This window comes from Deminuibacter soli (assembly GCF_003412455.1).
Lineage (GTDB): Bacteria > Bacteroidota > Bacteroidia > Chitinophagales > Chitinophagaceae > Deminuibacter > Deminuibacter soli.
In genome coordinates this window covers 57672-173014 of record NZ_QTJU01000002.1, presented here as the reverse complement: position 1 = coordinate 173014, position 115343 = coordinate 57672, and the positions used below count along the sequence as shown (strand labels likewise).

Below are 115343 nucleotides of genomic sequence, written 5' to 3'. Positions count from 1 at the left end.
TTTCCCCTTCAGAAAATAGGCAATTACCAACGAGGCCTGCAGCACACCATCCAGCTTTGCCATGGGTAATAACGCGGCTGCCTGTTGGGGCCGGTGTGTGCGTTTCCACTCGCGCACGGCCCGGTGCGCCTGCCATATGGCTTTGTAACTTTCAATATCCCCTGCTGCTATGCATTTCAGGGCAAACACATGGTCCAGCGCTATACGCAGCGGAATTTTCCAGCGCTGCTCGTTTGCCGGCAAATTTTTCAGCAGCATTACGAGGTTGTTGCGGAAGTTGAGCAGTGTTTTGCGATGCCCTTTCGGCAGGGTGCCGCCACCTACATGGTATACTACCGATGCCGGGCAGCAGGCCACTTTATAACCAGCCAGCTGTATGCGCCAGCACAGGTCTATCTCTTCCTGGTGGGCAAAGAAATATTCATCCAGTCCGCCTACTTCATGGTACACGGCTGCTTTAATAAACATTGCTGCGCCGGATGCCCAGAATACAGGCACATTGTTATTGTACTGGTTGTTATCGGCTTCCAGTGTAGTAAAAACGCGGCCTCTTGCAAAGGGGTAACCGAGGTAGTCAATCCACCCCCCTGCTGCACCGGCGTATTCAAAATGGTCTTTTTCATTCCAGGCCAGTATTTTGGGCTGACCAACCACATATTGCGGGTGCAGCTGCAGCCATTCAATCACAGGTTCAATCCACCCCGGTGTTACTTCCACATCAGAATTCAGCAGCACATAATAATCGCTCTGCACCTGCTGCAGGGCTTTGTTGTAACCGCCTGCAAAACCATAATTTTCGGGAAGTAAAATCAGCTCTACACCAGGATGCTGCGCGCGTACAAATGCCACCGAATCATCGGCAGAGGCATTGTCGGCCACAATTACACGTTTGTTGCCGTAAGTGGATGCCAGCACATGCGGTAAAAAACGCTCAAGGAATTTTTTACCGTTGTAATTTAAAATAACAATGGCTACTTCGGGTGATGAATCTGTCATTCGCGTTCAAAAATAAGGCAACCGCTGTTATGGATAAGCAGGTTAAATTCCGGTTGGCTGCAAGTAAATGAAAATTGCGAAATTAAACGCGATCAATTCAGCTATTGTAAAAGCTTTTGAAGGAAGGAATGGGTATACAAACAAAACCGTCCCGGTTAAGCCGGGACGGTTGCTATTTTAATACTAGGCGTATAATTCTTCTCTTAACTGTTTTACCCTTGCATCTTCCATGTATTCATCGAAGGTCATGAGCCTGTCGATAATGCCTTTGGGTGTTAACTCAATAACACGGTTGGCCACGGTTTGAATAAAGGTATGGTCATGCGAGGTTAACAGCACAATACCGGGGAAGCTGTTACAACCTTCGTTAAAGCTCTGGATGCTTTCGAGATCGAGGTGGTTGGTTGGCTGGTCAAGCACAACCAGGTTGGGGTTCTGCAACATCATGCGGCTGATCATGCAACGTACTTTTTCACCACCGCTCAGTACGTTTGTTTTTTTCATGATATCATCACCGCTAAACAACATCTTGCCCAAAAAGCCGCGCAGGAATGGCTCATCCGCATCGGTTACATGCGGCGGAACAAACTGGCGCAGCCAGTCAATCAGGTTCAGCCCTTCCGTAAAGAATTCACTGTTTTCTACCGGCAGGTACGCTTTGGTAATGGTAGTACCCCACTCAAATTTACCGCCTTCGGCCTGCTGGTTACCGTTGATGATTTCAAAGAAAGCAGTTACCGCCAGCGGGTCACGGCTGAGGAAGGCCACTTTCTCATTTTTATTGATGCTGAAGTTTACTTTATCGAACAGCGGACGGCCATCAACAGAAGCTTTCAGGTTTTCTACGTTCAGAATCTGGTTACCCACCTCACGCAATGGCTGGAAAATGATACCCGGGTAACGCCTGTTACTGGGTTCAATTTCTTCGATGGTTAATTTTTCGAGGGCTTTTTTACGTGAAGTAGCCTGTTTTGATTTGGAGGCATTAGCGCTGAATCGGGCGATGAAGTCGATCAAAGCCTGGCGCTTTTCTTCCATTTTCTTGTTCTTGTCAGACAGCTGGCGGCTCATCAGCTGCGAGCTCTCGTACCAGAAGGTATAGTTACCGGTGAACACCTTGATTTTCGCCCTGTCCACGTCGGCCACGTGTGTACACACGGCATCGAGAAAGTGACGGTCATGGCTTACTACCAGTACAATGTTTTCGTAATCTGCGAGGAAGTTTTCGAGCCAGCCGATGGTTTCAATATCGAGACCGTTGGTGGGCTCATCGAGCAGCAGGATGTCGGGGTTGCCAAACAGGGCCTGTGCCAGCAGCACACGCACTTTCATGTTACTGGGAATGTCTTTCATGAGTGACTGGTGAAATTCTTCACCTACACCCAGGCCGCTGAGGAAGCTGCCCGCATTGCTTTCTGCTTCGTAGCCGCCCATTTCACCAAACTCGCCTTCCAGTTCAGCGGCACGCATACCATCTTCTTCGCTGAAATCGGCTTTGGCATAAATGGTTTCCCTTTCATGCATCACTTCCCACATTTTTTTGTGGCCCATGAGCACGGTATTCAATACAGTGCTTTCGTCAAATTCAAACTGGTTCTGGCGGAGGAACGACATACGTTCGCCCGGCGTAATGTCAACCGAACCTTTGTTGGGTTCAATTTCACCACTGATGATTTTCAGGAAGGTAGATTTACCGGCACCGTTTGCACCGATAACACCGTAACAATTCCCTTTTACAAAATTGATGTTTACTTCATCAAACAAAACGCGTTTACCATAGGCCAGGGTAACGTTTTTAACACTGATCATGCGTTGCTCCTTATTTTTCGAGCCGCAAAGATACGTTTTAGATTGTTGAAAGCAGGCATTGTTTGGCGGTTATTCTGGCACTTTCAAAAGCTGCTTCCACGGTTCCGGGCACATTTCCCCGGTACAGGGCCTCCCCGGCAAAATAAATGGTATTGGCCACGGGTGTGCACAGCAGGTTGCGGGCCTGTGCCGTTTCGGGGGTGTCGTAGCTGTAAGCCCCTGCCGCAAAGGGATGAGTGTGCCAGTTGGCAACATGCCAGGCAGTTAACCGTTGCTGCAGTTGCCCGCGGTTGATGGCAAAGGCGCCTGAGAGGGAATCGAGTGCTATTGTGAGCAGCTGTTCATTGGTAGCCTGTAACAGCTCCCCTGCCTGGCTTCCGTTGAGCCAGCCGGTGAGCAGCGGCATGGCGGCGTCGCCCTGCGTCCACCAGGTGGGCACCTGGTAAGGCGTTAAAAAGAAGCCGGGCCTGCTGATGATATTCAGCCAAAAGGCTTCGCTGAATTGCAGCAATATCTTAATTACACTGCCATAGCCAACGTCTGCCGCCGCCGCATGGTACTGGTTTAGTGCCGGCTGAAACTGCACAGCGCCTGCCCGTGTGCCTGCGGCACCTGTGCTGAGCAGCGAAACAGGAATGGTGATTACGGTTTGTGCAGCTTCGTATACCACGCCATCCGTTGTTTGTACAGCTACCTTGCCCGGTTGCCAGGTAATGGTTTGTGCAACCGTGTTAAAGTGAAACACCACACCCAGTTGTTCGGCCTGTTGTTGCAGGTATACTGCCAGTGCGCTGTAGCCGGCGGGAATGCGATGCTGGTGCCCATCGTCTTCATCGGCCCATTCGCGGGCAAGCGCTTTGGTGCTTACGCGGTTAATGTCTGCCAGGTCAAATCCCTGTGCAAAACGGGTAGCCTGTTTGCGCAGGGCAGTGTATTCGTCACCGGCAAAAAACTGCTGCAGAAACGCGGCAAAAGGCATATCACCGGTGATGGACTGCATTTTCTCCATCATCTCATCCCAATCACTTTCCCCCTCGCTGCGCGGCATCAGTTTGCCCTTATCCAGCTGTATCATCTGGCCGCCGGCGCGTTCAATAGCCAAACCAGCTTCTTTTACCAAACCCAGGGTTACGGGCAAATCGCCGTGTATAAATTCCGCACCGGCTTCAACGGGTTGAGTAAAGCCATGACCGTGCAGGGTATGCATTCTGCCGCCCGGTGTGCCGTTGGCTTCCAGTACCGTTACTTTTTTTCCTGCCCTGGCCAGTTCCAGCGCACAAAGCAAGCCTGCTGCTCCTGCACCTATTATGATTGATTCGTTATTCATCTGGGTGATGGATTGATTGTTTGATTTGTTTGATGGCCGGATTGTTTTGCAGCCATTGAACCATATAACCATTGAACCATTTAATGATTTAAGGCACAACTATTGAAAAGGTTCTGTAAAACACTACCTATGATACGCAAACTTAAATCAGGCGAATACCGCCTGTATTCACGCAAAAAAGATCCGAGAACAAATAAACGTAAAAACCTGGGCACATTCGATTCACTCGATGCTGCAAAAAAGCACGAGCGGGATGTGCAGTATTTTAAGCGGCATTAATTGTTACATGGTTTTATTGTTTGAAAATAACCATTCAGCCATGTAACCATCAAACAATAAAAAAGGCAGCCCGGCGGGCTGCCTTTTTTCGGGCCGCTTGCGGCCTGCTATTTCACAAAGTTGTAGATAATGTACACGGTATTGCCTTCGAAGTTAATGGGCGAACGCAAGGTTAAGGTGGTAGCAGTAACAGCGCTTACTTCCATGCGGTAGCCGGTGGTAATGTTTTTGGGTTTTACACCGCCTTCTGCATGTTTAAACTGGAAGTAGGAAACATTGCCTGCTTTTTCTACAGACCATACAATATTACGCACACCGGGGTTACACTCGGCATCTGACGAGCTTACGCTGTATGATCCATTGCCGTTGCCGGGAAGCGTCCAGGTACTGTTGCTGAGGCAGGTATAAGATACATCGTCAAACACGGTGGCCTTGAACTTGGTATTGGCAGGTATGCCATCGAACGAAATGTTGCTTAAAGTCCAGGTGCCGGTAAAGCCTTTTTTATCAGCATTGGTAAGACCTTTCACGGTTGAGCAGGCGGCAAATGCGCAAAGCAGCAGGGCGCAGAGGCCGGTGAGTAGATAATTACGCTTCATGTATCTGTTTTTTGGGTTTAAACAACAATTGAAATGCCAAAAGGTTACCATTCGGCGCGGGCGGCAGGACTAACTTCCAACCCGCTGAATAAACCGGCCTGGTATTTATGGTAGGCAGTAATGGCAATCATGGCCGCATTATCGGTGCAATATTCAAAAGCTGGGATAAAAACCTGCCAGCCGAATTTTTTGCCATATTCCTGCAAAGCGCTGCGCAGCCCGCTGTTAGCGCTTACGCCACCGGCAATACATACCTGCTTTACACCGGTTTGCTGTGCGGCTTTTTTCAACTTTTTCATTAAAATGCGGATGATGGTTGCCTGGATGGAGGCACATAAATCTTTCAGGTTATTTTCAATAAACTGCGGATCTTTTTTTGTTTCGGCCTGTAAAAAATACAGCACCGATGTTTTCAGACCGCTGAAACTGAAATTCAGTTCGGGTATCTGCGGCTCGGCAAAACCAAAACGGGCAGGGTCGCCCTCTTTGGCATAGCGGTCAATCAACGGACCACCGGGATAAGGCAGGCCCAGCAGTTTGGCCGATTTATCAAACGCCTCTCCTGCTGCATCATCAATGGTTTCGCCAATTACTTCCAGCTCAAGCGGTGATTTGGCCAGCACAATTTGTGTATGCCCGCCGCTTACCGTTAAACATAAAAAAGGAAAAGTGGGTGCCGGGTCGCCAATTAAATTCGCCAGCACATGCGCCTGCATATGGTGCACGGCAATAAGCGGTTTGTTCAGCGCCAGCGCCAGTGATTTGGCAAACTGCGCCCCTACCAGCAGGCTGCCGATTAAACCGGGTGCCTGTGTAAAGGCGATGGCATCAATCTCATTCATTACAATGCCTGCCTGTTTCAACGCCAGGTCAACCACCGGTACAATGTTCTGCATATGCGCGCGGCTGGCCAGCTCAGGCACTACCCCACCGTATTTCTCGTGCACGGTTTGGTTGGCGATATAATTACTGAGTATGGCACCATCCACGCATAAAGCGGCACTTGTTTCGTCGCACGACGATTCGATGGCGAGTATAGCGGTATTCTTTTTCACGCTGCAAAGATAAGTGGTGTAACCTTGTTTTATAACATGATGTCGCTGATCAGGTAGTCAAAACCGATTACCAGCACGCAATTGTACATCACCGCACGTACAGCGGCCATGCTTACTTGCTGTGCATCGTGCCTTGCATGGTAACCGCAGCAGGTGGAAACGGTAGGAATGATAAAAGAAAAAACGGTTGTTTTTACCATGCACACGCTTAAATTGTATGGCTTAAAGTTCATGGTAATACCCTGTATATACTCCTGCACAGACATAAACCCCGTCCATGCAGCCAAAGCCAGTCCGGCCCCAATGCAACAGGTAATGGCCACAATAATGAGGCAGGGCATGGTATACATGCAGGCCAGCAAACGCGGCAGCACCAGGTAATTACGGGAATTGATGCCCATTACTTCAAGGGCAGCCACCTGTTCGTTGATTTGCATATACCCCAGCTCGTAGGCCATGCGGTAGCCGATAATGCCGCTGAGTACGGCAGCCAGGCCGGCAGGCAGTAATTCAAGCAAACAGAAATCGCGGGCAATCATGGCCATCAGTGGTTTGGGCACCAGTCCGGGCGGCACCAGGTAACTCATTTGAAGGGTAATAACCATGCCAATGAAAGAAGCCAGCAGTGCAATAATCCATACGGTATCAATGCCGGCATATACGCATTGCCGCAGCAGTTCTTTCCAGAACATGCGTGCATTGAGCGGCCGTTTAAATGTATGCTGTAACAGCAGCGTGTAGCGTCCTATCTGTTCAAAATATCCTGTCATATTGCTAAAATGCCCCTTAACCAGGGGCAAGTTATCAATATATATGGTAATTATTGTATGAAGATCTTATTACCAGCTGCAAATCCTATTTTGAACGGATAGCGACAACAGGATTCATTTTAGCGGCGATAGAGGCAGGAATGATGCCTGATAAGATACCGAGAATTACGCAGATCGTGAATGCCAGAATTACAATATTACCGGCAATGGCAATGGGGAACGGCAGCACCCCGCTGAGAATGGTGGCCAGCACCCACACCAGGAAAAGACCGATAACGCCCCCGATAATACACAAAAAAGCACTTTCGAGCAGGAATTCGGTGAGAATAGTGCCGCTTTTTGCACCGATGGCTTTTTTAAGACCGATCTGGCTGGTGCGTTCGCGAACAGTCACGAACATAATATTGGCTACACCAAATGCGCCTACAATAAGCGACAAGCCTGCAATAGCCCAGCCGCCAATGTTTACGGTGCCAAAAAAACCGCTTACCTGCTGGCTGAAAACATTGATATCATTGAGTGCAAAATTATCTTCATCGGTGGGGCTCAGTTTGCGTATCTGCCGCATAATGCCTTCCAGCTCGTCTACCATAGCAGTAGAGGGTATATTGTCTTTACCCTTTACCATGATATAGGGCTGTGTGTTGTTGCTATTTACATTATACATCGATGCAAAAGAGCGGTAACTCACAATAATGCTGTGATCATAATCGTACCCGCCAATCATAGAGCTGCCCTGTTTGGCAATAACACCGATAATATCGAACTTCTTTTTATCGAACATTACAGACTGGCCAACTGCTTTTTGTGCATTACCAAACAGCTGGTCGGCATTTTCGTAACCGATAATACAAACCGGGTTGCCGCGTAAGAACTCGCTTTCGTTGAGGTAGCGGCCATAACCGATATCGATGGTTTGAATTTTATTGAATTCTTCTGAAACACCGTCTATGCTTACATTATTAAGCTGGCTATTGCCTGCCTGCACATTGGTGTTTACAGAATTGAAGTAACAGATATATTCAGCGAGCCCGCTTTTTTCGCGGATCATTTTTACTTCATCGTATTTGGGAACAGGCCGGTTCACAAATTTCCACCAGGGATAATCCGGTCCGCCCGAGTACTCCCATTTATCTATATATATAGAGTTGGATCCGAGGGATTGCACATCGCTCTGCACTTTGCTTTCGAGGCTATGCACCGTGGCCAGTACACCAATAATGCAGAAAATGCCGATGGTAATACCAAAAAGAGACAGGAAGGTACGCAGTTTGTTTACTTTCAGCTCTTGCAGGGCCATGCGGAAGCTGTTCCATAATATGCTGAGTAATTTACGCATAGACAAATATAATATAAGGTAAACACAAAACAGCGCTGAAAGTGGTGAACGGCATGAAGGGCTTATACCGCCCTAATAAGGTAACCGTTACACAGCACAACATTGTTTAAACAGCAAGCATTGTACAGGTAGCAAAATGGCAGGAACAAATGTTCAAAAAAGCGGTTGGAGGCAAATTGGTTGTTATATATACTACATTAACCAAGCGAATACTTGTTTACCAACTTGTTATTTATCCAGAACTATCAAAAGTTTTTGAAAATATATTTTTTAAGCTCCGGAAACTGATGATCGTGCCATACATTTGCAGCGAAATTTCTTCAAAAACTCACGTTTTATGACCTGGAAACAAGTGTTTGCTTCTTCTGTAGGCAGGAAAATCACCATGGGATTGACCGGCATATTCCTGATTCTTTTTTTAATTGTACACGTTGGTCTTAATGCCTGTATCTGGGCAATGGATCACGGCGCAATGTTTAACAGGGCCGCGCACTTTATGGGCGCAACAGTTGTGCCCCGCATATTAGAGGTGGGCCTGTTTGTATTTCTGTTACTGCACATCATCCAGGGCCTTGTACTGGAAGCCAGCAACCGCAGCAAAAGAGGTACCGCCTACGCGGTAAATTATGGCAACCGTGGCAGCCGCTGGTACAGCCGCAGCATGGGCTTACTGGGCACCATTATTCTGCTTTTCCTGTGCGTGCACCTGGTACACTTCTGGATTCCTTCCCGCTTTTCCGAAATGCAGGAAATAGACCTGGGCAATGGTATACTGGTACACAACCTGTACGGTTTAATGCAGAATGTATTTACAGAAGGCTGGGTATCTATCGTGTATGTCCTGGGTTGCATTTCCCTGGCTTACCACCTGGCGCATGGCTTTCTCAGCGCATTTAAAACAGTTGGTGTACACAACAAACGTTATATACAACTGATCAACGGTCTCGGACTGGCATTTTCTATCATCGTTCCGCTGGCTTTTGCCATGATGCCGCTGAGCTTTTATTTCCACTGGGTTAACTAATAACAGATAGGACAAAGGGCTATATCAGGCCCGCAATTAAAGAACAAAATCTTCTAATCAGAATAAATCATTGGTTATGTTAGATGCTAAAATTCCTGCCGGACCGCTTGAGCAGAAATGGACCGAGTACAAGGGTCACTGCAAACTGGTTAACCCCTCCAACAAACGCAAACTGGAAGTGCTGATCATTGGTTCAGGATTAGCCGGGGCATCGGCAGCTGCATCACTGGGCGAACTGGGTTATAAAGTAAAAGTTTTTTGCTTCCAGGATAGTCCGCGCCGCGCGCACTCCATCGCTGCACAAGGTGGTATCAACGCCGCCAAAAACTACCAGAACGATGGCGATTCTGTTTTCCGTTTGTTTTACGATACCATTAAAGGTGGTGACTACCGTGCACGCGAATCCAACGTACACCGCCTGGCTGAAGTAAGTACCAGCATTATTGACCAGTGTGTGGCACAGGGTGTTCCCTTTGCACGCGAATATGGCGGATTGCTGAGCAACCGTTCATTCGGCGGTACACAGGTACAGCGTACGTTTTATGCTGCAGGTCAAACAGGCCAGCAGCTGCTGATCGGCGCTTACCAGGCCCTGGAACGCCAGATAGCACTGGGTAATGTAAAAATGTATACCCGCCACGAAATGCTGGAAGTGGTAACCGTTGAAGGTAAAACACGCGGCATTATTGCCCGTAACCTCATTGATGGTTCACTGGAACGCCATTTCGGCCACGCAGTATTGTTGTGCAGCGGCGGCTACGGCAACGTATTCTACTTAAGCACCAACGCCATGGGCAGCAACGTAACTGCCGCATGGAAAGCGCATAAAAAAGGCGCTCATTTCGCCAACCCCTGTTACACACAGATTCACCCCACCTGTATCCCTGTTTCCGGTGACTACCAGAGCAAGCTTACCCTGATGAGTGAATCGCTGCGTAACGATGGTCGTATCTGGGTTCCCAAAAAACAGAACGACACACGCAAACCCAGCGATATCCCCGAAGATGAAAGGGATTATTACCTGGAACGCCGCTACCCTGCTTTCGGTAACCTGGTACCACGCGACGTGGCATCAAGGGCAGCCAAAGAAAGATGTGACGCAGGTTATGGCGTAGGTACTTCCAAACAGGCCGTTTACCTCGATTATGCTGAAGCCATTGAACGCTATGGTAAAATTGAAGCAGGCAAACATGGTATCGATCATCCTTCTGCAGAACAGATCCGCCAGTTTGGACTGGATGTGGTGAAAGAGAAGTATGGTAACCTGTTTGACATGTACGACAAAATTACCGGTGAAAACCCATACGAAGTACCCATGCGCATTTACCCTGCGGTGCACTACACCATGGGTGGATTGTGGGTGGATTATGAACTGATGACCAGCGTACCCGGCTTATATTGCCTGGGTGAAGCCAACTTCAGCGACCACGGCGCCAACCGCCTGGGTGCATCTGCACTGATGCAGGGCCTGGCTGACGGTTACTTTGTAATTCCTTACACACTGGGCAATTTCCTGGCCGACGAGATTTACAACAAACCGCTTTCTACCGATCACCCGGCATTTGCTGAGGCTGAGAAAAGTGTAAGCGACCGCATCAATACACTCATGAACATCAAGGGTAAACAAACCGTTGAGAGCCTGCATAAAAAGCTGGGCAAAATTATGTGGGAGAAATGCGGCATGGGACGTACCGCGCAGGGCTTAACAGAAGCGATCGAAGAAATCCGCCAGCTGAAAAAAGAGTTCTGGAGCGATGTAAAAATCCCCGGCAGCGCCAATGAGTTTAACCCCGAGCTGGACAAAGCAGGCCGCGTTGCCGACTTTATTGAGCTGGGTGAGTTAATGTGTATCGACGCACTGCACCGCAATGAAAGCTGTGGCGGTCACTTCCGCGAAGAGTACCAGACACCGGATGGTGAAGCACTGCGCGACGATGCCAACTTCATGTACGTTGCTGCATGGCAATACAAAGCCGAACACGAATGGCAGCTGAACAAAGAAGAACTCAATTACGAAGTGATTAAACCAACACAGCGTAACTATAAATAAGCCGGATGGTTGAACGGTTGCATTGTTAGATGGCTATATTTTAAGGTTGCAGGTATAAAGGATTGCTTATTTTTTCAAAAAACTAACCATGACTGAAAAATACCTGCAGCTAAATGATATAGATGCTTATAAAAAAGCTTTTCATCTGAGCAATTATGTTTGGGACGTAGTAGTGAACTGGAATGGGATTGCGCAGCATACGGTAGGCGTACAGTTTATAAGAGCAGCAGATTCCATTTCGGCAAACATTGCAGAAGGCTTTGGAAGATATTTTAAAAAGGATAAGATAAAGTTTTACAGGTATAGCAGTGGTTCTGTGAAAGAAAGCCTGGACTGGAATGAGAAGGCAAAGGTTAGAAACCTGATAGAGCAGGAACAGTACCAGTATATTTTTACAGCATTGCAGCAATTACCTGAAGCCATTAATCGTTTGATAAAATATACCGATATAAAGTTAGCAGTCTAACAATGCTAACAATTGAACAATCAAACAAACTAAGTAGATGGAACACTATAATATGAACCTCACCCTGAAGGTGTGGAGACAACAAAACAGCCAGGAAAAAGGACATTTTGAAACATACCAGCTGCCCAACATTTCTTCAGAGATGTCGTTCCTGGAAATGTTTGACATATTGAATGAGCGTTTGATCAGTGAAGGAAAAGATCCCGTAGCATTCGATCACGATTGTCGTGAAGGTATCTGCGGTGCATGTTCCATGTACATCGACGGCAAGCCACATGGCCCCTGGCAGCAGAATACTACCTGCCAGCTGCACATGCGCGCCTTTAAAGATGGCGACACCATTGTGGTAGAACCCTGGCGTGCCAAGGCTTTCCCGGTTATCAAAGACCTGGTGACCGACCGCGCAGCATTTGACCGCATTATACAAGCCGGTGGTTATATCTCGGTAAATACCGGTAACGCAGTTGACGCCAACGCCATCCCCGTTGAAAAAGCCAAAGCAGACGAAGCATTTGCTGCTGCCGCCTGTATTGGTTGCGGTGCGTGCGTAGCGGCTTGTAAAAACAGCTCAGCAATGTTGTTCCTGTCTGCCAAAGTATCACACCTGGCCTTGTTGCCACAAGGTGCACCTGAACGCAAATCACGCGTGCTCGACATGGTAGCGCAGATGGACAAAGAAGGTTTTGGCGCATGTACCAATACCAACGCGTGTGAGGCCACCTGCCCCAAAGGCATTTCAGTAAGCAATATCGCCAGGCTGAACCAGGAGTATGCTACCGCAGCGTTTACGCTTGACAAATAAACACAAGCCAATTGCTATAACAACAGAAAGCCGGCACTAAGCCGGCTTTCTCTATTTTTGCAGCATGCCCAATAGCTATTTCAGGTTTAAACAGTTTACCGTACACCAGGATAAATGCGCCATGAAAGTATGCACAGATGCCTGCCTGTTTGGTGCCCTGAGCCCTCTGGTATTACCCGGTGGCGCTGCTGTTACCCGCGTACTGGACATTGGTACCGGCACCGGCTTGCTGTCGCTTCAATATGCACAGCTAAATGCTGACGCGCATATCGATGCCGTAGAAATTGATGATGGTGCATTTGAACAGGCCGGCGAAAACTTCGCTGCATCGCCCTGGCCGCAACGTTTACAGGTATTTCATACACCGCTGCAGCAATACAAAGCTGCGCAGGCATATGAGCTCATCATCTCTAACCCGCCATTCTTTGAGAATGATTTAAAAAGCCAGGATAATAAACGCAACCTGGCACTGCATAGTGAAGCATTGCGTATAGAAGCGTTATTGCAGCATGCCCATCAACTGCTTACCGCAAATGGATTGTTATGGCTATTACTGCCCTGGCACCGCAGTGCCGAAACCATTACTGCTGCAACAACACAAGGCTTTTACCTGCACCGTGAAACAGCGGTACAGCAAACAACCAAACACGGGAATTTCAGGAGCATGTTATTGCTGGGAAAAACAGCGCAACCGGTTATAACAGATACCCTGGTGATTAAAGATGCAGCAAACCAGTACACACCGGCATTTGTTGCAGCACTGCAGGCTTTTTATTTGTACCTGTAAGTTAAGCAATGTTACTTAGTGGGGAAGCTATACAATGTAACAGATTTGGTTAACCCAAACAGCTTTTCCCGGTATACCTTTCCATCGGGAAACAACACTTTCATTTGAGCCTCAGTAAGCAATTTCACTTCCTCTACCCGTTTTATCGCAGCCTCACGGGTAATAGATTTGGGATAGTGCCCCAGGTTAAACCTTTGGGTCAGCCAAACCCTTAATCTAAAAGGCAAAAATTGAAAAAAGGGAAAAAACCAATGCGGCTCAAGCGGGAAATAATAATTGGGAGTTTGTACATAATAACACTTACCCACCCGCCTTATCTCTTCAGCCATTTTTTGCTGATTTTCCCAGGTGAACAAGTGTTCAATAACAGAATTGGAAAAAACAATATCAAAATGGCCGTCTTCATATTCAGACATATTGCAGGCATTCCCTTTAACACTGGAGAAATTGCTGTAGCGAACCGGCGCCGTCTCCAGATTTAATAAAGTGATGTGCACATTTTGTTCTGTTGTAAATCCCATGCGTTCCCAATAACTTTCAGTACCACCTACATCCAGTATCCTTATCGTTTTTCCCTCACCTAATGGCAGCAGGGATTTAAAGAAGGCAAACCTTTTTGCCCTGAATCCCTGGTTAAAAGATCTAGCATTCTGGGGATCCAGTAATTGAATAGCCATTTTCAATAAACATTTAAACTATGCACAAAATTTCAACTCACCAGCAAATAAAGATATACATTAATTTGATATTCATTCATCTATCACACGGCTGCATAATCTGCCAGGTATTCAAATTGCGGCGTCAGCTTTCCGCCTGATAAAATAGTAGCGCGGTCAATGACAGCACTGCTGCCTTGCAGCAAATCGGGCAAAATGTACTTCATGAGTTGCTCTCCAAAATAACGGCTGGCATCGCGGGGCAGTTCATTGGGCAGGTTACCTACAGCCATTACATCAATCACATCATCACCATAAGGAGCTGCCTTCATGCGCTGCTGCACATTTACTCCATACACAGGATCGCCAATTATCGCGTCGCCCAGGTTGCAGGGTATGCTTCCACCCTTATCATCTGTAATGTCTGCAATGGTTTTGATGCGGAAATCCGGCGCGCGCATATCCTCCCATTCAAACAAACGCGGCATGCTGGTATCCCAGTAAATGCCATTCATCAGTATATCGGTATGTGTGCAGTATTGTTTGAAAAGACAATCATAAGCGGCAGGGTTGGCGTGAAAATCATCACGCTGGTAAGTGCCTGTTTGCCTGTGTATGTACAAATCCTGTCCTTTCAGGTGCACATACACCGGGTAGTTGAAATTGCGTTGCAGGTATTCACCGGGTTCCACCTCCTGCACATCCATCAGGTTCATGATTTCAACAATGCCATTGGCTACGCGCCCGCTGCCGGTAACGGCAATCTTGATATTGGGCAGTTTAAGACCAAAATAGGTATGTATCAGCTCGCGGTAATCATGGTGCCTGAAAACAAAATCGAGGTTAAACAGGCCCGTTCTTTTGCCATAGGCCATTATACCATTGTGTGCACCTACGATGCCGGCAAAAAAGCCGAAACCGATGATACGCTGGCCATCATCGTGCTCCAGGCATTCGTAATCAATCAGCGTAATATTTTTGCGCACCATGGCTTGCATCAATGCGCGGTTGGCCTCCTGTTTTTTCCGGGTATGGGAGAAGAAAAGGTATTTTTTTCCGGTCAGCAGTTGTGTGGCAGGAACTTCTTTAATGCCCAGCAACAGGTCGCAGGCGCTGATATCCCCGGAAACAGTGACGCCGGCTGCTGCATATTCGTCGTCGCTGAAACAGCGGTTAGGGGCCGGTTCGGCTATGATATGCAGTCCGGGTATATGTTTAATCAACCATTTACATTGATCGGGCGTTAGGGCTACCCGGTTATCAGCCGGAACTTTTCCTTCTTTAATAAGACCAATCAGCGGCATCTGCGTAAATTTGCCAGACAAGTTAAGCGAACGGCAGCAGAAAAACTGCCTGTGCATTTTAAAAAACGAAGTATGAACTGGCTGAACCGATTTTTCCGGGTACTGCGGAAGATATTCCTGCCTAAGAAGAGTTGCTGTAAATAAATTCAAAATATACAGCCTGTATTTTGGCGCAATAAAAATGAAATCCTAATATTGCAACCCGTTTGCAAGGCCTTTGGCCAGGTAAACCGGAAGCCCAGATGGCGGAACTGGTAGACGCGCTAGACTCAAAATCTGGTTCTCGCAAGGGAGTGCAGGTTCGATTCCTGTTCTGGGCACTGCTAGAGTTATTATAAAGGCTGTAAGTCGTTGACTTACAGCCTTTTTTGTTTTTGAGCTTTGATGGAAATTCACGCTTTTTTACGCCTTTTCCCACCTTTTACGACACATAAATGACACACACTATGTCACACAGGGTAAATTGGGAAGTACAGGAATCTTGGCGCCTACAACAGGAACGCCATTTGTCAGAAATTATCGTCCCCGCACGTTTCTTGACACACAATTTGACACACAGGCTGTCACACAGAAAAAAAGTTTCAGCCGTTTATTTTCACATCTTTTCGCTTTCACCAACAGATGTGTTTTCCTCAATCATGTACAGCCATTTGGTATGTAGATTGCGGCATGCATTACCAGCCTCCCATCAGAGTAAAGCTACCAGAGAGGAAAGTTGCTTTCATGCAAAGACGATAGACCTGCAACCACTACCCCTGCAGGCCGCTATGCTATTAAGTCTAAAAGTCACCACTATGGCGAACTTCTTTCACCTACATCTTGCCGCTATCAGTTCTTCTTATTTCTTCACCAGCAAAACAATTGTATCATGGAAATAGGAAAACGACTGAACCGGAAGGGAAACAAATACCTATGGTACTATGACCTGGGCCGTGAGCCTGGTCAGCGCCCTGCCATGGGTGTATTTACTTATGTTAAGCCCAAGAACCAGCTTGAAAAAACGCACAACCGCGAAGCGGCCGCATTGATTGATGTTAAAAAGTCCCAGGCAACCTTGGAGCAACAGGCTATTGGCACCGGCTTTATACCACAGCACAAATTCAAAACAAACTTCATGGAGTACTTTGCCGAATATGTGCGGCTGCACAGGCGTGAAGAAAACCGCCACCTGGTTTGTTGTTTTGAAAAGTTTAAAAAGTTTGTGGCTTCGGATTTTATCGCCCCCATAGATATTACCGAAGATTTCTGCAAACGATTTAGGCGCTACCTACTGGATTCTCTTACTGGTGAGACACCACAAAATTATTTTGCGCGGTTCAAATGGGCAGTGGCTGCTGCTACCAAAGAAGGTTATTTCCTGGATGATCCTACAGAAAAAGTGGCTGCCAAAAGAAATCCCAGTACGAGGCTTAAAAACATCGTAGAGGTTGAAGATTACCTGGTATTACTGCAGACACCCTGCCGTAATGCAGAGGTGTCGAATGCCTTTATCTTTTCCTGCTATACTGCACTACGTTTCTGCGATGTAAGTGTGCTCACCTGGTCGGATATTGAAGATGCTCAACTGACCAAAAAGCGGATCATTCAGGCAAAGACTGGCAGACCGGTTGTTATCACCATGCACCAAGTAGCTTTAGGTATTTTGGAAACCCAACGTAAAGCCCGTGGTGGTCGTTATAAACAAACAGATAAGGTGTTTGCGCTACCTACTATTGACGGCAGTAACGCTGTATTAAAGGAATGGCTGGCAGGTACTACCATTGACAAAGTATATACCTGGTCCTGCGCAAGACTTAGCTTTTCCATTCTATTGCAGGATGCGCGCGTAGATAACGCTACTATAGCGTATTTAATGGGTTTAACATCCACAAAACAGGTGGATAATACCTATAAACGCTACCGGCCCAAAGATCAGTCGAAAACGATTGCTTTACTGCCCTCCTTGGATGCATTGCCGGGCATTTTCCGGAAAATAACAAACAACATTTGCAGCACTTTTAAATCTCCAGTTAACAGCCATGGCGACACGTGTTCAGATTGATTTTGACAATACCTACGATATACAACCCCTTAGTGATGATCTGCGTATCAGTATGTTTACCAGTGAGCTGCAGGACGGCTCTTCTTTGCCATTACGTATAGAGATCAGCTCTGAGCCTCATGCGCTTCTGGAATCTGTGTATAACCTGGCTTTTGGGCCATTAAACGCACGCAACCAGATCGATGATATGGTAGAAATAACACATAAAGATTATTCAAAAACCTTTTCGTCAATACTGTTAGCCGGATTGGCCTATTTGTCTGATCATCCGGATCAATACCTGGGCATTGACGGCTCAAACAATCTACGTGCTTATTATTACTACCGGATGCTCCAGCGCAATTTCAATTACCTGAATGAATTCTTTGAAATGCGGGGATTGAAATATTATGTAAGAATTAGCCGGTTCGGGAAACATCAATATGAAAACCCCTTTGATTTCGATGACGTAATTCCTTCCATGTCACCGATTGAAAAAGGACACGTTCCAGCCTTGATGTTTAATTATTTTACTTTCAAGGTTAGAAACGCGGCGGGCAGTATAGTTGACTTTTCACAAAAATTAAAGTAAATTTGAATCATGAAAGAAAGCTTAGCAAAAAAGATCGCAGACTATAAAGCCAGGGCCAAGGCGCTGGGCGACACCGGTATTAAACCTGCCAGTGCGACGCAGAACGGCTCTTCATTGCATAAGATTATTAAGACGCCCGAGCAGGCCGCTGCGCTGATGAAGGCACTTAATTCGACATTATAACTTAAGCAATTAATAGCTTATAAATTATCATAGTAAAAGCCCACAAAATTGTGGGCTTTTTTGGTGCGCGTACTCGACAGAAACACCTGTATACAGTTCGGATTTTATTTGTGAGATCTATTGCCAGACATTTTTTAAAACTCATTGCCCCGGTTGTAGGGGCCCCGGTCCTTCGACTTGTTTTGCCCTATCTGGTTGCCTTGGTTAGTTCTTACCAGCTGCGTTAATGAGAGCTTTGTGCGCTGCAGCATTAACTTATCCAGGTTTTCGATAAGCCAGGCATTTAGATCTTTCCCGCTGGCGTAGTATTTACGGGCGTCCCAAAATTTGCCGTTATTCCAACTTTTGAGCAAGGCCGTTGCAGTATTACCCGCTTCATCATTGTCCAGGCAGGCAAACACTTTATAGTGCCGCTCCATTAGCGGCCGGTTTACTTTTAAAAAGGACAGGGAGTTTAATACCAGGATATTTGTTTCCGGCAAACGCAGGTACGGGCGCAACGTTTCCATAGACGCATAGCTGAAAAAGCCCTCAAACACGGTAAGGGAGGTTTTACCATTGTCAATGAACGTAACCCCATTGGGCATACTTGCCAGTTTGACGTATTTATTGCGGAGGGCAAACCCTCCCTGGTCATTCTGAAAACCCACAGCAAAATAGGTTTTTCCTTTGTATTGGTAATAGACCTGCTTCATTAACCGCTTTGCAACGTCCTCGTTGATTCTTCTTTCTTTAACATAGTCCAGGAGCGCCGGCGTGGAAAGCCTCGTGTAGCCTGTCACTTGTATGGCGTTATCTTTCGATTCCGGGTTTTGCTTTGCGGCGGTGATGCGAAGCTGCAGCGCACTTGCCTCCGGGGAGATGTTCAGAGCCGATTGGCCTGTCAATCGGTTTAACATTTGCAACACTTCCCTGTTGGTCTTAGAAGGATGCAGCTCCTTGGCCAGGTCAAATAAATTACCGCCGCGGCCTTCCCCGTGATCATACCACTCATTTTTTATGATGTCTACTGTAAAAGAGGGTGTCGATTCCGGCGTACGAATCGGTGATATGTATTTAGCTGCTCTACCAATCTGTTTTTCAGGCATGATGCCTAGTTGGGCCAAAAAATCTGTAATGGCCAGTGTCGAATTGATTTCCTTTATGTCCATGGATTAGAACTTGACGCTCTTGCCGTGGGTAGGCTTAGCCTGAATGGATAAGGGAAGTGTCTGGCCACGCATCATGGCGTCTAACTGCTCCCGTTCATAATAGCCTGCAGCATTTTTGTAAACATGCGCTTCCTCACAGCGCTTTGCTAGTTGTGTTCGCTCCAGGTTGGTGTAAATAAGTGCCTCTTCCGGCTTTAGTAAAGGTTTGTGACATAGCGCTACAGCGCGCATTACTATTTTTTCTTCCTGCGTAATCATGCATTCACCAGTTTGTGGAAGTTACCAAAGCATGTTACACATGCTTTAACGCCAGCCTCGCTGTGGCTTTCGGCCTTCATAAACGAAAATAAGCGGTATAATAACGCGAGGCATAAACTGGAAATGACTTGTAATGATTTGTAATAAAACGGTATGTACAATAATAAAAGAGCACCCGGAAGGGTGCCCTTACTTCATCCTATACCACCGCCAAATTGTATGGCAGCTTCCTTTATCAACTTCTTATTGATAGATGATTTTACATATGCTTATCAGTGTGGCGCGGCGCTGCCGGGACTTTTCAGGAGCTTTCCAATCGTCGGCAGGCCGATCACCACTCAGGGTTTGAGTTACCCACGCAGGCATAAGGAAACTAAGACATTTAACCGCGATTTTTTTTGATTGATTTGCTTATATCTTCGCCATATACCTCCCATGCAGCCTTCTGCATACGGCCCAAGAGGCGCAACCGGAAGATATAATTGCATTGATCCGTTTCATCCAATTGCCGGAATGATTTGGATTCAATGATCATTTCAAAGATGATCCATAGTTCATCATTCATTTCATCAACATCGTAAAACTCGTAGTATTCTATTAAATCTTCCAACCAAGCTTCTTTAGATCGACCAATCCTAAATTTACTGTCGTTTGACATAAATGAATTCTTTTAGCTGTTCGGAAGTACGATTGTGTTGAGCGTGTCTAACCTAATGTTGATGGTATACAACTGTTCTTTTACAAATATGCTTATTTCCGCATCTTTGAAGGTAGCAGCCTGGCTGCACCTATCAAAGTATCGCCGTCTGTCCCAAGCAAGCGCTGCGCATACCCGGTCACAGAATTCCATCGGGTGAAAAAGACATTGCAGATGAAGGTCGCGCAATATGTTACCGGTGTTAAAATTATTGGTCTTTGTCATGCAGTTAAATTGAGGTTATTTAATTACTACCAGCATGATTCAAAGGTGATCAATTCAACCGATGTAATCAAATCGCTGAGCCACTACTCTAGCAGGGCTTAGCGCGATTTTAGGATGGATAAGCATTGAGGTACTTCATCAATAACTGACGCAAGAAAGGTTAACTGATTTTCCATAGGTTCGTATAGCACGCCGCGCTGTAACAAAGAAGATCAGTATTTCACTGTTGAAAGGTTGTATGTAGGTAACAAAGTATTACAAATCAGTATATTTCATTGCTTATTGATTGTAACACAGAAAGGCTTGATTATTTTCATACAGAGTACAGCAGTCGCTTATGGTTTGCGCTCTTCCAACAAATTTTATGCTCACGGCAATAGTGTGTCCATTTATCACTGAACCAGCAGTCATCTATTACGAGCGATGCACTTGATGAATTGGCCGGTACTGTAGCATGAATTAATTCCTGAAATATGAAGTATAATCAGGGTCTGGCTTTTAGCCAAAATATTAATTGGTATCACGGCACAGACGAATACATAGGAGATAGCTTTAGGCTTGACATGAATCGAATGAGCCATCGAGTTGGCTGGGGTGCTGGGGCGAATTTCACGAACGATTTGGGATTAGCGCTGCACTATTCACGGGAAAGGTGCCTTTTTAAAAGGCGTAGTGCGTTTCTGAATAAACACCGGGATTATGCGGCCGGTGACACATGGGGTGTTGACACAGAGCGTTTCGATAAGCTTTTCGCTGAGGAAATGAAATCAGTAGGATATGGAAAAATCTATCTGGCTGAGTTAACCGGGGCGCGTATACTAGACCTCACACTGGCACCTTTTTCCAATTTCATGAAGGCTAAAAATCAAGGTATGTTTGAAGATAAAAAGCAGGCCTTCATTGAACTGATAGACACATTCAACTTGGAAGCAGGCAAGCATATTAAAAATCCCAGAAAGTTTGAATCAATGATATCAGCCAAATATATTTCTGCGGAATTAGGATTTGATGCCGTTTATCACATGGAGACAACTTTTTCTACCGGTATTGACAAAAGCCAGGTTGTCATTCGTAAGGAAAACCCAGCAATCACGGTTTTTAATACCGTTGCGATTCAGCGTATGAAAGAAATTCCATTGCTGCAGGCTTTGAAAGATGTAATTAGCCAGGCAAACGCATTTCACATTGATTGTCAAACCGGGGGGGAAAGCAAAGATTTGGAAATGGGCATCTAAAATACTGATACAAAAAGGAATTTGAACAACGCAAACTTATCATTCGATATAGCCCCCCTTTCTGTTTTTGATCGCCGGCGGCGGCACGCCTGGGCATCACCCGTTGCATTCTATGGTTTTGACAAATTTTTATTGAGAACAGTGTATTGAAAGATCCAGCACCCATATATGCATAAAAGAGCTGCCAAAAAGCAACTCTTTGTTTTTAAATGCAATTAACCGTGTAAAAACGCCCCTGGAAATGGGCGTTCCGGGTAGCGGTATATAAGTTACCCGTTAAACACAACGTTAGCGGCGTTGCCCCGCTAATGCTTTGCCGCCGCGGATCTGTATTGATTGAAAATGTCTATTTAAGAAATCCAATTTCCCGTAGCCACTTCGTAACGGCCTTGGCTGTTTCGTCAGCCTGCCCATCTTTAATGGCCAGCATGATGCCCTCACGCTCTTTGCCACCCTGGGTGGAAAAACCTGTTAATACGGTGCTCTTGGGGCATAGTGCTTTCACCGAATCAAATCCACTGCCCACGCCGTAACCCGCATTGGTATTAAAGGGAACCACTGTTTTGCCGGAAAGATCATAGGCATGCAGGAAACTCTTCATCGGAGGTGGCATCTTCATATCCCAGGTTGGAAAACCGACAAACACCACATCATATTTTGCCAGGCTATCGATCTTTGTTTTCAGTGGCGGCAGAAAACCGCTTTCGTTTTCGCGCACTACCTGCGCCACCTGCTCTTTATAGTCCTGTGGGTAAGGATTGACCAGCTCCAGGGCGACGAGTGTACCACCGACCTGCTTTTGTATCATCCGGGCAACCGCTTCGGTATTCTTCGTACGCGTCAGGTACACAATCAGCACATGCTTGCCCATAAGATCAGTGCTGCTTCGCTGCGCCTTGCTGCACCCGGAGGTAAACAGGTTAATGGTCAGCCCAATCATCAGCACACCTATTTTAAAATTTTTCATCCCGATAATTTTAAGTATTTCACTACAGGCTATTTTGCTGCACGAACCTTTTTCTGCAAAGCACTCACCGCACTGGCCCTGTTGCCGAAGCTAATCCTAACATAACTTAGGACGGCCGCAATCTCTTCATCTTTTAAATCCGCCTGCGGAGGCATTTCATTGAGCAATAGTATCCCTGCCTGCGCTACGGCTGGTGTAAATAAGAATATCCTTTTCATGGTGGAGTTATTTTACTTGATAAGCGATAATGCGGTTCCTGTTAAATACCGGCACATAGAGCGTCTTGGTTTTGCTGTCATAACTGATGTCATTGGCCATCAAGTGATCGGCCCGTGTATCCAGCAACACGCTTTTGGTGCCATCGGCTGCCAGGTGGTACAGGATGCCTGTATAGTTGCTGATGATAAATTCACCGGGGCTAAGCATCACAATGCCATCCAGGCCATTTTCAAATCCATCGGCGATTTTGGTAATCTCCTTTTTAGCATCCACTTTATGTACCGCACTGGTAGTAATTACATACAGATCCTCATCCACTGTTAACAGGCCGTTTGCACCCGGCATGTTTTCCAGGTATAGCGTTGCTTTGTCATCGTCAATGCGGTATACTTTGCCATTTTTAGTATCGCTTACATATACGACGCCCTTGTTATCCACCGCTACATCATTGAGCCTGCCGATGCTGTCGATGGATATGCGTTTTATGACACTGGCTTTTGCTGCATCAATAACGGCAACGCCGGTTGGGTCCGTGGTATAAAAGCGATCTTTATACAATGCGGAACCCATGTTGGAACGAAGGCCACCGATCCATTCCTTATTGATGATCTTTCCATCGAGGCCCATGATCACTACACTACCTGTCCCCATACTGGAAATATAAAGCGTCCGGGACTTTGGATCAAACAGGGCGGATTCAGGGCCTTTCACGCTAACGGAATCTGATTCCCATAGCTTTTGCAAACTGCGTTGTGCGAATGCCGGCAGACTGATGACAGGCACGAGCAGCGGCAGTAATAATTTCTTCATGGTAATTTCATTATTGGTTTAAATCCTGTTATTTAAAATCAATACACCACTATCCGCTCGTTGCACTTTGGAAAAGAAGAGCCGCTCTCCAGCTGGCAGCTCATCTTAGCTTTTGAGTGGTGCTTCCACATTAGAGAAGTTTAACACCGCCTGCGGAAGCCTTAAACCTTTGATTGTAATACCCGCCAACGCTGCGTTAAACTCCTTCCACTCATCGGCAGAAAACTTCAGATCAGCAGCAGCGCTGTTTTCCAGCATGTGCGCCATCTGTGTTGTACCTGGTATGGGAACAATCCAAGGCTGCTGCGCCAGTAGCCATGCCAGTGATACCTGACCGGGAGTGGCGTTTTTGCGGTCTGCCCAGGTTTTGAGTAGTGTTACCAGCGCCAAATTATTGGGTAGGTTGTCTGGTGAAAAGCGTTCTTCTATACCCCGAATGTCTCCTTGCGCAAACCGCGTATTGGCATCAATGGCTCCGGTGGTAAAACCTACGCCCAGCGGGCTCCAACATACAAAGCCGATGCCCAGTTCTTTGCAAAGCGGCAGGATCGTTTCTTCCGGCCCGCGCCACAACAGGGAATATTCATTTTGAATAGCGGTCACCCGGTGAATAGCATGCGCCCTGCGTACGGTTTGCGGACCAGGCTCTGAAAGCCCGTAGTGCAGTACCTTACCCTGCTGCATGAGGTCTTTGATCGCACCTACCACATCTTCAATGGGCACAGCAGGATCTACCCGGTGCTGGTATAACAAATCAATGCGATCCGTCCGCAGGCGCTTTAACATGCCTTCCACCACTTGTTTGATGTGATCCGGCTTGCTGTTTAAGCCAGGCAGACGCTGGCCAGTCTGCTGATCGATATTCCAACCATATTTTGTTTCAATGACAATTTTATCCCGGAAGGATTTACCGCATCGCCCAGTATCCGTTCGCTTTCAAATGGCCCGTAGGCTTCTGCTGTATCAAACAGCGTAACACCGTGGTCATAAGCTTTGTGGATGATGTTAATCATCTCCGGTCGTGAAGGGATCGTGGTCTGGTAAGTGCGCCACATATTTTGTACGCCCAGGCCAATCGCGGAAACTTCCAGCTGGCCCCCCAGCTTTCTGCGGCCAGGTGATGCCTTCGGCGTTTCTGTGGACGGGGCTGTTGCCAGGTTGTGTGCGCTACTGCCAGCAGCCAACAGTGTGCCACCAGCGAAGGTTAAACCGGTCTTTAACAGGTTTCGACGATTCATGTTTTTATGCTTTTAGTGTTGCGGGGTATTGGTGGTCATCTTTACGGGCCGGAGCAGTTGTGAAAACGTTAAGGAACCCATCTTCCATTTGCCGTCTTCTTTCAGGTAAACTTCCGTTACCATAAAGGAATGCACCACTTCATTGCCGCCGACCACTGCTAAAAGATCAATGTCGTTTAACAGGATAGCGGTGTTGTCAAAAATGTTCACCGAAGCACCATACACCGCAGCCTTTTTATACCAGATCATACCGCCTTTAATCGTGCTCAGCTCCTGGGTTTTGCCCCAGCTACCGCCCATATGAACAAACACGCATTTATCCGTGAATAGCGTGTTAAGCGAATCCACGTTCTTATCGGCCATCCAGGACCATTTCGTTTTTGATAGATCGAGGATTTCCTGCTGTGCCTTGGAAGGCGTTCCAGGAGCGCTGGGAAGATCTGCCTGGGCACTACAAAAGAGCGTGCCAGCAGTAAGCAATACAGTAAGCAGCATAAGTTTTTTCATGGTCTTTATGTTTGATTTATTTGGTGTCAACAATTATTTACGCCCCAGCAGTTTTTGTGCATCCGCAGAATAGCGATGCCCATGGACTTCAATTTCATCCAATGCTTTTTTGATAATGCCCAAATCTGTCTCCGTGAGCGTAATGGCGGCCCCGCCCAGGTTCTCTTCCAATCGGTGCAGCTTCGTCGTACCAGGTATAGGTACGATCCAGGGGGCCTGTGCCAGTAGCCATGCCAGTGCAATCTGTGCTGGTGTGGCGTTTTTGTCAGCCGCAAGCTGCGTGAGTTTATCTACCAGGCCTTGGTTGGCTTTGCGGTTTTCTTCGGAGAAGCGCGGGACCGTGTTACGAAAATCTGTTTTGTCAAATGCCGTTTGCGCGGTGATCGCCCCGGTCAAGAAGCCTTTACCCAGTGGACTAAAAGGGACAAAGCCAATACCCAGTTCCTGCAGGGTAGGCAGGATCTCTTCTTCCGGTTCCCGCCACCACAGCGAATATTCACTTTGCAGTGCAGTCACAGGTTGTACCGCATGCGCTTTGCGAATGGCCTGCACACCCGCTTCTGAAAGCCCAAAGTATTTGACCTTGCCTTCCGCGATCAGGTCTTTTACTGTGCCTGCTACGTCTTCCATGGGTATATTGGGATCTACCCGGTGCTGGTACAACAAATCTATCCGGTCTGTACGCAGCCGTTTTAATGCAGCCTCGGTTACTTCCCGGATGCGTTCCGGGCGGCTGTCTGTGCCCAGGGCCGGTTTACCTTCCTTGAAACCAAACTTGGTAGCAATAACTACCTGGTCCCGGTAGGGCGCTAATGCTTCACCCAGTAGTTCTTCGTTCTCAAACGGGCCATAGGCTTCTGCTGTATCGAAGAAAGTAACACCGCGTTCCACGGCAGCATGTAGCAACTTAATAGCTTCGGTCTTATCAGCGGCGGGGCCATAGCCATAACTCAGTCCCATGCAACCAAAGCCCAGTGCAGACACTTCTAATCCGCTATTTCCTAATTGTCTTTTTTTCATTTTGTGATCGGATTTATATTGTTATGCATGTCTGCATTACTACAGGCATGCCCGGGTAGCCCGGCACTAGTCCTCCAGCTTTCTTTCGCCCAGCCATTTAACCATGGCCGGATCGCGGTGGTCAAAGAACGCGCTGCTGGCAGTATCCAGTGTTTTGATCGCTTCCATATCCGCTGCACTTAAATCAAAATCGAAGATGTTGATATTCTCTTCCATTCGCTCTTTACGCACCGATTTGGGTATGGCCACCACACCACGCTGTGTCAGCCAGCGCAGGATTACCTGGGCAATGGATTTATTGTATTTGGCACCGATGGAAGCCAGCAGTTCATTTTTAAAAATATCATTCTTGCCTTCCGCAAACGGGCCCCAGGATTCAATCTGCACGTTGTTATCCTGCATGAACGTATGCGCCTCATGCTGCTGGTGAAACGGGTGTGTTTCCACCTGGTTAACGGCTGGCACGATCTCATTGTGGATGATCAGGTCAATTAGCCTGTCGGACTGGAAATTACTCACGCCAATGGCCCGTACTTTTCCCTGGCGGTACAATTCTTCCAGCGCACGCCACTCGCCGTATACATCGCCAAAGGGCTGGTGTATCAGGTAGAGGTCCAGGTAGTCAAGCTGCAGTTTCTTTAGCGATTTTTCAAAAGCCTTCATCGCCCCCTCGTACCCATTGGATTTAATGAATAGTTTGGTGGTAATGAAAAGTTCTTCCCGCGGTACACCACTGGCCTTGATGGCGCTGCCAACAGCCTCTTCGTTCATGTAGGATTCAGCTGTATCAATTAAGCGGTAGCCGCTTTCAATCGCTGCAATCACACTTCTTTCACATTCGGCCAGGTCTTTTACCTGGAACACCCCGAAACCCAGGATGGGCATTTCTACGCCATTATTGAGCTTAACTTTTTGCATATAATTTTTTTAGTCTTTACGTATCTTATCGGTTATGGGCCGGTGAAACCGTGCCCGCCTTTGCGCCTGCGATAACTGTTACCATTTGAGTAAAATACACTTGTTGTGCCTGGTGGGGCCTGGTTGATGGGCTGGTACGCCAGTATCACTACACAAAGGTCAGGCTAATTTCCAAGGGAGTGTTTACCCGAATTACTGCACTTTTTACCTTGATTACTGATCAGACGCCAGGCTGCGGAAAATGGGTAAAATATGCTGTACTTTTAGGTAGCTCAATGGTGGTATTATGGATAATATGTTGCGATTCAATACAGTAGGCGAATACAACGCCTTTAACAATAACGAAACCCTGCACCCGCTGGTAAGCGTGGTAGACCTCTCTAAAGCCAGCCCCCGCCAGGGCCACCGCATGTACTTTGGGTTTTATACCATCTTTTTAAAAGAATTAAAATGCGGTGATATGTCCTATGGGCGTGATACCTATGATTACCAGGAAGGCACGCTGGTCTTTTTAGCACCCGGCCAGGTGGCCGGCATTAACAGCAACGGGGAAACCTACCAGCCTAAAGGCCATGCACTGGTTTTCCATCCCGACTTTTTGCTGGGTACTACCGTTGGCAGGCACATCAATGACTATAGCTTTTTTGCCTACCAGACGCGCGAGGCATTGCACCTCTCTGAAAGAGAACGCCAGATCGTGTTGGACTGTTTTGCCAAAATTGAATATGAGTTGCAGCGGCCTATTGATAAGCACAGCAAAAAGCTCATTGCCTCCAACATTGAACTGTTCCTGGATTATTGCACGCGCTTCTACGAACGGCAGTTTATTACCCGTGAACATGTCCATAAGGGAATCCTGGCGCGGTTTGAACAAATGCTCAACGACTATTTTGTTTCAGATAAGACCTCCACCATCGGGCTGCCTTCCGTGTCCTATTTTGCTGGCGAGCTAAACCTGTCGCCCAATTACTTTGGCGACCTGGTGAAGAAGGAGACCGGAAGATCCGCACAGGATTATATCCAGGCTAAGATCATGGAAGTGGCTAAGCAAAAGATCTTTGATCCTACCAAGTCCCTAAGCCAGATAGCGGCAGAGCTGGGATTTAAGTACCAGGCACACTTTACGCGGTTATTCAAACAAAAGATCGGCTGTACCCCACAGGAATACCGGCTTGCGAATTAAAATATTCCAACGTATACTAACACTATCTCCATATGTGACCGGTTATTATTTAACCGGTCTTTTTTGTTTATACCCATCCTGGCGGCTGGAGCGCACGGTATCAGGAAAAATGGTAAATAAATCCGGAATCTGTCTAAAGGATACCTGCAAAAATGCGGGGATCTTTATTGCGTATGCAGGAGAAGACCTACTGCACTGTAGCTCATCATCAAACCTTGTCATCATGAAACTTTTTTCGATAATCCTTTGCCTGTCTATTACAGCCGGCCTATACGCGCAGCCCCGTGATACTACGCATGGCCCACAGGTGCGTGTAAACTCAGGAGTACTCCGGGGCGTGACCGACAGCGGCGTGACCAGCTTTAAAGGCATTCCGTATGCGGCCCCTCCGGTGGGCGAATACCGCTGGCGCCCACCACAGCCGGTAAAGCCCTGGGCCGGTGTGCGTGATGCCAGCCAGTTCTGCGCAGAATGCGCACAGGCAGCCTTTCCACGAGGTGCGGATTCCATCTCTAAACGGTCCAGCGAAGATTGCCTGTTCCTGAATGTATGGTTGCCTGCCGGCACACCTGCTACCGCCAAACTGCCCGTGATGGTATGGATACATGGCGGTGGTTTTGTATTTGGCAGCGGGGCGTTTCCTGGTTACATCCGGATGGCAATACTGAGCTACCCAAGCTGCTTACCATGGTTAACACCGATAAGGTGTGGGCAGAACCGGCACGGTTCACCGCCAGGGCATTTGTCGCAAAAGGGGCACCAGCCTATGTTTACCAGTTTGGTTATGTCGCAGCTTCCATGCAACAGTTCATGCGGTATGGGGCAGCCCATGCCTCTGAAATTGCTTACGTGTTTGATAACCTGCGTAGCCCGAATGGTGCCCTTATGACGCCTGAAGATCAAGCCGTAGCCAAGGTCATGAATGCGTATTGGACTAACTTTGCCAAAACCGGTAATCCCAATGGCAGCGGGCTTCCTGACTGGCCTGCGTTTGATCCTGCAAAGAATGGCCTGATGGTATTTCAGCCGGATGGCAAAGCCGTTGGCCAAACCGATCCTAAAAAAGCAAGGCTGGATGCCATGGAAAAGGCTGCAGCAGCAGCGCCGCATTCGCCACAGCCATAGTTCATATTCTTTACTGCATAAAACAAATCATAATGACGAAGTTAATTTCCACCACACTGTTCGTACTGTTGCTATCCGCCACCAGGTTGATTGCGCAGGATAATACTGTATTTCCCAAAGGGGAAGTGTCTACCACCGATAATCATACCGGCACGGTATGGCTCACAGAACTAAATAAACCGGATAGCGCACTAAACATCAGCCTCGCACAGGCAACATTTGCGCCCGGTGCAAAGCTGGATTGGCACTATCATCCTGCAGGCCAGTTCCTGCTGGTTACAGGTGGTGCCGGTTATTACCAGGAACGTGGTAAGCCGGTGCGGGTGGTGCATAAAGGTGAGGTTATTGAATGTTTGCCTGGTGTGGAGCACTGGCATGGCGCCACACCGGATAGCAGTTTTTCCTACATTGGTGTTACACCCATGCAAAAAGGGAAGACAGTTTGGCTCAAAAGGCTTACGGACGCTGAATACAAAGGCAATTAGCAGGTGATAATCACTCTATAGAAACAAAGGCTGATCAATAATTGGTCAGCCTTTTATGTTTGCTTACATAACGGAAACAAAGAATTTACCGCAATGTCATCATGCTTACCATTAAATCACATATTATCCATGAGCAGCACGTTGAATTTATGGCCATCCGGGTCTGCGAAAGCAAAGCCATAATAACCGGCTTCATCTCTTCTTACCTCTTTTAAGATCGTGCCTCCTGCTACCTTCACTTTATTTGCAAATTCATTCACTTGCTGTTCTGTATCTGCAGATAGGGTAAAAATGATTTCACTGGTCGTTAGTGATCCAGGCTTAAGAAATTCATCTATCTGTGACCCCTCTTCGAAAAAATGGATCACAAAATCATCTTCACCGAAAAGGAAGCTGGCGAGCTTCAGGTCTTTATTGTACCCATTAGAGGTAAAGCCTACCCGCTTATAAAATTCATTGGTAGCAGCCGCATTCTTCACACTGAAATTGGCCCAGATCTTCTGTTTTGTTTTCATACGCTTGATTCGTTTTAGTCATTAAGTGTCCGGTAAAGCTATGCCTTCACCGGGAGAGATTTCAGGTGCGCTTGGGACTTTGGAAAGGGGTGTTTGCGACAGTCTTTCTTAACGATACATGGGAGTATTATTGATCATGCAAGCCGCGCAGATGCGTGGCTTTTGTTTTGCCGGCGAGCTGGAGCGCCGTGGTTCGGCCGCCGTTGCGACGCTCCATTCATCGCCATCACCCTGATGGCGCGGGAAGAGTAACCTATCTCTTTGTTTAACGCATAATCAATTTTTCTTTTCGCCAGCAATTTCACTTTCCTTATAGCGCCAGTGCGGTTTTCCCCTTATCTGCCCTTTGCTTTTCACAAACCCATATCTCGCTCGGAATGAATAATTAAAAATAGCATATCGGCTGGTAGCCGCGCCGTAGGCGCTTGCCAAAAAAATTTTTAAATTTAAGGAAAATCTAGTAGATGCCTCCAAGCTAGTAATTGTCGGATATGGATTTCAAGATGAAGGAATCAACGATTTGATAAAAAATAATTATTTGGTCTATGATAAGCCGGTTTACGTCATTGACGTGAGAGAGCCCAAAAGTGAATTAATTACAACATATCAAAGGCAATTCGCTTTTTTACTTAATGGTGCTGTGGGGTACACAACACAACAGCTAATAGATCGCATATAATTCAGATAGGATTTTGAAAATGTGCATAAGATATAAACTGCAAGAATCGCACTTCGGAAGATTTATTTTCGATATAACAATTGTAATCATGGATACAGACCTACAAAGTAAGCAAAAGGATGCGGTTATTGGTGTGCTTACCAAAATTGAGACTTCCACTCAAAAGTTTACAGAGGATCATGCTGTGGCGACCTTACTTCGTCTTTCTCTGGGAACTGAGGATATAGTAAGTAATGAAGCGTTGGCTGATGTCATTGCATTTTCACTATATGAAGAAAGCGACTACGGCATTGCAAATTGGAATTGCTATTTTGGACCTCCAGTGGCGACTTATGAGAATGGTGCTATTAAAGAGCAAATTTTGAGGGAGCTAATTACATCAGAAATGGTAGGCTACTGGCGTGGTCAGGCAAGTTTATTTGGCAATCCTGTATTGAGGTCTCGATATTTGGGCTAGGCGCAATCCTGACGTGGTTACGATCTTGTCACATAAAGCTTTTTTCAAGCTGGCAGTGGATTGCTTGTGTACTTGTCAACATTACACGTTGTAGTCCGAATGCATAATATGGAAGTGGTAGATGGGTATAAGTGTATCTTCCAATTGGCGTGTGATAGGTTTGCGCTCGCCTGGTTGTTACTGATGTTATTTCAAAAACCTGCTCCGGGGTAAGTCGCCAGTATACTAATGCACTTTCCAGTGAAACATAACTTGGGCCTACGTGCGAAATCTAATTAAAGAAATTGAATTGCATTATAGCATTACAAAGTGTCAAAAATGTCGTGGTATGCTGCTTCCATTCTTTTTATTTCATCATCTGTAAGTTCTCTAAATTCGTCTCGCCTTCTTTTGGGAAACAAGCCTTTGTTACCGTGCAAAAAGTTTAATAATTTTCTGAGTTTGGCATCAGGCATGTCGACAATGTTTTGCACTGCTTTTTTGATGTCGTCATATCTGATGAGAAAATCCAATTCTTCAGGCATATCTTCCGTGATCGTCTGATGAATAACATTAACCAGGTATGCGCATTGCGCTGTTAAGTCAGGGTAACGAAAGTAGCCTTTAACTTGATCGGCATTTTTGATGATTATTCCTGTGTCTACAGTCGTTTCTATTTTTATGCGATCAATAAGTGGTTTTGAGTATTTTTCCAATGCCCCGTCATAGGCTCTCATATTATTGAGCATATGTGCGGAGACAGGTATGATGACGCCTTCCGGCACTTTGCCATCTAGTGCTAATACATCATGTATCAGAAAACGGTGTAAGCGGCCATTGCCATCTTCAAAGGGATGGATAAATACAAATCCAAATGAAAGCATTGCCGCTCTTATCTCTGCCGGCAATTTATTCGATGTTCTATCGGCAACTATTTGCAAGCCTTCCATCAATTCTTGTACAATTTCTGGCGGCGGACAAACATAATGGTAATCCTCGCGTCCAAATCCAGCGGATGCACCTACATAGTTTTGAAAATTCCGATAATCTTTGCTAGCATAGCGTGAATCTACAATTGCATTCTGTAATAAGACGAGCCGCTCTTTGCTTAGTAATGCGGCGTTTGGCTGACTGCCGGCCTTGGTGAGAATGCTGATAAATTTTTGTAAACGGTCTGGAGATGGTGTTTCCTTCTCTATTTGATACGATGATCTGGTTTCCTTTGTGTATAAGTAGCTCGTGGCTCGATCAAATATTTCATTCCCGTATTTGCTTTTCAATTCATTTATCTCTGCTGCCAAATCCTTACTGAGTAGTTTTTTGAGTTCACTCGTTTTCCGGATGATTGGACAGTATCGACGATCTCCAAGCATGTTATCGTCCACGTGCCAACGAGTACTTCTGATGATGCCGCCTACATAGTATTTGTCGCTGTCTAACAGGTCAAAATAATTGCCTGTTGTTGGTTTGGTTACCGGTAGCGTATGTTGACATAGATACTCATATAGATATCCGATTTTACGTTCAGGCTTTCCTGCTGGGGTTTTGTCAATAAACGCTGCAATTGCATTGTCTGGAATGTTGGCGAAAACCGCGTGTAAGAAATCAAGATCGAGATCGTCATATTTGAGGTAAAATTCTATATGATGCAATGCATCTTGAGGATCGTTTACCTGGTATGTCTTTATAAAGTATCTTTCTACATTCCCCAGTGCAGTTAGGTGCATACTGGCATTGTCAGCGATATAGGAACTATGCGTTAGGGTAAAATTTACCAGCCTAAATTTTTCCTTTAGCCATTGTCCACCTACGGGTATTGGTTCCATCCGGTAATGTTTTGCATGAGTTAATAAATTTGCCGATAAGTGATTAAGCCTGTTGAAATTCGATCAATTATCAGGTTTTCCCTTGGGTTCAGCTTGGGCTTACCTGAAAACAGATTACTCTCCCTTTAGATTACCTGAAAGCAAATTACGACTACCTGAAAATAGATTATAATTCCCTAAAGTTACATGAAAATGAATTGATGTTACATGAAAATAGATTAGAATTTGCTAGAATTACATGAAAATGAATTGAGGTTACATGAAAATAGATTAGAGTTCGCTGGAAACAAGCCGACGGACGGGAATTTTAATTATAGATTCCCATAATTAAGGAAACGGGTTTTCTTTAACTATGAAGTGGCCGGCGTCGTGGCGACGCCGTTATCGTGTTTAATTTGGTATGCCGGTTGCACCGGTAACGGTATGGCAAGAAAGATTATCAGCGGACAGGCATTGGCCGACGCCCGGGCAGTCGAGGCAAAGGGGAGCATCGCAGAAGCGATTGCTACCTACCAGCGGATGCATGCCCAGGTGCCGGATGATAACCGAGTGGTGAGCCGGCTGCTTATTTTACTGCGCAAGCAGAAGGATTATAAGGGGGAATTGCAGCTGATCAATGAAACTATCCGGCAGTATGAGCAGGGACTGCAGGCCTCCCGTGATGCCTGGTTAAAGGCACACCGGAAAAGTGCCCGCACCAGCCTTTCCCTGGCCAAGGCCTTAAACCTGGTCAGCCCCAAAGGCAAACCCCTTTATCAAGATCCTTTTATCACATCCCTGCACAAGCGCAAAACCACCGTCCAGCTTAGGTTGAAATAGTTTTCGTAGTTTGTTTCAGTTGTCGTCGCTCGTTATGGTTTGTCGTTACTGCAGCCTGTCACTCATCTCTGCTGGATCAAGGCCTGCGCTTTCTTAGCTTCCAGCCTGCTGCCGGCTTAAATTCCTTGCCTTCCAGTTTATTGTAATCTGCAAAGAAGGCTTCCTGGGCTTTTAATTCAGTCATTGGATATACAAGATAAGTTCACGAAAACCCACAGCAGATCAGCCAAAATAAATTCATAAAATAGCCTAGTAACAAATATTTTAAGAATGCTTTGCAATTGAATATAATCATATGACATCTACGGCCTGAGTATTACAACAATTACGGTTTGGGTGATTTGACATATCTACCCTCATTGATCAACCTAATAAAGGCCATTTGCTCAAAGATTTCATCCCCTGGTTCTCCAGATGATGAGATTACTGTCGCCCAGGCACAGAGTTAACGGGCTCGAATTTGAGACTGTTATTGTTCTGGGCACAAAAGAGGGACTTTCAATTGTTAAATTGGAAGCCCCTCTTTGCTTTTCCTATATAATTGTTTTCATACTAACCCTACCCCTTATAACCCGGGTCAAACTCTACAATCCATTCAATGCCATATTTATCCCTGAACATTCCGGCATAGGTACCCCATGGACTGTCACCAATGGGTCCTTCCACTTCTCCCCCTGCTGATAACCCATTAAATATTTTATCTGCTTCTTCGCGGCTTTCGGCATTCACATATATTTTAGACCGGTTTTCATTCTCACTTACCTGCCCCATAAACCCGGGAATATCGTTGGCTATTAACACATTGTTTTTGCCTAGCGGCAAGCCGATGTACATGATCTTATTTGCTTCCTCTTCGGCTACCTGAAACTCGGGGCCTGACAAGTCTTTAAAACGGGTGATCTTTGTAAACTCGCCGCCAAACACCGATTTGTAAAAAGTGAATGCTTCTTCGGCATTGCCATTGAAGTTGATCCAGGGATTAATTGCTCTCATGGTTTTTATTTTAGTTTATGTTGTTTCCATTTGTTCTGTGATGAATCCGCAAAAGCGTTATAATTGGTTAAGGGGGTAATGGGGGGATATTTTTTGCTGCCTACCGGGCTACATTCCGGTTTCTAAACCACCTCATAATTGAGTTATGAAATGGCTTTCTTTCTATTATATATTACAATTTGCAGTACCGTTTTATACGTGCATTTGTTTGTAAAATGCTAACTATTAAAAATACAGGAAAAAGCATGGTAATTCCGCTTATGAGATTATTATATTTGAGTAAATGCTTACCCCATGAATGCAGCTGATAACATCGCAAATCTATATTTCAGGTCGAAAAAGATTTCGCTGCTGATTTTGGCAGCAACAGCCATCATCTGCTCCAGCATGCTATTCTTCTTTTTCAATGACCCTGAAGGCCCGAACTTGGTAGTAGTTGTAGGATTGGCATTGGCTGTGTATTTTTTATCTGCAATAGCCTATATATTCAGCCCGTTCAAAGTAAATGGCATTAAGAGACTTTCAGTGGTAATTTGTATGCAGATACTATCGGTTATTGCCCTCTATTTCTGTATGAAGTAGTTGTAGCTTAACTACCGGGCATCAAATTTTAAATTGATGCAGTAAAAACATATTCCTTTTTTATGTAAAGCCTTCATTAAGCGCTGTTGACAAAAATCGGGCACTTGCGCCTTGCAGATGTAATAGCAGCAACACATTGATTTACCCGGCATTTTGTATCCCGTTCCTTACTTCTTGATCCGGCCATTTTAAGCACCTATAAACACGCCTCATGAAAAAAACAAAGCGCCTTTACCTATCTTTTTTATTTTTCACCTTGTGTTTTCACTCATTCGCAACATGGTCAATTATTGTAGTTGATCCCAAAACAAAAGAGATAGGGATAGCCGGGGCCTCTTGTACAATAAGTGTATACGGCATTGGCGCTATTGTACCGGGGAAAGGCGCAATCGTGGTGCAGGCAAATGCCAATCCTTTGGCAAAATTGCAGGGCTTTGAAATGATCATGAAAGACGTACCACCTGCTGACATACTTAAAAAAATCAGGCATCCAGACTTTGACCCCGAGCATCAACAATATGCCATTATTTGCATGAGTGATGTGTTGCATCCGCTAACCTATACCGGAACAGAAACAACATCATACGCAGGCTCCTTGTCAGGGAATGGTATTTCAGTACAGGGCAATATGCTCACCAATCCGGACGAACTGCAGGCGATTTTTGATGCTGCCCAAAAAGCACAAAAAGATTCTCTGCCCATACAAGACATCTTAATGCTTGCATTAGAAGCAGGCGCAAAATCCGGCGGCGATAAAAGATGCGGGGAACGAAAAGCCGCGAGTGCTTTTCTAACCGTTTCGAAACCTACCGATGTTGAAAAACACTGGCTTAATCTGGTTATTTATGGCACTGATGATAAAATAAATGCTGTGGAGGCTTTGCGCCAAAAATTTGATGACTGGAAAGCCAAGTCAAACAGCGAACGCATCAATCTTTAAATTGACGAAATAACTACGCTGAAATGCCACTACAGGCAAAGAATTGCCATTGCAAAAAAATTCAGGGATAGTCTGAACTATGCGGATCTCATCATCCACAATAAAGATTTTTATGGGCAGTATGCTGCTGCCCATTACGCGGTTTGCGGCATATTCGTTCAATACATCGTTGACCATTTCGGTGTGGCGGCATTCAAAAATTACTGCGTGGCCGCAGATAAAAAAACAATGACAAAAACTGTTTTCAACACAGACTTTGATGCGCTTGTTGCTGATTACAAAACCTGGCTGAATGCTACTTCTTCCCGATAATTTTTTTCCGGTGCGCGATTCCCCACTCCGTTAAATTGGTAACGATGGTCTTTAAGGTTTGACCATGTGCTGTAAGTTCATACTGCACGGTCACCGGTTGTGTGTCTAACACTGTCCGTTTAATCAGTTTGTTCACTTCCAGCTCCTTTAATTCTTTGCTCAGCATCTTGTTAGATATGCCACTTACATCCTCCAGTATATCAGAGAATCTTCTTTTGTTGTAATGGCAGATAGACGAGATAATGTAGATTTTCCATTTCCCGCTCAGCACATCCATCGCGTCATGCACTGCCAGCATTTCCTTTTTGCGATCTGTCTGAAAATCTTTTTTGCACTCCATATGTTACTTTGTTACCTCCAGGTTACTGTTACTTTTAGATACAAAGTTACTAAAGTAAACATTAGCGCCATAATTTTACGCTGCAAACATTAAATGCGTAGAAAAATGAAAAAACTGGAAAACAAAGTAGCCATAGTTACAGGCGCGTCGAAAGGCATAGGAGCATCCATCGCTAAACATTTTGCAGCAGCAGGTGCAAAGGTTGTGGTGAATTACAGGTCGGGCAAAGAGGATGCGGATAATGTTGTTAAATCAATCACCGGCAATGGCGGTGTAGCCATTGCAGTACAGGGCGATGTGTCCGATGAAGCCGGTATCATCAGGCTTTTTGAAGAAACAAAAAATGCCTTCGGCACACTGGACATCCTGGTAAACAATGCCGGCATTTACCAGTTCGCACCCATTGAATCGGTGTCTGCAGCATCTGTTCACCTGCATTTCAATACCAATGTATTGGGGTCTATACTGGCAACCCGCGAAGCTGTAAAACTGTTTGGCGACAAAGGCGGCAACATCATCAACATCAGCTCAGGCGCAAGCAATACGCCTTTGGCCACAGGCTCGGTATATTCTGCAACCAAGGCTGCGTTAGATGCAGTGACCATTGCCCTATCAAAAGAACTGGGTGCAAAAAATATCCGCATCAATTCTATTCTGCCCGGCGGGGTAGAAACCGAAGGCACACACAGCGCAGGCATCGTTGGTAGTGATCTTGAAACCACAATGGTGGCCAATACACCGCTTGGCCGTTTGGGACAGCCGGAGGATATTGCAAAGGTGGCTGTATTCCTTGCTTCTGCTGATGCGGCATGGATTACAGGAGAAAAAATCACTGTTTCCGGCGGCATTTACGGACTTTAAAAGACAGGGCCCTGCCCGATTTTTGTACCGGCTGATTACGTCATTTTCATTAACACGGAATGAGGTAATCAGCTTTTTTAATACACCGGCAAAAACGGGCTCGTAGAACTCCGGTACCAGATAAAAAATAGCACCGCATTATTTACCATAAATAATTTATGGAATTTCATCTTTCCCGCATCTCAACGCCAACCCCGCTCTGCTAACTGCACTAAATCCTGGCGGGCATCAGCCATATGACAAGTAAAAGAACATTATTTTTTATGATGGGCATTTGTTTGTGCCGCCTGGCCAAAGCGCAAACAGGCAATGATTCATATGCCGCAAACAACTGTAAGCCAGTTATCTTATCCATTTACCTGCACAGCAAAAACAACATCGTTTTCAATAGCGAAGATGCTCCTATCACCTTCAAAAACCCTTCAGCCGGTGATAGCCTCATTACAAAAGCGATTTATACGGATAAGCCTACGCACCTGTTTTATAAACGCATGTTCATCACAGCAACAGGTACACGGCAGGAAGCAGGCAACCTCTTGCTGTTTCCCGGCGACAGTGTGGTTTTACAGAACAATGGCAGCACTATCCGGTACTCAACAGGATTTCAGACTTTCATTGACAGCTTTATCAATTTCACCATCCTGGGTTCCCCGGGTGAGCCAGTTCAGTATCAACTGTTCGACAGCATCGGGCTGATGGGCATGTTGGAAAAAATAAAACGCGATTACCTTGTCAACGACAGGAAAATAACCGCATCAGCTCTCCCGTTTGCACAGGTAGCGGCGCTCAAACAACTCAACTATATTACGCAGGCAAGTCAAATATGTGCAATTCCCTTTGCCCATATAAAGCCCGCAGAAAAACCGGTGCTGGATAACGCATACCGGCAGCTGCTGGCACATGCAGACAGCTTTATGTTGATTAAATCGCTGTTTGCAGGCAGCGTTTATTACCAGCTTATTGCGTACAATGCATTAAGCAATACAAGTGGCCCCGATGATTTCTGGACCTATTTAATAAGGCAGACAGCAATATTTTAAGAAGCACTTTTTATCAGCCCTATATTCTTAACAGCATACAAAGAACCTACAGGAATTTACCCGATAAAATTCCCGTAATAGCCCAGTCGCTTAAACGGAATACCTATCCGCTACCTTTTTTTGACACACTTGCCCGCATAACCGATATCCTTTTACAAACCAGGACAAACTACAAGGCTGCTAAAGAAGCATTGAATCAATATGCGGATGGCAGGTATACCTATATGTTAAGCGAAGAAGACGTGCTGCACCGGCAACAGCGAAACATTCAACCTTTAGCTGCGGTTAACCTGCTTGATTTCAGCAGGCATACAATACCCTTGCAAAAAGTATTGGCCAGTGCTGATGCCAACATTATTGTGCTTGATTTTTGGGCCAGCTGGTGTGTTCCCTGTGCTGCCGATTACCCGTTTCTAAAAAAAGCGGAAGATGCTTTGAAAAACAAGTCCATCAGGTTTATCAGCATCAGTATAGATGTTGAAGAAGATACAGGCAAATGGGTAAACCGCACCAGGCAGCAAAACACATTTGGTAAACCTGGCCAATATCGCCTGGAGAATCCCAAACAATCGCCGGTTAATGGGTTCTTTAAATTACAAAGTATTCCCCGTTATATCGTGCTCGACAAAACGGGCAACATACTGGAAGAAGATTTCGACCGGCCCAAAGAAGCAGCTTTTCAACGAAAACTGGAGATGTACGTAAGCAGGTATCAACAATAAAACAGCCTGGGCACTGCAGTGCCCAGGCTGTTTTATATCGTTTTGCATGTTCGCTTAAGGCATAACAGAAGGCTTGTAGCCAAATATATAGTTAATACGCTGCGCGGTGTTTAATACTGTACCGTTAACCGGTTGTGCGTTGCCTTTTTCCAGCTGGTAATTATACGTAGTATCGCTTTCAACATGAATGGTTTCCACGCTTAACAGCTCGCCGTTAATGCTGCTGCCATAATAAACGGGATCATCATGGTATTGCCAGGTAACAAAGGCGAAACTTTCGCCTGCAACATGGTGCCCATCGCCTGCCAGTGCCGCTGCATAAGCTTCCTTGTTGCCATACAGCGCACTCATGGTTTGCAGGTGTTTGTTTACAGAAGAAGTGATCAGAGTTAGGCCATGCGGATCATACACAATACGTGTAAGCTGGTTACCGGCCGGTTTACCGCATGAAGCCAGGATAATGATTGCTGCAAATGCAGGTATAATGTGTTTCATCATTGTTATTGTTTGGGATTAACTTTCAAAGGAACACTGAATAAATAACCGGTTTCTTCAGCCAGCTGACGGTGGCAGCTGATACATTGGGTTGTGGCAAAATTGGCAGTATGGCCATATGGAGTAAGGTTATTGCCCGAGAACTTGGCAAAACCCCAGCCTTCTGTTTCGGTATATTGCTTACCATCTTTTACCAAAAACTGCGCATTAATGAACTTACCGGGGCGCACTTCACCATATTCGTTAGGTGCTTGCTCCCATACAGCTTTTACCACTACAGCACCATCTGGCCAGGGATGAAACTGTTCGTTTTCAACAGCCTTCACCGCAATATCATTACCATAAATCACACGCATGGAATTTTCAAACAGCGTGCTCATGCTGATCACTTTCCATTTTTTAAATTCATCTGTATAAACAACTCCGTTGGGCGATTTAGGGAAGACTTTCAATGTATCCGTCTGCTTCCGCCATGCAGCAAAAGCCTCCTGGGCATCGTGCACAATGGTAGAATCAGACCGGTCATTATGTGTGATTGATTCAGTGTATTTGCGGATGATCTCTACTTCTGCAGGAGAAAGTTTTGCATCCGGGTGCAGCAGCCTGTATCCCTTCAGTGGCATTCTGTCAAACTTTACCATATTGGTAATACCCCAGAAAGCACCCACACGGTCACCGGCGCCCAGTTTGTCCCATTCTGAAAAATTCATTATCTGCCGTGCATGTTCCACATCTGCTTTTACGCGCCAGGAAAGCGGTGCAATTTTATCGAACCAGGCCAGTTTTGTTTCGTTGGAATGGCAGTTAAAGCACGAACGCTGGAGAATAGCCATTACTTCTTTCGGTGCTTCAATAGTGCCGGTAACAGGAGGATTAGTCAAAGGTTGGGTGGTAAATTGCAGTACCACTACCGCCAGTACAACAAATGCAATAATACCGAGCAGTACCTTCTTTACCTTGCTTTTTCGCGTAAGTGAATTCATACAGGTGATTTTGCTCAAAGATACCCGGCAGGCAGGCTGCCCTTACCTTTGAATATGCCGGGCCGGACAGATTAGCCCCTGAGCCGGGCATTCGGGTGGGTGAAAAAACGGAGATATCTGCTGCCCTCACTTGCAAATGTTTGCAAACGTTTATATAATTGTAGCTGTGATCCTTGCTGAAAGCCTGCAACCCCTACCTAATAAAAATTCAAATATGCTTACAACCTATGTAATTTTCAAATCAAGAAGAAGAAAGGTCAATCTTAAATAACACCTATATCACCTGCTGCAATCAATTCGTTCACGCAGGCCACCAAACCAAAACACCAATGATCAACTGTCCCTTCTTACTAACTTTCTACAAACACCATCAAAACATAAAAGCAGGCAAGCCCGCCGCAGACTTTACCAACTTTGCCACAATTGAAAATATATGGATGGGATTTTATGGCCTGGGCAAACTGGAAACCTACCAGTTCATTTACAGCCAATGCCGCAGCATCACCCATGCAGGGGGGCTTATCCGAATGTGAAAGAAAAAGTCTCTACACCGGCAGTTAAAAATTCAATCTCAAATAACCGGTCAGTCACAGGCCCCTGTTGTCTGATTAACTGGTACAGCCGCTGTTCTTTCACTGTACCAAACCCGTCACTATCGGTGTCAATACCATGCGCTTCAACTGGAGGTAAACCATCAATGCGCACGCGAAATTTTATTGCAGTACCCGGCGTTAGTGCGCCCATTACCAGGTTAAGATCGCGGGCATGAAAACGGTATATCATCCGGCCATTCGCCTTATTCAAAACAGTCGACTGCAAGCCCATTGTCCATTCACCTGCAAGTGCCCACTGGTTCAATTCCAGTCGCGCCGGCGCTGTATACGAAAGCGGCTGAAGCGGTCTTACCCCTCCGCGTGAAGCAAACCCTTGCGTTCTGATAGCGTTCACATAATTTTCCTGCGATTGCAGGTTGCTCCAATCAGCTGCCAGCTCTATCCCCTGCGCATCTTCTGCAACCAAATCCTGGCTAACGCCTGTATTGCCTGCTTCAGCCAATAATTGCTGTATCACTTTTTCTGATTGTTCATAATCACCTTCTCCAAAATGGTGATGCCGGATATTTCCTTTCGCATCAACAAAATACAAGGCAGGCCAGTATTCGTTTTTAAACACCCGCCATATTTCATGGTTGTTATCAATAGCCACCGGGTACTGGATATTCATTTCAGCAAAGGCGTGGCGCACATTGTCTGCATTTTCTTCAAAAGGAAACTCGGGTGTTTGCACTCCTAGCACCACAAGTCCCTGGTCTTTGTACTTTTGTGCCCATGCCCGTACATAGGGCAGTTGACGCAGCCAGTTAATGCACGAGAAAGTACAGAAGTTTACCAATACCACTTTGCCTCTCAGGCATTCCCGGGTAAGCGCACCGGTATTTACCCAGCCGGTAGCACCATTAAGTGAAGGCAACTTGCCTTCAAACGGGAGTTGATCATTTGTAGTAGTTGCCTGCTTTGCAGCACGCCAGCTGCCACAGAGCAGGCCGGCACAGGTAAGCGCTGCAAGCACCATAAACGGTGTAATCAAAAAACGGCGGATGCCGGCAAATTCGGTTTTCATATATACCTTATTAACAGGTTCAGCTTAAAAATGCGCACTATGAATGTTGCAGGTAAACAACTATTATCCCTAACAGCATCATTCAAGTGTTTGTTTACAAAGTTACCCCACGTAACAGCCTGCACAAGCCCAGGCAAGCCAGCCAGGCAAAGTGCGCATTGAACCGGGCATTTTAGCACCCGAAGCATTCTGCCAAAAAGGTTACCGGCTTTCCCGGAAAACAAAAAAGAGCAGTATCACTGAAATGACACTACTCTTTTAGGATTCGCTTCATTTATTGAACAATGAAACTATTGAACATTTGAACCATCAGCTCACTACTTCTCTGCTCCCACATCGGTTTTAAATCCAGCAACACCTGGTTAATCAGGATATCGATGTCCTGTCGCACGGCTGGTTCAGTCTCCTGGTGATTGGCTAATGTATCTTCTATGCATAACATCGCGTATTTTTTTCATAGATTTCCTATATTCAGGGCTATATATTTTTCCTGACGCATACTAAACCAACCAACACAAATGACGCTTGCTTCTCCCGATTCCCGCCCGCATTTCCAGATTCTCGACGGACTGCGTGGTGTAGCCGCCCTTACTGTAGTGATATTTCATATTTGCGAAGCCCATGCCACCAGCCATGTTGACCAGCTGATTAACCATGGTTACCTGGCAGTGGACTTTTTCTTTTTGTTATCCGGTTTCGTAATTGGTTATGCCTACGATGGCCGCTGGCCCGGCATTACCATTAAAGGTTTTTTCAAACGCCGGCTTATACGCCTGCAGCCTATGGTGGTAATGGGCTCTGTAATTGGTGCGCTTTGTTTTTACTATTCAGCCTCACCTATATGGCCCGGTATTTCGCAGGTACCCGTGTGGCAGGTAATTGCCGTAATGCTGCTGGGCGCTACATTGCTGCCATTGCCCGTATCTATGGATATCCGCGGCTGGCAGGAAATGCACCCGCTGGATGGCCCGGCCTGGTCATTGTTTTTTGAGTACATCGGCAATATCCTGTACGCATTAATCATACGCAGGTTTTCAAAAACAGCATTGGCCATACTGGCAGTACTCTCAGCCATTGCCCTGGTGCATCTCGCCGTATTCGCCAATGAAGGCCATGTAATCGGCGGCTGGTCGCTCGATGCGAAACAGCTGCACATTGGCTTCGTCCGGTTAATGTATCCCTTTGTTGCGGGATTGCTCTTATTCCGCGTTGCCAAACTCACGCAGATAAAAAATGCCTTCCTGTGGAGTTCGCTGTTATTGTTGTTCGTACTCGCATTTCCAAGAATCGGCGGCCTCACACAACTATGGCAAAACGGCATATACGAAGCCGTAGTTATTATACTCGTATTTCCGCTGGTTATTTATATTGGTGCAAGTGGCAGGCCGCTTTCAGGAGCAGCCAATAAAATATGCAAGTTCATAGGTGACCTTTCTTACCCCATATACATTACCCACTATCCCTTCGTTTACATTTATACAGGATGGGTAGCCACGCACAAAGTAAGCTTGCATGCAGGGTTGCCTTTCGCGGTACTTACTTTTGTCGTGTCTGTTTCTGTAGCCTATGCTTGTTTAAAATGGTATGATGAACCGGTGCGTCGCTGGCTGCAAAAAAAATGGGCATAATTATTTTGCCGCAACATCCCGCAAGTGTAACACTGCGCCCATCCCGTTTACAAAAGGCACCAGCGATACCCATCCGTGAAGCATATGCACGGGTGGGTATTGTATATAGCTAATTATCAGCCATTTAACACACCAAAGCCTTCTTTGAAACGCCCTGCACGCGCCAACTTTATTAAAAGCTTTACCATTAATTGACATTACAATGCGGCAAGCCCGTTGTATTGAACTACCTTTGCGCGGCATAAACGAATCATGAGTAATATAGCAGCATACCGCAAATTATTGGGCGTTACTAAAACGACCGAGGTTAAAGAAATGAAAACCATTTACCGCAACCTGATGAAAGAATGGCATCCCGATAAATTTGCCAACGCAGAAGATGCTGCCAAACAGGAAGCAGAACACAAGAGCAAAGAGCTGATAGAAGCATACAATTTCCTGGTAAGCATTGCCCCGGAAACCATTGCACAGGCGTTGCCTATGTACACTGAAACCATCAATGCATCACCACTGTCTGACTTCTCTTACACCAAATCAACACTCACCTTGGTTTTTGAAGATGGCAGCAGCTATGAATATTTTGATGTACCCAAAGCCACGTATGTAAAACTGATCAATTCCGACACGCCGGGCCGTTTCTGCCGCAGGCACGTGTTTCATGAGTTTGTTTACCGAAAAGTAGCAAAAGCAATGGCCGTGTAACAACACGAACTTTCATAAGATAGCAATAAAAGAGGCTCCTTTGCGGAGCCTTTTTTATTTTCATATACTTTTCCGGTAATGGTCAGCCTGTTGCTTTTGTCAGGTATATCCAGTTGCTGCAGCAATGCCGGTATCCTGTACAAATAAGCAATCGCGGTGCCATGTCGTTGCCGGTGTCCCTACCGGCAACTACCTCCGCTCCGAACAGTGCATTCGCTATGATCATCGGACTTGCTATGATCATCCCGACTGTCGCCTTCCGGTTCTCAATGGTTCTCTAACGCACGCTATCGCACTGGTCCGCAATCAAACAATTTGTCCGGAACCGGACAAAAACATGCGTTTAAAAACCCGCAACAATATAATTATCAAACAATTGCGTTTGGCACCCATCTTGAAAATCCTAAGGCATAAATTCTTGTAATGGATAAGGATATCGAAGCCTCGGTTACCAAACGCAGAAACAAAAAACGGCTGCTCACCGGCATACTGGTCATTACCCTCATTGCACTTGCAACTGTTTTGATCCGCTCTTCTTTTGCATCATCTATTGCACGGTCTGCCATTTCAACCGCGGTAGTGCAGCGCGGCGATGTGGAGAATACACTTACTGCATCCGGCGAGGTACTGCCCGAGTTTGAAGAAGTAGTCACCAGTCCCATCAATGCCTCTATTCAACAGGTAGGCTTAACCGCAGGCAGCAATGTAAAAGCAGGCCAGTCGGTGCTTACACTCGATAAGGCCGCTTCCCTGATGGCTGCGGAGAAACTGAAATTCCAGCTCGAATCCAAACGCAACGACATCAAAAAGCTAAAGCTGGAACTGGATAAAAGTTTCTACGACATTAAATCAAACAACGATGTAAAACAGCTGCGCATCAGCAGTCTCGAAGCGGATGTGGAAAATGCCAAACGCCTGTACAAGGCAGGCGGTGGTACCAAAGAAGATATTGATAAAGCCGAACTGAACCTGAAAGTTGCCAGGCTGGAAAAGTTGCAGCTCGAAAACGAGATACACAGCAAACAGCAAACCATGCAGGTAGAAATGCGCGAAGCTGAAATAGCAGCTGCCATACAGGAGAACGACCTGCGCGAGCTGGAACGAAAACTGCAGCAGGCTAACATTGTCGCCACCCGCGATGGCGTAGTTACCTGGATTAACCGCAACATCGGTTCTGCCATTCATGAAGGAGATGCACTCGCCCGCATTGCAGACCTCAGCAGTTTTAAAATACAGGGCAGCATAGCCGATACTTATCTCGATCAGCTGCACCGCGGTTTACCGGCCATTATCCGCATCAATGAAACGCAATTGAGAGGCACGGTCATCAACATTCAGCCTGCAGTGCAGAACAATATGATCACGTTCGACATAAAACTCGACACCAGCAACCATACCCTGCTGCATCCCAATATGAAAGTGGAAGTATACATTGTCACTGCCGCACAAAACAATGTGCTGCGCGTAGCCAACGGACCGGCTTTCAGGGGCGCTGCTGCCCAGGATATTTTTGTGGTGCGCAATGGCAAGGCAGAAAGAATAAGCGTGCACATAGGCATGAGCAATTTTGATTACGTGGAAATAAAAGACAAGGTAAAACCCGGCGATGTGATCATTACCTCAGACATGAGTGCCTATAAAAATGCACGCATCATTACATTGGAAAACTAATTACCTACAACTAATCCTTTCAACACCTGCTATGTTGCTGAAATTATGTTATACTACTCTTTTACTCTTTACCGGCAGTGTGCTGTTTGCGCAAACCAGCGACACCCTTGTGCTTACCCTGCAACAGGTGGTGCAAATGGCGAAAGAAAAATCCATTGCATCCAAACAGGCCATCACAACCAAAAAAACAAAGTACTGGCAATACCGTACCTACCAGTCTAACTACCAGCCGCAGCTATCACTCAACGGCACCTTGCCCGGTTACAACAAAACATTTACACAGGTAACACAGCCAGACGGAACGATATTGTTTCAATCCATACACAACAACAACTCCCTGCTCGATCTGTCATTCAGTCAAACCATCGCCGCAACAGGCGCCACAATCTTTGGCACCACGCAGATGCAGCGTTTTGACGACTTTGACAGAAAAACTATTTTGTACAATGGTGTGCCGTTTGGCATAGGATACAGTCAACCCCTTTGGCAGTTTAACCAACTGAAATGGGACAGAAAAATTGAGCCGTTGAAATACCGTGAAAGCACCCAGGCCTTTATTGAATCGATGGAACAGGTGGCCATTACCGCCAGTGGTTACTTTTTCGATCTGCTGCTGGCACAGGTAAACTGGCAGATTGCAGCAACCAACCTGCAGAACACACAAAAAATACTGGCCATTGCAAAAGAAAAACTGGAGTTAGGTAAAGTATCCAAAAACGAAATACTGCAGCTGCAGCTTGAACTGCTGAAATCACAGAAAGCAGCAGGTACAGCCAGGCGTGAAATGGAAATCGCCACGCTTAACCTCAGCGCTTTTACGGGTTTGCAAACCAGTGAAAAAATCGGCTTGTTACTGCCAGACAGCATCAGCCGCATGCAGGCGCCTACAGACAAAGTTTTATCAGAAGCCTATGCCAACCGCAGCGATGCCATTGCCTTTATTCGCCGTATGGCCGAAGCCAGGAGGGATATTGCCAAAGCCAGGGGGGATAATGGTTTGAATGCGGCGCTCACTGCCCAGCTGGGTTACAGCAAAAGTGCCCCGACCATATCGAAAGTGTACCAGTCGCCGCAGAATCAGCAGGAAATACAGCTTACATTCACCATACCGATTTTAGACTGGGGCCGTTCCAAATCGAGAACCAAAACCGCGGAAGCCAATATGGAGTTTACTGCATATGCGGTAGAACAGGATAAGCAGATATTTACACAGGAAATTGTAACGCAGGTAACCTTGTTCGATATGATGAAAGACCAGCTGGTACTTACCGCAGCAGCAGACAGCATCGCTGCGGAGAAATACCAGATTGCCAAAGAAAGCTATACACTGGGCAAACTGAGCATCACCGATCTTAGCATCGCCTTCCAGGAGAAAGACCAGGCCAAACGGGACTATATTATGGCACTACGCGACTTCTGGGGAGCTTATTACCAGCTGCGGTATTTATCGCTGTACGACTTTGAAAAGAACGAAAAAATCACTTACCGGTAACAACATATATTCTGTCATCTAATACCAATAACATTTATGATACGCTTAAGAAACATTGAAAAAATCTACCGCACCGATACGGTAGAAACCCTTGCACTCAACAGCATCAGCCTCGACATTGCCAAAGGCGAATTCCTCTCCATCATGGGCCCTTCCGGTTGCGGCAAAAGCACGCTGCTTAACATTATGGGCCTGCTCGATACGCCCAGCAATGGCCAGGTGCAGATTGATGACCAGGCAACCACCGCCTTGTCAGACAAACAGCTGGCGCATTTCCGCAACAGGAAAATCGGTTTCATTTTCCAGAGCTACCACCTTATCAACGATTTAAAAGTGCTGGACAATGTAGAGCTGCCCATGCTGTACCGCAACAGCAGTGCAGGCGAAAGAAAACAGCTGGCAACCGAGGCACTGGAAAAAGTGGGATTGAGCAACCGCATCAAACATTTTCCCAAACAGCTCTCCGGCGGACAAAAGCAACGTGTTGCCATTGCACGCGCCATTGTTGGCAAACCGGAAATTATATTGGCTGATGAACCAACAGGCAACCTCGACAGCGCCATGGGCAACGAGATAATGGACATATTGCTGGAGCTGAATAAAACAGACGGCACCACCATCGTAATGGTTACACACGATGAAAACATGGCACGCAAAACCCATCGCCTCGTTCGCCTGTTCGACGGAACACAGGTACAATAATTCAACAACGCATCAACCTGAACAGCATGCTTATCAACTATTTCAAAATAGCCATCGCCGTTTTAAAAAGAAGGAAATTCTTTACGTTCATCAGCCTCTTTGGCATCAGCTTTACACTAACCATTATGCTGGTACTGGCAGCCTTCATTACCAAAGTAGTGGGCGATAATTACCCCGATAAAAAACGCGACCGCTGCCTCTACATCAACCATATTGAACTGTGTGGCCCCAATTCCATGAACGGCAGCGGGCTCTCTTTTTATTTTCTTGACCATTATGCCCGCAGTATTGCAACACCCGTTAAAATAGCCATCTCTTCCAGCTCAGCGGGTACCAACACCTATGTCAATAACAAGAAAATAGCGGTCAACTACAAATACACCAATGCCGATTTCTGGGATGTACTGGACCATGAATTCCTGGAAGGCAAGCCTTTCACCGCGCAACAGATTGCCAACGGCGAGCACGTAACGGTGATATCGGAAGACATGCGCAAAGCCTATTTTGGTAATGCAACATCCGTTACCGGCAAGTATATTGAAGCAGACAATGTGCAGTACCGCGTAACAGGTGTGGTAAAGAACATCCCTTCTACCCTGTATATGTTGTATTCCGACATCTACCTGCCTTATACCGTGTCTAAAAGGGATTACAACGATAAAGGTTATCAGGGCGGATACATGGGCATACTGCTGGCCGAATCCAAAAGCGATCTGCCCAAAATACAGAAAGAGTTTTCACAGATGGTGGCACGCCTGCCTTTGCCAGACAAACAGTACGATCACATTAACTGCACTGCCGGCACCTTTATCAACGCCATTGTAAATACCGGTAACGAAAAGCACTCAGGTTTGTCTGTTGCAATTACCGCGCTCGCCGTTTTCACGTTGTTTGTCATGTTATTGCCCACCCTTAACCTGGTAAACATTAACATAACGCGCATTATGGAGCGCTCTTCTGAAATAGGCGTACGCAAAGCATTCGGTGCATCTTCGGGTGCGCTGGTACAGCAATTCCTGGTAGAGAACCTGATACTTACCCTGCTGGGCGGTTTAATCGGTATCGTGTTTTCAGCCATCATTCTTGCGGTCATCAATCACATGGAATTTATTCCCAATCTCGAGTTAAGCATCAACTATATGGTATTGATCATCGGACTGGTAATATGCCTTGTATTTGGCCTCGTATCGGGTGTATACCCGGCCTGGCGCATGTCGCGGCTCAATGTGGTGAACGCATTAAAGGCACAATAAAATCATTCATCGTTTAAACGGCTGTTATGCTCAAACATCTATTTATCCTTATCTGGAATAAGAAAAAGCAGAATTCCCTGCTGCTCACCGAGGTACTGGTATCCTTCCTGGTACTGTTCGCGGTGTTCACCCTGCTCGTGTTTAATTACCGCAACTACAGCAAACCACGCGGCTTTGAATACAGTAATGTATGGGTAGCCAATTTCAACAACGACCTTGGTACCACCAATGGCGATTCTGCCGCCATGTTTTACGATAACCTGCGCCGCAACATGCTGTCACTGCCACAGGTAAAAGCGGTTTGTTTTACCAACGCCAACACGCCGTTTTCGGGCAACACTTCGCAAACCGGCTTCCCGTACAAAGGGAAAGACGTGCGCAGCATCAACTACTACCTGGCAGAAGATAGTTATAAAGATGCGCTGCAACTGCATTTGCTGGAAGGCCGCTGGTTTGCAAAGAACGAGGGTGCTGCCAAAAACAAACCTATTGTTATCAACAATAAACTAAAAACAGAACTGTTTGGCACCGGTAAAGCATTGGGCCAACTGGTAGGTGACGATAAAAACCAAATGCAGGTGATCGGCGTTGTGGAAGATGGCAAATACACCAACGAATATATGCCCGCCGGCAAAGCCATGTACGTACGTCCCGACACCAGTGAATACCACTGGATGGGTACAGCAATGATAAGAGTGGCGCCCGGTTCAGACGCTGCCTTTGAAGGCCGCTTGTATAAACTCATGGCCAATACCATGAAAAACGCCAACATCGAAATTACCCACCTGGAAGACAAACGGAAAAGCGCCAATAACACAACCCTGGTACCCGTGATTATACTTGGCACGGTAAGCGGATTTCTGATTATTAACGTTGCACTTGGCTTGTTTGGCGTACTCTGGTACAACATCAACAAACGCAGGGGCGAAATTGGTTTGCGCAGGGCAGTTGGCGCCACAGGCAATGGTATTTCAGGCCAGCTGGTAGCCGAATCACTGCTGCTTGCCACCCTGGCCCTGCTTGTCGGCATTTTCTTCGCCATACAATTCCCTTTATTGAATGTATTGGATCTACCCACTGGCGTATATCTCTGGGCATTGCTGTTTGCCATTGTGTTTATTTATGCGTTGGTATTGGTTTGCAGCCTGTATCCCGGCAAACAGGCGGCTGCCATTTACCCGGCAGTGGCCTTACACGAAGATTAGCGGTCAATTACATGAAACAGGCTGCGCTGTATTATATCAACCGCAGCCTGTTTTGAACAACACTTTTCACCTGCCCCGCAAAATCGTTAACTTGCCCTGTAACTATGCTACTGATTATTGACGATGATATCGCCGTAAGAACCTCGCTGCTGCTGCTTTTTCAAAATGAAGGCATGCGGGCCGTTGCTGCATCCGCACCACAGGAAGCCTTGCAGCTGCTGGCACAGGGTAATATCTCACTGGTGATGCTCGACCTGAATTTCTCTATCGAAACATCAGGCAAGGAAGGCATGGAATTATTGAAGCAACTGAAACAGGTAAACCCGGCCGTGCCGGTGGTGCTTATCACCGGATGGGGTACCATTGAACTGGCTGTACAGGGCATGAAACTGGGTGCGAATGATTTTATCAACAAACCCTGGGACAATGCCTACCTGCTGCAATCCGTTAAAACCCTGCTGCATTTACAGGAAACAAAACCGCTGCACCGTACCCGCAAACAGCTCGACAGTTTGTACCAGTTCGGTAACATTATTGGTGAAGATGAACGCCTGCTGGATATTCTTGAAACCATTGGCCGCATTGCAGCTACAGATGCCAGTGTACTGATCACCGGCGAAAGCGGCACCGGCAAAGAGCTGATCGCAGAAGCCATCCACCTCAACAGCCTGCGCAAACAAAAACCGTTTGTGAAAGTAAACCTCGGCGGCATTTCCACTTCCCTGTTCGAAAGCGAAATGTTCGGTCATGTAAGAGGCGCCTTCACCGATGCCAGAACAGACCGCATTGGTCGTTTTGAAATGGCCGGCAAGGGCACCATCTTTCTCGATGAAATTGGCGAACTGGAAACAGGCAGCCAGGTAAAACTGCTGCGCGTGCTGCAAGACAGAACCTATGAAGTACTCGGCAGCAGCCGTACCAAAACGGTTGATATCCGCGTGGTATGCGCCACCAACAAACCATTGGAAGAAATGGTGAGCAAGGGCACGTTCAGGGAAGACCTGTTTTACCGCATCAACCTTATTACGCTGCACCTGCCTGCATTGCGCGAGCGCCCCGGCGATATTCCCCTGCTGGTAAACTTCTTTATCCGCAACCTGAAAGAAATGTATAACCGCCCTGCACTTACGGTTACCCCTGCCGCTTTGAAATGGCTGCAGCAATTACCCTTACCCGGCAATATCCGCCAGCTGAAAAACCTGATAGAAAGATCGGTACTCGTTAGCCGTAAAGATGAGCTCGACACGGAAAATTTTCGCTCGCAACTGGCCATGTCTACCGTAAAAAAAGGCAACCTGCAACTGCCCGAAGTAGGCAGCATTACACTGGATGAGCTGGAGATGCAGATGATTCAGAAAGCAATGGCTTTTCACAAAAACAAAATAGCCAAAGCAGCAGCAGCACTGGGCATTACCCGCAGTTCACTGTACAGGCGCCTGGAAAAATACAATATCCCTTACGATGAAACTGCGGACTAAATACATTCTTTTCATAGCCCTGCTGCATCTTACGGCGCTCGTATTGTCGTATTATGTATTCCGCGAAAACAAGCTGCTGTTTATCGCTGCCGAAGCAGTTATCATTTTGTCTGTGATATTATCCTGGCAATTGTTCAGGCAGTTACTGCAGCCGCTGAAACTGCTCACCGATGGCGCAGAAGCCATGAAGGACAAGGATTTCACCGTGAAGTTTTTACCTGTAGGCAGTTATGAAATGGACCGGCTGATACTGGTATATAACCAGATGATGGATGCACTGCGTACCGAGCGCACCCGGCAGGAACAACAGCACCTGTTTCTCGAAAAGCTGATCTACACCTCTCCCACCGGCATTATCATACTCGACTTTGACAACAACATACAACAGGTAAACCCGAAGGCATTACAATTACTCGACGTAAAAGCAGAAGACCTGCGCGCGCAATCCATTCACACATTAACACATCCTGTATTCAAACAAATGCAGCAGCTGGCCTCAGGTCAGTCTGCAACATTTACCATCAACGGCACCGCCACTTACAAGCTGCAGAAATCGCATTTTATAGACCGTGGTTTCCCGCGCCACTTCGTAATGATTGAAGAGCTGACAGCAGAGATACTGGCAGCAGAGAAAAAAGCTTACGGCAAAGTCATCCGCATGATGGCGCATGAAGTAAACAACAGTATTGGCCCGGTTAACTCCATTTTACAATCTGCACTCAGCGTACAAACCATCTGGCAAAACAGCCGGCACCAGCCGTTGCAACATGCCCTGCAGGTTGCGATAGACCGTAACCACAACCTGAATGCATTCATGCGCAATTTCGCCGACCTGGTGCGACTGCCGGCACCTGCAGCGAAGTCAACAGACTTTCATGCATTGCTGCAATCCATCACCCGCTTAATGGAGAAAAAGGCAGGAGAAAAAGCCATCCGGTTTACTTACCGCATGGATGAAGAACCGTTCTTTATTGTGTGCGATGCACAGCAGATGGAGCAGGTATTGATCAATATCATCCAGAATGCGATTGATGCCATTGAAACAAACGGGGAAATTGGTTTTTTGCTCAACAGAACCAGCCGCGTATTGCAAATCACCGATACCGGCAAGGGCATCAGCGAAGCCGCTTCAGCACAGCTGTTCAGTCCTTTTTTCAGCACTAAGCCCGATGGGCAGGGAATAGGGCTTACCCTTATCAAAGAAATACTGCACAACCACGGCTTTGAATTTTCACTGAAGAATATACGCGAAGGGCTCACAGCATTCACCATCCGCTTTCATTCATAAGCGCTGTGGATAAACGTTGCAAGCCCTGTAACAATATAATTCAGGTGTCGCCCTGCTTATTTGCCTCTCGGGCGTTGCCTTGTCATCATGATATCCCTGTCAAACAGGTACAAACCGCTTTTATCTTCGCCAATCATTTCCAGTTTATCATTCAGCACACGCGCACTTTTTTCTTCTTCAATCTGCTCGCTTACATACCACTGTAAAAAGTTGTGGGTGGCGTAGTCTTTTTCTTTCAAAGCGAGGTCTACCAGTTCATTGATGCTGATAGACACCACAATTTCATGCTTCAGGAAGTCTTCAAACATGCTTTTGATACCCTTGAACGTAATGATAGGCTGTTCCAGTGTGGGCACAAATGCAAAACCGCCGCGCTCGTTGATAAAACGCATCAGCTTCAGCATATGCACGCGCTCTTCATCACTTTGCTGAAAAAAGTATTCAGCCACATTGTCAAGTCCCGGTTGTATATCGGCCCAGTTGGCCATCGCCAGATAGGCGTGTGAAGATGCGGCCTCTAATTTAACCTGGTTGTTTAAAGCTTCCTGTATTGTTTTTGACAGCATGATTGTTCATTTAGGTTAAATATAATTTAAATCCCGGTTATTTAAAAGCATCCAGCCGGCGAGATTACGGTGCTGCCTCCATACAATAATCCAGTACGCCGGCCGCATAGCTGATCATTTCCTGCTCAGGTGTTTTTGCCCCATCGGCCAGCCATTTAAATAACATCCGCACAACCCCGCCTGCAGCAGCCGCAGCTTTATACTCAATCATCCGCAGGTCTTTTTTGCTTATTGTATAATTGGCCTTGCAGTATGCCACTATTTTACCGGCACATAAGTCTGCAAAAAAGTTACTGAGTATGCCAATGCTTCCTGTTTTGGTTAACGATTTTACCAGGTGCATATGCTCTTTCGTGTGGTAAAAAAGATAAGACAAATTCACTCCCCATGGATATTGCTCCGGCTCATGCAGCGGTGCATCCAGCAATGCCTGCTGAAAATTGATATTCCCCACCAGCAATTGTTCCTTGCTTTCATAATGACTGTAAAATGTACTTCTGCCTACGTTGGCGCGATCAATAATATCCTGTATGGTAATGGCGTCGTAGCCTTTTTCGGCAATCAGTTCCTTTAACGCTTCTGCCAGCAGTTTGCGGGTCTTTTGTGTTCTCCGGTCATCCTGTAATGTATGTTGACGGCTAGCCATACGCTGAACTTTTTTGAGGATTTGTTCACTATCGAACAAAGACGGCTTTTTATGCCTGGGCTGTACCGCAGGCAATATTTTACTTTGTAAATATAGAACAAGTGTTCAGTTTCTAATAATTGTCTATCATGTCAACAACAGCACATCAGCAAAACAAATGGCTTAATCAGTCACTCCTGTGGACCGTACTGCTTTTTATCCTTACCGGTTTTCATCACTATTACGGTGGCCTGGTTTACCGCACACCCTGGCGGCAGCATATTGTACCTGCAGGCGGCGCTGCAATAGTTTTAATCGTATTAGCCTTGTACCTGTACCGGCATTACCACAAACGCATCTTTCTTATGATGTACCTGGCAATTGTAGCCCTGTTATTCGGCCTTGGTATTACTGTGTTTGAAGGTGCATATAACCACCTGCTGAAGAATATATTTTATTTCGGGGGATTAAACATGCATACATGGCGTGCATTATACCCTGCCCCCACCTACCAGCAGCCCGATAATGTATTAATAGAAACCACCGGCATCGCGCAATTCTTCGTTGGCGGAGTTATGTTATATTATTTGTGGAGAGTGTATAAACAAGCTACTCCTACCGCTTCCGCCCGTGCTTAAACAACCACTTAGGCAATGCATCGCCGCTGTACAATTCATTGTAGATACTGTGGTCAAGATTGACGACCTCCCAGTACTTCAGCTGGTGGTCGGCATGTTTTGCATGCAGCTGCTGGTGCAGCAGCGAATCGCTTGCCATTGGGTTTTCCGTATCGGCATTGCCATGTACAATCCATAATGGCGTGTTCTTAAGGTTATCCAGCTGGGTAAATGAAGGAATGCCCGACACAGCCACACCCGCTGCAAACAGCCCCGGGCGCATACTTACGGCATTGATTACGCTGGAAGCGCCCATCGAAAAACCAACCACGTAAATTTTGCGTTCATCAACAGGAAGCGCCTTTTTTAATGAATCTACCAGTTGCAAAGCAGTTGTTAAACAGGCACCCGGTGAAGAAACAAGCACGCCCAGGTTTTTATCCATTACGTAGCTGGATGAGCGTTGCGGAAACTGCGGCGCTACCACATATGCAGGATATTTTGCCCGTATACCCGGCTGCGCCCACAGCTTGGCCAATATGCCCAGTTGCGCAACATTATCCGTACCCACCGCACCCGAACCATGCAACACCAGCACCAGCGGGTACCGCTGTTTACCGGAAAGCGTTTCAGGCGCAAGCATCCTGTATGGGAGGCTGCTGTTACCGGCTTCTTTATAAACCAATGGCTGAAACACATCATTACTAACCGAACCATTGATGCTATTCTTCAGCAACACCGCCGAATCTTTACTCACCTGCTGGTGAATAATAAAATAGCCCTTATCACCGGTAAATACCGAGCACCCCATTTGCAGCAATACCATAACCAGTAACATCCTATATAAAATAAAACTTCGCATCATAAAATAAGCCTTTAAGCAATAGCTTCTACAAGGTAAACTGTTACAACCAAACGCAGTTATAAATTAACGACCACAGGTTTTAGCATGCCGCGCCGTATGATGTACGCCCCTGTTGTAAGGCTTAAATCAAATGCCCTGCGCACTGCTGCAGGCAAAACGCAGTCGTACAATGCATGGCAGTAACAATGCATTTGCAGATACACAAAAGCCGGCAATTACTTGCCGGCTTTTCTTTTATCCCTATAACTTTTTTACGCCAGTAAGGCCGAAGCTTTCTGCTGAATCATCGAACTGATAGCACCCTTAAACAACGACACTGCAAATGGCAGCTTTGAATTAATCTCCACATTGCTGTCGTTTACCAGTATAGTACCTGCAAGGTCAAATCCTTTTGCGCTAAAGCTGAAATTACCGGTATTGCCTTCCCAGTTTTCCTGCACATTTGATATAGTGCCTGCCTGCTCACGCTGCAACTGCTGAATCATGTTTTTAATACGTGTGAGGGCTTCCTCTTTCGGCAAACTATGCGGTACACTGATGTTTAAATCTGACATGGTATTATTGTTTTTGCGGCGCCCAATATTACGCCTTTAATTACTCAAAGTCAAACACAGTGCCATTGTTCATTTAACGCCTGCCGGGCTGCGGGCGCGAGGCCGGCGCACTGGGCCGTGCTGCAGGGGCAGAACGCTGTGGCGCAGGGCGTGCCTGGCTGCGGTTAAAATTCTGTTCCCTGGTTTGTGCCCTGCCGCGTTGCTGCATACCCCGGTTCAATTCAGGCGGGCGGTTGTTATTTGCAGGTGCCCAGTTACGGTTGTCGCGTTGCTGCCAGTTACCCTGCTGATCTTGCCGGTAAATATTGCCATTCCTGTCCGAAATAATATTGTTGCTGCCACCGCCTGGTCTTGCCACCGGGCGCGTTTGATTGCCGGGCGGCGTTACAGTTGGTCGCGCGTTATTGCCCGGCCTGGTTGTATTGCCCGGTGTGGTGGGGTTGGTTGTGCCAGGCCTGCCATTGTTGACAGGCCGGTTGCTGTTACCCGACGTTGCAGGGTTGGTTATACCAGGCCGCGTATTGTTACCAGGCGTGGTCGGGTTGGTTGTACCCGGCCTGCCGTTATTAATGGGCCTGCCGCCATTGTTGCCGGGCCTTGTAGCATTACCGGGCGTGGTGCCTGGCCTTGCAGGCGCAGGTCTGCGCTGTATATCACGGGTGGTTACGCCCGGCCTGCTCTGGTAAATATTGTTACCGCGGTTAACATTCCGGGTTGCGGGCAACTCGCGGCGATACACAGGCCGGTTGATGTTGATATTGGGCCGGTTAATAATTACCGGCCTGCTGCCGTAATAACCGCCATTCCATCCCCAGGGCCTGTAAGGCGGCCTGAACGCAGGCGGACCAAACCAGCCGCCCCAGCCCGGCGCGGTGCCAATGCCAATATTGAGCCAGCCGAAATTAAAGCTCATACCAAAGCTCATGTTCCAGCCCGTCCACGGGTTGTAACACATACCAAAACCCCAGGTAAAAGGCCGCGGGTAATAATAAGTGCGGTACCAGGGCCGGTAGTACCAGCCGGTGCCCCATACAACGGTGGGGCCGTATACATAACAACCCAGGTACCCTGGCGTATAACCCGTATAAATGTACTGGGGTGTTACATCATACACATACACGTACCGCGTATTGTACGCTTTATTGCTGGCGGGAATTTTATCAACATCCGCAGGCCGGTCTGTTGCAACTGCCCACGGACCATCAGGCCTGGCACTATTAAACCACACACCATTGTCTACTGCGTAATACTGCCCGTTGGCGGCGCGCAGTACGGTAATATTACTGTTCTCAGCAACAGCCAAACCCGTATTGTCAATATTCGAGAATTGCGGTGCACCATCATAGCTAACCGTGCATTTGGCAGATGAGCGTTCTACTTTAGCCGTTTGCGGTATAGCCGCATCGGTTAAGGCATCCTGTGCAGCTTCGGTACCCGCCACATTTGCCAGCACACCGTCTTTCTCAGAACCCTCGGGTATTTTGGCAAAATCAGCAGGCAGCTGATCAGCCGCTACATAAGTCCACGGGCCGTTCAATGAGCCCGACCGGTACCAGCGGCCGGCCAGCAGTATATAATCCTGTTGCGTATTCAGGTCTTTAAATATATCGTCCAGCGTATTGTCTACATACAACAAACTGGTGCCGCCAATACTTTTAAACTGGGCCTCGCCTTCAGTTTGTATCAGCTCGGCAGGTTCGGTACTTACCAGTATTTGCGTGGGTGTGGTAAAGCGGTCTTCCGTGTAACCGGCATCTTCTTTAGACTTCACTGTTTTATCCAGTTTCCGGATACGCGAAGGCAGTTTGGTTACAGGCGTATAACCTGCTGTTGGCGCAATAGAACTATACCAGAAGCTGCCGGCATTGAGATAGTATTTTTTGTCATCGGGATTCTTTACAATCAGGAAGGGTGAGTTCACTACGCGCTCCATTTTAATATCCTTGTCTTCCTGCAGAATAGGATCGCCATCAATCAGCACCAGCGTACTGGCCTGGGTTTGATACAATATCCTGGGGGCTTTATTGTTGAGATCGGGATCATTCAGCTGCTGCTCCTGCCGTACCGAGGCCACCAGCTCCTCCATCGAAAACACCAGGTTCCAGCGGGGAACTTCCTGTTCAATTACACCGGTTAAATTATCCAGCTCATCCTGCGATTCATCGTTGCTGAATTTAACGCGGGTAATGGCTATCGATTCCAGGCTGGCTGTGCGTTTATCCTTATCGGTTTGCAAATCGGCCGTAAACCACAAAGCGCCGAACACAGGGTCTGCACTGCTGTTTTTCTTTATCGAAACGGCTGCGCGCCCGGTCAATTTATTACCACTCAGTTGTTCAGGCTGCGGCTCGTACACGGTAATGGTGCCGCCGCTGTTTAACGGGATCGATTTGGGCCAGGAAATCTGTTGCTGGCAATAAGCCTGCAGGATGCAGGCGAACAGGCATACAATACAGGTAATCGCTTTCATAAACGGTGTTTTGCAGATAAACAGGTATGTTCGGCAATAACAAACATAACGGCCAAAAGGCATGTTGTAACATGTCTTGGTATAAAAGTAACCGTTACATGGAGTAAATGCAATAGCTGGGTGCAGGTGATGCGCTGCTCACCAGTTTCCCCTTCGCAAAAATCATTCACCATTGCCTATTCAATATTCACTGGCATTCTTCCCCTCTTGAACCATTGTTGCAATATTTCAAAAGGGCATTGTACAGTCAAACCGGCCCGTTGACCTATATTTGCACCGTTGAAAAAGAAGCTTACTTACATATTATTACTTCTTTTGGTATTACACAGCACAGCATTAAACCAGCTGCTGAAGCTGCCTGTACTGGTGGCGCATTATATAGAGCACCAGCACCGCGACAGCCATATTTCTGTGCTCGATTTCCTGTCTATGCACTACTGGGGCAAAGACATCAATGACAATGACGACGACCGTGACAGGCAACTGCCTTTTAAAACGGTTGACATGCATTCCCTTCACTGCTCCTTCGTACCGCTGTTAAAACCCATCGCATTAAAGCAGCGTGAGGATCATTGCACGGTCATCAACTATCCCGCGATAAAAGATCAATACCTGCCCGATCCCGCACGCGCCTCCTTATTCAGACCTCCGCGGGCCTAGCCACTTTTTCGTATTTACACCCGGCACTGAACGCCGGTAGCAAGTTATTTCTTCCATTAACAATGTATGGCATTGGCTTAAGGCATCGTGCCCGGGCACCACGCTTAACCAACTGGCATTGATGGCACCCATCACTGTAGGGATGTACCTGTATGCTGTGCTTTTAACAGGCACAACAAACAGTGTGCAGCACAGGCATTGGCTAAAACATTACGACAGGTTATGCTGAATAAGATCATTGGTTTTTCTGTAAAGAACAAGCTGATCGTTGGGCTGTTTGTGCTCGCACTCATAGGCTGGGGCACCTACGAAGTTACCCGCCTCCCGATAGACGCTGTTCCCGACATCACCGACAACCAGGTGCAGGTAATCACCGTTTCCCCTTCACTCGGCGCACCCGATGTGGAACGCCTCATTACTTTCCCCATTGAACAGGCATGCAGCAACATCCCCGGTTTAAAACAAATCAGGAGTTTCTCCCGCTTCGGCCTTTCACTGGTAACCATTGTATTTAACGACGAAACCGATGTGTACTGGGCCAGGCAGCAAATCAGCGAGCGCCTGCAACAGGTGGCGCAGGATATTCCCGCAGGCATCGGCTCGCCCGAAATGGCGCCGGTTTCAACAGGCCTCGGCGAAATATACCAGTATGTGGTACGGCCGCTGAAAGGGTATGAAGGCAAGTACAATGAAATGGACTTACGTACCATACAGGACTGGATTGTACGCCGCCAGTTAATGGGCACGCCTGGTGTTGCTGAAGTAGCCAGCTTTGGCGGCAGGTTAAAACAATACGAAATAGCCGTTCGGCAGGAGCAGCTGAAAGCCTACAACCTTACCATCGGTGATGTATTCACCGCACTGGAACAAAACAACCAGAATACAGGCGGCGCCTATATTGAAAAAGGCCCCACCGTATTGTACATACGCAGCGAAGGTTTAACCACTACGCTCGATGATATCAGCAGGATTGTTGTTAAAAACCTCGACAACGGCACGCCCTTGTTAATGCGCGATGTAGCCACCGTGCAATACGGATCTGCCATACGTTACGGCGCCATGACGTTTAACGACAAAGGCGAAGTAGCCGGCGCAGTTGTAATGATGCTGAAAGGAGAAAACTCATCCGAAGTCATCAAACGCGTAAAAGCCAGGGTGGCGGAAATACAAAAAATGCTGCCTGAAGGCGTAGTGATCGAGCCCTTCCTCGACAGGACCAAGATGGTGAACAATGCCATTAAAACAGTAGAATCAAACCTCATGGAAGGCGCGCTGATCGTAATCTTTGTGCTCGTATTCTTCCTTGGCAACCTGCGGGCCGGGCTGATTGTTTCCTCTGTCATCCCCCTGTCCATGCTCTTCGCCATTATACTCATGAACAAGTTTGGCGTAGGCGGCAACCTGATGAGCCTTGGCGCTATTGACTTCGGCCTGATTGTAGACGGATCGGTGATTGTAGTGGAAGCCATTTTACACCGGTTCTCGCATTCCAAACACTTCAAAAGCATCGGTGTACTCAACCAGGATGAAATGAACAACGCCGTCAGCCAGTCAACCGGCGCAATGATTAAATCCGCTGTCTTCAGCCAAATCATCATCCTCATCGTATACCTCCCTATTCTTTCGCTCGAAGGCATCGAAGGCAAAATGTTCAAACCAATGGCCTTTACCATTGCCTTTGCCATACTCGGGGCCTTTGTATTATCTGTTACCTATGTGCCCATGATGGCCGCCCTGTGCCTGAAGAAAAAGTTATCGCACAAACACACTATGACAGATAAACTCATGATATGGCTGGAGCGTAAGTACCAGCCCCTGCTGGCCAGGGCAACACGTTACCCCAAAACCATCATCACCGTTACGCTCGCCATTTTTGCAGCAGCCATGCTGATACTTGGCCGCATGGGCGGTGAATTTATCCCGCAACTGGAAGAAGGTGATTTTGCCGTGGAAACACGCTTGCTTACCGGCAGCAACCTCAGCAATACTATCCACTCCACACAACAGGCTTCCAAAATCCTGCTGCAACGCTTCCCGGAAGTACAGAAGGTAGTAACCAAGATAGGCAGTGCAGAAATACCCACAGACCCCATGCCTTTTGAAGCAGGTGACATGATGGTAATACTGAAAGACAAAAAGGAATGGACTTCTGCCAAAACATTCCCTGAGCTGAGCGGGAAAATGACCAAAGCCCTCGAAGAAGTGCCCGGCATTACGGTAGGCTTCCAGTTTCCGGTACAGATGCGCTTTAATGAACTGATGACCGGCGCCAGGCAGGATGTGGTGTGTAAAATATTCGGTGAAGATCTCGACACCCTCACCGGTTATGCACACCGCCTTACAGATATTATTAAAACCGTAAATGGTGCAGTGAACATTTATGAAGAACGCGTAACCGGCATGCCGCAGGTGGTAATTAAATACAACAGGGATGGCATGGCCAAATATGGTCTTACGGTAACAGACATCAACCGTGTAGTAAACACCGCCTTTGCAGGCCAGGTAGCCGGCCAGGTATATGAAGGAGAAAAACGCTTTGATATGGTTGTACGCCTGGCAGGCGATGCACGCAAAACCCTCGATGACGTGCAGAACCTGGTGATCGCAACCAAACAAGGCACGCAGATACCCTTATCCTACGTGGCAGCCATTGAAGAAACAGAAGGCGTAAACCAGGTTCAGCGCGAGAATACCAAACGCAGGATCATTGTTGGTTTTAACGTAACCGGTCGCGATGTACAATCTATCGTGCAGGAGCTGCAGCAGAAAGTACAGCAGCAGTTGCATATTTCAAAAAGCTACAACATTGTATACGGCGGTTCATTTGAAAACATGACAGCTGCCAAACAAAGGCTGGGTATTGTTGTGCCTGTTGCATTGCTCATGATTTTCCTTCTCCTGTACTTTGCCTTTGGTTCAGTAAAACAAGGGCTGCTTATTTACTCTGCCATCCCCTTGTCTGCTACCGGCGGCATACTCGCACTTTGGGCAAGAGGCATGCCCTTCAGCATATCTGCGGGTGTGGGCTTTATCGCCTTGTTTGGTGTAGCAGTATTGAACGGCATATTGCTGGTATCTGAATTTAACCGCTTAAAGAGCGAGGGCTGGACAGATGTAAAACGCATCGTAGCCCATGCCACCAAATCAAAACTGCGGGCAGTGTTAATGACGGCACTGGTACCCTCACTCGGTTTTATCCCCATGGCCATCAGCACCGGTGCAGGTGGCGAAGTGCAGAAACCACTGGCCACGGTTGTTATTGGCGGCTTAATTATTTCAACCATGCTTACTTTATTCGTACTGCCCATTTTATATATCCTGTTTGAAAAAGGCTTCCGTTATTTCAAACCAAAGAAAAGAACGCTTGCCGTTGCAGCAATGCTGCTATTCGTAGTAACCGGTGCACAGGCGCAAACACCGGTGCGTTTGCAAACAGCCATCGACACGGCTTTAAAAAACAATGCAGGTTTACAGGTATCCAAAACAGCCGTTACCTATTACCAGGCATTGAAAAAAAGCAACCTCGATATTGATAAAACCAATGCCGGGTTTGAATACGGGAAGCTCAACAGCATCGCGAACGACAATAAATTCACACTGTCGCAAACCATACAGTTCCCCACCGTGTACAAACACCAGGGCACCATTAACCAAACCAATATCCGCATCAGCGAAACCAGTCTCAAACAAAAAGAGCTGGATATAACTGCCGGCGTAAAACAGCTTTTTTACCAGCTGGTGGTATTGCAGCAAAAGCGCAAACTGTTGCAGCAGGCAGATAGCGTGTATGCAGCCTTCCTGCAAAAATCACAGCAGCGTTTTAAAGCAGGCGATGTGGATTTGCTGGAAAAAACAACTGCAGAAAACCAGCGTATGCAAATCGCCAACCAGGCACAGGCACTGGCTACCGACTATGCCATACTGCTTAACCGTTTTAACCTGCTGGTGAACAGCGATAGGCCTTTAGAGCCGGTTGCAGACACCATTCAATACCAGCTGGCTGTTTTACCCGATACCGGCAGCCTTAACGGCAATCCCCTGCTGCAATTGCAGCAACAGCAAATGCAGTTATCGGAAGAGGAACACAAACTGGAAAAAAGCAAACTGCTGCCATCACTCAGTGCAGGTGTCAACAGCGCTACTATTATCGGCTGGCAGGCTACTTCACAGAGCAGTGAAAAGTATTATGGCGGCAGCAGACGTTTCAACTCATTCAACGTAGGCGTAGGCATTCCCATTTTCTCCGGCGCACAACGCTCGCGCATCAATGCATCCAATGTATTGATCAGGCAACGCAAGCAGGAGCTGGATGCCACCCGGCAGGCACTGGGTATGCAGTTCAGCAATGCCGTGCAGCTGTATGCACACAACAGGCAACTGGTACAATCCTATGCCACTACCCTGCTGCCCAACGCTGCGGCCATTATAAACACCGCTACCGATAAAATGAGCGCAGGTGAAATTGGCTATCTCGATTGGGTAATGCTCATTAACCAGTCGCTCCAGATACGCAGTGAATATTTCGGAACCGTTCAGCAGCTCAATGAGGCAGCTTTTGAAATAGAAAAATTAAGCGCCATTCGTTAACGTATAAAATCAATCGCATGAAATCGCATATCATTATACCGGCAGCCTGCATTATATTGCTCAGCGCCTGCCACAGTTCTCCCAAAGAGGCGGCAGTTAAACAGGATACAACGAAAGCCGCTGCCGTAGCCAATAACGTGGTGCAGCTCTCACCCGAACAAATTAAAAACGCAGGCATCACAACAGGCGAGGCTGAAAAAAAAGAAATGCACAGCACCATCAAGGTAAGTGGTGTAATTGACGTGCCGCCCAACAATATTGTTTCGGTAAGCATGCCGCTGGGTGGCTATTTAAAACGGATGTCCCTGATTCCCGGCGAACGCGTAAGCAAAGGCAGTGTGCTGGCCACGCTGGAAGACCAGCAGTACATTCAGCTGCAGCAGGATTACCTCACCGCCAAAAACAGGCTGCAATACCTGGAAGCAGATTATAACAGGCAAAAAGGCCTGAACGAAACCAAGGCCACGAGCGACAAAGTGTTCCAGCAGGCACAGGCTGAATTCAACAGCCAGAAAGTGCTGGTAAAATCACTCGCTGAAAAGTTAAGACTTATCGGTATCAGTCCAGATGCACTCAATGAAAACAATATCTCGCGCAGCATCAGTATTTACGCACCTATCAGCGGGTTTGTAACCAAGGTAAATGTCAACATCGGCAAATACGTTACACCTACCGATGTATTGTTTGAACTGGTAAACCGCGACGACCTGCATTTAACGCTTACTGTATTTGAAAATGATGCAGTACATCTTTCCGTTGGTCAGAAAATCACCTGTTTTACCAACAACCAGCCCGATGTAAAATACAATGCCACTATCCATTTAATTACACCCAGCATAGGTGAAAACAGGACAACCGAGGTGCACTGCCATTTTGATAAAGACAACAACAACCTGTTCCCTGGCACTTACATGAATGCAGCTATCGAGCTGAACAATGCAGCCGTGCAGGCAGTGCCTGAAGAGGCAGTAGTGAAATGGGAAAACAACTACTTCCTGTTTACGGAGGAAGCTGCCAACAGCTACCGCCTGGTGCCAGTTGAAACCGGCGCAACCAACAATGGCTTTATCGAAATCAAATCAACCCTGCCCGCCGGTAAAATTGTAACAAAGAATGCCTACACCCTTTTAATGAAAATGAAAAACAGCGGTGAAGAAGGATAACCCCACATCGCAGCCTTTCCAAAAACCGATCATCCATTTAAAACACTTTGTATGCGCTTCTCTTTATTACTGGCCTTTGCAGCAGTATTACTATTAGCAGGTTGTGAGAAAAATTCCAATAAAGGCCTGGTGCAGTTTACCATGAATTATACAGGCGCATCCGTAACCGGTGTGGTCATTTATGTAAAGTCAGGCACACTGACCGATCCCCAAACAAGCCCCGGTAATTACGACCTGGAAATACGTGCCGATTCAATGGGCGAATACTGGTACAATGCCGTTGAACCCGGCAGTTATTTTTTCCTGGTAAAAGGAAAAGCACAGGACAAACAGGTTACCGGCAGCAAAAGCCTGCAGGTACGCGAAAGAAATACCTACCGGCTCAGCATCGACCTTCAATAAGCACAACAAACAAAAAGCTCCCCGCTACAAGTACGGGGAGCTTTTTGTTAACCGGCAACCGCCCCTGTATACCGCCGCTGGTAATTCAGCTGCCCCAGGTGATAACTCAGGTGCGATAGCAAATGCCAGAGTACATAGTCCACGGTATTGCCGCCATTCGTCACCAGTATATCCGCAGGATATTCCTTTTGCAGATCAGCTTCCGTTAAACTGCCGATAATACCGGGAACCAATACAACCAATTCTTCAAATTCAGCCTGCAATTGTTCCAGCGTAAACCCGCGGCTGTTAAATTCCGCATCCCGGTTTCGCTGGTAAGCAATATTACCTACCCCCATACCGATATAGGTGCGCAGGTTGCCCACCAGGTGCTGCGCCAGGTGCCCGCCGGTGTTAATGGTTCCGGGAACTGCTGTCCACAAAGCTTCTGCTGAAGTATAAGCTTTCAGTTCAGTGAGTACTTTACCCAACTCGCGCTGGTACAAATAAGCCAAAACAGGGGCCGACATAACTGTATATTTTAATGATAAAAAACGTACTGAAAAATACGGCATTCACCGCATGCGCACTCCTGTACAAAATTAATCAGCCGCAATCACTTGCATTATTCGAAATAATTTTCAAACTTTATAAACACAGTTACTGTTCCCGGCATTTACCTCCGCTTGTGGAATTTCACCGGTTTCTTTCCCGTTCCAGATAAGACCCGCTGTTTACAACAGTGCAGCATTGCTATGCTTTTATTCCCCCGCTGCACACCCAACTCCTCCCGTAAAAACGCATGCCTGCACAGGCACACCATTTATTATGCTTTAACCGCTTTGCCATGAATACAGGATTCTTCAACTCCCCATTGTTGTCAACCATCATTTGCCTGGTGCTCATCTTTGCTTTGCTGAGCCTGCTGGTGAGCACCCTCACCGAAGCCGTAAACGGTTATTTCCAGGAACGCGGCCAGCTCTTGTACAAAACCATCGGCAATATGTTTTACGATGGCATCAATGTCAACTTTGGCCAGCTGCTGTATCACCACCCCATGGTGAAGAACCTGAAAAAAGACAAATATAGCCTGCCCCAGTATATCAGTGCTGCCCTTTTCAGCAATACACTTATCGATGTTATTTGCAATACCGCACGCTCTTATGGCACAAGTGCCGCCACACCGCCAGCCGGCCAGGCCGTTACCCCTGTACCGGATTCCGTGTTTAACAAGTTTAAAAAAGGCGTGGAACTTATGCACCATACAGACCTGAAGATGCTGCTGGTGAATATGGTGGAACGGTGTGAGAACATAGCCAAAGACGATCCGCTCCCCCTGCTTAAAACCGAAATACAACAATGGTACAACGACCAGATGGAACGCACCTCAGGCTGGTACAAAACCTGGATGCGCCACCGTATTTTTTATATCGCCCTGCTGGTGGCGCTGGTGCTGAATGTAGATAGCATCCATCTTTTCCAGACACTGTACCGCAGCCCCGACCTGCGCAATAAACTGGAACCAATTGCCGAAAGCATGGCGCAGCGCTACAGCGAAGCAAAAACCGACACCTCGCTTGCTGCACTGGACCGCGCATACAAGGCTATTCAAGCACCCGGGCAAAACACAGACAGCAGTTTCCAGCGCATGCTTGATAAATACAACAATGTACTACACAACCAGCGTTCGGTGATAGACACCCTGTTTTCTCATATCGATACCACGAAACACTTGCAGCAGGTACTGGTACAAATTGATTCCCTGTCAACCATCGGCCTGCCGCTGGGCTGGCGGGGCAGTATGGCGCCGTTGAGCTGGTTTAATTATAAAACACCTGCAGACAAAACCTATTTTGAAGAACACAAAGTATGGTCGTTCACCAACTTCTTCCTCTACGTTGCCGGTATCTTCATTACCAGTTTCTCATTAACTGCCGGTGCACCTTTCTGGTTCGACCTGCTGCTGCGCGTAGTCAACATCCGCCGCTCAGGAGCCAAACCATCCAACTAAAAAACGAATGACATGAACACCTCTTTTACCAACATACACACACATATATTCACAGTAAATCATGCCCCGGATTACTTCCTGAAAACAGTGATCTCCAACACCACACTGGCCGAATGGGTAAATAAACTGCTGCAGAAGAAAGGCACACGCTGGGCCATGAAAGGCGCATTAAAAGCGCTCACTATTTTTTCGCCCGGCAAACTGGAACTGGTGAAACGGTATATTGAGTTTATCGAAACAGGCACCTCTGTAAGCCAGGAAGACATTTTTAAACCGCTGAATAAATACTACGCACGCTTTGAAGGCGGACATAAGATCATCGTGCTCACACAGGTGCTTGACTTCCTCGATCTCGAACAAACATCTACCCACATACGCGTGCAAACACAAGTGGAAGAAGTATGCAACCTGAAGCGCAATGCACTTTACCGCGACAATATCTATCCCTTCCTGGGCATCGATTCCAGGCAAACAGGTTTCTCGCTGCTGGAGCAATGGGCAAAAAAATACATTAACACAGAGGCAGGATTTTATGGTTTGAAAATATACCCCGCAGCAGGCTTCTTCCCGTTCGATAAACGCCTGGATGAAGTATGGAAATGGGCTGCCGGAAACGGTATCCCGGTAATGACGCATTGCACACGCTCCGGATCGTTTTACCTCGGCAGGTTCGATTCAATATTAGGCAGCGGCAATTTCCCGGTAGAAAGCCTGAATGAAAATGCAACCGTGATGCCCTCTATCAGGCAACGCATACAAAATGTAGGGAATGATACGGCACTGCACAAGAAAAACCGCATCTGGTGTAATGTATTCGGTCACCCGGAGAACTATATCCCCATTCTTGAAAAATACCCCGACTTTAAATTATGCCTCGCCCATCTCGGTGGCTCAACAGAAGTAAGGCGGAGTGCCTTTCCCACCGAAAAATCAGAAGGCCCGGCCTATCCTGATTACCTGAACGACAACTGGTACGAGCATGTGATTGCACTCATGAAAAAATACAAAAACGTATATTCTGATATCTCCTACACACTCAGCGATCGTAAGGCATTACAGGCCATTATAGACCGCTTTAAACAACCCGATATGGTAGACGGGTGGGGAACCCCATTGATAAAGAAGCTGATGTATGGCACCGACTATTATTTAACACAGGAAGAAGAAGATGGCGACGAGCCCGGCCTGCAGAAAAACTTTCTTGAGCTGTTTGCACCCGACCAGGTAAAGGCATTGGCGTATGATAACCCCGGCACCTTTCTTACATCGCTGATTCACCCCTGACCCTGTTCGGGCATTCAATGCCATTTAGTTAACAGCTCTTTGTAGCCTTTGCGGGTTTTCCCTTTGTGTTTCTTTGTCCACAGGGCTCCTTCGGAGCGGTAAAAAATATTACCTGAACGGTTGCGGAATATCCTTTATGCATGCAACGTTTTTTACAAGCCTGCCATCAAGGGTTAAACGCATAATATGAAATCAAAACTAATAGCGGCAACTATTGCCTGCTGTGCAGTTATTTACTGGATAGCAGGCTGTACCAAAGACACCACCAAAGAACAATACAGCTTTTACACACCCGTGTACCAGGAACGGGAAACCGTATATAAAAACATACAAACCAGCGCGCCCACACCTATTAACCGTACCGGCAAACTGGTTGTAAAAGGCAACTATATTTTCCTCAACGAACCTGACAGGGGCATTCATATTATAGACTACAGTAACCCAGCACAGCCCAAAAACATTGGCTTTATTAACATTCCAGGCAACAGGGAAGCCTCTATACAAGGCAATTACCTCTATGCAGATTGCTATACAGATTTAACTGTTACTGACATCAGCGACCCGCAGCATGTGCAATTGAAAAAAGTAGTAAACAATGCCTTCGGCCAGCGCTTTTACAGCAATGCTTTTATTAACGACAGCAGTAAAATAATTGTAGACTGGGTTCGGCACGATACCACCATTGAACGCAGGTTCTCCGACGTGTATAAAAATCCCACCGGCTTAGTTTACTATGTAACCGACAACCCCATGTCTTTCGCAAGCGCTTCATCATCAGGCGGCGGCAGCAGCAGTGGAGTAAATGGTTCTATGTCAGCCTTTGCTTTATTGAAGAACCGCCTGTATACCTGCCGCTATGGTAACTTCATGGTCTATAATTTATCCAATGCTACAGACCCTGCATACGTAGGCAGCGCACCAATAGCCTCGAACATAGAAACAATATTCCCTTTCGGCGACAACCTGTTCCTGGGCGCAACAACCGGCATGTATATCTACAATACGGCAGATCCAGACCATCCGGCTGCAGCGGGCATGTTCGGCCATGTGCGTTCCTGCGACCCTGTTGTGGCTGATGAAAAAACAGCTTATGTTACCCTGCACACCAACACACGCTGCCAGGGCAATGTAAATGAGCTGAACATCATCGACATTACTGATATTCATCACCCCGGTACACCCGTGACTTTAAGCATGACTTCACCCAAAGGATTGAGCAAAACCGGCAACCTGTTGCTGGTATGTGATGGCAATGTAAAAATCTATGATGTAACAAAACCTGCAAGCCCCAGCCTTATTTCACAGGTAAGTGTGCCCGATTCCTACGACATAGTCACTATAGGTCACACAGCCATTACGGCAACCGACAAGGGTTTGTATTTCATTGACTTCACTACCCCGGCTTCCGCAAAAGTACTGGCAAGCATACCCATCCTAAATCAATAACCCATGAAACATTTTTTACTGGCAGTGCTGTTTGCTGCCATTGCACATTGTGCGTGCGCACAACAGGTAAAAATGCCTTCCCTTTTTGTAATGCCACAGGTATCCCTGCTCAACGGCGACGACCATGTAAGTGCCGATGTATCTTTATCAGCAGGCTTGCAACACAACAAGTGGATGGCAGGTATTGGCGGCGGGTTGGACTTCTATAAAATACGCAGCATACCGGTTTTTGCAACCGCGCAGTACCAGCTGTTTCGTAAACCGGAAACACCGTTTGTGTATGCACAGCTTGGCACCAATATTCCCAGCCCTTTAAAAGACCAGCATTATTATGGCTTTTCTCACTACACGGAGAGTAGCTTTAAAAACGGCCTGATTGCAGCAGGCGGTATCGGTTATCATTTGTGGGATAAACACAGCAGGGGCGTAAGCTTGAGCCTTGGCTACACGGTTAAAACGCAGCGGGAATACTATGTCGAAAACCAGTACGACACACGTGGCCTGCTGCGACAGATTACCCATTCCATGAAATATACTTTTCCAAGGTTCAGCTTGTCTATGAGTTTGCGGTTATAATGAAGTATGGTCCATGGCTGCCAATATAAAGGAGACAATGGGTGCAGGGTTGGGTAAACTAATACAGGTATGGTGAAACGCAGGCGCATAACTTTATGGAATGGCAATGAGTGTATAGGTTTGCCCTTTTACAGTAGATAAGTCATACAGTTGCGTTGCCGGCAAGGGCAATGTAGCAACCAAAGCCTTACTGCTTACCAGTGGTTGTTTGATGGCATCTGTTGCATAAAAAACATTGCTGTTAGCGCCGCTTGCCGCAGATAATACAGCACCGCCCTGCATACGCAGCGCAGCAGGCAAACGCAGCCGGCAGTTGCCACCCAGTACAGACTGCAGCACCAGTTTCACCAGCCTGCCATTGTTCCATTGCATATCTTTTATAATAAAGCCACCCGGGGCACGCAATCCTTGTACACTGCCCGTTTTCCAGGCAGCAGGCAATGCAGGCAACGGATACAAACATCCATCATAAGTTTGCAACAGCATCTCAGTAATACCCGCTGCACAGCCAAAATTACCATCAATCTGGAAAGGCGGATGCGCATCCAGCAAATTGGGATACGTACCGCCGCCATCGTGTGCACCAACCGGGCTTAGCTGGTTCCTGATCAATTGGTAGGCATGATCGCCATCCAGCAAACGCGCCCACCAGTTTACTTTCCAGCCCATTGACCAGCCGGTGGAAATATCGCCGCGGTAAATCAATGATTGCCGCGCAGCAGCAAACAATGCCGGGTTACTGAATGGTGAAACCTGGCTGCCGGGATACAAACCAAACAAATGCGAAATATGCCGGTGCTTGTCTGCCGGATCATCCAGGTCTTGCAGCCATTCCTGCAACTGCCCGTGCTGGCCAATCTGCATAGGCGGCAGGCGCAGCTTCGCAGCAGTTACCTGTGCAGCAAATGCTTTATCCGTATCCAGTGCGGCTGCTGCATGTTGTACATTCGAGAACAGGTCAAATACCAGCTGGTTATCCATTGTAACGCCCGCAGCAATAGATTTACCGTTATGTGATTTGGGACTATTCTCCGGCGAAATAGAAGGTGCTACTACCAGCCATTGATGCGTGGGTTCTTCGGTCAGGAAGTCAAGAAAAAACTGTGCAGCACCCTTTAAAGCAGGATATGCAGAACGCAGGTATTGCTTGTCTCCGCTATAGAGATAATGCACCCACAAATGCCTGCTGAGCCATGCGCCGCCCATGGGCCACATGCCATAATAAATAGGATCAACAGGCCCAGTAATACGCCACAGATCCGTGTTGTGATGCGCCACCCATCCGCGTGCGCCGTACATCACCTTCGCAGTCTGTTCACCGGTAACAGACAACTCTTTTACCATTTGCAGCAAAGGCATATGCATTTCAGGTAATGCAGTTACTTCACTGGGCCAGTAATTCATTTCAGTATTGATGTTAATGGTATACTTACTGCCCCATGGCGGTACCATTTTATCGTTCCAGATGCCCTGCAGGTTGGCGGGTTGCCCGCCCGGCTGCGAAGCCGAGATCAGCAGGTAACGCCCGTACTGGAAATACAGCGCCACCAGTTGCGGATCATTGCCTGCAGCAAATGCTTTCAGGCGTTCATCAGTTGGCAATTCCGCAGCAGGTGTGGTACCGAGATTCAATTGTACCCGGTTAAAATATTGCTGGTATGCTTTTGTATGTGCTGCGAGCAACTGCGCATAGGTTTGTTGCTGCGCCTTATTTATGTAAGCGCTTACATATTTTTTTTCATCGCGGGTAAGATCATGGTAATTATTCACGTTGGTGCCCATACTAATGAGCAGCGTCACTGCTGTTGCCTGTTTTACACTAAGCCGTTGGCCACTAACCTGTACAGTGCCGCCCGTATGCAGCACCCGCACCTGTGCACAAAACTTCACCTGCCCGGCTACACCATCTTTGGTGCTGGTGATACCGGTTAACAGCAATCCATCATTATCAGCAGTGATCTCACTTTTTTGTTCACTGCTGAAACCTGCATCAAAACTCAATGCCGAGGGTTTGCTGGCCGTTAGATGCACCACGATCACCTGTGCAGGTGCAGAAACAAATACCTCGCGCGTATAACGCACACCACCTGCTGTATAAGTGGTGGTAGCCACCGCACGCGCTATATCCAGCTCACGGCGATAATCATTGTATTGCTCATGACCGGGAAAACTGAGTGATAAATCGCCCACCGGCTGGTATTGCATACCATTGATCTTCTCCGACTGAATATTGGCAGCAGCCAGCGAATCCGCGCCTACATAGTCACCCGCAAACAAGCGCCTGCGGATCTCCGGCAAGGCAGCCAGCGCATGCGGATTATCGTTGCGGTTAGGCCCGCCGCTCCACACCGTAGATTCATTCAGCTTCAGCAATTCGGCACCGGGATTGCCATACACCATGGCACCCAGGCGTCCGTTACCCACCGGCAAAGCCGCCTCCCACACTTTACCTGCAGGTTGTTTGTACCAAAGCTGCATACCTGTTTGCTGCGCGCCGGCCACTGTTGCACACAAAGCCAACGCAGCAGGCAATACAGATTTCATCACCCTATGTATCATCATCCGTAAAAGCTTTTGATGTTTTATTAAAAGCGCTGGCGCGCATGTTCTTCCCCATGCCATATCTCCGCTTTCACTCACAACTCACTATCTCACCCTCAAACTATCCACCTGCCTGATATCCGCCGAAGAGCTGCCCGCCATAACCGTAAACCAGCCCGGCTCTACCACATGCTTCATCTCCCTGTTCCACAGGGCCAGTTCTTCAGCCCCCAGTGTAAATTGAACTGTGCCTTCCCCGCCTGACTTCAGGTAAATACGGCTGAAACCCCGTAACGATTTCACCGGTGTGGTTACACTACCCACCCGGTCGCGGATGTACAGCTGCACCACCTCTGACCCTGCTGTAGTGCCGGTGTTTTTAATGTGCACAGTTACCGTTGCTTTTCCATTCACAGGTATTACAGCAGGCTGCACTGTAATATCAGAGTAGTTGAATTGTGTATAGCTGAGGCCATGTCCAAACGGGTATAAAGGCGTGTCTGCTTCATCTACATATTTATGCGAAGTAGTTGGTTTGCGGTTGTAATAGAACGGCAACTGACCTACAGAGCGTGGAAAACAAATCGGCAGTTTGCCTGATGGATTGATATTGCCGAGCAATACATCAGCGGTAGCCAAACCGCCTGCTTCGCCACCAAACCAGCTTTCAACAATAGCGGGCACATTGTCTGCCACCCAGCCCAATGTTAAAGGCCGGCCATTGAACAGTACTGCAACCACCGGTTTGCCTGTAGCCACAAGCGCCTTCATCAAATCAATCTGCTGCTGACCAAGATCAAGATGCGCACGGTCTTTACCCTCACCAATTACGGCAGATTCCTCGCCCAGCACCACAACTGCCACATCTGCATTACGGGCAGCAGCCACGGCTTTTTGCAGCAGCGCCTGTTGTTCTGCAGCAGGCGCTTTGCTATCTGCATAACCCGGCTCATATGCCAAGTTCACTTTGCCCGCAGTTCGTTGTTTCAGGGCATCAAGAATAGAGACACCTTTGGATGAATCATTGGCATAACCGCCTACATAATTGCTGGTAGCCAGTGCACCAATCACAGCAATACTGCCTTCATTGGCGCGCAATGGCAATACCTTATTGTCGTTTTTCAGCAATACAATGCCTTCCTGTGCAGCCTGCAGGGCAAGCGCCGCATGTTCAGGCGTATGAAACACCTGGTTCTTTAATTGTGTATCAGTGTAAGGATGATCGAATAAACCCAGCATAAATTTTACACGCAGCACATCACCCACTGCCCTGTCCAGCTCCTGCATGGAGAGATTTTTACTGCTCACTGCCTGTTGCATGGCCTTCATAAAATCAGCATGCGCAAAGTCGTAGAACTGCATATCCAAACCGGCCTTCAGTGTTTCTGCCAGTGCATCGCTCATGTCATCCGCCACCTGGTGTGCTTCCAGGCTCATTTTAATGGCACCCAGATCAGACAGTACAAAGCCGTTAAAACCCCATTCCTTACGCAGCACATCGGTGAGCAACCACTTGTTGTCTACACAGGGCACACCATCCAGCTCGTGGTAGGCAGCCATAATACCTTTGGCCTTTCCTTCTTTCACGGCTTTCTCAAACACATATAAAAAAGAAGACCGTGCTTCCCGCTCGCCCATATTCACTGCGCTGATATTCGCACCACCCTCGGGCACGCTGTGTACGGCAAAGTGTTTGGGTTCAGATACAACAGCATTGTCACTGTTTAAAGCTGTTCCCTGCAAACCTTTCACCATGGCAACACCATTGCGCGCATTGAGATAGGGATCTTCACCATAAGTTTCTTCCACCCTGCCCCAGCGCGGGTCACGTGCCAGGTCAAGCACAGGGCCCAATATCATATCCACACCATGCGCTCTTGTTTCTGTGGCAATCGTGCGGCCAGCCTTGTATACCAGTGCTGTATCCCACATGGCAGACAACTGCAGCGGCACCGGGAACTCGGTACTGCCCAAACCCGAATAGCCATGCAGCCCTTCTTCTATAAACAACACCGGTATGCCAAGCCGCGTGTGCTCCATAGCATACCGTTGTATATCGTTACTTACACCGGCAGTAAGCGGGTACAGGTCATGTACAGAACCAATACCTTCCGTGCCGATCATTTCCTTTGTTTTTTCAGGCGACCAGGATGCGGCTTCATGCCCCTGCATGTTGGCCACTTCCTTTCCCCAGTACATATCCAGCTGTTTAATTTTTTCTGTCACCGTCATGCGTTTCAGCAGATCGGCCACCCGCTCATTTACCGGCAATGCAGCATTGCGGTAAGCATAGCCGGCATCTTTGTTATATACGAATGAGTAAAAAAGAAACATGCCGCATACACCCAGCAGGCATGCACCGTACCTGGTCACTTTCATAATGGCTTCGTTTAATTAAGTTCAAATGTTCAAATCGTTCAAATGCGCAATCTTGGTTCAATTGTTCAATCGTTCAAATGTTCAATGCTGTTTATTATGCCAGTGGCTGTGTCCTCACAGCCACCGCTTCATCGCTAAGTTTATTCACTATTGCCTATTCACCAGTGATCCACCCTCACTACTCACCATTCCCCTTCCCCCACGCCTTATTCGGCTTATCCCCCATCCACAAATCCACCGTGGCCCCACTGGTAAGCTGCTGATGGGTAAACCACGGCGTGTTCAGCGCCTTACCGTTAATAGCAGCACGCTGAATGTATTTGTTGGTATTGGAACAATCATGTGCATTCACTACAAAATCGCGGCCGCCAGGCTGGTGAATCGTAATCTTTTTAAACAGCGGGCTGCCGATGGTATATGCAGGCAAGCCGGGTGTTACCGGGTAAAAGCCCATGGAAGAAAACACTACAAAGGCCGACATGCCACCACCATCTTCATCACCGGGTATGCTGAAAATATTATCCCTGAACCACACATCCAGCAAAAAGCGTACGCGCTGTTGTGTTTTCCAGGGCGCATCGGTAAAGTTGTAGAGATAAGGAATATGAAAGCTTGGCTCATTACCCATAGAGTATTGTCCCACCAACCCGGTTGCATCAGGAAACTTGTTCCAGAATGCATATTTAGACATGCCGAGTTGTTCGCGGTACAACTGGTCAAGCCGTTTTTCAAAAGCCTGCTTGCCACCCATGAGATCTATAAGACCAGGGATATTCTGCTGCACCTGCCACAGGTACGTCCAGCCATTGTTTTCATCGTAGTATTCACGGCCGCCCATACCGCCGTCAATTGCAGGATCAATATTAATCCAGTTACCCTGGTCATCTTTTGGCAGAAAAAACTGCCGTTCTGCATTCCACAGGTTGCGGTAATTTTCGCCCCTTGGCGCAAAGGTAGCAGCGTCAGCTTTTTTGCCCAGTTCACCGGCCATCTGTGACAAAGCCCAGTCGTCATATGCTGCACCAAGTGTTACCGCAACAGCCTGTCTTTTCTCAAACGGGTGCACTTCCGGAACTGTTTCTTTAGCACCCGGCGGCAAGGCAGGAAAATAACCATGGGTATGATAATAATCGTCCAGCACAGTTTTTTCACCATTGCGCCAGGGCAGCAGCGTGGCATCTGTTGCATTTTTCTTCATGCCTTCAAATGCTTTCTGTGTATCAAAATTGCGCAGCCCTTTGCGGTAGGCATCAAGGAATACGATAGATGAATGAAAACCATTCATACAGGCATGGTCACCAAACAACACCGGGAACGTAGGCATCCAGCCGCTTTGCGCATACATGTTCACGTATGATTGCAGCATATCTTCTTCCTGCGCAGGATGCAGTATCATACGCAGCGGGTGCAGGGCCAGGTAAGTATCCCACGACCAGTCATCTACATAAAAAGTTCTTTTGTCGTTGTGTATCTTTTTATCGTAGCCGCTGTAATAGGCCCCGTCTTCGGTAATATCGGTCATGCGCTCATGGCAACGGTACAAGGCCGTGTAAAAAGCGCGCTTTTGTACATCGGTACCGCCCTCTACGGCTATCTGGTCCATAATATTGTCCCATGCCTGCTTGCCATTCGCTTCAACTGCTGCAAAACTTTTACCATTGATCTCTGCAAAGTTCTTCTTTGCCTGTTCTGCGCTGATAAAGCTGATGGCATAACTAAGCGTTATTGCTTTTGTGCCTGCCGGGAAACTGATGTACGCCTTGCTGCCGGTACCGCTGATGTGGTTACCCGGTTGCGGCTGCGCGTTCTGTATGATACCCGGTTCACCTGCGGTGCTCAATACGCCGTACACATAAATCTTTACATCATCGTGCCAGGTTTCCATACCGGTAACCACCTTACCATCTGCAAAATTCCAGGATGATTCACCGCCATTGTATGCACCAAACAGTAATGATTTCTGTGCCGCTTCAGGAAAACTGAAACGGAACATGCCTGCTTTTTTTGCAGCAGTAAATTCAACGGTGATACCGTCGTCAATTAGATAGGTAGAATAATACCAGGGTTTGTTTATTTCAAGACCATGATCATACGTCATGCGCTTTTTCCATGCACCCGGTGTTACCGCGTCAATGGTTGGTTTTATGGCAAACACCTGCCCCAGCCTGTGCGATACCACGGTGAGCGGGAAGCTGGAGATCTGGTCGTCCATATAATCGCGGCGCTGCGGCGTAAAACGGATCATTTGATTAGGCAGGTGCACCGTTGGCCTGGTAGGCTCTAACAATTGCCCCATATTACCAATGGTAGGATCAATGTAATCGGTATTGTGTTTGGCTGTCAGCGTATCATTCGCATGCACCTGTTGCATGCTGCCAGCCATCATCAGTAATGCGACCAGGCCGGGGAATGTTTTCAATTTGTTTCTCATGAATAATGCATTTATCAATACGATCTCGGCAACATCATTTAGTTAAGCAACCTCTTTGTGTTCTTTGTGAGTTTTCCCTTTGCGCTACTTTGTGGTAAAAAATATCTTTCCCAGCCAACCCACATCATATGCCGTTCGCTTCACAATGTAATACGCAGCACGCGCAACTGCAACAAACAATCAGTAACGCTATAACTTAGCAGGGAAATTCAGCTGCAGCGGTTTTTCCCTGCGCAGCATTTTTGCCGCCTCGCCGGTGAGTTTCAGGTATAAATCATTGGGCACACCTTCCATAGATAAAAACGACACCTCTTTTCCCTGCGGCGGGTTATCGCTGCATTTAAAAATGGCCGTGCCTTCATTTACTTCATCAAACATGGCTACATACAACATTTCAGCACCTGATTGTATCGCGGTGCTGAGCATTTGCCAGTAAAACCGGCCACGCTGCCTGGGTATGGAACCTACAGGTTTTATATCATCAGGAAATTCGTGCATGCTCAGGTTATGCCAGCTGAAGCCGGGATACACACAAGGCACATACTGTATCTTGTTTTGCCTGCACCAATCCATATCAGCGATCAACTGATCGCGAAACCGGTCCATATCGTTGTGCAGTAAGGGTGAAAAGCGCTGCACGCTCCACGGCAGTATAATATCGGCCTGTTTAATAATGCCATGCAGGTAGGGATCGTGTATGCAGTCTGCATTCAGTTCGCGCCAGCTGTTGGGTACGCCGAGCAGTACGGTGCAATGCCCGTATACAGGGTCGTTGTGCAGGAAGTCTATCAGCCGCTCCAGTCCTATGTTGCGGATATCATACGGCCTGTCAGGGAAGCCAATACCCCAGATAGCCACAACAGGTTTGCCGTTTTCCTGCAGGTAGGTGTTATTGGCACGGCTGGTTACTTTCAGCTGGTCTACCAGGTATTTCCAGTCTTCCATAATCGCAGAGCAGTCCTCACCTTTTGCATGCAGGCCCGATAAATCGTACATCACCGCAATAGCGCGTTTGTATTTGGAAGCTGCATCCATTGCGTTCTGCAGTATCACAGACGATTCCTGCTTTCCCCTGCTGCCTTCCCGTGTGTTATCGAAAAAGCGCTGCATAAAAACACCATCCACACCATATTGCTGCATCCATTTAAAATGCAGGTCTACCGTGCTTTTATCGTACGAGCTGAAAAAGCGTGCAGGTTTGCCATCCTGTTGTGTAAAAGTGGTGGCGTATGTTTTTTCATACTCGCTTACATCGGGCCATACATCAATACCGCTGCGGTGTTCATCACCATATACATAGTGGGTTGATCCCGATGCATCGCCCGCTGCCCTGAACCAGCCCTGGTAGCCGGCCATCACAAGCCCTTTATAGGTGGGATACAATGTTTCGCTGCTGTGTTTTACCTGTGCTGAAGCCAGCAGCGTGGCGCATAACGCCAACGCTGTGAGCTTCCATTTGCCTTGTTTCATGTAGATGCTGAAAATTGAAAAGTTTAATAGCCTGTGTTCTGCGCCCACTGCGGGTTGCGCAGCATTTCGTTAAACGGTATGGGCGACAGGTATTTCTGCTGCAACACGGTGGGACTGCCACTCGTGGTGCCGGGTATCTGGTTTTCCAGCGGACTTCTGGCTGCTATCACCTGTGGCAACAATTGCAGGCGAACAATATCAAACCAGCGAATGCCAAACTCACCCGCAAATTCATACGCTCTTTCATATACCACCGAATCACGGAAAGCTGTTTTATCCAGCCCGCCGGTTAATGCCGGTAAGCCTGCACGCTGGCGCACCTGGTTAATGGCAGCATAGGCATCGCCGGTTGGGCCGTTGCCCGACATGGCGACTGCTTCTGCGTAATCCAGTAATACCTGCGGGTAACGGATAATGTCCAAAGCCTTGTTGGTGCTGGGATTGATGGATTGAATGGTGGTTTCTGTTTCTTTCACACCATCCCCATTCAGGCCAGATCTGAACTTTTTAAAGTAAGGATGCCCTGCATGTGTTTCACTTGAATTCCAGGGAACCAGCTTATAGGTGTTATCGCTTTGCAACAGTTTGATAGTGGTATAAAATGTTGCGTCTGTGCGGGAGCATTTGGGTGCGTTGAGGTAAAAATTAATCTCCGGGTAGTAATCATCCCAACCGCCTGAGCCGTCGAGCGCTATTTCATCCAGCGGTACAGATGATGAGCCGAAACTGCGCTGCGGCAAGCCTCCGCTAACATTGAACTGTAAGGCAAAAATAGATTCCGGTGTATTGTTGGTGGTGAATACCTGTGCATAGGGTGTACTCAGGTTGAATTTGCCGGAGCGTATCACTGTATCGGCTTCCGCAGCTGCCGAAGCATAATAATTGCTCTGGTTTAAAGGCCAGCCTGTCATGGTAAGGTATACATCGGCCAGCATGGCGCGTGCGGCAAACTGGTTGGCTTTACCGGGCTGCCCGCTGAACGATTCGGGCAGCCAGCTTTTTGCTGTTTGCAGATCACTGATAATGGAAGCATAGATCTTGCTTACTGAATCCCTTGGCGGGCGTGCATCTGCACTAATAGGTGTTGTAATCAGCGGCACCGGGCCAAAGGTACGCACCAGGTTATAATAGCCCCATGCACGTAAAAACAGCGCCTGCCCTGCGGCCTGGCGTTTCTGTTCATCACCCGTACTTACTTTTTCATAGTTGGCCAGTACGTTATTGGCCTGGTAAATCGCCTTCCACGGCCCCTGCCATTGTGCAACCATATTGTTGTTGGCGCTGCCACCATTCAGGCGGTCAAAGTCACGCATGTCTGCCTTGTTCAAACCCGGGTCGGTTGTTAAATCATCCGAACCGAAATAAGATGTCATACGGCTGGTGAAACCGTAGGCCCCGTCAAAGGAATATTGTTCGTAAACCCCGGCCAGCGCAGCATCCAGGTCGCTCTGCGTTTTAAAATACGTAACCGGTGTTAAACTTGCCTTGGGATCTTCGTCCAGTTTCTGGCAGCCTGTAATGGCCAGCACAACCGAACAGGTAATGGAAATAAAATATGTTGAGCGCATGGCTTTATTATTTATGATACAATCAATCTGTTACCGTATGCAGCTGGTTAAAAACCTGCACGCAATCCAATGGTATAGGTTCTGGGGTTAGGAATAACGCCTGTCTCCAGCCCCTGCGTAATGGCAGGATACTGGCCGTAATTGGCGTTGGATACTTCAGGGTCGTAACCCGGGTAATGCGTAATGGTAAACAGGTTCTGGCCGCTTACATATATTTCCACGTTACGCATTTTTATTTGTTTCACCAGCTGCTCGGGCAGGTGGTACGAGATCAGCAGGTTTTTGAGTTTTACATAACTGGCATCATATACATAACGGCTGCTGTTGATAGAGTTCTGGCTGCTCGTGGCAAACGTGGGTATATTGGTTTCGTTCTTCGCTGTGTATACGTTCATGATGTCCTGGTTGGTGGCATTGCGCGCATCACCCAGTCCGCCGAATGTATACGGGAAGGTGCCGGAATAAATCTGGTTGCCGTGTGTTCCCTGGAACATTACACTCAGCGTGAAATTGCCATAGGTAAAGTCGTTGATAAATCCGAACGAGTACTTGGGCGTACCATTACCGATGTTCATTAAATCGGCGCTGGTATATTTATGGTCACCGTTTACATCAGTATATTTTGAATCACCGGGTTTCATACCAAACAAAGCGGCTTCAGCTGCTTCGCTGGCTTTCCAGGTGCCCTGGAACTGGTAACCGTAAAACGCACCGAGCGATTTGCCTGCAATCAGGATGGCTTCACCCGTTTGTGCAGAACCGATATTGTTCACCACCACACTGTCTAACCCACCAAGGTTAAGCACCTTGTTGCGGTTGAAAGAAACAGTCAGGTTGCTGGTCCATTTAAAATTCCTGCCCTGCACCGGTGTACCGCCAACGGCAAACTCAATACCCTTGTTCTCCATGCTGCCGATGTTACGCGCATAGGTATCGCCGCCCAAATAGAAAGGTGCCTGGTAATTATACAGCAGGTTGGTGATTTTTTTATGATACGCATCTACTGCCAGGGTAAGACGGCCTTTGAAGAAGGCCGCATCCAGACCAAGATCTACTGCTTTGTTGTTTTCCCATTTCAGGCTTTGCGCAACAGGCGCACCCAGTGAAGTGGCAATGGTAAGTGTTGATCCATCGTAATAATAACCCAGTGTTTGGTTAGGACCCTGTGTGCCTGAATTTATCTGCGGAATAGTAGCATAGGCAGCAACAGCCTGGTTGCCGGTTACACCATAACTGGCGCGCAGTTTTAAGTCAGAGATCCAACCCGCTTTTTCCATAAAGCTTTCACGCGCTACATTCCAGCCCAATGCCACAGAGGGGAAAGTGCTGTATTTCTGGGTAAGATGTGATGAGCCGTCTGAACGTACACTGGCTGTTAACAGGTACCGGTCTTTATACGAATAGTTCACCCTGCCCATATACGATTGTAATGCATCGGATACATAACCCGAAGTTGTTTTCTGCGTTGCACCCAAACCAAGATTGTAGTATCCCAGCGAATAGGTCGACAGGTTTACGGCCCTTGCATTCGACGACATGGAAGTAAACTTGCGTTGCTCATACAAGGCAGTCACCGTAAGCGCATGATCACCAAACCTGGTCTGGTACGTTAAGAAATTACTGTTCTGGAAGGTGCGCGATTTGCTGGCGCGCGTTTCGGCATAATCTGCACCAACAAGGCCCAGCGAGGTTTGCGGACCAAATACTGACTGTCCGTAACCGTTGTTAAACTCATACGTATTGTTCGAGGTAAACGTAAGTCCTTTTAAGATGCGGTAAGTCAGCACGCCTGTTCCTGTAACATCGGTGCTGCTGTTATCATCCAGCTGGTTATTGGCCTGCGCTACCGGGTTTATCTGGTTGCTGCCGAATTTAGATTTCAGGATATAATTGCCTGCGCTGTCGCGGATAGGCGTGGTGGGGTCCCATTGAAATGCCTGCGCAAATGGGTCGGTAATATCACCCTGGTAACCGTTGTTGCGGCTATTGGGCAACAAGGCGGTGATATTGAATTTAAGATCGAGACGGTCATTCGCTTTCACATCAATATTGGCGCGCAGCGTGGTGCGTTTGTAATACTGGTTCAGCAGCAAACCGGGTTGATCAAGATGGTTGAACGAAAACAGGTAATGCACATTCTGTGCGCCGCCCGATACACTCAGCTGGTAGTTCTGTACCCAGGGTTTGCGCAGCACGGCATCCTGCCAGTCGGTACCGCCGGTGGCTTTCAGCTGGCGCAGCTGGTCATCGGTAAAACCTGCGGGCTGACCGGTGGTGGCATACTGTGCATTTACCGCGTTGGCAAAATCGTAGGCATCCATCAGCTTCAGCTTTTTGGGTATTTCCGATTTGCTGAACCAGGGGTTAAAATCTACGCGCATTTTACCATCCTTACCGCTTTTGGTAGTGATAAGCACCACACCGTTTGAGCCCCTTGAACCATAAATAGCCGTAGCCGAGGCATCTTTCAGGATTTCGAGCGATTCGATATCCGACGGGCTGATCGATTCAATATTGCCGCCGATATACCCATCAATCACATACAGCGGGTCGTTGCTGCCGGTAATGGAATTGGCGCCGCGGATACGCACGCTCAAACCGGTACCTGGCTGGCCGCTGTTGCTCTGCACATTTACACCGGGAGTGGTGCCCTGCAGCGCCTGCTCAACCCTTACCAGCGGCCGTTTGGAAATTTCTTCGGCCTTCACGGTACTGGTGGCGCCGGTAACATCGCGCTTGCGCTGGGTACCATAACCCACCACAATTACATCATTAAGCGCCTTGTTTTCTGATTGAAGTTGAATGGAGACATCAGATGTGCCGCTTACCGCATACTCGCGGCTAACGTATCCGATATAAGTAATTACCAGTACCGGGTTGGCCTGGTTGCCCGTTGAGACCTCAAACTGGCCGGTGCTGTCTGTAACAGCAGAGCGGTTGGTTCCTTTTACAGTAACCGATGCGCCGGCAAGGGGTTTGCCATCGTCACCGGTAATTTTCCCTTTCGCAGTTGGTCGCTGGGCCATGCCCTGCAGCAATAAGGTGCAGAACAAAAACAGCAGTAGCAGTTTTTTCATATAAAGCAATTGTTCGGTTTACTGACTGCAAATAGCAATCGCCCCCCTAACAAAAGCCCTAATTATGCCCTAACAACTGCATTAATAGGATAATTTAAAAGAAAAAAGTCTTCCCACAGCCACCCTCCGCTCCAACACCGTTGCCCGGTGTCCTCACCGCAACAAACCTCCGCTCCGGTCATCCCCACCAATGCCGTTGCCCGGTGTCCTCACCGGCAACTAATCTCCGCTCCAATCCTTCGCCAAGTTCATTCACTATTGCCTATTCACTATTCACCAGCGATCCCCCCGCTGCAATCACTCACCACTGACCACTCACGATCACCCCATCACCTCATGAAAACTCTGCTGAAACTCCTCTCCATACATATGCTGATACTCCCTTGCAAACTTCTCAAAAACCGCCTTCGCCATAGAATGCCGCCCCAGCAGGCTCAGATTCTTGCATTTCACCCGCAGCGCTTCCTCGTTCACCGGGTCGAACAGGAAAATGCTGTTGGCAATTTCCAGCAGAAAACCGGGATCACTATGAAACCGTGCCAGCGCCTCGGAGAGCAGGTTAAGCGCCTTACCCGAAATTTCAGATTGAATATCCTCCAGCCAGGGATAACTGGTATCGTATAAAAAATTGCCGCGCGACAATAACTGCAGCAGGCGGCGCACCTGTTTGTGGTTGAGTGAACCGCCGTGTTGTTCCAGTTCAAAAAACAGGGCGAGATCAATATCCAGGTCAGCAGTTTCATATTGCAGCACCCAGCGGTCGCCCAGTTTTGCAATATTGCAGTTGCCCAGCTTGTCGAGTATGCCTTTCAGCTTTACCATATTTACCGAGCGGTTATTCTGCGCATCCTTGCTCGATTTGTCTTTCCACAAAGTGGCATACAGTTTTTCCGATGAAACGCCCTTGCCCGAGCGCAGGGTATAGATCGAAATCAGCAGGAACATTTCTTTCAGCAAAGGCGTAAACTGGCGCGTACAGTCTGCCCCGGTTTTATCATTCACCTCAAACTGGCCAAACAGGCACACGCGTGATTTGGCCGGTGCAGTTACTTCCGCTTCAGCTGCCAACTCTTCTGCAGTTTCATGTACCGCAACCGGCGGTGGCGCGTCATGTATTACAGGAGTAATACCCGTATCATGTACCGGCAGTGTTGCAATACCCACCGGTGTGAGGGATGCAACAACCGGTTTGCTTTTTGCCTTCAGCAGTTTCCAGGCAACAAAACCTGCTGCCGCCAGCGCCAGGGATGCCAGCAGGTAACCCAGGGGGAATTTACCCGGTACAGGTACAGCCGGTGAAGTAGCCTCAACAGCATTGGGTGGAAAATCAAGTGTGTAAATATTTATGCTGGTCACCTGTTCTTTGGAGGTGTACAGGGTTACGGCCACCAGCTTTTTACCTGATGAACAATAAAACAAATCCGCGAACGACTGCACATCATGAAACTGGTAAGGTATGGTGGCACCGAGTAACTGGTATTCGGGTGAATGGAGTGAGCCCTTTATTAATTGCAGGGTGCTGTTAAACTGGTCTTTCGGGTAAATCAACCCGTAATAGGCATGTTCGGTTTCATCAATCACCAGGCTATTGGCAAAACAAAACTGTTTGTCCGGTTCCTTTAAATGGTACAGCCTTTTAAAACTGTGGTGCCGCACATCAAAAGCCAGCAGGTCGTAATAATACTTGGGATTCATTACCTGGTTACCATTGTAGCTGCCATAACCACCCATTACATAAGCCGTATCGCCCGCAGTATTGGTACCAAGTGCAGCCAGGTAGCGCGGCATAAAATAATCGCCGCCCGTGGCAATGCTGTCCCACTGGTGCGTGGCAATATGGTAACGCTGCACCTCGTTTTTATATTTCATTTGCCCATAGCCACCCAGTATATATAAAGCAGTATCGGTACTGCTGATGAATTTATTCGCCTGCCAGTACACCGTTAAAATATCCCGTGCAGCCCCCGCATCCCAGCGGCGGGCAGCAAAATTGTAGGTACTGAATTGCCGCTGATCGATATAAAAATTATGCAGGCTGTGCGTATACGGGTTGTATACCGATTGGTTGCCCGGCAGCAAAGTATCATGCGGCTGCGAAAGCTTCACGGCACTCACACCCGGACTTTTAAACGATAACGTATACAATGAATCAGTGGCTATAATATACAAGCGTTCATTTTCCTTGTCAAATGCAATGCTCGGGTTGCCGGCAATGTGCAGGGTTTGCGCCTGTTCCCAGTTCTGGTGACGCGTTTTAATCCACTCCGCATTCGTTACCTGCGCCATGCCGCCCTGCACCTGGTCCTTACCCTGGTTGCCCGATGTTTCATCCAGCGGCCAGTTATGCGTAAGCACACCATTTTCGGTGATGCGGATATCCCGGATATTCATTGGCGGAATATCCACCGTTTGAAACCCCTCGTAATTATTGGTGCCGAAAAACAGCTTGCAGCAATTATTGCCCATCTGCACCCGGTCGCTGCTGATACGGTGCTGGTTAAGGGAGAAGCTGATTTCACCGGTTTTGCGGTTGAGGTGAATATTGCAGTGGTTCCATTTTTCAAACAGCGTAACCGAATCCATCGTAAACACATGCGACAACCGCTCCCCCACCACGAAGTTGAAATTGCGCTCCCGCTGGTTATAAATTAAATCGATGTTGAGATTCGCCGCCGTAATAATACGCACAATATAACCGAAGTAAATCTCATGATTGGGTGTGAAATTAAAATCGAACGAAATATCCGCTTCATCCTTTAAGCAAAGCGGCGCCGCGGGCGTTAAATTGAGAGATGTTCGTTTTTCCTGTACTACTTCATGACTGTAAAAGCGCAACCCGTATGACTGAGAATAGCTCGTTGTAAAAAAGAAGACAAAAAAACACAGATAGGTAATCGTTTTCATACAGCTGCAAAAACTAATGAGTATCCTTGTATTACAGGTTAAATTTAAGGATTCCCGGCCACATAGGACTGCTTCAAATCGGTTTTCCTCTCTGCGTCCTTTGTGGGTTCTCCCTTTGTGCCCTTTGCGGTAAAAAAGAATGCTCGTTTAGCTAAACAACAGTATTACTGATCATTTCAGCCGTTAACGGTCTTTTAAACCCAATCAAGTGGTTTTTAGGAAAAACGCCCGCAGCTATGTGTTAGTTTCGTATTCATCCTGTCCTGCTCCGCTGCATCAGTCCTGCCGACCTGCTGCGCAAAGATGCAACCGGCCTATCACTGGCACAACATTACCTGCACGTACTTGCGCATTCACCACCGGTTTACATCACATGCTGCAATTCACCGCGCATGTACAGCTCACCCTGCTGTTGAATGGATGGGTTAAACTGAATGCACTTCCTCATCCAACTTTAAACGTCAAACGTTAAACCTTAAACAGGCCACTCGAACCCTGCGTTTTATTGCACATCGTTTGCGCACAATACAGCACAACCGGGCTGTTAAACCAGTGCCCCGGAAACCAAAAACACTCCGCTAAATCGGTTGATTCAGCTGGGTTACAACATGCGCAGCAAGTATTAGGTATATGTGTTATAACATACCGGGCGCACAGCATGGCAATGGGTTACGCATAAAAAACAGTTGACATTCATTCTGATAGCCAAAAAAATAAGTTGCAAAACTTTTTGCTAAAAAGAAATAGCACTTCATTTGTGTAATCGATTGTCCTAACTGCTTGTCACGAAAAGTTACCATACAAGATCTGGCTGAACAGCTCAAGCTCACCACAGGAACTGTGTCGAGGGCTTTGAATAACCATCCGCGCATCAGCGACAGTACCAAGAAAACCGTTCTTGAACTGGCAGAGAAACTCAATTACCGCCCCAACAGGCTGGCTTCCTCCTTACGGCTTGGCAAAACCAATATCATCGGTGTTATTATACCCAGTGCAGAAATCAACTTCTTTGGCTCTGTAGTGCATGGTATTGAAAGCCTTGCCAGTACATACGGGTACAACATCCTGTTATACCAATCCAATGAATCGGAGCAGTACGAGCAGAAAGCCATTGAAACCTTTACCGATGTGCGTGTAGACGGGATACTGGCTTCCATTGCCAAGAATACACACGATTTTTCGCATTACCTGAACCTGCGCAACAAGGGTATTCCCCTGGTTTTCTTTGACCGCAGCCAGGATATGCTGAACATTCCCGCTGTACTGGTAGATGATTTCAAGGGTGGCTACATTGCCACCGAACACCTGCTGAAGCAAGGCTACAAGCGGGTTGCACATATTTCCGGGCAACAGCACCTTAAAATTTTCAGAGACCGGCTCAACGGTTACCTGGCTGCATTGCAGGCTGCAGGTATTACACCCGATGAGACACTGATATACAGCGGTAGCGTATCCATCCAATCGGGCAAAGACGCCATGGAATACTTTACCGGGCTAACCAACCCTCCAGACGCCATTTTCGCGGTAGAAGATTTTACAGCCCTCGGCGTAATTAAAGCCGCGAAAGAAAAGAACATTCGTATCCCCGAACAGCTTGGCATTATTGGCTTTGCGAACGAATCATTCGATGAGCACATCAGCCCTGCGCTTTCCTCCATTGACCAGCAAACGGTGCAAATGGGGAAAGAGGCGTTCGCATTATTACTGAAATTAATGGATGACAAAAAGAATGACGGTTTAAAAAAGATCAATGTGATTCTCGAACCGCTGTTACAGGTGCGCCAGTCATCCATGGTATTAAAATCACAAGGTTAAAACATTGTTTTTTAGCCTGTTTTGTGCAATCGATTGTACATTTTTATAATGTGCAGTTTTTTGCCTGCTCAGCTAACAAAATGGGCACCGCGGTGGCCTGTAATGCCGTGAAGACCGGAATTACTGTCAATACAACAATTGCTAAAACCATTTATTAAAATTAAACCTGATGCGTATGTAATGAACCCTGAAGATTTCCTTTTAAAAAGACTACCGGGCTATTTCGGCTAGCCTCCATTTACTACCAACAAAAACTTGCATTATGAAACATTGCTTGCACTTATTCGCGCAGCGGCGACAGAAAATTTTGCTGCCGGGTGCGACCCCTTTACTTAAAAGCTGCTTACTGCTGTTGTTTGCCTTTTTGTTTACCCTGGCGGGTAAGGCTCAAACAACAACCACCGTTACCGGTACGGTAACAGATTCAACAGGCAAACCATTACAAGGCGTAACAGTCACTGCCAATTCATCCAAAAAGAAAACGGTTACCAATGAAACCGGCGCTTTTTCCATAAAAGTTGCTGCTGCCGATACGAAGCTCTCCTTCAGCTACATCGGTATGCGGCCTTTTGAGCAGCAGCTCAATGGCTCCAGCGCATACACCATTGCTATGATCACTGAAAATGCGGGTTTAAGTGATGTGATCGTGGTGGGTTATGGCACGCAGAAAAAAACAGCCGTTACCGGCGCGATTGTCTCGGTTACCAGCAAAGACATTGAACGCGTACACTCCGGTGCAACGGTGAGTTCTACACTTGCGGGCAAACTCCCCGGCGTTACTTTCCGTATGGCAGATGGCCGCCCCGGCGCCGCTGCCAACATACAAATCCGCAACATGGGTGCAGCATTGTATGTAATTGACGGTATCCAGCAGGATGCCTCCCAGTTTAACAACATTTCACCAAACGATATCGAAAACATCTCTGTACTGAAAGATGCTGCAGCCGCCATTTACGGTGTGCGCGCCGGTAACGGTGTGGTGGTAGTTACCACCAAAAAAGGCGCTGTTGGCCGCAATAACATCAATGTTGATGCATATGCAGGCTTCCAGCAATGGTTCCGCTTCCCGAATGTGGTGAACAACTCGTACGATTACATGCGTTACCTCGCAGAAGCACAGGTAAACAGCAACGGCAGCACCAGCATTACACAGGAAGAACTGGACAAATACAAACAGGGTGCAAGCGCAGGTAAGCAATACCGCAGCTTCGACTGGCGCAAGTATGTAATGAGCAATAACAACGCGCCGCAGAACTCTATCAACATCAGCATTAACGGTGGTTCAGACAAGGTAAGCTACTATGTATCGGGCAGCAACTTTCACCAGAACTCTGTACTGGGTAAAGAATACAAGTTCGACAGAAGCAATATCCAGTCTAACGTCACCGCTAAACTGGCTACCGGTTTAAGAGCAGGTATGGACATCAATGGCCGTATCGAAAGCTACGAAAACCCGGGTGTACCTGGTTTGGATGACTACTTCCTGGCACGTTTTGCCGTACTGCGCAATACCCCGCTCGAACGCCCGTATGCCAACGACAACCCGGCTTATCTCAACAATACCGGTCACCCTGAATCCAACTATGCGTTCCTGAACGAATCACTGTCTGGCCGCTACCGCAGCGACAAGAGGGTAATCAACCCGATTTTCCACGTTGACCTGGATATCCCGCACGTTAAAGGTTTAACCCTGCGTGGTGTATACTCGTATTTTTATTCAGACTACCTGCTGAACAATACCGAGTACACTTACAAAGCCTATACCTACAACGAAGCAGATTCTACCTACAACGTAACAGGCGGCAGTACCAACCCATGGCGCGAACGTGAGCAGATTAAACAAATCAACACCAACGCACAGTTGCAGCTCAATTACAACAACACCTTCGGCAAACATACCGTTGGCGCTACCGTAGTTGCAGAAAGAATCAGGAGCACCTACACCCGTAACTGGATACACGCTTCACCTGTATCGAATAACCTGCCGCTGATTTACTTCCCTACTGCTGACCAGTACCAGGACAGCCAGACAGAAGAAACGCGTATCGGTTATATCGGTCGCCTTACCTACAACTACGCCAACACTTATTTCATCGACGGAACCATCAGAAGGGATGCATCTTACCTGTTTGCACCCGGCCACAGGGTGGGTTATTTCCCCGGTGTATCTGCCGGCTGGCGTATGACAGAAGAACCCTGGTTTAAAAGCCTGCTGCATAACAGGATCGATATCATCACCGATATCAAACTCAGGGCTTCTTATGGCTTAACGGGTGACGACCGCTCGCTCACTGATGCCACTCAGCCCATTGTAACACCTTACTCTTACCTGCCCGGTTATAACTACAACGTAGGTACAGCCATCATCGACGGTAACTCAGTAACTGTTGCTGCTGATAAAGGTTTGCCTTCAACCGGTATTACCTGGCTGAAAAGCAGGATGACAGATGTGGGTATGGATTTCAGCTTGCTGAAAGGCCACCTGAACGGTACAGTAGATTATTTCTACCGCAAACGTACCGGCTTACCCGGTGTTAAAAACGACGTACAGCTGCCCCTGGAAGCCGGCTACAGCCTGCCCAGCGAAAGCCTTGGAAGCGACGCAAGATATGGTGCTGAGTTTTCACTGAACTACAATGGTCACATTAACAAAGTGAACTTTAATGTAGGTGGTAACTTCTCTATCGTACGTTCTAAATTCCTGCATTCGTATAACCCCATCTTCTTTAACTCACTGGATCAGTACTACAGCTCTCAGGAAAACCGCCTGAACAACTATGCAATGGGTTATACTGTTACAGGACAGTTTACTTCACAGGACCAGATCAACAACTACAAAATCAACATCGACGGTAAAGGCAACAAAACATTGCTGCCCGGTGATTTGATTTATGCAGATCTGAACGGCGACGGTAAAATCAACTATCAGGATACACGCCCTATCGGTTACGGTTACGGCGCACAGCCTGAAATGAACTTTGGTTTCACCATCGGCGCTGCTTACAAAGGATTTGATTTTCATGCCGACTTCTCCGGTGCTGCAGGTTACAGCTGGTACCAGAACTGGGAAATGCGCTGGGCATTCCAGAACAACGGTAACCTGAACTCCATTTTTGAAGACAGGTGGCACAGGGCCAACCCGCTTGATCCGAACAGTGCCTGGATTCCTGGTAAATACCCGCCAAACAGGGTTAACCCGGGTACCAGCCACAGCGATTACTCGCTCGACGGCAACAATCCTGTAACCAACACCTTCTGGACACACAATGTCACTTCACTCAGGGCACGTACCATCGAAATCGGTTATACCATTCCTTCAGCTATTACAAAGAAAGCAGGTATACAACGTGCAAGGTTTTACGTGAATGGTTACAACCTGTTCTCGTTCGATAACCTGAAACAGTATGGCATTGATCCGGAAGTAATCGACGACAACGGTTTACAGTTTCCTCAAAGCAGGGTGATCAACTTTGGCGTCAACCTTACTTTTTAATTGACCCTGTTAAATTTTATTACGATGAAAAAGATACTATTCATTGCATTACCGGTGATGGCGCTGTTTGCCGGTTGTAAAAAAGAGAGTGAATTCCTCGATATACCACCTATACAGGTACTGCCTTCAGATGTTACCTTCTCTGACCCGGCACTGGTGCTGGCCGTTGCAGGTGACCTGTACAACAGGCAGCTCGATTTCTCAGGCCTCGACAATGGCTGGTCAAGCTTTACCGATTTCAGCGAAAGCTTTCCCAGCGAAAACGGCAGTTACTTTTACGTGAACCGTACAGGCTGGGACTACAGCCAGTGGGGCGTAAACTGGAGCGATGCCTATCACTACATCCGCGACCTGAACCTGTTTATCCAGCGCGACAGTGCTTCAAAAGAGCTCACCGCCGACGATAAAAAACGCTTCCTCGCGGAAGGCCGCTTCCTGCGCGCCAACTTTTACTTTGAAATGGCTAAACGCATGGGTGGTGTGCCTTTGATTTTAACACCGCTCGATTATGATTTCAAAGGCGATCCTTCTTACCTGCAATCTGCCAGGGCCAAAGAATCGGATATCTATGATTTCGTGATCAGCGAGGCTGAAGCGATCAAGAATGACCTGCCAGCCGATGTAAACGAAAAATCACGCGCAACCAAAGGGGCTGCACTCGCCATGGAAGCAAGGGCTGCATTGTATGCAGGCTCTATCGCCAAATACGGTGCCAACACACCTGCGGTTTCTTTACCGGGCGGCGAAGTAGGCATTCCTTCTTCAAAAGCAGCAGACTATTACCAGAAAGCGCTGAAAGCAGCACAGTCGCTCATTAACGGCGAAGCAGGTGCATACAAACTGTACCAGGTACTGCCTAACCTTGCTGATAATTTCACCGCTATCTTCCTCGACAAATCAAGCGTAAACCAGGAATCTATCTTCATCGAAGACTTTAAAGTGAACGGCGGTAAAACACATGCGTTTACCACCAACGACCAGCCTTACTCCTTCTCTGATGAAGGTGGTGACGCAGGCAGGCTGAACCCTTCGCTGAACTTCGTGGAAGCGTTTGAAAAGCTCGACAATACCTATGCCCCGCTGCCTACAGTTGACGGTGCCGGCAATCCTATTTACTACGATACACTGCAGAAAATATTTGCAGGCCGCGACGCCCGCCTCGAAGGCACGGTGATTATCCCCGGCAGCAAATTCAAAGGCAATACCGTAGATATCTGGGCAGGTTATGTACTGGCAGACGGCAGCATTTTCACCAGCGACAACGCCACCAACCAGAAACCATTACCCGGCACCACAACGCCGATACAGGTAGTGGGTAACGACGGCCCTATTGGCGGTCTGGAACTGAGAACACAATCCGGCTTCTACATCCGCAAATGGCTCGATCCCCAGGTGGGTTCAGGCCGCAGGGGACGTGGCAGTGATGTGGCCTTCATCCGCTACCGTTTTGCTGAAGTATTGCTGAATGCAGCAGAAGCAGCTTTTGAACTGGGCGATATGAACACTGCAGCCTTATACATGAACCAGGTACGCGCAAGGGCCGGCTTAACTATACCATTAACTACGGGTGAAATCACCTTCGACCGCATTGTGCACGAACGCCGTGTAGAACTGGCTTTTGAAGGCCACCAGTTATATGATATGAAACGCTGGCGCCTTGCTACAGCCGTATGGGATGGTACACCAACCTCTAAGGCAGACCTGCTCAGCAATATCGGCAGCGCTACCAAAAAAAGCACACAGCCCTGGGGTTTGTGGCCATACAAATACTACAACCCCGGCAGCCCCAACAATGGCAAGTGGTTGTATAAAGAAGTATTGCCATCGCCTGTTACCGGTGTAAACCGTTTCCAGCTGGGCAACTATTATTCTTTCATCGGCGACGATGTACGCTCTGCCAACCCGAAAATTGTAAGGCAGCCCAACCAGTAAGTTCACTTTAAATTGTTTGTTATGAAATCTCTATCTTATAGTCTGCTCGCTGGTGTAATGCTTACTGCATTTGCCTGCAAAAAAGACAACTATGCGCCACCCAGTTCATCGCTCACAGGCACCCTGTTGTATAAAGGCGATACGGTAGGCGTTGAATATAACCAGGTGCCTTACCAATTGTACCAGTTCGGTTTTGGTAAAACAGGTTCTATTGACGGCACTTTTGCACCCGACGGCAACATGAGCCAGCTGCTGTTTAACGGCAACTACAAGTTCATTATCCCTAACGGGCAGGGACCGTTTATGTGGCCGCAAACACCTGCCGGCGCACCCGACAGCTTATCCATTACCATGAACGGAAGCCAGCACATCAACATCGAGGTTACACCGTTCTACATGATCCGCAATGCAAAAATTACCAACAGCGGCGGAACGCTCACGGCTAATTTTAAAGCAGAGCAGATTATCACCGATGCCAATGCAAAAGGTATTGAACGCGTAGTACTGTTTGTTGACAAAACACAGTTTGCATCCAATGCCAACCCGCTGGCTTCTGCCAGCATTAACGGCGGCGATATCACTGACCCCAACAATATTACCATTACCCTGGCTGCGCCAAACGTAGCCCCGCAGAAATACGTATTTGCACGTATCGCTGTTAAAATACAGGGCGTGGAAGATCTGTTGTATGGCTCTGTTCAGCAAATTCCCTTGTAGTTAAATGAAAGAAATGCCATGTCACTGATGTGGCATTTCTTTACCTTCCGCTTTTCATCAATAAACACTTTTATCAGCAACGTATGAACAAACTACTCCTGCTCTCTTCTGTGCTCATCACCGGCATCGCTTCAGCGCAAACTGCATCCTGGCAAATGGTGCCCGGTAAAATAAGCTCACCCTGGGCCGAAAAGGTAAACCCGGCCAGTGTACTTCCCGAATATCCCCGCCCGCAACTGCAGCGCAGCGAATGGCAAAACCTAAACGGTTTGTGGCAGTATAGCGTATTGCCACAAGCCCAGGGTAACAGCCTGCCCGCAAGCTTCCAGGGTAATATACTCGTGCCTTTTGCCATTGAATCGGCCCTCTCGGGTGTTGGTAAAACAGTAGGCAAAGACAGTGTGTTATGGTACCAGCGCGGCTTTACGCTCAACGGTAATACCAAGGGCAAAAAAGTATTGCTGCATATTGGCGCGGCAGACTGGCGTGCGGATGTTTACATCAACGGCACACCCGTAGGCACCCACGAAGGTGGTTACGATCCGTTTACTTTTGATATAACTGCTGCACTGAAAAAAGGTGCCGCCCAGCAAATCGCTGTTCGCATATGGGACCCTACGGATGATGGCCCTCAGCCGCACGGCAAACAGGTGAAAAAACCCGAAGGTATCTGGTACACACCCGTAACCGGTATCTGGCAAACCGTTTGGCTCGAAACAGTGCCTGAAACCTATATCACCGGCACCCACCAAACACCCGACCTCGATAGCAAACAGGTAAGCATCAGCGCAAGCGTGCAGAACCTGCAGCCCACAGATGAAATTACCATCGCCGCTTTTGATGGCACCGAACAGGTAGCCACCAAAACAGGTCATGATACCAGCGCCACACTCAGCATTCCCAATGCAAAAGCCTGGTCGCCTTCCAACCCATTCCTGTATGATGTAAAAGTGACTGTAACACGCAAGGGCAAAACCATTGACGAAATAAAAAGCTATTTCGCCATGCGTAAAATATCCATTGCACCCGACAACAGCGGCATCCAGAAAATGATGCTGAACAATGCCTTCCTGTTTGAATACGGCCCGCTCGACCAGGGCTGGTGGCCCGATGGTTTGTACACTGCACCAACCGATGAGGCCCTGCAGTTCGACATTGCCAAAACAAAGGAAATGGGCTTTAACATGATCCGCAAACACATTAAGGTAGAACCTGCACGCTGGTACTACTATTGCGATAAACTGGGTATGCTGGTATGGCAGGATATGCCAAGCGGCGACCTCGGCAACCATTGGGAAAACCGCCCCGGTGTGCTGGGCCGCGCTACAGACCAGAACCGCACCGCCGCTTCTGAAGGTTATTACCGCAAAGAATGGAATGCCATTATCGATGCCCTCTACAACTTCCCCAGCATTATTGTATGGACACCTTTCAACGAAGCATGGGGCCAGTTTAAAACAAAAGAAATTACGGAGTGGACCATGCACAAAGATCCCAGCCGTTTGGTAAACAGCGCCAGCGGTGGCAACTACGAGCCCGGTGCAGTTGGCCATATCCTTGACCTGCACAGTTATCCTGACCCAGCTATGCCACGCCCCGATTTGTTTGGCGCCAAACAGGCTCTGGTGGTAGGTGAATTCGGCGGTCTCGGTATGCCACTGGACGGCCACACCTGGCAGAGCAATAAAAACTGGGGTTACCAGAATTTCAAGGACAGCGACGAAATGTTCAAACGCTATACCACGTTTACCGACAGGCTCTCCATGTTAATCAGCCATGGTCTTTCTGCAGCAGTATACACCCAAACCACCGACGTGGAAGGTGAAGTAAACGGATTTATGACCTACGACAGGAAAGAAATGAAAATGCCGCTCGACAAACTGAAACAGGTGAACGAGGCATTGTACAATAAATAACCGGAAATGGTTCAATGGCTTGATGGTTCAATGGTTGAATTGCAGCCATTGAACCATCAAGCCAAATAACAATATTCAACCATAGAACAATCAGGCAACTCAACAATCATTTTCAATTTCGCGACATGAAACTCAAACCGTTTTTGTATTCCCTGCTGGTTACGGCCAGCCCGGCCCTGGCGCAGCAGCAGGCTCCGGCTTATCCCCTGGTAACACACGACCCCTATTTCAGCATCTGGAGCACCAGCAATGAACTGAATGCAACACCTACCAAACACTGGACAGGTGCCGACCAGTCACTCACCGGTTATGTGAAAGTAGACAACAAGATATACCGCGTACTCGGCGCAGAAAGCCAGAGCTATGAAAGTGTAGTACCTACCAGCGATGAACAAAGCTATACTGCAAAATACACCTATGCCGAACCTGCAGCAGGCTGGCAGAATACTGACTTTAACGACGGCTCATGGAAAGCGGCCAAAGCGCCTTTTACCGATAACGGTCGTGGCGGTGGTACCAAATGGGACACAAAGGATATCTGGTTCCGCAGAACGTTTACGCTCACCAAACTCGATTACAACAAACTGTTCCTGAAAATTAACCACGACGATGATGCCGAAGTATATGTAAACGGCGTGCTCGCTTACAGTTACAAAGGCTGGCTCAACAAGTTCCAGTACTTTACCCTGGAACAGGCAGTTACAGGCAAGCTTAAAAAAGGCAGCAACGTACTGGCCATTCACGTTAGAAACAATGTAGGCGGCGCCATGCTTGATGCAGGTATCTCCAACGAACCCGCGTTAAAGAAAAATGCAGCCATACTTACGGCAGAACAGAAAGGCGTACAGCTCAACGCAACACAAACCATTTACCAGTTTGCCTGCGGACCGGTTGACGCAACACTCAGCTTTACCTCGCCCCTGCTGCTGAACGACCTGGACCTGTTATCACGCCCGGTTTCGTATATCAGCTATGCCGTTAAATCAACAGACGGGCAATCGCACAATGTACAGGTATACTTTGGCGCTTCTACCAATGTTGCAACAAACACACCTGCACAGGAAGTAAAAGCCAGCCAGGAAAACCTGCCGCAGCTCAACATGCTGAAAGCAGGTACCACCGCACAGCCCGTACTGCAGAAAAAAGGTGATGACCTGCGTATTGATTGGGGCTATATCTATGTAGCCGTGCCTTCAGCTGCTAAATCGATACAGTCGATCACTGATGCCAAATCAATTGATATCCCTGCCGTGTTTGCAGGCAAAGCTGCTGCCGTTGCACCACGCACCGGTAAAAACTTTGTGCTCAACAGCGTGGTATCGCTTGGTAAAGTAAGCGGCGACAGCAAAGAGCAGGTGTTTTTACTGGGTTACGATGATATCTATTCTATCCAGTACTTTGGCCAGAACCTGCAGCCCTGGTGGAAAAATGATGCATCACAAACCATCGAAAAGCAACTGGTAAAAGCTGCTGCTGATTACACTACTGTACTGCAGCAATGCAACACCTTTAACGAAAGCATGTACAACGATGCCGTTAAAGCAGGTGGCAAAACCTATGCTGAGCTTTGTGCCCTGGCATACAGGCAAAGCATTGCAGCTCACAAACTGGTAAAAAGCCCGCAGGGCGATGTGCTGTTCCTCTCTAAAGAAAACTTCAGCAATGGCTGTATCAATACCGTTGACGTAACCTATCCATCTGCACCACTGTTTTTGCTGTACAATCCTAAATTAATGAAAGGCATGCTTACCGGCATCTTTTACTTCAGCGAAAGCGGCAAATACACAAAGCCTTATGCAGCACACGACCTGGGTACCTATCCCCTGGCCAATGGTGAAGTATACGGCGGCGGCGGTATGCCGGTTGAAGAATCAGGCAACATGACCATTCTCACCGCAGCTGTTGCCAAAGCAGAAGGCAATGCAGACTACGCCAAAAAACACTGGGCTACTTTAACCACCTGGACAGACTACCTGGTGAAATACGGCTTTGATCCCGCTAACCAGTTATGTACCGATGACTTCGCAGGTCACCTCGCACGCAATGCGAACCTTTCTGTAAAAGCCATCGTAGGCATTGGCAGCTACGCCATGCTGGCCGACATGATCGGTGAAAAAGCAACTGCAGCCAAGTACCGCGCTATTGCACAGGATATGGCCAACAAATGGGGCAGCATGTGTGATGAAGGCGATCACTTCGCACTTACGTTTGACAAGAACGGTACCTGGAGCCAGAAATACAACCTGGTTTGGGATAAAGTGCTTGGCTTAAACCTGTTCCCTAAAGATGTGTACCAGAAAGAAATGAAGTTTTACCTGGCACACCAGAACAAATTTGGTCTGCCCCTCGACAGCCGTAAAACTTACACCAAGAGTGACTGGATTATATGGACAGCCACTTTAGCTGATAACAGTAACGATTTCCAGGCATTGGTAGCCCCGCTGGGTACCTACATCGCCGAAACACCCACACGCGTGCCCCTGAGCGACTGGCACGAAACCACTGATGGCAAACAGGTAGGTTTCCAGGCCCGCAGCGTTGTAGGCGGTTACTTTATGAAAATGCTGAACGACAAAATCAACAAATAATACTGACAACGCGGTACCGCCTGTCTACTCCCGGGCGGGCCGCGTTTTTTATGCTGTTCATTTAAATAGCTGTACCCAACCTGCCCAACCCACTGCTTTAATGCTTAGATTGCATACACCACAACCAACTGCCATATGATACTCAGGAACCTGCTGCCATTAGCCTGTATCGTTGTATTACCCGCGCTGCCTGCAGCAGCACAAACAGGCAAAACCTTATTCCAGCTGCGCCCTTCTTCACAAACAGGCATCAGTTTTAAAAACCAGCTCACCGAGAGCGATACCATCAACATATTAAACCAGGCCAATATTTACAACGGCGGCGGTGTAGGCACCGGCGATTTCAACAACGATGGCCTGCCCGACCTGTATTTTGCAGGCAACATGGTATCCAACAAATTGTACCTGAACAAGGGCGGCATGGATTTTACCGATGTAACAGATGCGGCAGGTGTTGGCGGTAACGGGCACTGGTGTACCGGTGTTTCTGTGGTAGACATTAACAACGACGGGCTGCAGGATATCTATGTATGCGCTTCTTTCAGAAAAGATGCACGCCTGCGCACCAACCTGCTGTACATTAACCAGGGTGTGGGCAAAGATGGCATCCCCACCTTTAAAGAATCAGCCGCAGCCTATGGATTGGATGATACCGGCTTCAGCACACAGGCTTATTTCTTCGACTACGATAAAGACGGCGATCTTGACCTGTACCTGGTTACCAACGAACTCTATGATCCTAAAACGCCCATCAAATTCAGACCGAAAGTAAAAGACGGCAGCGCCAAAAACACTGACCGCCTGTTTCGCAATAACGGCAACGGTACGTTTACCAACGTATCTAAACAAGCCGGTATACAAACAGAAGGCTGGGGCCACGCAGCCTGTATCACCGATATTAACAGGGATGGCTGGCCCGACGTATATGTGGCCAACGATTTTGTGTCGAACGATTTGTGTTACATCAACAACCACGACGGTACTTTCACCGACCGCCTGGGTGAATACTTCAGACACACTGCCTGGAATGCCATGGGCACCGATGCAGTGGACATTAACAACGACGGATTGATTGATTTCCTATCGCTCGAAATGCTGCCGGAAGACAACCTCCGCAAAAAACGCATGCTCAGCGGTAACGAATATTACAACTATACCAACAGCGCACGTTACGGTTATACACACCAGTATGTACGCAATGTATTGCAGTTAAACCGCGGCCTTACCGCAGCTGGCAAACCCGTGTTCAGCGATATCGGGTATATGGCCGGTGTATACCAGACAGACTGGAGCTGGTGCCCGCTGATTGCAGATTTTGACAACGATGGCCTGCGGGACATCATTATCTCAAACGGCCTGCCGCGTGATGTAACCGACCTGGACTATATTGATTTCAACAACGGTCAGCAACGTGCCGCAGGCAACTATACACTGGCTATGACTGATTCACTGCCTGTAGTAAAGCTGCCTAACTACTCGTTTAAAAACACCACCGGCACCAGCTTCCAGAACACCTCGCAAAGCTGGGGCTTTACCCATCCTTCGTTTTCAAATGGCGCCGTATATGCTGATCTTGATAACGACGGCGACCTGGATGTGGTGATCAACAATATCAACGATGAGGCATTTGTGTATGAAAATACTTTAGACGGTACCAATACCCACAGTCTTACCATAACCATTGCCGGGCCTGCGCAAAACACCAATGGCTATGGTGCACAGCTTACCGTGCATTACGGCGATAAAATGCTGTATTACCAGCACCAGCCTGCCCGCGGTTACCTGTCAACCGATGATGCAAGAGCCCATTTTGGTCTGGGTACCGCCACACAGGCCGATTCCATTGTTGTACAGTGGCCTGATGGCAAAACACAGTTATGGACCAATGTGCCCGCAGGCAAACCCTTCACCATTGCATACAAAGACGCCATCAGCAAAACACAGGCTGCCCCTGCTGCAAAGCCGGTGTTCACCAATGTTGCTTCAAAGTATGGTATCCGTTTTAAACCGAAGGAACGTGACTTTGTAGACTACGATATACAACCTACCATACCGCATAAACTCAGCCAGTATGGCCCCGGCATTGCTGTAGGTGATATTGACAACAACGGGCTGGAAGACTTTTACCTCGGCGGTACTTCGGGCAACAGCGGTGTTTTTTTCATGCAGCAGCAGGGCGGTAAATTCACCATCGATTCTGCGCGTTTCGCAGTGAAAGATGATCCCCTGTATGAAGACATGGGCGTACTGTTCTTTGATGCCGACAACGATGGCGATCTTGACCTGTACCTCGTAAGCGGCAGTTACGAAATACCACCCAACCACCCCATCAGCAATGACCGCCTGTTTATCAACAACGGCAAAGGCCGCTTCAGCAAAAGCGAAACAGCCCTGCCTGCAGATTCAACCAACGGCTCCTGCGTGCGCGCGGCAGACTTTGACGGCGATGGCGACCTGGATTTGTTTGTAGGCGGCCGTGTGGTATCCGGCTCCTATCCCACTGCACCACGCAGTTTCCTGTACAAAAACAACCACGGCAAGTTCACGGATGTAACAGCGCAATACTGTCCGGAACTCGCAAACATAGGCATGGTTACCGATGCATTGTGGACCGACTTTGACAACGATGGTAAAATTGATTTGATTGTTACCGGTGAATGGATGCCGGTAAGCTTCTTTAAAAATACCGGTACCGCACTGGTGAATGTTACCGCCAACACAGGTATTGCCACCGCCACCGGTTGGTGGAACAGCCTGGCAGCAGGTGATTTTGACAACGATGGCGATATGGACTATGTAGCCGGTAACCTAGGCCTCAACAGCAATTACCAGGCAACTGCACAGGAACCGCTTACCCTGCTTGCCAAAGACATGGACAACAACGGCTCTATGGATGCCATGGTGTTCTGTTACATGAAAGCTGCAGATGGCACCAGGAAATCCTTCCCCATGTCAACCCGCGACGATATGGTGGCGCAGGTAATCTCTATCCGCAAAAGATACCCTACCTATAAATCATTCGGCATGGCCACCATGACTGATATATGGCGCGCTAAAGAAAGGGATGGCGCTATTAGTCTGCAAGCCACCAACATGGCATCGTGCTACATCGAGAACAAAGGCAATGGCCGGTTTGCCATAACACCCTTACCTGCTGCTGCACAAACCGCACCGGTATTTGGCATGCTGGCGCAGGATGTAGACAACGATGGCAACCTTGACCTGCTGCTCACTGGCAACGATTATGGCATGGAGCCCTACAGCGGCCGCCACGATGCATTTGCCGGCCTATACCTGCATGGCGATGGCAAGGGCAATTTCAGTGATGTGCCTTTAAGCAAAAGCGGCTTCTGCATTACCGGCGATGGCAAGGCACTGGCCAACATCTTCAATGCACAAAACGAACAGCTGGTGATTGCCACGCAAAACCAGGATAGCCTGCTGCTGTTTCACCAGGCAGGCAGCGCACCTGCCAAACGCATACAGCTGAAACCCGGTGACTGCAGTGCAGTAATTACACTGGCCAATGGCACTACGCGCAAAATGGAGTTCTACTATGGCTCGGGCTTTTTATCACAATCATCACGCAGTATACCTGTGAACAGCAATATCACACAGGTTATTATCACCAATTACATGGGTACTAAAAGAAAAGTTTTATGAGAAAGCTGCTGTTATTCGTTGGCCTCTTCACTACTACCCTTGCACATACGCAAAGCTGGAAACAGCAAACCGAGCAGGCAGATTATGTACATCGTGCCATTAAAAAAGTAACCGACGTAATTGTATACGATATTTATTCACCACCGGTAGCCAGCCGCACCTATGCCTACATCTGTACCGCTGCCTACGAATGCCTGGTGCCGGGTAATGAAGGCTACCAGAGCCTGGCAGGCCAGCTGCATGGCCTGCAACCAATGCCACAGCCATTACCGGGCCGCAGCTGCAGTTATGCGCTGGCAGCTGTGCAGGCCATATTAACCGTGGGTAAAACCATGGTAATATCAGAAGAAAAGATAGATGCCTTTAAAGAACAGCTGCTGCAGGAATTTAAAAACACGGGCATCGATACTGCGAGCTTCAATTATTCTATTGCATACGGACAAAAAGTTGCCGAACACATCATCGCATGGTCTGCAAAAGATAACTACCGTGAATCACGCTCCCTGCCCAAATACCCTGTGGATGAAAACCCTGCCACCTGGCGGCCCACACCACCGGCCTACATCAAGGCAGTTGAACCGCACTGGAACAGCATCCGCACATTTATGATTGATTCTGCCGCACAGTTTAAACCGGCACCTGCCACTGCATTCTCCGCAAAGCCAGGCAGCGCATTTTACAAACAGGTAATGGCCGTGCACGATGCTGTAAACAACCTTACTGCCGAACAAAGCGAGATTGCCAATTTCTGGGATTGTAATCCTTTCAAGATGAACGTACGCGGACACGTGATGTACGCCACCAAGAAAATATCTCCCAACGGCCACTGGATTAATATAACCAGGCAGGCTTGTGAAAAAACAAAAACCAGCGCCATACAAAGCGCAGAAGCCTACGCCCGTTTATCTATTGCACTGGCAGATTGCTTTATCAGCTGCTGGGATGAAAAATACCGCAGCCGCGTAGTACGTCCCGAGACTTATATCAACCAGTACATTGATACAGCCTGGCTGCCCACTTTGCAAACACCACCTTTCCCCGAATACACCAGCGGGCATAGCGTGGTATCTGCTGCAGCTGCGGTTATTCTTAACCAGTTGTTTGGCGAACACTTCAGTTATACCGATTCAACCGAAAGTGAATTTGGTTTGCTGCCGCGCAGCTTTACTTCTTTTGAGCAGGCAGCCAAAGAAGCAGCGATCAGCCGTTTTTATGGCGGCATTCACTACATGAATTCCATCAACAACGGTTATGAAGAAGGCAAAAACATCGGGCTGTTTGTTGCTGGCAGATTGCGTACCCGTAAAAACGGCATGCAAACTACCACCGGGAATTAATACATACACCTATCCGCTGTTTAAAACAATATACTATGGCTATATTCAAATGGCTGCCCGTTTTATTACTGGTTACCTCGGCAGCCTTCGCGCAAAACACAACCTTGCATAAAGCACCTGCTCCTTTGTTCCGCGATCCTGTCACAGACGGCGCGGCAGACCCGTCTATTTTCTGGAACAGGGAAGAAAAAAGCTGGTGGATGGTATACTCCCAGCGTCGCGCCAATACCGAAGCAGAAGATGTATCGTATTGTTACGGCACCGCCATCGGTATTGCCAGCAGCAGCGACAATGGCAAAACATGGGTATACCGCGGCACCCTGAACCTGCAGATAGACAAAGGCATGAATACCTTTTGGGCGCCCGATGTACAATACTTCAACGGCAAATACCATTTATTTGTAACCTATATTGAAGGCGTGCGCACACACTGGGGCGGACGTGCACGCATGTCGCATTTTACCAGCACTGATTTATGGAACTGGCAGTTGGTTGATTTTCCCAAACTCACGTCAGAAGATGTGATAGATGCCACCTTGTTTCAGCTGCCCAACAAAACCTGGCGCATGTGGTATAAAGACAGCAAGAACCCTGTAGGCAATATGCTGATGGCAGAAAGCAAAGACCTGCAGCACTGGCAAACCCACGATCAGCCTTTGTTTCCCGGTCATGGCCAGGAAGGACCCAAAGTATTTTCCTTCAATGGCTATTACTGGCTGTTAACCGATGAGTGGGCAGGTATGCGCGTATACCGCTCAACCGACCTGGATCACTGGGAAAAACAGCAGCGTGTGCTCGATGTACCCGGCAAACGCCCTGAAGACACACCTACCGGTGCGCATGGCGATGTGATTGTAGTAAACAACAAAGCCTATATTTTTTACTTCACACATCCCGGCCGCAAATCGCATGGCGAAGCACCTGCCGGCCCCAACGGCATCATCCCATTCGATCTGCGCCGCTCATCGATTCAGGTGGCAGAACTGGTTTTTGAAAACGGAACACTCACCTGCAACCGCGATGCGCCGTTTGATTTCTGGCTGCCAAACGAGTAGTGAAGCAAAGGTTAATGAAATTAAAACACCTATTTATAAAATATATTACAACTCATTTTCAACCTATTATTAACATTTAAACCCTTTCCTTTGCTGCATACCGGCTTCGGATTGACAAATTTTTCCGACATTAGCAGGTACTTTAGAATCAATGTCATTTAGTAAGCGCTTCGTTTATGCGTTTGCGACTTTGCTCCTTTGCGTGAAACCAACACAAAAGATCTTAACTGAACGACATTGACTGAAGAATCACGACCCTAGTCCCGAAACTTAAAATTGTAGTTAGAATGAATGTGGAAAACTACGGGCAACCGGAAATTGAACAAGTTCTTTCAAAAGCCAGAAATGTGCGAAAAGAAATTGGAGAATATGAGGCCCATACGGTAAATGATGAAGACAAGAATTTAACGGTTATGTTAACGAATGGCCGCATCAGGTTATATTCTGAAGAAATCCAGTATCGCAACAACCTCATTCCCGAACGTATCAGGGATATCGCCATCAGGTTCCAGTCGAACCGATAAAATTATTGACCATCACTGGCAGACGAGCATAGCAACTGCTGTTGTTTTCATACAGCAGTTGCTATGCTTTTTTTATAGCTGAACGCCCGGCTAAGTGCTTCACACAAATTATTTACATTCGATCTAAACACACATCTATTGTCTGCCCCAGCTACCATTGCCTTTGTTGTTCCGCCGCAGGTGCACCTGCTTGACCTTGCGGGGCCTGCCCATATTTTTTATGAAGCCGCTGATTATGGCGCACCGCCGGCCCCGGAGAAGTGTTTGCCTATGTAAACGGCTTTACAGAATACACCGTTGGCACCACCGGCGCCCATTACCGCCCAGCAGTTTGTTTCCATTACGCCGCAGCACAACCCGGCGAATGCGCCAAAGCCCGATATCATCATCATACCCGGTGGTGATGTAGAAGAAGCCATGCAGGATACAGTGCTCCGCAGCTGGTTACAGCGCAATGCGGCAGATTCGGCCATCATTATGTCGGTTTGTACAGGCGCAGGTGTGCTTTCCCTTGCCGGCCTGCTCGATGGCAAAACCGTGACTACTTTCCACAACTTCATTCAACCCCTGCAGCGTATTACGCCTTTGGCCAGGGTGGTAAGCCACCGCCGTTTTGTTGACAATGGCCGCATTACCATTGCCGGGAGTACAAACAGGAAAACGCGGTAATTTAATTATGGAGAAACTCACCAGAGCTCATGAGAACATCAGGAGAAAACGTGGCCGCATTGTTAGAAAATACTGGGATAGGTAGAAAAAAAGGCACGCTGCAGAAACAGCGTGCTATCTTTTGTAGAAAAACAATAAAATCTCCGTTTTTTCATATGGCTTTGGCAAAGCCGGGCAATCTTAAATTGGCAAGAATCGTAGCAAGAATCGTTAAAGAGCAACTGCATTATTTGCATTTGCTGAACCAAAATAACAGCGTTTCATTGACACTAACAAATATTAGTAATATTTTTTTCAAAAATTTTTGAAACTACCGTACATACAGGTCTTCAGCTAAATCAGGTACCTATCGTAAGTACCTTTCCCTGTGCAAGGGCACGGTAAAATGGGATTACCCCGGTAAAAATGGCGAATCTTATTCATTTTGAATAAAAAAACAGCGCTTTCAACCGGTTCTACAGGAGATATTGTTTATTTTTCCCATATCGAACAAGACCTATAGAAAATTTCTGCTTAAACCTTTATTATGAAAGTACACTGGTTGCTATTTGCCTGCCTCTGCTGCTGCAGCACATTTTCCCTTGCCCAAACCTACCAGCCCAACTGGGAAAGCCTCGATACACGACCCGTTCCGCAATGGTTTAAAGACGCCAAATTTGGCATTTTCATTCACTGGGGCGTTTACTCCGTTCCTGCTTATACGCCCAAAGGCAACTATGCCGAATGGTACCAGCATTGGCTGGTGAACAAGAGTTATAACGGTGCGGTTACCGACTGGCACCAGCAGCAATACGGCAATACCACGTACTACCAGCTGGCCAGCCAGTTTAAAGCCGAGTTGTTTGATCCCGAAGCATGGGCTAAGCTGTTCGAGCAATCGGGCGCCAAATACATTGTACTTACTTCCAAACACCACGATGGCTTTTGCCTGTGGCCCAGCAAGGAAGCCGATAAAGACTGGGGCTTTCCCTGGAATGCAGTAACCGCAGGCCCTAAGCGCGACTTAATCGGCGACCTGTTTAAGGCCGTAGCCAAAACATCAGTAAAACCCGGCCTGTACTTCTCCCTGTACGAATGGTATAACCCGCTGTGGCTGCACGATAAAGACAAGTATGTTGCCCAGCACGAAATACCACAGATGAAAGACCTCATTAAACAATACCACCCGTATGTATTGTGGACAGACGGCGAATGGGAAATGAGTGCAGACCAGTGGAAATCGAAACCCTTCCTGGCCTGGCTGTACAACAGCAGCAGCGTGAAAGACAGCATTGTGGTAAACGACCGCTGGGGAAAAGAAGTGCGCTTTCATCATGCAGGCTTCTTTACACCCGAGTACCAGCCTGATCTTGAATTCGACAATCACTACTGGGAAGAAAGCCGCGGCATCGGTTACTCATACGGTTACAACCGCACAGAAGATGCGTGGGACTACAACACCGCACAATCACTGGTGTTGCAGCTGGTAGATAAAGTAAGTCGTGGCGGCAACTTTTTGCTCGATATTGGTCCGGATGCACACGGCAAAATACCACCCATTATGCAGGAGCGCCTGTTAAGCATTGGCCAGTGGCTGAAACTGAACGGTGAAGCCATTTACAACACCACCCGCTGGAGAACTGCCTTTCAATGGAGCGAAGGTAAAACCACCTACAAACCTGCCCGCGGTGAAGACCCGATACTCAAAAGCACCATCAACCCCAACCCTGGTTACGCGGTGAAAGAAGTCTTTTATACCTATAACGGGAAAAACAATAACCTCTACGCCATACTGCCACGCTACCCCGATAACAACAATATCACACTGAAAAAGATGCACCTGCCCGAAGGCACAGCCCTTACCTTCCTCGCCACAGGTGAAACACTGCATTGGGAAAATACCAACAGCAATGTGGTAGTACACCTGCCGCAATACAACCCCAACAAAATCACTGTTACAGATGCCTATGTAATAAAAATAGCAGGCTACGGTCGCTTTGTACACAAACCACAGGTGCAGGTAAGTTACCCGCAGGGCAAAACAGAACCTGTTGTAACCATCACGGGCGATAAAACAGCAGCTGCCATTCATTACACTACAGATGGCACCCTGCCAACAGAAGCATCACCCGTATACAAAAAACCATTTACTGTAAAACAGAGCGCCACCGTACAGGCCATTGGAACTGCTGCTGATGCCCTGACCAGCTTTGCTGCAAGCGACAAAGCCGTGATCTATAACCGGCTTCCGCCCATACAGGTAAAACAGGTTGAACCCGGCGTGCGTTACCAGTACTTTGAAACAGACAGCACCATCAACTTTGCGCTTATCAATAACCTGGCACCCAAAACAACCGGCATTGCAGACAATATCAATGTGGTACCCAAAGAACGCGCGAGCAAATTTGCCCTGTACTACACCGGCTACATCAACATCCCGGCAGACAATATGTACAGCTTCTACACCGTAGCAGATGATGGCTGCCAGCTATCGATAGATGAAAACATAGTGGTAGATGACGACGGCAACCACACCGCACACGAAGCAACAGGAAAGATCGCCCTCAAAAAAGGCTACCACGCCATTAAAGTATTGTACTATGATGCCGGCGGCGATAACGAATTAAATGTATTCATACAGGCACAGGGCCAGTCTAAAATACCACTGCCCAATTCCCTGTTGTACCACGCCCCCTAGGCAGCGCAGCAGGTAACCTGCCAATGCCGTTAGTGTACCCATGCTAACGGCATTGTTATTTACCCTTTGTGATCTTTGTGGGCTTTCTCTCCGCATTCTTTGTGGTAAAAATTGAATTCCACGTAAAAAACCAAAAGCTATCCGCTATCTGCTAAAAGCTGTGCGCAATTTCCATCTAACCCTTACCTTTATCAAACTAACGATCATTAGCATATGAACATTGAATTTAACCGCAACGAGGATTGGATGAAGTTGTTACTGTCGCAGGTAAAAAGTCAGGCCGATAAAATAAAACTGGGCGGTGGCAAAAAAGCCATTGAAAAGCAGCACGAGAAAAACAAGCTCACTGCCCGCGAGCGCATCGCCTATTTATGTGATACCGATAACCCCATTACAGAGCTGGGCACCTTTGCCGGCTTTGATATGTACACCGAACACGGCGGTTGCCCTGCCGGCGGAACCGTTGCGGTGCTGGCCTATATACAGGGGCGGCAATGTATGGTGGTAGCCAATGACCAAACCGTAAAAGCCGGGGCCTGGTTTCCCATTACCGGTAAAAAGAACCTGCGCCTGCAGGAAATAGCCATGGAAAACCACCTGCCTATTGTATACCTGGTTGACAGCGCCGGTGTGTTTTTGCCCATGCAGGATGAGATATTTCCGGACAAGGAACATTTTGGCCGCATCTTCCGCAACAATGCACGCATGAGCGCCATGGGCATTACACAGATAGCGGCCGTAATGGGCGCCTGTGTGGCTGGCGGCGCTTACCTGCCCATTATGAGCGATGAGACGTTGATGGTAGAAGGCAATGGCAGTATTTTTCTCGCAGGCCCTTACCTGGTAAAAGCCGCCATTGGCGAAAACATTGATGCAGAAACGCTCGGCGGTGCCGACACACATACTTCCATATCGGGCATTGCAGATTATAAGTTCGACACGGAGCAGGCATGTCTTGACCAGGTAAAAAAAATTATCAGCAAGCTGGGATTGCCTGCCAGCGCGGGTTTCAACAGGGCAGCACCTGCACCGCCTGCAAAAGATCCCGCAGAATTGTATGGTATTATTCCCGAGAACAATGCACGCCCTTACGATATGCTTGGCATTATTGAACGCATTGTTGACAACAGCGAATTTGAACAGTTTAAAGAAGATTATGGTAAAACCATTCTATGCGGTTATGCCCGTATTGATGGCTGGGCAGTAGGCATTGTGGCCAACCAGCGACTGGTGATTAAAAACAAAAAAGGCGAAATGCAGATGGGCGGCGTTATCTACAACGACAGCGCCGATAAGGCAGCCCGCTTTATATTAAACTGTAACCAGAAAAAAATACCGCTGGTGTTTCTGCAGGATGTAACAGGCTTTATGGTCGGCAGCCGCAGCGAACATGCCGGCATTATAAAAGATGGCGCCAAACTGGTGAATGCAGTAGCCAATTCAGTAGTGCCCAAAATCACCATTATTGTAGGTAACTCCTACGGAGCAGGTAACTATGCCATGTGTGGCAAAGCCTACGATCCGCGTTTCATATTTGCCTGGCCTTCTGCAAGAATAGCCGTGATGGGTGGCGAGCAGGCCGCGAAAACATTGCTGCAGATACAGGTATCCTCGTTAAAAGCACAGGGTAAAACCATTGATGAAGCCACAGAAAAACAAATGCTCGACAATATTATCAGCCAGTATAACCAGCAAACCACACCCTACTATGCAGCCGCGCGTTTGTGGGTAGATGATATCATCGACCCCATACAAACCAGGCAGGTGATTGCAGAAAGCATTGCAGCTGCCAACCAGAACCCGCACATCGATGCGTTGAAAACAGGCGTGTTCCAGGTATGATGAGCCATAGAACCATTTATCCATTTAACCATCGTGTACAGATAAAAATTGCAGGCAGTTAAAAGATTGTTGTTATTTTTAGACATGCAATTTCAATCCAACATCTTTACCGTACCAGGACTTGGCAATTCAGGCGAAGGACACTGGCAAACTATCTGGGAACAGCAGTTTAATTTTACACGCATACAGCAGCGCGACTGGGATACGCCCGTATGCAGCGACTGGATCGCAGCCATTGATGCAGCCGTAACAGGTGCTCCCCAAATGCATGAAGTAATACTGGTAGGCCATAGCCTGGCCTGTACTACCATTGCAGCCTGGGCACACCAATACCAGCGCCTTATTAAAGGTGCGCTGCTGGTGGCACCCAGCAATACAGAAGCAGACAGCTACCCAACCGGCACCACCGGTTTTATACCCATGGTATTAAACCCGCTGCCATTCCCCTCCATCACCGTCACCAGCAACAACGATTATTATGTTACGCCGGAAAAAGCAGCGCAGTTTGCAGCAAGCTGGGGCAGCCGCCTGCACAACATCGGTGATGCAGGCCACATCAATGTTTCGGCCGGTTATGGTGAATGGTGGCAGGGACTGCATTATTTACTGGAGCTGGATAAAATACCTTTCTAACATTCAAACGCACTATCATAACAACATACCCGATATACCAGGTTGATGCATTCACCAACCGCCTGTTTGGTGGCAACCCGGCAGCAGTTTGTCCGCTCGAAAGCTGGTTGCCCGCCCAAACCATGCAGCAGCTGGCGTTTGAGAACAACCTGTCTGAAACAGCTTTTTTTGTAAAAGAAGGAGATCAGTATCATATCCGCTGGTTTACACCTGAGTTTGAGATTGACCTGTGCGGCCATGCCACGCTGGCTTCATCGTATGTTATCTTCAACGAGCTGCAGCATAACAGCGATCATATCCGGTTTACCTGCAAAAGCGGTATACTCGATGTTACGCGCACCGGTGATTTAATTGAACTGAATTTTCCTGCGCGCATGCCGCAACCTGCAACAGCACCGGACGCATTGCTGCAGGGTTTTAACATTGCACCCAAAGCCGTACTCAAATCGCGCGACTACTTCCTGGTGTATGAAACCGAAGAACAGGTAAAAGCCATTGTACCCAATTTCACCCTGCTTAACCAGCTCGATGTAATAGGCATTATTGTAACCGCACCCGGCAACAGCGTTGATTTTGTATCGCGCTTTTTTGTACCCAATTCAGTGATTGGTGAAGACCCGGTAACCGGTTCTGCACATTCAACATTAATCCCTTACTGGAGTGAGCAACTGGGTAAACAGCAACTCAGCGCGTGGCAGGTATCGCCGCGTGGAGGCCAGCTGCAGTGCAGCTTACAGGGCAACCGGGTAACCATGGCCGGTTATGGCGTGTTATATATGAAAGGCAGCTATTTTCTCTAAAATATGCCTGGCAGTATAGCCATTGATGGATATACTGCCAGTTTTCTTACTTTCGCCGCCAGAATAAGGATTTATGCAGCAAGGACATCAATTGGTTATTTATACAGATGGCTCATCACGTGGCAACCCCGGTCCCGGTGGTTATGGTATTGTACTCATATGGGGCAGCCAGAAAAAGGAACTGTCGCAAGGGTATCGTAAAACAACCAATAACCGTATGGAATTGATGGCAGTGATTGTTGCCCTTGAATCGCTCACACGCAAAAACATCCCGGTTACCATTTACAGCGACAGCCAATATGTAATTAACAGCATTGAAAAGAAATGGCTGGACAAGTGGATTAAAACAGATTTTGCAGGCGGCAAAAAGAACAAAGACCTGTGGCTGCGTTACGCCAAAGTAGCCCGCGATTTCCAGGTTAAACTGGTATGGGTAAAAGGCCATGCGACCAACCCCTTCAACAACCGCTGCGACGAGCTGGCCACCCAGGCCGCCGACGGTGGCAATCACCTGATTGATGAAGTATACGAGCGCGAGGGATAAGTGAGTGGTGCATGCTTTCTTTGTGAACTTTGCGTGGTTTTCTCAAAACGCAACCCGCTCAAACGGCACGCCAATCGTCACCCCTACCGATGTTCTGTCTCCAAAGCTGGTATTTTGCTGCACCACCTTCGCCATATCATAAAACCGCACCTGGAACTCTAATGTGGCAGTAGGTGCGCCTTTCCTGTTAATAAGCACCATGGGCACCGCCAGCTTTCCATTCAGCACATGGTCTGTTCCCAAATGCTGCTCCAGCATACACGTAAGCCCAAAATGCCATTCAGG

General features: G+C 47.6%; 97 protein-coding genes, 1 tRNA gene and 2 pseudogenes (2 of these 100 cut by a window edge). 59 read left to right on the top strand and 41 right to left on the bottom strand.

The features are described 5' to 3' along the window. The 3 genes from DXN05_RS07120 to DXN05_RS07110 all read right to left on the bottom strand — a co-directional run. Nucleotides 1-996 carry the 5' portion of a glycosyltransferase family 2 protein gene (locus DXN05_RS07120; RefSeq protein WP_116846556.1) on the bottom strand. It extends 42 nt beyond the left edge of the window, so 996 of the gene's 1038 nt are visible here — the first part of the coding sequence; the start codon lies at nt 994-996; its stop codon lies beyond the left edge, outside the window. A 183-nt stretch (nt 997-1179) separates the two neighbouring features. Continuing rightward, nucleotides 1180-2805 carry an ABC-F family ATP-binding cassette domain-containing protein gene (locus DXN05_RS07115; RefSeq protein ID WP_116846555.1) on the bottom strand — a complete coding sequence of 542 codons (1626 nt, stop codon included), beginning with the start codon at nt 2803-2805 and terminating at the stop codon, nt 1180-1182. A 37-nt stretch (nt 2806-2842) separates the two neighbouring features. Next, the gene (locus DXN05_RS07110) at nt 2843-4132 is read right to left on the bottom strand and encodes a flavin monoamine oxidase family protein (RefSeq protein ID WP_158559156.1); all 1290 of its coding nucleotides are present in this window, start codon (nt 4130-4132) and stop codon (nt 2843-2845) included. A 129-nt stretch (nt 4133-4261) separates the two neighbouring features. On the opposite strand from DXN05_RS07110, the gene DXN05_RS07105 reads away from it, so the two are divergent. Next, nucleotides 4262-4411 carry a hypothetical protein gene (locus DXN05_RS07105; RefSeq protein ID WP_116846553.1) on the top strand — a complete coding sequence of 50 codons (150 nt, stop codon included), beginning with the start codon at nt 4262-4264 and terminating at the stop codon, nt 4409-4411. Nucleotides 4412-4518: 107 nt separating this feature from the next. Here DXN05_RS07105 and DXN05_RS07100 read toward each other — a convergent pair whose 3' ends face one another. The 4 genes from DXN05_RS07100 to DXN05_RS07085 form a co-directional block, all read right to left on the bottom strand. Continuing rightward, nucleotides 4519-5010, bottom strand: coding sequence for a lipocalin family protein (locus DXN05_RS07100; RefSeq protein WP_158559155.1), 492 nt, complete (start codon nt 5008-5010; stop codon nt 4519-4521). A gap of 44 nt (nt 5011-5054) precedes the next feature. Then, a complete protein-coding gene (tsaD, locus tag DXN05_RS07095) occupies nt 5055-6065 on the bottom strand; it encodes a tRNA (adenosine(37)-N6)-threonylcarbamoyltransferase complex transferase subunit TsaD (protein ID WP_116846551.1) in 1011 nt (336 codons plus the stop codon). A 29-nt stretch (nt 6066-6094) separates the two neighbouring features. Beyond that, entirely contained in the window at nt 6095-6835 is a 741-nt protein-coding gene (locus DXN05_RS07090) for an MlaE family ABC transporter permease (RefSeq protein WP_116846550.1), read from the bottom strand. Nucleotides 6836-6920: 85 nt separating this feature from the next. Beyond that, the gene (locus tag DXN05_RS07085) at nt 6921-8174 is read right to left on the bottom strand and encodes an ABC transporter permease (RefSeq protein WP_116846549.1); all 1254 of its coding nucleotides are present in this window, start codon (nt 8172-8174) and stop codon (nt 6921-6923) included. Nucleotides 8175-8511: 337 nt separating this feature from the next. On the opposite strand from DXN05_RS07085, the gene DXN05_RS07075 reads away from it, so the two are divergent. The 5 genes from DXN05_RS07075 (at nt 8512) to DXN05_RS07055 (ending at nt 13303) form a co-directional block, all read left to right on the top strand. After that, the gene (locus DXN05_RS07075; RefSeq protein WP_116846547.1) at nt 8512-9198 is read left to right on the top strand and encodes a succinate dehydrogenase cytochrome b subunit; all 687 of its coding nucleotides are present in this window, start codon (nt 8512-8514) and stop codon (nt 9196-9198) included. Between the two features lie 76 nt (nt 9199-9274). Then, the gene (locus tag DXN05_RS07070) at nt 9275-11248 is read left to right on the top strand and encodes a fumarate reductase/succinate dehydrogenase flavoprotein subunit (protein WP_116846546.1); all 1974 of its coding nucleotides are present in this window, start codon (nt 9275-9277) and stop codon (nt 11246-11248) included. Nucleotides 11249-11336: 88 nt separating this feature from the next. Further along, nucleotides 11337-11714: a four helix bundle protein gene (locus tag DXN05_RS07065; protein WP_116846545.1), complete on the top strand. Its 378-nt coding sequence runs from the start codon at nt 11337-11339 to the stop codon at nt 11712-11714. Between the two features lie 37 nt (nt 11715-11751). After that, the gene (locus tag DXN05_RS07060; RefSeq protein WP_116846544.1) at nt 11752-12516 is read left to right on the top strand and encodes a succinate dehydrogenase/fumarate reductase iron-sulfur subunit; all 765 of its coding nucleotides are present in this window, start codon (nt 11752-11754) and stop codon (nt 12514-12516) included. A gap of 64 nt (nt 12517-12580) precedes the next feature. Beyond that, a complete protein-coding gene (locus DXN05_RS07055; protein WP_116846543.1) occupies nt 12581-13303 on the top strand; it encodes a tRNA1(Val) (adenine(37)-N6)-methyltransferase in 723 nt (240 codons plus the stop codon). Nucleotides 13304-13314: 11 nt separating this feature from the next. Here DXN05_RS07055 and DXN05_RS07050 read toward each other — a convergent pair whose 3' ends face one another. Next, nucleotides 13315-13980, bottom strand: a complete 666-nt coding sequence (locus DXN05_RS07050; protein WP_116846542.1) for a class I SAM-dependent methyltransferase — start codon at nt 13978-13980, stop codon at nt 13315-13317. Between the two features lie 83 nt (nt 13981-14063). Beyond that, nucleotides 14064-15263, bottom strand: a complete 1200-nt coding sequence (locus DXN05_RS07045; RefSeq protein WP_116847118.1) for an NAD(P)-dependent oxidoreductase — start codon at nt 15261-15263, stop codon at nt 14064-14066. A gap of 236 nt (nt 15264-15499) precedes the next feature. On the opposite strand from DXN05_RS07045, the gene DXN05_RS07040 reads away from it, so the two are divergent. The 4 genes from DXN05_RS07040 (at nt 15500) to DXN05_RS24605 (ending at nt 18058) form a co-directional block, all read left to right on the top strand. Continuing rightward, nucleotides 15500-15583: transfer RNA gene (locus DXN05_RS07040), tRNA-Leu, on the top strand. A gap of 548 nt (nt 15584-16131) precedes the next feature. After that, nucleotides 16132-17304, top strand: a complete 1173-nt coding sequence (locus tag DXN05_RS07035; RefSeq protein ID WP_116846541.1) for a site-specific integrase — start codon at nt 16132-16134, stop codon at nt 17302-17304. Next, the gene (locus tag DXN05_RS07030) at nt 17282-17875 is read left to right on the top strand and encodes a DUF6934 family protein (protein WP_116846540.1); all 594 of its coding nucleotides are present in this window, start codon (nt 17282-17284) and stop codon (nt 17873-17875) included. The genes DXN05_RS07035 and DXN05_RS07030 overlap by 23 nt, the downstream gene beginning before the upstream one ends. Before the next feature lie 9 nt (nt 17876-17884). Next, the gene (locus tag DXN05_RS24605; RefSeq protein ID WP_158559154.1) at nt 17885-18058 is read left to right on the top strand and encodes a hypothetical protein; all 174 of its coding nucleotides are present in this window, start codon (nt 17885-17887) and stop codon (nt 18056-18058) included. A gap of 134 nt (nt 18059-18192) precedes the next feature. Here DXN05_RS24605 and DXN05_RS07025 read toward each other — a convergent pair whose 3' ends face one another. The 3 genes from DXN05_RS07025 to DXN05_RS07015 form a co-directional block, all read right to left on the bottom strand. Beyond that, nucleotides 18193-19209 carry a toprim domain-containing protein gene (locus DXN05_RS07025; protein WP_116846539.1) on the bottom strand — a complete coding sequence of 339 codons (1017 nt, stop codon included), beginning with the start codon at nt 19207-19209 and terminating at the stop codon, nt 18193-18195. Nucleotides 19210-19212: 3 nt separating this feature from the next. After that, entirely contained in the window at nt 19213-19467 is a 255-nt protein-coding gene (locus DXN05_RS07020; protein ID WP_211329998.1) for a hypothetical protein, read from the bottom strand. Nucleotides 19468-19849: 382 nt separating this feature from the next. Continuing rightward, a complete protein-coding gene (locus tag DXN05_RS07015; protein ID WP_116846538.1) occupies nt 19850-20125 on the bottom strand; it encodes a hypothetical protein in 276 nt (91 codons plus the stop codon). Nucleotides 20126-20862: 737 nt separating this feature from the next. Here DXN05_RS07015 and DXN05_RS07010 point away from each other — a divergent pair. Next, a complete protein-coding gene (locus DXN05_RS07010; RefSeq protein WP_116846537.1) occupies nt 20863-21624 on the top strand; it encodes a hypothetical protein in 762 nt (253 codons plus the stop codon). 346 nt (nt 21625-21970) lie between these two features. Here DXN05_RS07010 and DXN05_RS07005 read toward each other — a convergent pair whose 3' ends face one another. From DXN05_RS07005 to DXN05_RS06975, 7 genes and pseudogenes are all read right to left on the bottom strand, one after another. Next, a complete protein-coding gene (locus tag DXN05_RS07005) occupies nt 21971-22591 on the bottom strand; it encodes a flavodoxin (protein WP_211329997.1) in 621 nt (206 codons plus the stop codon). Between the two features lie 29 nt (nt 22592-22620). After that, nucleotides 22621-22809, bottom strand: a complete 189-nt coding sequence (locus DXN05_RS07000) for a c-type cytochrome (protein WP_211329996.1) — start codon at nt 22807-22809, stop codon at nt 22621-22623. Between the two features lie 7 nt (nt 22810-22816). Then, nucleotides 22817-23620 (bottom strand): SMP-30/gluconolactonase/LRE family protein, encoded by an 804-nt coding sequence (locus DXN05_RS06995; protein WP_116846536.1) that lies wholly within the window; start codon nt 23618-23620, stop codon nt 22817-22819. 105 nt (nt 23621-23725) lie between these two features. Then, a pseudogene (locus DXN05_RS06990) lies at nt 23726-24675 on the bottom strand (aldo/keto reductase). 195 nt (nt 24676-24870) lie between these two features. Next, nucleotides 24871-25365, bottom strand: a complete 495-nt coding sequence (locus tag DXN05_RS06985; protein ID WP_116846535.1) for a nuclear transport factor 2 family protein — start codon at nt 25363-25365, stop codon at nt 24871-24873. A gap of 33 nt (nt 25366-25398) precedes the next feature. Continuing rightward, complete coding sequence (locus DXN05_RS06980) at nt 25399-26385, bottom strand: aldo/keto reductase (RefSeq protein ID WP_116846534.1); 987 nt, start codon at nt 26383-26385, stop codon at nt 25399-25401. Nucleotides 26386-26451: 66 nt separating this feature from the next. Next, complete coding sequence (locus DXN05_RS06975) at nt 26452-27303, bottom strand: aldo/keto reductase (protein WP_116846533.1); 852 nt, start codon at nt 27301-27303, stop codon at nt 26452-26454. A 286-nt stretch (nt 27304-27589) separates the two neighbouring features. On the opposite strand from DXN05_RS06975, the gene DXN05_RS06970 reads away from it, so the two are divergent. From DXN05_RS06970 to DXN05_RS06960, 4 genes and pseudogenes are all read left to right on the top strand, one after another. Continuing rightward, nucleotides 27590-28486 carry a helix-turn-helix domain-containing protein gene (locus DXN05_RS06970; protein WP_116846532.1) on the top strand — a complete coding sequence of 299 codons (897 nt, stop codon included), beginning with the start codon at nt 27590-27592 and terminating at the stop codon, nt 28484-28486. Nucleotides 28487-28595: 109 nt separating this feature from the next. Next, nucleotides 28596-29111: pseudogene (locus DXN05_RS25230) on the top strand (carboxylesterase family protein); the annotation flags it as partial. Next, the gene (locus tag DXN05_RS24890) at nt 29036-29611 is read left to right on the top strand and encodes a carboxylesterase family protein (protein ID WP_211330012.1); all 576 of its coding nucleotides are present in this window, start codon (nt 29036-29038) and stop codon (nt 29609-29611) included. The pseudogene DXN05_RS25230 and the gene DXN05_RS24890, both read left to right, overlap by 76 nt. A gap of 32 nt (nt 29612-29643) precedes the next feature. After that, nucleotides 29644-30096, top strand: a complete 453-nt coding sequence (locus DXN05_RS06960) for a cupin domain-containing protein (RefSeq protein ID WP_116846531.1) — start codon at nt 29644-29646, stop codon at nt 30094-30096. A 116-nt stretch (nt 30097-30212) separates the two neighbouring features. Here the strand turns inward: DXN05_RS06960 and DXN05_RS06955 are convergent, their stop codons facing one another. Then, nucleotides 30213-30611 carry a VOC family protein gene (locus DXN05_RS06955; protein WP_116846530.1) on the bottom strand — a complete coding sequence of 133 codons (399 nt, stop codon included), beginning with the start codon at nt 30609-30611 and terminating at the stop codon, nt 30213-30215. Between the two features lie 767 nt (nt 30612-31378). Here DXN05_RS06955 and DXN05_RS06950 point away from each other — a divergent pair. Continuing rightward, on the top strand, nt 31379-31747 hold the full coding sequence (locus DXN05_RS06950) for a hypothetical protein (protein ID WP_147313853.1): 369 nt from the start codon (nt 31379-31381) through the stop codon (nt 31745-31747). Between the two features lie 302 nt (nt 31748-32049). On the opposite strand, the gene DXN05_RS06945 is transcribed toward DXN05_RS06950, so the two are convergent. Then, nucleotides 32050-33552: a Fic family protein gene (locus tag DXN05_RS06945; protein ID WP_116846528.1), complete on the bottom strand. Its 1503-nt coding sequence runs from the start codon at nt 33550-33552 to the stop codon at nt 32050-32052. A gap of 423 nt (nt 33553-33975) precedes the next feature. Between DXN05_RS06945 and DXN05_RS06940 the strand changes: the two genes are divergently transcribed. Further along, on the top strand, nt 33976-34371 hold the full coding sequence (locus tag DXN05_RS06940) for a hypothetical protein (protein WP_116846527.1): 396 nt from the start codon (nt 33976-33978) through the stop codon (nt 34369-34371). A gap of 558 nt (nt 34372-34929) precedes the next feature. Here DXN05_RS06940 and DXN05_RS06935 read toward each other — a convergent pair. Further along, complete coding sequence (locus tag DXN05_RS06935) at nt 34930-35364, bottom strand: VOC family protein (RefSeq protein WP_116846526.1); 435 nt, start codon at nt 35362-35364, stop codon at nt 34930-34932. Nucleotides 35365-35658: 294 nt separating this feature from the next. Between DXN05_RS06935 and DXN05_RS06930 the strand changes: the two genes are divergently transcribed. Beyond that, nucleotides 35659-35946 (top strand): hypothetical protein, encoded by a 288-nt coding sequence (locus DXN05_RS06930; RefSeq protein ID WP_147313852.1) that lies wholly within the window; start codon nt 35659-35661, stop codon nt 35944-35946. Between the two features lie 211 nt (nt 35947-36157). After that, entirely contained in the window at nt 36158-36886 is a 729-nt protein-coding gene (locus tag DXN05_RS06925) for a DUF1028 domain-containing protein (protein WP_116846524.1), read from the top strand. Between the two features lie 295 nt (nt 36887-37181). Here DXN05_RS06925 and DXN05_RS06920 read toward each other — a convergent pair whose 3' ends face one another. Further along, a complete protein-coding gene (locus DXN05_RS06920; RefSeq protein ID WP_116846523.1) occupies nt 37182-37538 on the bottom strand; it encodes a winged helix-turn-helix transcriptional regulator in 357 nt (118 codons plus the stop codon). Between the two features lie 105 nt (nt 37539-37643). Between DXN05_RS06920 and DXN05_RS06915 the strand changes: the two genes are divergently transcribed. The 3 genes from DXN05_RS06915 to DXN05_RS06905 all read left to right on the top strand — a co-directional run bounded on the left by DXN05_RS06915 (nt 37644) and on the right by DXN05_RS06905 (nt 40161). Continuing rightward, nucleotides 37644-38399 (top strand): SDR family NAD(P)-dependent oxidoreductase, encoded by a 756-nt coding sequence (locus DXN05_RS06915; RefSeq protein WP_116846522.1) that lies wholly within the window; start codon nt 37644-37646, stop codon nt 38397-38399. Nucleotides 38400-38662: 263 nt separating this feature from the next. Next, nucleotides 38663-39439, top strand: coding sequence for a hypothetical protein (locus tag DXN05_RS06910; protein WP_147313851.1), 777 nt, complete (start codon nt 38663-38665; stop codon nt 39437-39439). Between the two features lie 191 nt (nt 39440-39630). Beyond that, nucleotides 39631-40161, top strand: coding sequence for a TlpA family protein disulfide reductase (locus DXN05_RS06905; RefSeq protein WP_116846520.1), 531 nt, complete (start codon nt 39631-39633; stop codon nt 40159-40161). Between the two features lie 54 nt (nt 40162-40215). Here the strand turns inward: DXN05_RS06905 and DXN05_RS06900 are convergent, their stop codons facing one another. Beyond that, the gene (locus tag DXN05_RS06900; RefSeq protein WP_116846519.1) at nt 40216-40659 is read right to left on the bottom strand and encodes a hypothetical protein; all 444 of its coding nucleotides are present in this window, start codon (nt 40657-40659) and stop codon (nt 40216-40218) included. 2 nt (nt 40660-40661) lie between these two features. Then, nucleotides 40662-41639, bottom strand: a complete 978-nt coding sequence (locus tag DXN05_RS06895) for a heme-binding domain-containing protein (protein ID WP_116846518.1) — start codon at nt 41637-41639, stop codon at nt 40662-40664. 329 nt (nt 41640-41968) lie between these two features. On the opposite strand from DXN05_RS06895, the gene DXN05_RS24600 reads away from it, so the two are divergent. Continuing rightward, nucleotides 41969-42172, top strand: a complete 204-nt coding sequence (locus tag DXN05_RS24600; protein ID WP_116846517.1) for a hypothetical protein — start codon at nt 41969-41971, stop codon at nt 42170-42172. Here the strand turns inward: DXN05_RS24600 and DXN05_RS06885 are convergent. Both DXN05_RS06885 and DXN05_RS24595 read right to left on the bottom strand, forming a co-directional pair. Beyond that, nucleotides 42159-43259: a redoxin domain-containing protein gene (locus DXN05_RS06885; RefSeq protein WP_211329995.1), complete on the bottom strand. Its 1101-nt coding sequence runs from the start codon at nt 43257-43259 to the stop codon at nt 42159-42161. The genes DXN05_RS24600 and DXN05_RS06885 overlap by 14 nt on opposite strands. A 274-nt stretch (nt 43260-43533) precedes the next feature. After that, nucleotides 43534-43701 (bottom strand): hypothetical protein, encoded by a 168-nt coding sequence (locus tag DXN05_RS24595; RefSeq protein ID WP_158559153.1) that lies wholly within the window; start codon nt 43699-43701, stop codon nt 43534-43536. 76 nt (nt 43702-43777) lie between these two features. On the opposite strand from DXN05_RS24595, the gene DXN05_RS06880 reads away from it, so the two are divergent. From DXN05_RS06880 to DXN05_RS06835, 9 genes are all read left to right on the top strand, one after another. Further along, the gene (locus DXN05_RS06880) at nt 43778-44887 is read left to right on the top strand and encodes an acyltransferase family protein (protein WP_116846516.1); all 1110 of its coding nucleotides are present in this window, start codon (nt 43778-43780) and stop codon (nt 44885-44887) included. Nucleotides 44888-45139: 252 nt separating this feature from the next. Continuing rightward, nucleotides 45140-45589: a KTSC domain-containing protein gene (locus tag DXN05_RS06870; protein WP_116846514.1), complete on the top strand. Its 450-nt coding sequence runs from the start codon at nt 45140-45142 to the stop codon at nt 45587-45589. A gap of 423 nt (nt 45590-46012) precedes the next feature. Further along, nucleotides 46013-47260 carry an efflux RND transporter periplasmic adaptor subunit gene (locus tag DXN05_RS06865; RefSeq protein WP_116846513.1) on the top strand — a complete coding sequence of 416 codons (1248 nt, stop codon included), beginning with the start codon at nt 46013-46015 and terminating at the stop codon, nt 47258-47260. 31 nt (nt 47261-47291) lie between these two features. Then, the gene (locus DXN05_RS06860; RefSeq protein ID WP_116846512.1) at nt 47292-48752 is read left to right on the top strand and encodes a TolC family protein; all 1461 of its coding nucleotides are present in this window, start codon (nt 47292-47294) and stop codon (nt 48750-48752) included. A gap of 36 nt (nt 48753-48788) precedes the next feature. Next, nucleotides 48789-49454, top strand: a complete 666-nt coding sequence (locus DXN05_RS06855) for an ABC transporter ATP-binding protein (protein WP_116846511.1) — start codon at nt 48789-48791, stop codon at nt 49452-49454. A gap of 26 nt (nt 49455-49480) precedes the next feature. After that, nucleotides 49481-50707, top strand: a complete 1227-nt coding sequence (locus DXN05_RS06850) for an ABC transporter permease (protein WP_116846510.1) — start codon at nt 49481-49483, stop codon at nt 50705-50707. 26 nt (nt 50708-50733) lie between these two features. After that, on the top strand, nt 50734-51912 hold the full coding sequence (locus tag DXN05_RS06845; RefSeq protein WP_116846509.1) for an ABC transporter permease: 1179 nt from the start codon (nt 50734-50736) through the stop codon (nt 51910-51912). A 104-nt stretch (nt 51913-52016) separates the two neighbouring features. Further along, nucleotides 52017-53390 (top strand): sigma-54-dependent transcriptional regulator, encoded by a 1374-nt coding sequence (locus DXN05_RS06840; protein WP_116846508.1) that lies wholly within the window; start codon nt 52017-52019, stop codon nt 53388-53390. Beyond that, entirely contained in the window at nt 53374-54678 is a 1305-nt protein-coding gene (locus DXN05_RS06835; RefSeq protein WP_116846507.1) for a sensor histidine kinase, read from the top strand. Before DXN05_RS06840 ends, DXN05_RS06835 begins: the two co-directional genes overlap by 17 nt. Before the next feature lie 56 nt (nt 54679-54734). On the opposite strand, the gene DXN05_RS06830 is transcribed toward DXN05_RS06835, so the two are convergent. Next, nucleotides 54735-55244: a ferritin gene (locus tag DXN05_RS06830; protein WP_116846506.1), complete on the bottom strand. Its 510-nt coding sequence runs from the start codon at nt 55242-55244 to the stop codon at nt 54735-54737. A 64-nt stretch (nt 55245-55308) separates the two neighbouring features. After that, nucleotides 55309-55890, bottom strand: coding sequence for a TetR/AcrR family transcriptional regulator (locus DXN05_RS06825; RefSeq protein WP_116847115.1), 582 nt, complete (start codon nt 55888-55890; stop codon nt 55309-55311). A 128-nt stretch (nt 55891-56018) separates the two neighbouring features. On the opposite strand from DXN05_RS06825, the gene DXN05_RS06820 reads away from it, so the two are divergent. After that, a complete protein-coding gene (locus tag DXN05_RS06820) occupies nt 56019-56507 on the top strand; it encodes a hypothetical protein (RefSeq protein WP_116846505.1) in 489 nt (162 codons plus the stop codon). Here the strand turns inward: DXN05_RS06820 and DXN05_RS06815 are convergent. The 3 genes from DXN05_RS06815 to DXN05_RS06805 form a co-directional block, all read right to left on the bottom strand. Then, entirely contained in the window at nt 56485-57324 is an 840-nt protein-coding gene (locus DXN05_RS06815; RefSeq protein ID WP_158559152.1) for a carboxylesterase family protein, read from the bottom strand. The genes DXN05_RS06820 and DXN05_RS06815 overlap by 23 nt on opposite strands. Nucleotides 57325-57602: 278 nt before the next feature. Further along, nucleotides 57603-57905 carry a polyhydroxyalkanoic acid system family protein gene (locus DXN05_RS06810; protein WP_116846503.1) on the bottom strand — a complete coding sequence of 101 codons (303 nt, stop codon included), beginning with the start codon at nt 57903-57905 and terminating at the stop codon, nt 57603-57605. 73 nt (nt 57906-57978) lie between these two features. Then, the gene (locus tag DXN05_RS06805; RefSeq protein ID WP_116846502.1) at nt 57979-60375 is read right to left on the bottom strand and encodes a carbohydrate-binding family V/XII; all 2397 of its coding nucleotides are present in this window, start codon (nt 60373-60375) and stop codon (nt 57979-57981) included. 315 nt (nt 60376-60690) lie between these two features. Between DXN05_RS06805 and DXN05_RS06800 the strand changes: the two genes are divergently transcribed. From DXN05_RS06800 to DXN05_RS06785, 4 genes are all read left to right on the top strand, one after another. Then, a complete protein-coding gene (locus DXN05_RS06800; protein WP_116846501.1) occupies nt 60691-61035 on the top strand; it encodes a hypothetical protein in 345 nt (114 codons plus the stop codon). A gap of 222 nt (nt 61036-61257) precedes the next feature. Beyond that, nucleotides 61258-65622, top strand: coding sequence for a CusA/CzcA family heavy metal efflux RND transporter (locus DXN05_RS06795; protein WP_116846500.1), 4365 nt, complete (start codon nt 61258-61260; stop codon nt 65620-65622). 17 nt (nt 65623-65639) lie between these two features. Next, the gene (locus DXN05_RS06790) at nt 65640-66785 is read left to right on the top strand and encodes an efflux RND transporter periplasmic adaptor subunit (RefSeq protein WP_116846499.1); all 1146 of its coding nucleotides are present in this window, start codon (nt 65640-65642) and stop codon (nt 66783-66785) included. A gap of 51 nt (nt 66786-66836) precedes the next feature. Then, nucleotides 66837-67187: a hypothetical protein gene (locus tag DXN05_RS06785; RefSeq protein ID WP_116846498.1), complete on the top strand. Its 351-nt coding sequence runs from the start codon at nt 66837-66839 to the stop codon at nt 67185-67187. A 47-nt stretch (nt 67188-67234) separates the two neighbouring features. Here DXN05_RS06785 and DXN05_RS06780 read toward each other — a convergent pair whose 3' ends face one another. Next, the gene (locus DXN05_RS06780; protein WP_158559151.1) at nt 67235-67696 is read right to left on the bottom strand and encodes a DinB family protein; all 462 of its coding nucleotides are present in this window, start codon (nt 67694-67696) and stop codon (nt 67235-67237) included. A gap of 317 nt (nt 67697-68013) precedes the next feature. Between DXN05_RS06780 and DXN05_RS06775 the strand changes: the two genes are divergently transcribed. The 4 genes from DXN05_RS06775 to DXN05_RS06760 all read left to right on the top strand — a co-directional run bounded on the left by DXN05_RS06775 (nt 68014) and on the right by DXN05_RS06760 (nt 72483). Next, nucleotides 68014-69177 (top strand): hypothetical protein, encoded by a 1164-nt coding sequence (locus tag DXN05_RS06775; RefSeq protein WP_147313850.1) that lies wholly within the window; start codon nt 68014-68016, stop codon nt 69175-69177. A 12-nt stretch (nt 69178-69189) separates the two neighbouring features. Continuing rightward, nucleotides 69190-70461: an amidohydrolase family protein gene (locus DXN05_RS06770; protein ID WP_116846495.1), complete on the top strand. Its 1272-nt coding sequence runs from the start codon at nt 69190-69192 to the stop codon at nt 70459-70461. Nucleotides 70462-70647: 186 nt separating this feature from the next. Then, nucleotides 70648-71907, top strand: a complete 1260-nt coding sequence (locus tag DXN05_RS06765; protein WP_116846494.1) for an LVIVD repeat-containing protein — start codon at nt 70648-70650, stop codon at nt 71905-71907. A gap of 3 nt (nt 71908-71910) precedes the next feature. Further along, nucleotides 71911-72483 (top strand): hypothetical protein, encoded by a 573-nt coding sequence (locus tag DXN05_RS06760; RefSeq protein WP_116846493.1) that lies wholly within the window; start codon nt 71911-71913, stop codon nt 72481-72483. Between the two features lie 93 nt (nt 72484-72576). On the opposite strand, the gene DXN05_RS06755 is transcribed toward DXN05_RS06760, so the two are convergent. The 7 genes from DXN05_RS06755 to DXN05_RS06725 form a co-directional block, all read right to left on the bottom strand. Continuing rightward, a complete protein-coding gene (locus DXN05_RS06755; protein WP_116846492.1) occupies nt 72577-75027 on the bottom strand; it encodes a glycoside hydrolase family 95 protein in 2451 nt (816 codons plus the stop codon). A gap of 102 nt (nt 75028-75129) precedes the next feature. Then, nucleotides 75130-77403: a glycoside hydrolase family 3 N-terminal domain-containing protein gene (locus DXN05_RS06750; protein ID WP_116846491.1), complete on the bottom strand. Its 2274-nt coding sequence runs from the start codon at nt 77401-77403 to the stop codon at nt 75130-75132. 178 nt (nt 77404-77581) lie between these two features. Then, complete coding sequence (locus DXN05_RS06745) at nt 77582-79834, bottom strand: GH92 family glycosyl hydrolase (protein WP_116846490.1); 2253 nt, start codon at nt 79832-79834, stop codon at nt 77582-77584. A gap of 189 nt (nt 79835-80023) precedes the next feature. Beyond that, nucleotides 80024-81304 (bottom strand): glycoside hydrolase family 71/99-like protein, encoded by a 1281-nt coding sequence (locus DXN05_RS06740; protein WP_116846489.1) that lies wholly within the window; start codon nt 81302-81304, stop codon nt 80024-80026. Nucleotides 81305-81327: 23 nt separating this feature from the next. Further along, complete coding sequence (locus DXN05_RS06735; protein WP_116846488.1) at nt 81328-82872, bottom strand: RagB/SusD family nutrient uptake outer membrane protein; 1545 nt, start codon at nt 82870-82872, stop codon at nt 81328-81330. A gap of 47 nt (nt 82873-82919) precedes the next feature. Next, a complete protein-coding gene (locus tag DXN05_RS06730) occupies nt 82920-85949 on the bottom strand; it encodes a SusC/RagA family TonB-linked outer membrane protein (RefSeq protein WP_116846487.1) in 3030 nt (1009 codons plus the stop codon). Between the two features lie 321 nt (nt 85950-86270). Then, on the bottom strand, nt 86271-88853 hold the full coding sequence (locus tag DXN05_RS06725; protein WP_147313849.1) for a kelch repeat-containing protein: 2583 nt from the start codon (nt 88851-88853) through the stop codon (nt 86271-86273). A 780-nt stretch (nt 88854-89633) separates the two neighbouring features. On the opposite strand from DXN05_RS06725, the gene DXN05_RS06720 reads away from it, so the two are divergent. From DXN05_RS06720 to rnhA, 18 genes are all read left to right on the top strand, one after another. Further along, complete coding sequence (locus DXN05_RS06720; RefSeq protein WP_116846485.1) at nt 89634-90668, top strand: LacI family DNA-binding transcriptional regulator; 1035 nt, start codon at nt 89634-89636, stop codon at nt 90666-90668. A gap of 262 nt (nt 90669-90930) precedes the next feature. Further along, the gene (locus DXN05_RS06715; RefSeq protein WP_116846484.1) at nt 90931-94161 is read left to right on the top strand and encodes a SusC/RagA family TonB-linked outer membrane protein; all 3231 of its coding nucleotides are present in this window, start codon (nt 90931-90933) and stop codon (nt 94159-94161) included. A 24-nt stretch (nt 94162-94185) separates the two neighbouring features. Next, nucleotides 94186-96093, top strand: a complete 1908-nt coding sequence (locus DXN05_RS06710) for a RagB/SusD family nutrient uptake outer membrane protein (RefSeq protein ID WP_116847114.1) — start codon at nt 94186-94188, stop codon at nt 96091-96093. A 21-nt stretch (nt 96094-96114) separates the two neighbouring features. After that, nucleotides 96115-96810 (top strand): DUF3823 domain-containing protein, encoded by a 696-nt coding sequence (locus DXN05_RS06705; RefSeq protein WP_116846483.1) that lies wholly within the window; start codon nt 96115-96117, stop codon nt 96808-96810. 83 nt (nt 96811-96893) lie between these two features. Further along, nucleotides 96894-98726, top strand: a complete 1833-nt coding sequence (locus DXN05_RS06700) for a glycoside hydrolase family 2 protein (protein WP_116846482.1) — start codon at nt 96894-96896, stop codon at nt 98724-98726. Between the two features lie 125 nt (nt 98727-98851). Beyond that, nucleotides 98852-101314: a glutaminase family protein gene (locus DXN05_RS06695; protein ID WP_116846481.1), complete on the top strand. Its 2463-nt coding sequence runs from the start codon at nt 98852-98854 to the stop codon at nt 101312-101314. A 135-nt stretch (nt 101315-101449) separates the two neighbouring features. Further along, nucleotides 101450-104977 carry a VCBS repeat-containing protein gene (locus DXN05_RS06690; protein ID WP_116846480.1) on the top strand — a complete coding sequence of 1176 codons (3528 nt, stop codon included), beginning with the start codon at nt 101450-101452 and terminating at the stop codon, nt 104975-104977. Beyond that, nucleotides 104974-106314 (top strand): vanadium-dependent haloperoxidase, encoded by a 1341-nt coding sequence (locus tag DXN05_RS06685; RefSeq protein WP_116846479.1) that lies wholly within the window; start codon nt 104974-104976, stop codon nt 106312-106314. Before DXN05_RS06690 ends, DXN05_RS06685 begins: the two co-directional genes overlap by 4 nt. 35 nt (nt 106315-106349) lie before the next feature. Next, nucleotides 106350-107369, top strand: coding sequence for a family 43 glycosylhydrolase (locus DXN05_RS06680; protein ID WP_116846478.1), 1020 nt, complete (start codon nt 106350-106352; stop codon nt 107367-107369). A gap of 347 nt (nt 107370-107716) precedes the next feature. Beyond that, the gene (locus DXN05_RS24590; protein WP_158559150.1) at nt 107717-107893 is read left to right on the top strand and encodes a hypothetical protein; all 177 of its coding nucleotides are present in this window, start codon (nt 107717-107719) and stop codon (nt 107891-107893) included. A 138-nt stretch (nt 107894-108031) separates the two neighbouring features. Next, nucleotides 108032-108169: a hypothetical protein gene (locus DXN05_RS24585; RefSeq protein ID WP_158559149.1), complete on the top strand. Its 138-nt coding sequence runs from the start codon at nt 108032-108034 to the stop codon at nt 108167-108169. Between the two features lie 21 nt (nt 108170-108190). Continuing rightward, nucleotides 108191-108562, top strand: a complete 372-nt coding sequence (locus tag DXN05_RS06670) for a DJ-1/PfpI family protein (protein WP_116846476.1) — start codon at nt 108191-108193, stop codon at nt 108560-108562. A gap of 29 nt (nt 108563-108591) precedes the next feature. Continuing rightward, nucleotides 108592-108870: a hypothetical protein gene (locus DXN05_RS06665; RefSeq protein ID WP_116846475.1), complete on the top strand. Its 279-nt coding sequence runs from the start codon at nt 108592-108594 to the stop codon at nt 108868-108870. A gap of 218 nt (nt 108871-109088) precedes the next feature. Continuing rightward, nucleotides 109089-111239: an alpha-L-fucosidase gene (locus DXN05_RS06660; protein WP_116846474.1), complete on the top strand. Its 2151-nt coding sequence runs from the start codon at nt 109089-109091 to the stop codon at nt 111237-111239. A 213-nt stretch (nt 111240-111452) separates the two neighbouring features. Then, complete coding sequence (locus tag DXN05_RS06655) at nt 111453-113081, top strand: acyl-CoA carboxylase subunit beta (RefSeq protein WP_116846473.1); 1629 nt, start codon at nt 111453-111455, stop codon at nt 113079-113081. Nucleotides 113082-113165: 84 nt separating this feature from the next. Beyond that, nucleotides 113166-113714, top strand: coding sequence for an RBBP9/YdeN family alpha/beta hydrolase (locus tag DXN05_RS06650; RefSeq protein ID WP_116846472.1), 549 nt, complete (start codon nt 113166-113168; stop codon nt 113712-113714). Nucleotides 113715-113728: 14 nt separating this feature from the next. Beyond that, nucleotides 113729-114514 carry a PhzF family phenazine biosynthesis protein gene (locus tag DXN05_RS06645; protein ID WP_116846471.1) on the top strand — a complete coding sequence of 262 codons (786 nt, stop codon included), beginning with the start codon at nt 113729-113731 and terminating at the stop codon, nt 114512-114514. Between the two features lie 73 nt (nt 114515-114587). Further along, nucleotides 114588-115058 (top strand): ribonuclease HI, encoded by a 471-nt coding sequence (gene rnhA / locus DXN05_RS06640; RefSeq protein WP_116846470.1) that lies wholly within the window; start codon nt 114588-114590, stop codon nt 115056-115058. A 42-nt stretch (nt 115059-115100) separates the two neighbouring features. On the opposite strand, the gene DXN05_RS06635 is transcribed toward rnhA, so the two are convergent. Continuing rightward, nucleotides 115101-115343, bottom strand: partial view of a hypothetical protein gene (locus DXN05_RS06635; RefSeq protein ID WP_147313848.1) — the final stretch only. The gene runs 1092 nt beyond the window's last position; 243 of the gene's 1335 nt are visible here — the last part of the coding sequence; its start codon lies off the right edge, out of view; it ends in the stop codon at nt 115101-115103.

What these genes read in the sequence shown, in the direction of transcription:
- DXN05_RS07115 (WP_116846555.1), bottom strand. Translation starts at nt 2,805, where the DNA reads ATGATCAGTGTTAAAAACGTTACCCTGGCCTATGGTAAACGCGTTTTG.
- DXN05_RS07110 (WP_158559156.1), bottom strand. Translation starts at nt 4,132, where the DNA reads ATGAATAACGAATCAATCATAATAGGTGCAGGAGCAGCAGGCTTGCTT.
- DXN05_RS07105 (WP_116846553.1), top strand. Translation starts at nt 4,262, where the DNA reads ATGATACGCAAACTTAAATCAGGCGAATACCGCCTGTATTCACGCAAA.
- DXN05_RS07100 (WP_158559155.1), bottom strand. Translation starts at nt 5,010, where the DNA reads ATGAAGCGTAATTATCTACTCACCGGCCTCTGCGCCCTGCTGCTTTGC.
- DXN05_RS07090 (WP_116846550.1), bottom strand. Translation starts at nt 6,835, where the DNA reads ATGACAGGATATTTTGAACAGATAGGACGCTACACGCTGCTGTTACAG.
- DXN05_RS07085 (WP_116846549.1), bottom strand. Translation starts at nt 8,174, where the DNA reads ATGCGTAAATTACTCAGCATATTATGGAACAGCTTCCGCATGGCCCTG.
- DXN05_RS07075 (WP_116846547.1), top strand. Translation starts at nt 8,512, where the DNA reads ATGACCTGGAAACAAGTGTTTGCTTCTTCTGTAGGCAGGAAAATCACC.
- DXN05_RS07070 (WP_116846546.1), top strand. Translation starts at nt 9,275, where the DNA reads ATGTTAGATGCTAAAATTCCTGCCGGACCGCTTGAGCAGAAATGGACC.
- DXN05_RS07065 (WP_116846545.1), top strand. Translation starts at nt 11,337, where the DNA reads ATGACTGAAAAATACCTGCAGCTAAATGATATAGATGCTTATAAAAAA.
- DXN05_RS07060 (WP_116846544.1), top strand. Translation starts at nt 11,752, where the DNA reads ATGGAACACTATAATATGAACCTCACCCTGAAGGTGTGGAGACAACAA.
- DXN05_RS07055 (WP_116846543.1), top strand. Translation starts at nt 12,581, where the DNA reads ATGCCCAATAGCTATTTCAGGTTTAAACAGTTTACCGTACACCAGGAT.
- DXN05_RS07050 (WP_116846542.1), bottom strand. Translation starts at nt 13,980, where the DNA reads ATGGCTATTCAATTACTGGATCCCCAGAATGCTAGATCTTTTAACCAG.
- DXN05_RS07045 (WP_116847118.1), bottom strand. Translation starts at nt 15,263, where the DNA reads ATGCCGCTGATTGGTCTTATTAAAGAAGGAAAAGTTCCGGCTGATAAC.
- DXN05_RS07035 (WP_116846541.1), top strand. Translation starts at nt 16,132, where the DNA reads ATGGAAATAGGAAAACGACTGAACCGGAAGGGAAACAAATACCTATGG.
- DXN05_RS07030 (WP_116846540.1), top strand. Translation starts at nt 17,282, where the DNA reads ATGGCGACACGTGTTCAGATTGATTTTGACAATACCTACGATATACAA.
- DXN05_RS24605 (WP_158559154.1), top strand. Translation starts at nt 17,885, where the DNA reads ATGAAAGAAAGCTTAGCAAAAAAGATCGCAGACTATAAAGCCAGGGCC.
- DXN05_RS07025 (WP_116846539.1), bottom strand. Translation starts at nt 19,209, where the DNA reads ATGGACATAAAGGAAATCAATTCGACACTGGCCATTACAGATTTTTTG.
- DXN05_RS07020 (WP_211329998.1), bottom strand. Translation starts at nt 19,467, where the DNA reads ATGATTACGCAGGAAGAAAAAATAGTAATGCGCGCTGTAGCGCTATGT.
- DXN05_RS07015 (WP_116846538.1), bottom strand. Translation starts at nt 20,125, where the DNA reads ATGTCAAACGACAGTAAATTTAGGATTGGTCGATCTAAAGAAGCTTGG.
- DXN05_RS07010 (WP_116846537.1), top strand. Translation starts at nt 20,863, where the DNA reads ATGAAGTATAATCAGGGTCTGGCTTTTAGCCAAAATATTAATTGGTAT.
- DXN05_RS07005 (WP_211329997.1), bottom strand. Translation starts at nt 22,591, where the DNA reads ATGAAAAATTTTAAAATAGGTGTGCTGATGATTGGGCTGACCATTAAC.
- DXN05_RS07000 (WP_211329996.1), bottom strand. Translation starts at nt 22,809, where the DNA reads ATGAAAAGGATATTCTTATTTACACCAGCCGTAGCGCAGGCAGGGATA.
- DXN05_RS06995 (WP_116846536.1), bottom strand. Translation starts at nt 23,620, where the DNA reads ATGAAGAAATTATTACTGCCGCTGCTCGTGCCTGTCATCAGTCTGCCG.
- DXN05_RS06985 (WP_116846535.1), bottom strand. Translation starts at nt 25,365, where the DNA reads ATGAAAAAACTTATGCTGCTTACTGTATTGCTTACTGCTGGCACGCTC.
- DXN05_RS06980 (WP_116846534.1), bottom strand. Translation starts at nt 26,385, where the DNA reads ATGAAAAAAAGACAATTAGGAAATAGCGGATTAGAAGTGTCTGCACTG.
- DXN05_RS06975 (WP_116846533.1), bottom strand. Translation starts at nt 27,303, where the DNA reads ATGCAAAAAGTTAAGCTCAATAATGGCGTAGAAATGCCCATCCTGGGT.
- DXN05_RS06970 (WP_116846532.1), top strand. Translation starts at nt 27,590, where the DNA reads ATGGATAATATGTTGCGATTCAATACAGTAGGCGAATACAACGCCTTT.
- DXN05_RS24890 (WP_211330012.1), top strand. Translation starts at nt 29,036, where the DNA reads ATGGTTGCCTGCCGGCACACCTGCTACCGCCAAACTGCCCGTGATGGT.
- DXN05_RS06960 (WP_116846531.1), top strand. Translation starts at nt 29,644, where the DNA reads ATGACGAAGTTAATTTCCACCACACTGTTCGTACTGTTGCTATCCGCC.
- DXN05_RS06955 (WP_116846530.1), bottom strand. Translation starts at nt 30,611, where the DNA reads ATGAAAACAAAACAGAAGATCTGGGCCAATTTCAGTGTGAAGAATGCG.
- DXN05_RS06950 (WP_147313853.1), top strand. Translation starts at nt 31,379, where the DNA reads ATGGATACAGACCTACAAAGTAAGCAAAAGGATGCGGTTATTGGTGTG.
- DXN05_RS06945 (WP_116846528.1), bottom strand. Translation starts at nt 33,552, where the DNA reads ATGGAACCAATACCCGTAGGTGGACAATGGCTAAAGGAAAAATTTAGG.
- DXN05_RS06940 (WP_116846527.1), top strand. Translation starts at nt 33,976, where the DNA reads ATGGCAAGAAAGATTATCAGCGGACAGGCATTGGCCGACGCCCGGGCA.
- DXN05_RS06935 (WP_116846526.1), bottom strand. Translation starts at nt 35,364, where the DNA reads ATGAGAGCAATTAATCCCTGGATCAACTTCAATGGCAATGCCGAAGAA.
- DXN05_RS06930 (WP_147313852.1), top strand. Translation starts at nt 35,659, where the DNA reads ATGAATGCAGCTGATAACATCGCAAATCTATATTTCAGGTCGAAAAAG.
- DXN05_RS06925 (WP_116846524.1), top strand. Translation starts at nt 36,158, where the DNA reads ATGAAAAAAACAAAGCGCCTTTACCTATCTTTTTTATTTTTCACCTTG.
- DXN05_RS06920 (WP_116846523.1), bottom strand. Translation starts at nt 37,538, where the DNA reads ATGGAGTGCAAAAAAGATTTTCAGACAGATCGCAAAAAGGAAATGCTG.
- DXN05_RS06915 (WP_116846522.1), top strand. Translation starts at nt 37,644, where the DNA reads ATGAAAAAACTGGAAAACAAAGTAGCCATAGTTACAGGCGCGTCGAAA.
- DXN05_RS06910 (WP_147313851.1), top strand. Translation starts at nt 38,663, where the DNA reads ATGATGGGCATTTGTTTGTGCCGCCTGGCCAAAGCGCAAACAGGCAAT.
- DXN05_RS06900 (WP_116846519.1), bottom strand. Translation starts at nt 40,659, where the DNA reads ATGATGAAACACATTATACCTGCATTTGCAGCAATCATTATCCTGGCT.
- DXN05_RS06895 (WP_116846518.1), bottom strand. Translation starts at nt 41,639, where the DNA reads ATGAATTCACTTACGCGAAAAAGCAAGGTAAAGAAGGTACTGCTCGGT.
- DXN05_RS24600 (WP_116846517.1), top strand. Translation starts at nt 41,969, where the DNA reads ATGATCAACTGTCCCTTCTTACTAACTTTCTACAAACACCATCAAAAC.
- DXN05_RS06885 (WP_211329995.1), bottom strand. Translation starts at nt 43,259, where the DNA reads ATGAAAACCGAATTTGCCGGCATCCGCCGTTTTTTGATTACACCGTTT.
- DXN05_RS24595 (WP_158559153.1), bottom strand. Translation starts at nt 43,701, where the DNA reads ATGTTATGCATAGAAGATACATTAGCCAATCACCAGGAGACTGAACCA.
- DXN05_RS06880 (WP_116846516.1), top strand. Translation starts at nt 43,778, where the DNA reads ATGACGCTTGCTTCTCCCGATTCCCGCCCGCATTTCCAGATTCTCGAC.
- DXN05_RS06870 (WP_116846514.1), top strand. Translation starts at nt 45,140, where the DNA reads ATGAGTAATATAGCAGCATACCGCAAATTATTGGGCGTTACTAAAACG.
- DXN05_RS06865 (WP_116846513.1), top strand. Translation starts at nt 46,013, where the DNA reads ATGGATAAGGATATCGAAGCCTCGGTTACCAAACGCAGAAACAAAAAA.
- DXN05_RS06860 (WP_116846512.1), top strand. Translation starts at nt 47,292, where the DNA reads ATGTTGCTGAAATTATGTTATACTACTCTTTTACTCTTTACCGGCAGT.
- DXN05_RS06855 (WP_116846511.1), top strand. Translation starts at nt 48,789, where the DNA reads ATGATACGCTTAAGAAACATTGAAAAAATCTACCGCACCGATACGGTA.
- DXN05_RS06850 (WP_116846510.1), top strand. Translation starts at nt 49,481, where the DNA reads ATGCTTATCAACTATTTCAAAATAGCCATCGCCGTTTTAAAAAGAAGG.
- DXN05_RS06845 (WP_116846509.1), top strand. Translation starts at nt 50,734, where the DNA reads ATGCTCAAACATCTATTTATCCTTATCTGGAATAAGAAAAAGCAGAAT.
- DXN05_RS06840 (WP_116846508.1), top strand. Translation starts at nt 52,017, where the DNA reads ATGCTACTGATTATTGACGATGATATCGCCGTAAGAACCTCGCTGCTG.
- DXN05_RS06835 (WP_116846507.1), top strand. Translation starts at nt 53,374, where the DNA reads ATGAAACTGCGGACTAAATACATTCTTTTCATAGCCCTGCTGCATCTT.
- DXN05_RS06830 (WP_116846506.1), bottom strand. Translation starts at nt 55,244, where the DNA reads ATGCTGTCAAAAACAATACAGGAAGCTTTAAACAACCAGGTTAAATTA.
- DXN05_RS06825 (WP_116847115.1), bottom strand. Translation starts at nt 55,890, where the DNA reads ATGGCTAGCCGTCAACATACATTACAGGATGACCGGAGAACACAAAAG.
- DXN05_RS06820 (WP_116846505.1), top strand. Translation starts at nt 56,019, where the DNA reads ATGTCAACAACAGCACATCAGCAAAACAAATGGCTTAATCAGTCACTC.
- DXN05_RS06815 (WP_158559152.1), bottom strand. Translation starts at nt 57,324, where the DNA reads ATGTTACTGGTTATGGTATTGCTGCAAATGGGGTGCTCGGTATTTACC.
- DXN05_RS06810 (WP_116846503.1), bottom strand. Translation starts at nt 57,905, where the DNA reads ATGTCAGATTTAAACATCAGTGTACCGCATAGTTTGCCGAAAGAGGAA.
- DXN05_RS06805 (WP_116846502.1), bottom strand. Translation starts at nt 60,375, where the DNA reads ATGAAAGCGATTACCTGTATTGTATGCCTGTTCGCCTGCATCCTGCAG.
- DXN05_RS06795 (WP_116846500.1), top strand. Translation starts at nt 61,258, where the DNA reads ATGCTGAATAAGATCATTGGTTTTTCTGTAAAGAACAAGCTGATCGTT.
- DXN05_RS06790 (WP_116846499.1), top strand. Translation starts at nt 65,640, where the DNA reads ATGAAATCGCATATCATTATACCGGCAGCCTGCATTATATTGCTCAGC.
- DXN05_RS06785 (WP_116846498.1), top strand. Translation starts at nt 66,837, where the DNA reads ATGCGCTTCTCTTTATTACTGGCCTTTGCAGCAGTATTACTATTAGCA.
- DXN05_RS06780 (WP_158559151.1), bottom strand. Translation starts at nt 67,696, where the DNA reads ATGTCGGCCCCTGTTTTGGCTTATTTGTACCAGCGCGAGTTGGGTAAA.
- DXN05_RS06775 (WP_147313850.1), top strand. Translation starts at nt 68,014, where the DNA reads ATGAATACAGGATTCTTCAACTCCCCATTGTTGTCAACCATCATTTGC.
- DXN05_RS06770 (WP_116846495.1), top strand. Translation starts at nt 69,190, where the DNA reads ATGAACACCTCTTTTACCAACATACACACACATATATTCACAGTAAAT.
- DXN05_RS06765 (WP_116846494.1), top strand. Translation starts at nt 70,648, where the DNA reads ATGAAATCAAAACTAATAGCGGCAACTATTGCCTGCTGTGCAGTTATT.
- DXN05_RS06760 (WP_116846493.1), top strand. Translation starts at nt 71,911, where the DNA reads ATGAAACATTTTTTACTGGCAGTGCTGTTTGCTGCCATTGCACATTGT.
- DXN05_RS06755 (WP_116846492.1), bottom strand. Translation starts at nt 75,027, where the DNA reads ATGAAATCTGTATTGCCTGCTGCGTTGGCTTTGTGTGCAACAGTGGCC.
- DXN05_RS06750 (WP_116846491.1), bottom strand. Translation starts at nt 77,403, where the DNA reads ATGAAAGTGACCAGGTACGGTGCATGCCTGCTGGGTGTATGCGGCATG.
- DXN05_RS06745 (WP_116846490.1), bottom strand. Translation starts at nt 79,834, where the DNA reads ATGAGAAACAAATTGAAAACATTCCCCGGCCTGGTCGCATTACTGATG.
- DXN05_RS06740 (WP_116846489.1), bottom strand. Translation starts at nt 81,304, where the DNA reads ATGAAACAAGGCAAATGGAAGCTCACAGCGTTGGCGTTATGCGCCACG.
- DXN05_RS06735 (WP_116846488.1), bottom strand. Translation starts at nt 82,872, where the DNA reads ATGCGCTCAACATATTTTATTTCCATTACCTGTTCGGTTGTGCTGGCC.
- DXN05_RS06730 (WP_116846487.1), bottom strand. Translation starts at nt 85,949, where the DNA reads ATGAAAAAACTGCTACTGCTGTTTTTGTTCTGCACCTTATTGCTGCAG.
- DXN05_RS06725 (WP_147313849.1), bottom strand. Translation starts at nt 88,853, where the DNA reads ATGAAAACGATTACCTATCTGTGTTTTTTTGTCTTCTTTTTTACAACG.
- DXN05_RS06715 (WP_116846484.1), top strand. Translation starts at nt 90,931, where the DNA reads ATGAAACATTGCTTGCACTTATTCGCGCAGCGGCGACAGAAAATTTTG.
- DXN05_RS06710 (WP_116847114.1), top strand. Translation starts at nt 94,186, where the DNA reads ATGAAAAAGATACTATTCATTGCATTACCGGTGATGGCGCTGTTTGCC.
- DXN05_RS06705 (WP_116846483.1), top strand. Translation starts at nt 96,115, where the DNA reads ATGAAATCTCTATCTTATAGTCTGCTCGCTGGTGTAATGCTTACTGCA.
- DXN05_RS06700 (WP_116846482.1), top strand. Translation starts at nt 96,894, where the DNA reads ATGAACAAACTACTCCTGCTCTCTTCTGTGCTCATCACCGGCATCGCT.
- DXN05_RS06695 (WP_116846481.1), top strand. Translation starts at nt 98,852, where the DNA reads ATGAAACTCAAACCGTTTTTGTATTCCCTGCTGGTTACGGCCAGCCCG.
- DXN05_RS06690 (WP_116846480.1), top strand. Translation starts at nt 101,450, where the DNA reads ATGATACTCAGGAACCTGCTGCCATTAGCCTGTATCGTTGTATTACCC.
- DXN05_RS06685 (WP_116846479.1), top strand. Translation starts at nt 104,974, where the DNA reads ATGAGAAAGCTGCTGTTATTCGTTGGCCTCTTCACTACTACCCTTGCA.
- DXN05_RS06680 (WP_116846478.1), top strand. Translation starts at nt 106,350, where the DNA reads ATGGCTATATTCAAATGGCTGCCCGTTTTATTACTGGTTACCTCGGCA.
- DXN05_RS06665 (WP_116846475.1), top strand. Translation starts at nt 108,592, where the DNA reads ATGAGAACATCAGGAGAAAACGTGGCCGCATTGTTAGAAAATACTGGG.
- DXN05_RS06660 (WP_116846474.1), top strand. Translation starts at nt 109,089, where the DNA reads ATGAAAGTACACTGGTTGCTATTTGCCTGCCTCTGCTGCTGCAGCACA.
- DXN05_RS06655 (WP_116846473.1), top strand. Translation starts at nt 111,453, where the DNA reads ATGAACATTGAATTTAACCGCAACGAGGATTGGATGAAGTTGTTACTG.
- DXN05_RS06650 (WP_116846472.1), top strand. Translation starts at nt 113,166, where the DNA reads ATGCAATTTCAATCCAACATCTTTACCGTACCAGGACTTGGCAATTCA.
- rnhA (WP_116846470.1), top strand. Translation starts at nt 114,588, where the DNA reads ATGCAGCAAGGACATCAATTGGTTATTTATACAGATGGCTCATCACGT.